General features: G+C 63.4%; 103 protein-coding genes, 1 tRNA gene and 1 pseudogene (1 of these 105 cut by a window edge). 55 read left to right on the forward strand and 50 right to left on the reverse strand.

Features of this window, described 5'->3' with window-relative positions:
• Positions 1–2: 2 nt before the first annotated feature.
• Positions 3–79: transfer RNA gene (locus tag IB277_RS17320), tRNA-Met, on the forward strand.
• A gap of 72 nt (positions 80–151) precedes the next feature.
• On the opposite strand, the pseudogene IB277_RS38080 reads toward IB277_RS17320, so the two are convergent.
• A pseudogene (locus IB277_RS38080) lies at positions 152–259 on the reverse strand (GNAT family N-acetyltransferase); the annotation flags it as partial.
• 279 nt (positions 260–538) lie between these two features.
• Between IB277_RS38080 and IB277_RS17325 the strand changes: the two are divergent.
• Positions 539–1,621, forward strand: a complete 1,083-nt coding sequence (locus IB277_RS17325) for a sensor histidine kinase (protein WP_110819337.1) — start codon at positions 539–541, stop codon at positions 1,619–1,621.
• Between the two features lie 97 nt (positions 1,622–1,718).
• Here IB277_RS17325 and IB277_RS17330 read toward each other — a convergent pair whose 3' ends face one another.
• Both IB277_RS17330 and IB277_RS17335 read right to left on the reverse strand, forming a co-directional pair.
• Complete coding sequence (locus IB277_RS17330) at positions 1,719–2,744, reverse strand: DUF2950 domain-containing protein (RefSeq protein WP_090298074.1); 1,026 nt, start codon at positions 2,742–2,744, stop codon at positions 1,719–1,721.
• 21 nt (positions 2,745–2,765) lie between these two features.
• Positions 2,766–4,145 (reverse strand): DUF3300 domain-containing protein, encoded by a 1,380-nt coding sequence (locus IB277_RS17335; protein WP_034787232.1) that lies wholly within the window; start codon positions 4,143–4,145, stop codon positions 2,766–2,768.
• A 314-nt stretch (positions 4,146–4,459) separates the two neighbouring features.
• On the opposite strand from IB277_RS17335, the gene IB277_RS17340 reads away from it, so the two are divergent.
• Entirely contained in the window at positions 4,460–5,608 is a 1,149-nt protein-coding gene (locus IB277_RS17340) for an AI-2E family transporter (protein ID WP_192371326.1), read from the forward strand.
• Here IB277_RS17340 and IB277_RS17345 read toward each other — a convergent pair whose 3' ends face one another.
• Complete coding sequence (locus IB277_RS17345; protein ID WP_090298071.1) at positions 5,609–7,375, reverse strand: hypothetical protein; 1,767 nt, start codon at positions 7,373–7,375, stop codon at positions 5,609–5,611. It lies immediately after the preceding gene.
• Positions 7,376–7,669: 294 nt separating this feature from the next.
• The gene (locus IB277_RS17350; protein ID WP_176960326.1) at positions 7,670–9,667 is read right to left on the reverse strand and encodes a bifunctional diguanylate cyclase/phosphodiesterase; all 1,998 of its coding nucleotides are present in this window, start codon (positions 9,665–9,667) and stop codon (positions 7,670–7,672) included.
• A 313-nt stretch (positions 9,668–9,980) separates the two neighbouring features.
• On the opposite strand from IB277_RS17350, the gene IB277_RS17355 reads away from it, so the two are divergent.
• On the forward strand, positions 9,981–11,024 hold the full coding sequence (locus tag IB277_RS17355) for a class I SAM-dependent methyltransferase (protein ID WP_089044899.1): 1,044 nt from the start codon (positions 9,981–9,983) through the stop codon (positions 11,022–11,024).
• 99 nt (positions 11,025–11,123) lie between these two features.
• Here IB277_RS17355 and IB277_RS17360 read toward each other — a convergent pair whose 3' ends face one another.
• A complete protein-coding gene (locus tag IB277_RS17360; protein WP_060581229.1) occupies positions 11,124–11,723 on the reverse strand; it encodes a TetR/AcrR family transcriptional regulator in 600 nt (199 codons plus the stop codon).
• A gap of 270 nt (positions 11,724–11,993) precedes the next feature.
• Between IB277_RS17360 and IB277_RS17365 the strand changes: the two genes are divergently transcribed.
• On the forward strand, positions 11,994–13,151 hold the full coding sequence (locus IB277_RS17365; protein ID WP_162728813.1) for an efflux RND transporter periplasmic adaptor subunit: 1,158 nt from the start codon (positions 11,994–11,996) through the stop codon (positions 13,149–13,151).
• A complete protein-coding gene (locus IB277_RS17370; protein ID WP_090298064.1) occupies positions 13,148–16,246 on the forward strand; it encodes an efflux RND transporter permease subunit in 3,099 nt (1,032 codons plus the stop codon). The genes IB277_RS17365 and IB277_RS17370 overlap by 4 nt, the downstream gene beginning before the upstream one ends.
• Positions 16,247–16,344: 98 nt before the next feature.
• Here the strand turns inward: IB277_RS17370 and IB277_RS17375 are convergent, their stop codons facing one another.
• Genes IB277_RS17375 through IB277_RS17385 form a run of 3 tightly spaced genes read right to left on the reverse strand, consistent with a single transcriptional unit; the run spans position 16,345 to position 19,002 of the window.
• Positions 16,345–17,103, reverse strand: a complete 759-nt coding sequence (locus IB277_RS17375) for an ABC transporter ATP-binding protein (RefSeq protein WP_060517449.1) — start codon at positions 17,101–17,103, stop codon at positions 16,345–16,347.
• Positions 17,100–18,068: an iron chelate uptake ABC transporter family permease subunit gene (locus tag IB277_RS17380; RefSeq protein ID WP_060517451.1), complete on the reverse strand. Its 969-nt coding sequence runs from the start codon at positions 18,066–18,068 to the stop codon at positions 17,100–17,102. The genes IB277_RS17375 and IB277_RS17380 overlap by 4 nt, the downstream gene beginning before the upstream one ends.
• The gene (locus IB277_RS17385; protein ID WP_060604779.1) at positions 18,058–19,002 is read right to left on the reverse strand and encodes an ABC transporter permease; all 945 of its coding nucleotides are present in this window, start codon (positions 19,000–19,002) and stop codon (positions 18,058–18,060) included. Before IB277_RS17385 ends, IB277_RS17380 begins: the two co-directional genes overlap by 11 nt.
• 252 nt (positions 19,003–19,254) lie before the next feature.
• On the opposite strand from IB277_RS17385, the gene IB277_RS17390 reads away from it, so the two are divergent.
• The 7 genes from IB277_RS17390 to IB277_RS17420 all read left to right on the forward strand — a co-directional run bounded on the left by IB277_RS17390 (position 19,255) and on the right by IB277_RS17420 (position 28,169).
• Entirely contained in the window at positions 19,255–20,184 is a 930-nt protein-coding gene (locus tag IB277_RS17390) for a siderophore ABC transporter substrate-binding protein (protein ID WP_090298061.1), read from the forward strand.
• A gap of 1,111 nt (positions 20,185–21,295) precedes the next feature.
• Positions 21,296–22,096 carry a response regulator transcription factor gene (locus IB277_RS17395; protein WP_060530574.1) on the forward strand — a complete coding sequence of 267 codons (801 nt, stop codon included), beginning with the start codon at positions 21,296–21,298 and terminating at the stop codon, positions 22,094–22,096.
• A gap of 540 nt (positions 22,097–22,636) precedes the next feature.
• Complete coding sequence (locus IB277_RS17400; protein WP_082566281.1) at positions 22,637–23,677, forward strand: UDP-glucuronic acid decarboxylase family protein; 1,041 nt, start codon at positions 22,637–22,639, stop codon at positions 23,675–23,677.
• A 1-nt stretch (position 23,678) separates the two neighbouring features.
• A complete protein-coding gene (gene galE, locus IB277_RS17405) occupies positions 23,679–24,662 on the forward strand; it encodes a UDP-glucose 4-epimerase GalE (RefSeq protein ID WP_090298058.1) in 984 nt (327 codons plus the stop codon).
• On the forward strand, positions 24,659–26,623 hold the full coding sequence (locus IB277_RS17410) for a glycosyltransferase family 2 protein (RefSeq protein ID WP_090298055.1): 1,965 nt from the start codon (positions 24,659–24,661) through the stop codon (positions 26,621–26,623). Before galE ends, IB277_RS17410 begins: the two co-directional genes overlap by 4 nt.
• Positions 26,624–26,673: 50 nt before the next feature.
• Entirely contained in the window at positions 26,674–27,189 is a 516-nt protein-coding gene (locus tag IB277_RS17415; RefSeq protein WP_034787207.1) for a DUF995 domain-containing protein, read from the forward strand.
• A gap of 23 nt (positions 27,190–27,212) precedes the next feature.
• Positions 27,213–28,169 carry a glycoside hydrolase family 26 protein gene (locus tag IB277_RS17420; RefSeq protein WP_060517455.1) on the forward strand — a complete coding sequence of 319 codons (957 nt, stop codon included), beginning with the start codon at positions 27,213–27,215 and terminating at the stop codon, positions 28,167–28,169.
• 158 nt (positions 28,170–28,327) lie between these two features.
• Here the strand turns inward: IB277_RS17420 and hppD are convergent, their stop codons facing one another.
• The gene (hppD, locus tag IB277_RS17425; protein ID WP_090298053.1) at positions 28,328–29,440 is read right to left on the reverse strand and encodes a 4-hydroxyphenylpyruvate dioxygenase; all 1,113 of its coding nucleotides are present in this window, start codon (positions 29,438–29,440) and stop codon (positions 28,328–28,330) included.
• 131 nt (positions 29,441–29,571) lie between these two features.
• Here hppD and IB277_RS17430 point away from each other — a divergent pair, with 131 nt between their 5' ends.
• Positions 29,572–30,051 (forward strand): Lrp/AsnC family transcriptional regulator, encoded by a 480-nt coding sequence (locus IB277_RS17430; protein WP_034787199.1) that lies wholly within the window; start codon positions 29,572–29,574, stop codon positions 30,049–30,051.
• Positions 30,052–30,055: 4 nt separating this feature from the next.
• Here the strand turns inward: IB277_RS17430 and IB277_RS17435 are convergent, their stop codons facing one another.
• Positions 30,056–30,520, reverse strand: coding sequence for a MarR family winged helix-turn-helix transcriptional regulator (locus IB277_RS17435; RefSeq protein ID WP_060604581.1), 465 nt, complete (start codon positions 30,518–30,520; stop codon positions 30,056–30,058).
• A 176-nt stretch (positions 30,521–30,696) separates the two neighbouring features.
• On the opposite strand from IB277_RS17435, the gene hmgA reads away from it, so the two are divergent.
• The 5 genes from hmgA (at position 30,697) to purU (ending at position 35,766) form a co-directional block, all read left to right on the forward strand.
• Entirely contained in the window at positions 30,697–32,064 is a 1,368-nt protein-coding gene (gene hmgA / locus IB277_RS17440; RefSeq protein WP_090298050.1) for a homogentisate 1,2-dioxygenase, read from the forward strand.
• Entirely contained in the window at positions 32,061–32,930 is an 870-nt protein-coding gene (locus tag IB277_RS17445) for an MBL fold metallo-hydrolase (protein ID WP_090298113.1), read from the forward strand. The genes hmgA and IB277_RS17445 overlap by 4 nt, the downstream gene beginning before the upstream one ends.
• Positions 32,931–32,999: 69 nt before the next feature.
• A complete protein-coding gene (locus IB277_RS17450; RefSeq protein ID WP_060581238.1) occupies positions 33,000–34,025 on the forward strand; it encodes a fumarylacetoacetate hydrolase family protein in 1,026 nt (341 codons plus the stop codon).
• Positions 34,026–34,045: 20 nt separating this feature from the next.
• A complete protein-coding gene (gene maiA, locus IB277_RS17455) occupies positions 34,046–34,684 on the forward strand; it encodes a maleylacetoacetate isomerase (RefSeq protein WP_090298046.1) in 639 nt (212 codons plus the stop codon).
• Positions 34,685–34,881: 197 nt separating this feature from the next.
• On the forward strand, positions 34,882–35,766 hold the full coding sequence (purU, locus tag IB277_RS17460; protein WP_034787183.1) for a formyltetrahydrofolate deformylase: 885 nt from the start codon (positions 34,882–34,884) through the stop codon (positions 35,764–35,766).
• A 99-nt stretch (positions 35,767–35,865) separates the two neighbouring features.
• On the opposite strand, the gene IB277_RS17465 is transcribed toward purU, so the two are convergent.
• The 6 genes from IB277_RS17465 to IB277_RS17490 form a co-directional block, all read right to left on the reverse strand.
• Positions 35,866–37,047: an acetyl-CoA C-acyltransferase gene (locus tag IB277_RS17465; protein WP_090298043.1), complete on the reverse strand. Its 1,182-nt coding sequence runs from the start codon at positions 37,045–37,047 to the stop codon at positions 35,866–35,868.
• A 135-nt stretch (positions 37,048–37,182) separates the two neighbouring features.
• A complete protein-coding gene (lpdA, locus tag IB277_RS17470) occupies positions 37,183–38,577 on the reverse strand; it encodes a dihydrolipoyl dehydrogenase (RefSeq protein WP_090298039.1) in 1,395 nt (464 codons plus the stop codon).
• Between the two features lie 7 nt (positions 38,578–38,584).
• Entirely contained in the window at positions 38,585–39,883 is a 1,299-nt protein-coding gene (locus IB277_RS17475; RefSeq protein ID WP_034787169.1) for a dihydrolipoamide acetyltransferase family protein, read from the reverse strand.
• A gap of 1 nt (position 39,884) precedes the next feature.
• Positions 39,885–40,898 (reverse strand): alpha-ketoacid dehydrogenase subunit beta, encoded by a 1,014-nt coding sequence (locus tag IB277_RS17480; RefSeq protein ID WP_034787163.1) that lies wholly within the window; start codon positions 40,896–40,898, stop codon positions 39,885–39,887.
• Position 40,899: 1 nt separating this feature from the next.
• A complete protein-coding gene (locus IB277_RS17485; protein WP_034787158.1) occupies positions 40,900–42,132 on the reverse strand; it encodes a 3-methyl-2-oxobutanoate dehydrogenase (2-methylpropanoyl-transferring) subunit alpha in 1,233 nt (410 codons plus the stop codon).
• Positions 42,133–42,552: 420 nt separating this feature from the next.
• Entirely contained in the window at positions 42,553–43,884 is a 1,332-nt protein-coding gene (locus IB277_RS17490) for an FAD-binding oxidoreductase (protein ID WP_090298036.1), read from the reverse strand.
• 185 nt (positions 43,885–44,069) lie between these two features.
• Between IB277_RS17490 and IB277_RS17495 the strand changes: the two genes are divergently transcribed.
• On the forward strand, positions 44,070–44,471 hold the full coding sequence (locus IB277_RS17495; protein WP_090298110.1) for a winged helix-turn-helix domain-containing protein: 402 nt from the start codon (positions 44,070–44,072) through the stop codon (positions 44,469–44,471).
• 100 nt (positions 44,472–44,571) lie between these two features.
• Here the strand turns inward: IB277_RS17495 and modC are convergent, their stop codons facing one another.
• The 3 genes from modC to modA all read right to left on the reverse strand — a co-directional run bounded on the left by modC (position 44,572) and on the right by modA (position 47,298).
• Complete coding sequence (gene modC, locus IB277_RS17500) at positions 44,572–45,645, reverse strand: molybdenum ABC transporter ATP-binding protein (protein WP_090298033.1); 1,074 nt, start codon at positions 45,643–45,645, stop codon at positions 44,572–44,574.
• Positions 45,642–46,343: a molybdate ABC transporter permease subunit gene (gene modB / locus IB277_RS17505; protein ID WP_090298031.1), complete on the reverse strand. Its 702-nt coding sequence runs from the start codon at positions 46,341–46,343 to the stop codon at positions 45,642–45,644. The genes modC and modB overlap by 4 nt, the downstream gene beginning before the upstream one ends.
• 163 nt (positions 46,344–46,506) lie before the next feature.
• The gene (modA, locus tag IB277_RS17510) at positions 46,507–47,298 is read right to left on the reverse strand and encodes a molybdate ABC transporter substrate-binding protein (RefSeq protein WP_090298028.1); all 792 of its coding nucleotides are present in this window, start codon (positions 47,296–47,298) and stop codon (positions 46,507–46,509) included.
• A 235-nt stretch (positions 47,299–47,533) separates the two neighbouring features.
• On the opposite strand from modA, the gene ung reads away from it, so the two are divergent.
• From ung to IB277_RS17540, 6 genes are all read left to right on the forward strand, one after another.
• Positions 47,534–48,238 (forward strand): uracil-DNA glycosylase, encoded by a 705-nt coding sequence (ung, locus tag IB277_RS17515; protein ID WP_090298025.1) that lies wholly within the window; start codon positions 47,534–47,536, stop codon positions 48,236–48,238.
• A gap of 97 nt (positions 48,239–48,335) precedes the next feature.
• The gene (gene cobF / locus IB277_RS17520) at positions 48,336–49,106 is read left to right on the forward strand and encodes a precorrin-6A synthase (deacetylating) (RefSeq protein WP_089044913.1); all 771 of its coding nucleotides are present in this window, start codon (positions 48,336–48,338) and stop codon (positions 49,104–49,106) included.
• A 110-nt stretch (positions 49,107–49,216) separates the two neighbouring features.
• A complete protein-coding gene (cobG, locus tag IB277_RS17525; protein ID WP_090298108.1) occupies positions 49,217–50,584 on the forward strand; it encodes a precorrin-3B synthase in 1,368 nt (455 codons plus the stop codon).
• Positions 50,585–50,586: 2 nt separating this feature from the next.
• The gene (locus IB277_RS17530; RefSeq protein ID WP_034787118.1) at positions 50,587–51,219 is read left to right on the forward strand and encodes a precorrin-8X methylmutase; all 633 of its coding nucleotides are present in this window, start codon (positions 50,587–50,589) and stop codon (positions 51,217–51,219) included.
• Positions 51,216–51,953 (forward strand): precorrin-2 C(20)-methyltransferase, encoded by a 738-nt coding sequence (locus IB277_RS17535; RefSeq protein WP_110819339.1) that lies wholly within the window; start codon positions 51,216–51,218, stop codon positions 51,951–51,953. The genes IB277_RS17530 and IB277_RS17535 overlap by 4 nt, the downstream gene beginning before the upstream one ends.
• Positions 51,950–52,714: a precorrin-3B C(17)-methyltransferase gene (locus tag IB277_RS17540; protein ID WP_060517485.1), complete on the forward strand. Its 765-nt coding sequence runs from the start codon at positions 51,950–51,952 to the stop codon at positions 52,712–52,714. The genes IB277_RS17535 and IB277_RS17540 overlap by 4 nt, the downstream gene beginning before the upstream one ends.
• Here IB277_RS17540 and IB277_RS17545 read toward each other — a convergent pair.
• Positions 52,693–53,478, reverse strand: a complete 786-nt coding sequence (locus IB277_RS17545; protein ID WP_090298105.1) for a cobalt-precorrin-6A reductase — start codon at positions 53,476–53,478, stop codon at positions 52,693–52,695. The genes IB277_RS17540 and IB277_RS17545 overlap by 22 nt on opposite strands.
• Between IB277_RS17545 and cbiE the strand changes: the two genes are divergently transcribed.
• Both cbiE and cobM read left to right on the forward strand, forming a co-directional pair.
• The gene (cbiE, locus tag IB277_RS17550; RefSeq protein WP_090298020.1) at positions 53,447–54,688 is read left to right on the forward strand and encodes a precorrin-6y C5,15-methyltransferase (decarboxylating) subunit CbiE; all 1,242 of its coding nucleotides are present in this window, start codon (positions 53,447–53,449) and stop codon (positions 54,686–54,688) included. The genes IB277_RS17545 and cbiE overlap by 32 nt on opposite strands.
• Positions 54,689–54,756: 68 nt before the next feature.
• Complete coding sequence (cobM, locus tag IB277_RS17555; protein WP_090298018.1) at positions 54,757–55,518, forward strand: precorrin-4 C(11)-methyltransferase; 762 nt, start codon at positions 54,757–54,759, stop codon at positions 55,516–55,518.
• Positions 55,519–55,571: 53 nt separating this feature from the next.
• Here cobM and mnhG read toward each other — a convergent pair whose 3' ends face one another.
• The 11 genes from mnhG to IB277_RS17610 form a co-directional block, all read right to left on the reverse strand.
• Complete coding sequence (gene mnhG, locus IB277_RS17560; protein WP_034787092.1) at positions 55,572–55,943, reverse strand: monovalent cation/H(+) antiporter subunit G; 372 nt, start codon at positions 55,941–55,943, stop codon at positions 55,572–55,574.
• Positions 55,940–56,221, reverse strand: a complete 282-nt coding sequence (locus IB277_RS17565; protein ID WP_034787089.1) for a K+/H+ antiporter subunit F — start codon at positions 56,219–56,221, stop codon at positions 55,940–55,942. The genes mnhG and IB277_RS17565 overlap by 4 nt, the downstream gene beginning before the upstream one ends.
• On the reverse strand, positions 56,218–56,703 hold the full coding sequence (locus IB277_RS17570; protein WP_034787086.1) for a Na+/H+ antiporter subunit E: 486 nt from the start codon (positions 56,701–56,703) through the stop codon (positions 56,218–56,220). Before IB277_RS17570 ends, IB277_RS17565 begins: the two co-directional genes overlap by 4 nt.
• A gap of 3 nt (positions 56,704–56,706) precedes the next feature.
• A complete protein-coding gene (locus IB277_RS17575; protein WP_090298015.1) occupies positions 56,707–58,323 on the reverse strand; it encodes a monovalent cation/H+ antiporter subunit D in 1,617 nt (538 codons plus the stop codon).
• Positions 58,316–58,663: a Na+/H+ antiporter subunit C gene (locus tag IB277_RS17580; RefSeq protein ID WP_034787081.1), complete on the reverse strand. Its 348-nt coding sequence runs from the start codon at positions 58,661–58,663 to the stop codon at positions 58,316–58,318. Before IB277_RS17580 ends, IB277_RS17575 begins: the two co-directional genes overlap by 8 nt.
• On the reverse strand, positions 58,663–61,608 hold the full coding sequence (locus IB277_RS17585) for a monovalent cation/H+ antiporter subunit A (RefSeq protein ID WP_090298012.1): 2,946 nt from the start codon (positions 61,606–61,608) through the stop codon (positions 58,663–58,665). Before IB277_RS17585 ends, IB277_RS17580 begins: the two co-directional genes overlap by 1 nt.
• 284 nt (positions 61,609–61,892) lie before the next feature.
• Positions 61,893–64,532 carry an EAL domain-containing protein gene (locus tag IB277_RS17590; RefSeq protein WP_090298010.1) on the reverse strand — a complete coding sequence of 880 codons (2,640 nt, stop codon included), beginning with the start codon at positions 64,530–64,532 and terminating at the stop codon, positions 61,893–61,895.
• A gap of 132 nt (positions 64,533–64,664) precedes the next feature.
• Positions 64,665–64,850, reverse strand: coding sequence for a DUF3008 family protein (locus IB277_RS17595; RefSeq protein ID WP_089044918.1), 186 nt, complete (start codon positions 64,848–64,850; stop codon positions 64,665–64,667).
• 63 nt (positions 64,851–64,913) lie between these two features.
• Positions 64,914–66,533, reverse strand: a complete 1,620-nt coding sequence (locus tag IB277_RS17600; RefSeq protein ID WP_090298007.1) for a cisplatin damage response ATP-dependent DNA ligase — start codon at positions 66,531–66,533, stop codon at positions 64,914–64,916.
• Between the two features lie 4 nt (positions 66,534–66,537).
• Positions 66,538–67,548, reverse strand: coding sequence for a ligase-associated DNA damage response exonuclease (locus tag IB277_RS17605; RefSeq protein WP_060517502.1), 1,011 nt, complete (start codon positions 67,546–67,548; stop codon positions 66,538–66,540).
• 88 nt (positions 67,549–67,636) lie between these two features.
• Positions 67,637–68,590 (reverse strand): nucleoside hydrolase, encoded by a 954-nt coding sequence (locus IB277_RS17610; RefSeq protein ID WP_089044921.1) that lies wholly within the window; start codon positions 68,588–68,590, stop codon positions 67,637–67,639.
• Between the two features lie 204 nt (positions 68,591–68,794).
• Between IB277_RS17610 and IB277_RS17615 the strand changes: the two genes are divergently transcribed.
• Both IB277_RS17615 and IB277_RS17620 read left to right on the forward strand, forming a co-directional pair.
• Positions 68,795–69,118 (forward strand): hypothetical protein, encoded by a 324-nt coding sequence (locus tag IB277_RS17615; protein ID WP_060581254.1) that lies wholly within the window; start codon positions 68,795–68,797, stop codon positions 69,116–69,118.
• 199 nt (positions 69,119–69,317) lie between these two features.
• Complete coding sequence (locus IB277_RS17620) at positions 69,318–69,977, forward strand: hypothetical protein (protein ID WP_090298101.1); 660 nt, start codon at positions 69,318–69,320, stop codon at positions 69,975–69,977.
• 98 nt (positions 69,978–70,075) lie between these two features.
• On the opposite strand, the gene lysS is transcribed toward IB277_RS17620, so the two are convergent.
• Positions 70,076–71,572, reverse strand: a complete 1,497-nt coding sequence (lysS, locus tag IB277_RS17625; protein WP_090298004.1) for a lysine--tRNA ligase — start codon at positions 71,570–71,572, stop codon at positions 70,076–70,078.
• 10 nt (positions 71,573–71,582) lie between these two features.
• Positions 71,583–73,040, reverse strand: a complete 1,458-nt coding sequence (gene gltX / locus IB277_RS17630) for a glutamate--tRNA ligase (RefSeq protein ID WP_090298001.1) — start codon at positions 73,038–73,040, stop codon at positions 71,583–71,585.
• 257 nt (positions 73,041–73,297) lie between these two features.
• On the opposite strand from gltX, the gene IB277_RS17635 reads away from it, so the two are divergent.
• Positions 73,298–73,645: a helix-turn-helix transcriptional regulator gene (locus tag IB277_RS17635; RefSeq protein ID WP_192371327.1), complete on the forward strand. Its 348-nt coding sequence runs from the start codon at positions 73,298–73,300 to the stop codon at positions 73,643–73,645.
• Between the two features lie 226 nt (positions 73,646–73,871).
• A complete protein-coding gene (locus tag IB277_RS17640) occupies positions 73,872–74,252 on the forward strand; it encodes a VOC family protein (RefSeq protein ID WP_060581256.1) in 381 nt (126 codons plus the stop codon).
• 239 nt (positions 74,253–74,491) lie between these two features.
• On the opposite strand, the gene IB277_RS17645 is transcribed toward IB277_RS17640, so the two are convergent.
• From IB277_RS17645 to IB277_RS17655, 3 genes are all read right to left on the reverse strand, one after another.
• Positions 74,492–75,241 carry a TerC family protein gene (locus IB277_RS17645; RefSeq protein WP_034787044.1) on the reverse strand — a complete coding sequence of 250 codons (750 nt, stop codon included), beginning with the start codon at positions 75,239–75,241 and terminating at the stop codon, positions 74,492–74,494.
• 169 nt (positions 75,242–75,410) lie between these two features.
• Positions 75,411–76,250, reverse strand: a complete 840-nt coding sequence (locus IB277_RS17650) for an AraC family transcriptional regulator (RefSeq protein ID WP_034787039.1) — start codon at positions 76,248–76,250, stop codon at positions 75,411–75,413.
• A gap of 111 nt (positions 76,251–76,361) precedes the next feature.
• Positions 76,362–77,033 (reverse strand): TetR/AcrR family transcriptional regulator, encoded by a 672-nt coding sequence (locus tag IB277_RS17655; RefSeq protein ID WP_226020723.1) that lies wholly within the window; start codon positions 77,031–77,033, stop codon positions 76,362–76,364.
• A 191-nt stretch (positions 77,034–77,224) separates the two neighbouring features.
• On the opposite strand from IB277_RS17655, the gene IB277_RS17660 reads away from it, so the two are divergent.
• From IB277_RS17660 to xylB, 5 genes are all read left to right on the forward strand, one after another.
• On the forward strand, positions 77,225–78,436 hold the full coding sequence (locus IB277_RS17660; RefSeq protein ID WP_034787034.1) for an HlyD family secretion protein: 1,212 nt from the start codon (positions 77,225–77,227) through the stop codon (positions 78,434–78,436).
• 148 nt (positions 78,437–78,584) lie between these two features.
• Positions 78,585–80,174 (forward strand): DHA2 family efflux MFS transporter permease subunit, encoded by a 1,590-nt coding sequence (locus IB277_RS17665; protein ID WP_089044924.1) that lies wholly within the window; start codon positions 78,585–78,587, stop codon positions 80,172–80,174.
• A gap of 89 nt (positions 80,175–80,263) precedes the next feature.
• A complete protein-coding gene (locus IB277_RS17670) occupies positions 80,264–81,379 on the forward strand; it encodes a metallophosphoesterase (RefSeq protein ID WP_060530583.1) in 1,116 nt (371 codons plus the stop codon).
• A gap of 145 nt (positions 81,380–81,524) precedes the next feature.
• Positions 81,525–82,562, forward strand: coding sequence for a LacI family DNA-binding transcriptional regulator (locus tag IB277_RS17675; protein WP_090297996.1), 1,038 nt, complete (start codon positions 81,525–81,527; stop codon positions 82,560–82,562).
• A gap of 50 nt (positions 82,563–82,612) precedes the next feature.
• Positions 82,613–84,067, forward strand: coding sequence for a xylulokinase (xylB, locus tag IB277_RS17680; RefSeq protein ID WP_192371328.1), 1,455 nt, complete (start codon positions 82,613–82,615; stop codon positions 84,065–84,067).
• 35 nt (positions 84,068–84,102) lie between these two features.
• Here xylB and IB277_RS17685 read toward each other — a convergent pair whose 3' ends face one another.
• The gene (locus IB277_RS17685) at positions 84,103–84,465 is read right to left on the reverse strand and encodes a nuclear transport factor 2 family protein (protein ID WP_090298098.1); all 363 of its coding nucleotides are present in this window, start codon (positions 84,463–84,465) and stop codon (positions 84,103–84,105) included.
• Positions 84,466–84,607: 142 nt separating this feature from the next.
• On the opposite strand from IB277_RS17685, the gene xylA reads away from it, so the two are divergent.
• The 4 genes from xylA (at position 84,608) to IB277_RS17705 (ending at position 90,253) form a co-directional block, all read left to right on the forward strand.
• The gene (gene xylA, locus IB277_RS17690; protein WP_110819341.1) at positions 84,608–85,918 is read left to right on the forward strand and encodes a xylose isomerase; all 1,311 of its coding nucleotides are present in this window, start codon (positions 84,608–84,610) and stop codon (positions 85,916–85,918) included.
• Positions 85,919–86,244: 326 nt separating this feature from the next.
• Positions 86,245–87,297, forward strand: coding sequence for a sugar phosphate isomerase/epimerase (locus IB277_RS17695; protein ID WP_034787015.1), 1,053 nt, complete (start codon positions 86,245–86,247; stop codon positions 87,295–87,297).
• A gap of 260 nt (positions 87,298–87,557) precedes the next feature.
• Entirely contained in the window at positions 87,558–88,739 is a 1,182-nt protein-coding gene (locus IB277_RS17700; protein WP_090297988.1) for a Gfo/Idh/MocA family protein, read from the forward strand.
• Positions 88,740–88,885: 146 nt separating this feature from the next.
• A complete protein-coding gene (locus IB277_RS17705; RefSeq protein WP_034787007.1) occupies positions 88,886–90,253 on the forward strand; it encodes a GH1 family beta-glucosidase in 1,368 nt (455 codons plus the stop codon).
• A gap of 54 nt (positions 90,254–90,307) precedes the next feature.
• Here IB277_RS17705 and IB277_RS17710 read toward each other — a convergent pair whose 3' ends face one another.
• Positions 90,308–91,180 carry an NAD(P)-dependent oxidoreductase gene (locus IB277_RS17710; protein ID WP_090297985.1) on the reverse strand — a complete coding sequence of 291 codons (873 nt, stop codon included), beginning with the start codon at positions 91,178–91,180 and terminating at the stop codon, positions 90,308–90,310.
• A 414-nt stretch (positions 91,181–91,594) separates the two neighbouring features.
• Between IB277_RS17710 and IB277_RS17715 the strand changes: the two genes are divergently transcribed.
• The 4 genes from IB277_RS17715 (at position 91,595) to IB277_RS17730 (ending at position 94,667) form a co-directional block, all read left to right on the forward strand.
• On the forward strand, positions 91,595–92,677 hold the full coding sequence (locus tag IB277_RS17715) for a methionine ABC transporter ATP-binding protein (protein WP_089044929.1): 1,083 nt from the start codon (positions 91,595–91,597) through the stop codon (positions 92,675–92,677).
• Entirely contained in the window at positions 92,667–93,332 is a 666-nt protein-coding gene (locus IB277_RS17720) for a methionine ABC transporter permease (protein ID WP_060604648.1), read from the forward strand. The genes IB277_RS17715 and IB277_RS17720 overlap by 11 nt, the downstream gene beginning before the upstream one ends.
• A gap of 37 nt (positions 93,333–93,369) precedes the next feature.
• On the forward strand, positions 93,370–94,146 hold the full coding sequence (locus IB277_RS17725; RefSeq protein WP_034786995.1) for a MetQ/NlpA family ABC transporter substrate-binding protein: 777 nt from the start codon (positions 93,370–93,372) through the stop codon (positions 94,144–94,146).
• A gap of 113 nt (positions 94,147–94,259) precedes the next feature.
• The gene (locus IB277_RS17730; protein ID WP_244546796.1) at positions 94,260–94,667 is read left to right on the forward strand and encodes a GFA family protein; all 408 of its coding nucleotides are present in this window, start codon (positions 94,260–94,262) and stop codon (positions 94,665–94,667) included.
• A gap of 263 nt (positions 94,668–94,930) precedes the next feature.
• Here the strand turns inward: IB277_RS17730 and IB277_RS17735 are convergent, their stop codons facing one another.
• From IB277_RS17735 to IB277_RS17745, 3 genes are all read right to left on the reverse strand, one after another.
• On the reverse strand, positions 94,931–95,887 hold the full coding sequence (locus IB277_RS17735; protein ID WP_110819343.1) for a rhodanese-related sulfurtransferase: 957 nt from the start codon (positions 95,885–95,887) through the stop codon (positions 94,931–94,933).
• A gap of 109 nt (positions 95,888–95,996) precedes the next feature.
• The gene (locus tag IB277_RS17740; RefSeq protein WP_034786985.1) at positions 95,997–96,905 is read right to left on the reverse strand and encodes a CHAD domain-containing protein; all 909 of its coding nucleotides are present in this window, start codon (positions 96,903–96,905) and stop codon (positions 95,997–95,999) included.
• Positions 96,902–97,375, reverse strand: coding sequence for a CYTH domain-containing protein (locus IB277_RS17745; RefSeq protein ID WP_034786982.1), 474 nt, complete (start codon positions 97,373–97,375; stop codon positions 96,902–96,904). The genes IB277_RS17740 and IB277_RS17745 overlap by 4 nt, the downstream gene beginning before the upstream one ends.
• Positions 97,376–97,576: 201 nt before the next feature.
• Between IB277_RS17745 and IB277_RS17750 the strand changes: the two genes are divergently transcribed.
• From IB277_RS17750 to IB277_RS17765, 4 genes are all read left to right on the forward strand, one after another.
• Positions 97,577–98,215: a 2-dehydro-3-deoxy-phosphogluconate aldolase gene (locus IB277_RS17750; RefSeq protein WP_034786978.1), complete on the forward strand. Its 639-nt coding sequence runs from the start codon at positions 97,577–97,579 to the stop codon at positions 98,213–98,215.
• Positions 98,216–98,421: 206 nt separating this feature from the next.
• On the forward strand, positions 98,422–99,135 hold the full coding sequence (locus tag IB277_RS17755) for a tellurite resistance TerB family protein (RefSeq protein ID WP_034786977.1): 714 nt from the start codon (positions 98,422–98,424) through the stop codon (positions 99,133–99,135).
• Positions 99,136–99,255: 120 nt separating this feature from the next.
• Entirely contained in the window at positions 99,256–99,951 is a 696-nt protein-coding gene (locus IB277_RS17760) for a GNAT family N-acetyltransferase (protein WP_060517647.1), read from the forward strand.
• A 42-nt stretch (positions 99,952–99,993) separates the two neighbouring features.
• Positions 99,994–100,200 carry a hypothetical protein gene (locus IB277_RS17765; RefSeq protein WP_034786975.1) on the forward strand — a complete coding sequence of 69 codons (207 nt, stop codon included), beginning with the start codon at positions 99,994–99,996 and terminating at the stop codon, positions 100,198–100,200.
• A 22-nt stretch (positions 100,201–100,222) separates the two neighbouring features.
• Here IB277_RS17765 and IB277_RS17770 read toward each other — a convergent pair whose 3' ends face one another.
• The 3 genes from IB277_RS17770 to IB277_RS17780 all read right to left on the reverse strand — a co-directional run bounded on the left by IB277_RS17770 (position 100,223) and on the right by IB277_RS17780 (position 102,908).
• Positions 100,223–101,275, reverse strand: coding sequence for a nickel/cobalt transporter (locus tag IB277_RS17770; protein ID WP_090297979.1), 1,053 nt, complete (start codon positions 101,273–101,275; stop codon positions 100,223–100,225).
• Positions 101,269–101,913: a DUF1007 family protein gene (locus IB277_RS17775; protein WP_034786971.1), complete on the reverse strand. Its 645-nt coding sequence runs from the start codon at positions 101,911–101,913 to the stop codon at positions 101,269–101,271. Before IB277_RS17775 ends, IB277_RS17770 begins: the two co-directional genes overlap by 7 nt.
• A 101-nt stretch (positions 101,914–102,014) precedes the next feature.
• On the reverse strand, positions 102,015–102,908 hold the full coding sequence (locus IB277_RS17780; RefSeq protein WP_060517532.1) for a LysR family transcriptional regulator: 894 nt from the start codon (positions 102,906–102,908) through the stop codon (positions 102,015–102,017).
• A gap of 695 nt (positions 102,909–103,603) precedes the next feature.
• On the opposite strand from IB277_RS17780, the gene odc2 reads away from it, so the two are divergent.
• The 3 genes from odc2 to IB277_RS17795 all read left to right on the forward strand — a co-directional run bounded on the left by odc2 (position 103,604) and on the right by IB277_RS17795 (position 106,246).
• Complete coding sequence (odc2, locus tag IB277_RS17785) at positions 103,604–104,743, forward strand: ornithine/lysine decarboxylase (RefSeq protein ID WP_218686560.1); 1,140 nt, start codon at positions 103,604–103,606, stop codon at positions 104,741–104,743.
• 88 nt (positions 104,744–104,831) lie between these two features.
• Positions 104,832–105,422: a GNAT family N-acetyltransferase gene (locus IB277_RS17790; protein WP_034786966.1), complete on the forward strand. Its 591-nt coding sequence runs from the start codon at positions 104,832–104,834 to the stop codon at positions 105,420–105,422.
• Between the two features lie 197 nt (positions 105,423–105,619).
• Complete coding sequence (locus IB277_RS17795) at positions 105,620–106,246, forward strand: LysE family translocator (protein ID WP_034786964.1); 627 nt, start codon at positions 105,620–105,622, stop codon at positions 106,244–106,246.
• A gap of 6 nt (positions 106,247–106,252) precedes the next feature.
• On the opposite strand, the gene IB277_RS17800 is transcribed toward IB277_RS17795, so the two are convergent.
• The 3 genes from IB277_RS17800 to IB277_RS17810 all read right to left on the reverse strand — a co-directional run bounded on the left by IB277_RS17800 (position 106,253) and on the right by IB277_RS17810 (position 108,011).
• Positions 106,253–106,660: a VOC family protein gene (locus IB277_RS17800; protein WP_110819344.1), complete on the reverse strand. Its 408-nt coding sequence runs from the start codon at positions 106,658–106,660 to the stop codon at positions 106,253–106,255.
• Between the two features lie 144 nt (positions 106,661–106,804).
• Positions 106,805–107,377 (reverse strand): hypothetical protein, encoded by a 573-nt coding sequence (locus IB277_RS17805; protein ID WP_090297973.1) that lies wholly within the window; start codon positions 107,375–107,377, stop codon positions 106,805–106,807.
• Position 107,378: 1 nt separating this feature from the next.
• Complete coding sequence (locus IB277_RS17810; RefSeq protein WP_090297970.1) at positions 107,379–108,011, reverse strand: LysE family translocator; 633 nt, start codon at positions 108,009–108,011, stop codon at positions 107,379–107,381.
• Positions 108,012–108,285: 274 nt separating this feature from the next.
• Between IB277_RS17810 and IB277_RS17815 the strand changes: the two genes are divergently transcribed.
• The 3 genes from IB277_RS17815 to IB277_RS17825 all read left to right on the forward strand — a co-directional run bounded on the left by IB277_RS17815 (position 108,286) and on the right by IB277_RS17825 (position 111,351).
• Positions 108,286–108,732, forward strand: a complete 447-nt coding sequence (locus IB277_RS17815) for a glyoxalase superfamily protein (protein WP_060517538.1) — start codon at positions 108,286–108,288, stop codon at positions 108,730–108,732.
• A gap of 310 nt (positions 108,733–109,042) precedes the next feature.
• The gene (locus IB277_RS17820) at positions 109,043–110,170 is read left to right on the forward strand and encodes a multicopper oxidase domain-containing protein (protein WP_090297968.1); all 1,128 of its coding nucleotides are present in this window, start codon (positions 109,043–109,045) and stop codon (positions 110,168–110,170) included.
• Positions 110,167–111,351 (forward strand): ZIP family metal transporter, encoded by a 1,185-nt coding sequence (locus tag IB277_RS17825; protein WP_110819345.1) that lies wholly within the window; start codon positions 110,167–110,169, stop codon positions 111,349–111,351. Before IB277_RS17820 ends, IB277_RS17825 begins: the two co-directional genes overlap by 4 nt.
• A gap of 17 nt (positions 111,352–111,368) precedes the next feature.
• Here IB277_RS17825 and cysE read toward each other — a convergent pair whose 3' ends face one another.
• Positions 111,369–112,196, reverse strand: a complete 828-nt coding sequence (gene cysE / locus IB277_RS17830; RefSeq protein WP_090297965.1) for a serine O-acetyltransferase — start codon at positions 112,194–112,196, stop codon at positions 111,369–111,371.
• Between the two features lie 10 nt (positions 112,197–112,206).
• Positions 112,207–113,056: the 3' portion of a WD40 repeat domain-containing protein gene (locus IB277_RS17835; protein WP_090297962.1), read on the reverse strand. It continues 140 nt past the right edge of the window; 850 of the gene's 990 nt are visible here — the last part of the coding sequence; its start codon lies off the right edge, out of view; it ends in the stop codon at positions 112,207–112,209.

Consider the following 113,056-nt stretch of genomic DNA (forward strand, 5'->3'; position numbering starts at 1 on the left):
GGCGCGGGGTGGAGCAGCCCGGTAGCTCGTCAGGCTCATAACCTGAAGGCCGCAGGTTCAAATCCTGCCCCCGCAACCAAATCAAAAAAAGCCCGCATGGAGAAATCCAGCGGGCTTTTTGACGTTTAAACGGCGCGCACAGGGGCGACCCTCATCGGGTGGAAAGGGGCGGCGGCGGTGGCGGCGTCGTCGAGCCCGTACCCAGAGAGCGCTGGACCATGACGCTATCGGCCCAGCGCCCGTAACGATAAGCGACACCCGCGACATGCCATCACAATCTCCATGATCGCAGCCACGCCTGTTTCGTGGTCAAGCCCGTCCCTCAACGCACTCTCGCCCGACGCCTGCCGTCGTCGGTCCACGTGGCCTTTCCACGGGATCGAGCCATCTCCTCGACTTCCGCCGCAATCTTCGCGCGGAAAGACGGAACCGAGTGATCCTTTTAGTTGCTAAATTTCTTTATTTGCTTTTTCAAATAGCCGCCCCTCGTCATGCTGGCGCCTGGGGCTTGAACCCGAATTCAGCGCGACAGAATTTGATGAAGCACATCACCATTCCCACCGACAGTTTCCTGGACGGCAACCGGTTTCGCGTCGTCACCCTGCGGCTGGCACTGATCTACGCGGCGGCCGAATTCCTGATCAGCAGTCCCATCTGGCTCACGATCGGGGACAATCCGCTGAAACCCCTTCTCGGCAAGCTGGCGCTCGAAGCGGTCTTTGTCCTCGTCGCCATCCTCCTGGCGCAGCTTCTCAGCCGGATGCGGCGGCAGAGCTATGGCCGACAAATCGCGGCATGTCTGTTGTTGTCGCTGGTCAGCTCGCTCGGCATGTCGCTGCTGGACGCCTATCTCTACAGCCTGATCATGTTGCCCGTGGTCGTGCCGTTCAACATCATGGATTACGCCTATGCGGTCTGCTATCGCATGTCGATCTTCTTCGGCTGGTCATTTCTCTTCGTCGCGTTGCTCAATCACATGGACGTGCGCGACCGCGACCTGAAGCTGATCGCCTCACGCGAAGAGGCGCTCGCGGCGCAAATGCGCGCCCTGCAGTACCAGATCAACCCGCATTTCCTTTTCAACACGCTTAATTCCATCACCGGGCTTGTCGAGGAGGGGGCCTCCGAGCGGGCTGAACGGATGATCATGTCGCTTTCGGGCTTCCTGCGCTCGACGCTGCAGCTCGACCCCATGCGTGAGCTCAGGCTTGCCGACGAGATGGCGCTGCAGAAGGAATATCTCGAGATCGAAAAGGAGCGGTTTTCGGACCGGATGAGCGTTCGGATCGACATTCCCGGCGAACTCGAGGATGCGAAAGTTCCAAGTCTCATCCTGCAGCCTTTGGTCGAGAACGCGGTCAAACACGGCGTCGGTCGTTCCAGCAGCACAGTCGAAATCCTGATCCGCGCGGCAAGGCGCGGGGACAGGCTCAATCTGATCGTCGAAAACGATGTTGCCGCAGCGACTGCGGCGGGGATGACGCACGGGCTCGGCATCGGCCTTGCCAATGTGGCCCACCGCGTCAGGACCCATTTCCCGGAGGGAGCTTCGCTGACAGCAGGCCCGATCGAGCCGCGCAAATTCCGAGCCTCGCTCGATATGCCCTTGATACTTGTTTGAGGCAAAGGAAGAGGCTGGCGGACGGGCCGGCGAGGTTATTGTCTGACGCCGCCCGACCGGGCGGCGTTATCGTTCATGCCGATGGTAGCAATCCCCGTCAATCGTCGACGACGGACCACTTGTCGTCCGGATCGAAGCGGTCGATGAAGGGTACGATTGCTTCCGTGCTCGGCCCGAGGTCGCGCTCGTAGACGATGCCCTGCTGGTTGACGACGAAGGTCTTCACGCCCGTCTCCGCATAGGTGACCGGCCAGGCGATCAGCGCAAAGCCGCCGATCATGTTGCCGTTGATCACATAGTCGTAGCGACCGCCGGCAATGTTGTCGCCCTGCGAGGTCAGGATGCGGAAGCGGTAGCCGAAGTATCCTTCGCCAGCTTTTGCCTTTTCCAGGGCCGCTTCGCTGATCGAGTCTCCGACGGGGCTTTCGCCATCCCCCTGGTCGGCCGGCCAATAGAGACCGTCGGTCTGGCCGGGCGTGCTGATCAGCTTCTGGGCATATTCGAGCACGCCGTCGGAGTCGCGATCCTCAGAGGCGTATTCCTTCTGGGCATCGACATAGGCTTCGACCGTGTCGATCGCCTGCAACTCGTTCTCGCCGACGCGACGATTGACGATCTCTTCGAGTCCGACATAGGTATCGAAGGCCCATTTGCCGTCATCGCCCTTGGTGAGCGGGAAGGGCAAGGGCCAGAGCCGGTCGCCGATCTGAAGGATCTTGCGGCCCTCCAGATCGCGAACGACGACATTGCGGGCTGCCCCTTCGCGGATAAGAGCGAACGTATCCTTCACCCCTTCGCTGTCTTTCAGCTTCTCCGCATTCAGCCCCAAAAGTTTTGCGAGGCCGTCGAAATCATCCGCGGCCAGCCTGGCCTTGAATTCGCCGATGGCTTTGTCCGGATCGTCGAAGACCGGCGGGTCTTCTGCGGCGGCATAGGCATCCAGCCCACCCACCATCTGGTCCGCCGGCGGCTGATCGGCCGACGGTTGGTCTCCCGCAGGCTGATCGCCGGCAGCTTGATCGGCAGGCGGTTTGTCCTGCGAATAGGCGGAGCCGATCGGCGTCGCTACCAGAACCAGCGCCATCGCTGATCCCAGGAGAAGGGAATTGAAGAGCTTTGTCATGGTCGTTCTCCTGTGATCCGATCAACGTCTGCGGCCGCCGCCGCCGCGTCCGCCACCGCCACGGTGCATCGGCGGCCGGCCGCCACCACGGCTCATCTGTGGCCGCCCACCGCCGCGATGACCACCGCCAAGGCTTTGCCCGCCGCGGCGTGACGAAGCGACCTCACGCCGTCCGGAATTGACATTGCCAAGGCCCGATGGCTTCTTCGGCCGGTTCTGCGCCTTTGCCGCCATCTTCTTCTTGCCACCGCTGCGGTTGACCTGTGACGGCTTGTTGCCCGGGCGATTGATGCTCGGCTTTCCGTCCCCAGCGCGGGCCTTGGCGATCGCCTGACCGCCACCGCCGCCGCCGGGCCGAGCTGCCGGTCTCTGCTGCGCTTTCAGCCCGTCGAGCGTGCTCTTGCGCACATCCCTGATCTGGCCGCCGCCACCTCCGCCGGGCCGTGCGTTCGGCCGGTCGCGATTGATCTCGGCGGCGCGGTTGCGCAGGTTGTTGTTGCCGTTCGCCTTGATGTTGTTCTTGATGCTGTTTCGGTCGAAATGCTGAAGCTGGTCACGATTGAAGTTGATCTTGCTGCGATCGACATTCTTCCAGTCGACGTCGTTCCACTTCACCTTGCCGTTGATGTTGTTGAAGCAGTTGTTGCAGTCGATGTCCATGTCGCCGCCGTTCCAGCGGCCACCCCAGACACCCCAATCGTCCCAGTCGACGATCGCGGCGAAGGCCGCACCCGTGACCGCACCGGCGAAGAAGGCCGCACCCGGATACCAGTAGGCGGGATAGGGCTCGTCATAGTAGCCGATCGGCGCCGGTGCATAGTTCGGCTCGTAGAGCATCTCCGGCGGATACTGCGGCACATAGATGGTTTCCGGATTGGCCGCCTGGATGACGACGTTGTCGCCTTCCTGGACCACCTTTACCTTGTCGTCGGTCTTGATGATGTTCTTGGCGACCGCCTCGTCACGCAGTTGCTGGATGGCCATCAGCACGTCTTTCTGCTGATTGGCGATCGCATCGCCGAAAGACTGCGTCCACTCGAGATCCTCGCTCATCATCTTGACGATCTGGGGGTAGTTCAGCAGCGATATGATGCTGCCGTCCCAGTCGTCTTTCGGCTTCATGTCGGGTTTCTTCTCGCGAGCCTCAAGAAACCGTTCTGCCTCGACGATCTGCAAAGGATAGAGTGCGGCGGCGGAAATGAGCGCCACCAACTCGTCCGGGTAAAGCGCGATGCGCGCCACCAGCACCTCGAGCTCATCGTCGCTGAGCGGCTCGGGTGCTGTCTGTTGTTCCTGAGCAGCCGGTGCGGCTGCCGTCTGCTGTGCAAGAACCGCCGTGACGGGTGTTGTTATCAAAACCGCGATTGCGCTGCCGAGCGCGATGATCGTCTTTTTGATCATCTATCCAGCCTCCCTCGTGTATTGGGCAATGGCACGGGCGCTTGGACTGGCGCGCGGGACAGCCCCCTGTCGACGCTTCTTGTTCTGCAATTTCAAGCTGATCGCGCAGCAGTCTCTGACCACAGCCGTCATCAGTCAATGGAATCTCTAGAGGAGGCCGGCGGATCGGGAAGCCCGGCAGGCGTATTCTACTGTATGTTACTGCCCCACGGTTGCCGTGGGCGTGCCATCCACGTGACGGTAGAGCTTGCAAGGTGCCGGCGAGCATAGAGCTGCGGGTGTCGGCTGTTTCGCGTCAGGGGGAAGGGGCTAGCATGGACGAGGATCCTTCCCGATCGAATGTGGTCCGCAACGGAACGAACGGGTCGCCTTCCATCGAGGCGAAGATCACGGATATCGCCCGGATCGGCATCGTCGGGCTTCTGGCCTACTGGTCTCTGACGCTGATCGCACCCTTCGCGATCATTCTGATATGGGCGGCAATCCTCGCGGTGGCGCTCTTTCCAGCCTATGCCCGGCTGGGACGCCTGCTCGGCTCGCGGCGCCTTGCCTCATTCCTGATCACGCTGATATGCCTCGCCGTCATCGTCGCCCCACTGACTGCGATCGCGGTCAGCTTTGCCGAAGGGTTGCAGGCGCTGCTTGCCAGGCTTGCCGACGGTTCGCTGAGCGTACCGGTCCCGCCGGAATATATCCGCACGTGGCCTGTCGTCGGCGAGCGCATACATGCGGTCTGGAGCATGGCGTCGGGCAATATCGAAGCACTGCTGAGCAAGATCGAACCGGCGCTGATGCAAGCCGGCACCAAGGTTCTCGGCAAGGTCGCGAGCGTCGGCGCCGAGGTCCTAAGTTTCGTGGTCTCGGTGTTGATCGCAGGTTTTCTCTTCGGTTCGGCGGAGCGGCTGGCGGAAATGGCACAGCGCTTTGCCGGCAGGATCGGCGGCCAGCGGGGCATCGGTTTCCTCAAACTGGCGACGGCGACGATCCGCAACGTGGCGCGCGGCGTCATCGGCGTGGCGCTGCTACAGGCATTTCTGTGCGGACTGGTGCTCAGCCTGTTCGATGTTCCGGCGCCTGGCGCGATTGCCTTCGTCGTGCTGATCCTCTGCATCATCCAGATCGGCCCCGCGCTGGTATTGCTGCCCGTCATGATCTGGGCCTGGTTCACCATGGATTTCGGTCCGGCGCTGTTGCTGACGATTCTGTTGATCCCGCTGTTCGTCATCGACAATGTGATGAAGCCGATCCTGGTGGCACGCGGGCTGTCGACGCCGACGCTGGTGATCCTGCTCGGGGTGCTTGGCGGCACGCTGTCCTATGGCCTGATCGGTCTTTTTCTCGGGCCGATCGTGCTGAGTGTCGCGCATGATCTGCTGATGGTCTGGGCGCGCTCTGATGCGGCGCCAGAGAAGGCGGCTGCACCCGCCGTCGGTGACGGCGAGCTTGAACCCGGCAATATCTGATCAGCGTATCGCGCTGGTGGTACCTGCCTGCTGATACTCCGCTTCGGGCACAGCAACGCCGGCGGCGCGCAGGCCGTCGAACAGTCGGTGCTGATCCTCGGGACGGTGAAACTGAAGGGCAATCGCTTGTCCGAGGTCACCGAGGAATGCCGGCGCGTTGGTCTCGAACCACTTTCGCTCCTCACGCGCCTGGTCCGTCTTGCCGAGCTTTCCGAGAATCGCAAGCAGCAGGACCCGGTCGGCCGGGTTGGCGCCCGGATTGGCGAGGCGCGCCCACCGTTCGGCGGCGACATAGTCGCCGGCGAAATAGGCGCAGCTTGCCAACCCCCTTTCGAAAACGCCAGTCTGGCCGAGGTTGCGTTCGGTGGCGTCCGACAGGAGCTTGCAGCCCGCATCCCATTGGCCCGACTGCGCGAGCCGGAGGCCGTATGCGCCGGCAAGTTCGGTGTCGTTGGGATTGATGGCAAGCGCGCGGGCGCCGACGGCGAGGGCAGCATCGACTTCGCCGCGAGCGAAGAGGACGAGCATCTGTGCTTCGAGGGCGCGAACGTCGAAGGGGGCAAGATCGACGGCGTGCGCCGCCGCTTCGCCAGCCTGTTCCAGCAGCCCTGCTGAGGCCGAGGGATCGAGGCCATTGCTCAGCGCATCTATATAGCTCATCGACAGAAGCGCCCAGGCGGTGGTGTAGGTCGGGAATTGCCGGGTCGCGCGCTGCAGGCACTCCTCGGCGGAGCGACGGGATTGCGGATCGATGTCGCCGCGATGGTCGTAGTAGGTGAGGGAGCAGGCATAGGCCTGCCAGCCCTCGGGAACCGAACGCCTGAGTTCGGCTGCGCTTGCCTGGAAGATGGCGCCATAGGGCTCTGCCACCGCGCTCGAGACCGCGGCCGCCGTCCTTGCCTGCTGATCGATGACGTCGCCGGACTGCAGTCGTTCGTCGTAGGTGTTCGCCCAGACGACCGCCCCGTCGGATCGCTGGATGAGCCTCACGACCAGCCGCAGCCGCTCTGCCTCGAGCCTTACCCGTCCTTCAAGCGCATAGGTTTGATCGGCCGATGTCCGTAATGGATCGCTGACCATGACCGGTACGATCTCCTTGAATTTGGCGAGGTTGCTTACGACTTCGTCCGTCAGCCCCTGCGCCATCATCGCCGATTGCCGCGTCCCCGAGATGTCCTCGAAAGGCGTGACGATCACCTTCGGAATATTTGGCCGACTGGCCGCCGTACTGTTGTCACCGGAAAGAAGCAGCAAGCCGGCCGACAGACCGGCGAGGCCACAGACAAGCGCCGCAGCGCCAAGCAGGATGCGGCGGCGATGACGCCAGCCGACCGGCGCGGCTTCGGACGGTGGCATTCCGCTTTCTCTAACGGCTGCTGGCTGCTTTTCGGCTCGTCTTTCGAAGGTCGGCACATAGGCGCCCTTCGGCATCCGGATCACGATCGGGTCGCTGCGTCCGGCGACGAGGTAATAGCGTTCGAGTGCCCGACGAATGCGGCCCGCCTCGATCCGAACGGCGGGATCCGTTTGCGGGTCGAAGGAGGAATCCCGGCCGAAAACCTCGGTGGCAATGGAATAGGCCTTGATGCGGTCGCCGCGCCCGGCCAGTGTTTCCTCGATGACATAGGCCAGGAATTTACGGTCGCGGTCTGGAGCATCGAATTCGGCGCTCAGGCGAATGCGCTCAAGCTGTGCCAGAACCTCCACGCTGCTGGGCGGAGATATGGTCGGTTCGACGCCGACGTCCTGCTGGTCCCCGATGGCCATCACGCGCCTCCATGGGCACAATGTGAGATTGTATCCGGCGGCAGTGTAGTCTCCCGTATCCTACGCACCGGTTCGGTCGGAGCGCAACATTTATTCGCGTCGGGCCTCACGTTCCCTGCCGAGGTTGCGCCGGCGGGCGCTGACGATGCCGAGGACGCGGGGCGCGGCCGGGCGTTTCGCTCGCCGATGTCATTGATCAGCGCCGAACGGGAAGCGGCAGCGGCATTCCCGTTCGCCGATACCGGTTTGCCTTCTGTCGACCGCAAATCGTGGCAAATGAAGTCGACAAGGCTTCTAGTTACGGACGCCGTTTCGAAGCGGGAGGCGTGGCTTGTCGGTGGGCGTGCGGAACATGTCCGCTGGCGCCGGGCGTCCGACGTGGAAACCCTGGACGTGATCGATCCGAAAGCGCCGCATCAGGGCCAGTTGCTCGTCGGTCTCCACGCCCTCGATCAGGATCTTGTGGCCGCGGTTGCGCACGAGCCCGATGATGTCCTGCAGCATCGCGCGGCCCTTCGGCGTGGCGCAATCGTGCAGGAACGACCGGTCGATCTTCACCGTGTCGAAATCGATCAGGCGCAGCCAGGAGAGGCCGGCGAAGCCGGTTCCAAAATCGTCCAGCCAGATGCGGATGCCAAGGGTCTCCAGGTCGCTGATGCAGCGCAGGATGCCCGAGTGCATCTCCATCTCCAGCCCTTCGGTGATCTCGAAGGCGAGCCGGCTTCCGGCAACCCCGGTTTCTCCCAGGATCGCCGCGACCGAGGTCGCAAAGCCCGGCGTCTTCAGCTGGATCGGCGAGACATTGACGCTGACCAAGGGAACGTGATTGTCGACAAGCAGTTCGCGGCACACGGTCTTTATCGCCCAGCGGCCGAGATCGAGAATGGCGCCGGTCCGCTCGGCGACCGGAATGAACAGGCTTGGCGGAACCGAGGTGCCATCCAGCATCGTCAGGCGCATCAGCGCCTCGACGGCATCGACCTCGCCGGTCGTCACGCTCGTGATCGGCTGGTAGACGAGGGATACCAGGTTCTGGTCGACGGCGATCTTCAGGAGGGCTGCGATGTTCTCGCTCTCGTCGCTGCTCTGCGGATCGTTCGGATCGAACAGCTTCGAGCAGTTTCGCCCGCTCGCCTTGGCGGCGTAAAGCGCGCGGTCGGCCTCGTGGATGATTTTCTCGAGCTTGGCGCCGGTGTGATTGCGGGTGAAGGCGGCGCCGACGCTGACGGTGACGATGGACACGCCGTCGCGTCGCTGCTCGTGGATCAGCCCCATGCTTTCAACCGTGCGGCAGATGACCTCCGCAAGCTCGGCCGCCTGCTCGCGCGTATCCAGGCGAGCAAGGACGATGAACTCCTCGCCGCCGTAGCGGCCGATCGAGCCGTGATAGTTCCTGATCGCTTCGCCGAGCGCATTGGCCACGAGAATGAGGCAGCGGTCGCCCTCCTGGTGGCCGTAGCAGTCGTTGTATTTCTTGAAGAAATCGACATCGATCAGCATGGCGGTGAAGTTCTTGCCGAGCTTCTGCCAATCGTTCCAGTAGTCGCGCAGCTGCTGATCGATGGCGCGGCGGTTGTCGAGACCGGTCAGCGGATCGGTGTTGGACAGCCGCAGAAGCGCCATTCCCCGCTCGGAAGCTTCGTTCTGCTGGATCTTCGCCTCGAAGGCGTTGAGGAAAACCTTGTAGCGCTCGCGGTTGAGCTTCCAGTTCACATAGGAGGTGAAGACGAAGCAGGAGACGTAGAACGTTCCGAAGGCGATCAGGTAGGCCGGATCGTGTTCGGAGAAGAACGACAGCGCGATGAAAAACGTCACCAGCACGATGCTGGAGGCGACCACCGAGAGGCGGAACCGTAAGCTGAAGAAGAGATTGGCGCCCATCATGAAGATGGCGCCGAAGATCATGTAGTAGGACATGCTGCTCGTATCGGCCGTCATCATCGCCGGAACAAGCCAGCCTATGTAGCCGAAGACGAGGGCTGCGGCGCAGGTGCCGTCGAGCCATTTGGTCTGGGCCTTCAGCCGAAACAGGATCTCGAAGGTCAGAAGCGAGCCGATGCCGACAAAGAGGCGCGAGACGATCGTGTAGAAGGCGACGTCGGGGACGAGCAGGATGTCCGGGATGAAGAAGAGCAGGTAGACGACGACGGCAACCCACAGCCCCTGCCGGGTCGAGGCGCGCCGGCCAGCCTCGCCCTCCATGCGATAGAGGGTCTGAAGCTCAGCCAGGTGCGGCCTGTGCGGCTGCTTGTGTAGGTCGATGTCAACTACGTCGGCCAACGTGTGCTTCATGCACTGATCCATCGCGCTGCGTCACGGTCAACGGAAATCTGTCGTCGCTTTTCCATCAATGGACGTTGTTTCGGACACTCCTTGCGTGTTCGCCGCGGCCCATCTGCAACAAGGGCGGGAAACGCTGCGAGGCATGATAGGAGGTGTCCATTAAGTTTTGTTAAATTAATGGGTCAGGGCATCTGCGAATCGGTATCACCCAAAGGGGTGAGCTCCGAGTATTTACCTTATTATATACAAAAACTTGCATTCCGAGCCGTAATGCGCGCATCTTCGCGACTATTGTTAACAAAGCTTTAACGGATGGTCTCGCGTGCGCCAATTTCAGACTGTTTTCGACGGTCAGAGCCTCATTACTCCCAAGGCAATGGCTGATGAGTTCGTTTCGCCCCGCGGCGAACGACATGACGAACAGCTCTCGACCGCCAAGGCCGAGCTCGCATTGATTCTCAGGGTCGCTCAGGAACAATTCATTCAAGGAACAGATGCGTCGAAAATTATCGACCGGCTCGCGGCCTCCCTCCACCAGACCCGTGCCAAATACCACCCGAGCGTGTGGCAGGAGCTAATCCCGATTGCCCAGGATCACCCGGTTTCGGAGTACTTCCTGCAGGATCCGTTCACCCGGTGGTCGTTCGACAAGCCCAGGGGATATTCGGGTGACGCGCAGTTGCTCGACTTCATCTACGGCCATGCGAGCGTTGCCGGCGAAATCGAGCAGGCGTCCCCGGTCGGGCGCGCCCTTTACGACTACACGAAGGACGCTTCGTCCTCGGTGGCGGTGCGCGAGCGCCGCGATATCCTCACGCGCCACGTCGACGAGATCGCGGCGAGCCGGGGTTCCGAGGCGGAGATCCTGACGATTGCCGCGGGTCATCTGCGGGAAGCCAACCGCTCCAAAGCGCTCGAGGAACGCCGCATCAAGCGTTGGGTGGCGCTCGATCAGGATCCTCTCAGTGTCGGATCGATCAGCCGCGATTTCTCCGGCACGGCGATCGAAGCGGTCGACGGTTCCGTTCGCAGCCTGCTCGGCCGCGACCAGAAGCTCGGCACGTTCGACTTCATCTATGCGGCTGGTCTCTACGACTATCTCGCCGACAAGGTGGCCATCAAGCTGACGCATCGCTGCCTGCAGATGCTGAAGCCGAACGGCGTCTTCCTTTTTGCCAACTTCGCCCAGGACATCGGTGTCGACGGTTACATGGAGACCTTCATGAACTGGGCCTTGCTGCTGCGTTCCGAAGTGGACATGTGGAACATCATCCACAAGAGTGCCGGGAAGTCTGCGATCGACGCGCGCGTCTTCTTCGGTGCCAACCGCAACATCGTCTACGGCGTCATCCAGAAGCATTCCTGAGATTGCTTCGACGAACTGCCTCGGCTTCAAGCCGAGGCGGGCCGGCAACCGGAGACCGCAGGGTGCCGAAGGGCCGCTGCGGTTTCGTATTTCTCACGCTCAGTCTTGCGTGCGCAGAAAGCGGCTCAACAGGCGGTGTAGCAGCACGCCTTCCTCCTTCGGCTTGAAGCCGGGATCGACCGCGACCCTGCTGAAGATGCCGTCGATGATCGCGGCGATCCAGCGGGCAGCACCTTGCGCGTCGAGGGTCCTGTCGATCTGGTTTCGGCTGGCGGCGTTGCGCAGGAGTGCCACGAGCGCCGACTGGAGTTCCGCGTCGTTCGTCGCCGCGAGCGTCCCGATGCGCTCGTCACGCATCGCTTCGGCGGCGATTTCGAGCGCGAGGCTCGAATAGGCAGGATCGCCCGCGAGTTCGAGAACGCTATCCATAAAGCCCAGCAAGGCGGCGAACAGATCCTCCTCTTCGCCCAGCTTTCGGAAAATCTCCGCCGTTTCTTGACGTTCCTCTTCCACGATCGCCGCGATGATGGTGTGCTTGGTCGGAAAATAATGGAAAAGATTTCCCGGGCTCATGCCTGCCTCGGCGCAGATCTCGGCCGTCGACGTGCCGTGAAAACCCTTGCGCGAAAAGCAGGCGATTGCCGCATCGAGAATCAGCCGACGCCTGGCCGCATGTTTTTCGGGGTCGATCTTGCGCATCGCCGGTTCTCCTTGCATGCCGTTCAATTATTAGATCAATCACTCTGATTTCGGTGGACAGACGATCGGTGTCAAGGCCGCCGGCCGTTTGCACGATCTCCGCCATCTTCCCGCAATGCTCGTGTGTGATCTGCCTTACAATTGTCGCGTTTGATGAATTCTATTGTTAGATTGAATGATCTAATAAATTATCGACGCCCTTTGCCCGACCCGGGATCCGGTATCGCAGGCGCATCACGCCGCCGGCCCCGCCAATGGAAAGCCAATGAAATGAGACGTACAGTTGAGTTGAACGTCGCTCTCGCAGCGTTGCTTGTGATTGCTGCGGCTGCTGGTCCGGCGCGCGCCTCGGGGGAGGCCGCCGCCTCCGTTCCCGCCCCGTCTGCCACCCGCACGGTAACGACGCTCGTTGCCGACAGCCGCCCACAGCAATGGACACGCTCCTTTGCCGGCATCTTCGTTGCCCGCGAGGAGATTGCCGTCGGCACAACCTTGACTGACCAGCGTATCGCCAGTGTCGAGGTCGAGATCGGCGATCGGGTAGCCGCGGGGCAGGTGCTCGCCCGGCTGGAAACCGACATGCTGGAGAACCTGCTGCGCGAGGCCAAGGGCCGCGTCGCGCGCGCCAGTGCAGCGATGGCGCGGGAGGAAGAGACGGTCACGCAGGAACAGCGAAAACTCGCGCGCGCCCGCCAGTTGAGCCACCTTCAGGCCGCGACCATTCTCGAGGAACGCGTCTCCGCGCTCGCCCTTGCCGAACAGGCTGTCGAGGTCGCGCGGGCCGATTACGACCAGGCGGAAGCGCTTGAGGCCGAGGCGCGCCGTAGGCTCGATCGTGCCGTGATCGTGGCACCTGCCGACGGGATCGTTTCGGAACGGCTGGCGCGCGCCGGTGCGCTTGCGGGCTCAGACCCGCTGCTCAAGCTCATTCGCGGTGGCGAAATCGAGTTTGCGGCCGAGGTGCCGGAAACCGAACTGCCGTTGCTCGCGGTCGGCCAGACCGTGAAGGTCAAGCTTTCGGGCCGAGCCGACTGGCTCCAGGGGCATGTGCGGGTAATCAACCCGAAGATCGACCGCGAGACCCGCCTCGGCACCGCGCAAGTCACGCTGTCCACCGAGCGCCCGCCTTTCGCGGGAACGTTCGGCCGGGCGGAGATCGTGGTGGGCGAACGCAAGGCGATCATGGTCGACGATTCCGCCCTGCTTTTCGGTGCGCCGGATGGCGCCGTCTCGGTCTTCGTCGTCGATGGGGGCCAGGTCGTGCGCAAGTCGGTCAAGCCGGGCATGCGCCAGGGCGGCAAGGTGGAGATTACCTCGGGCCTTTCGACCGGCGAACGGGTCGTCCTTAAATCCGGGGCGTCGCTGCGCGAAGGCGAAGCGGTCGCAACGAAAGACGTCCAGCCGACGCAGACGGGCGACCAGCAATGACGAGCAACATTTCCGCCTGGGCGATCCGCAAGCCGGTTCCGACGATCGTTCTCTTCGTCGTGCTGACGCTGATGGGGATCGCCTCGTTTCTGAGGCTGCCGGTCAACGCCAATCCGAGCGTATCCTTCCCGATCGTGACGGTGACGATCACGCAACCGAGCGCACAGCCGGGCGAAATGGAAACGCAGGTGACGCGCCGCGTCGAAGGGGTCGCCTCCGGCCTTGTCGGGGTCAGTCACATCCGCTCGACCATTACCGACGGCGTCTCCACGACCACGGTCGAATTCAAGATCGGCACGGATCCGGACCGGGCGGCAAACGACGTGCGCGAGGCCGTGGCGCAGATCCGCGCCGACCTGCCGCAATCCATTCAGGAGCCGATCGTCTCGCGCCTCGACGTCGACGGTAGCGCCATCGTCTACTACGCCGTGCGGGCGCCCCACATGTCGGAAGTGGAGCTGTCCTGGTTCGTCGATGACACGATCACCAGCGAACTGCTGACACTGCCCGGCGTGCAGAAGGTGCAACGCCTCGGCGGAGTCAGCCGCGAAGTGCGCGTTTCGCTCGATCCCGAACGGCTGCTGGCGCTTGGCGTAACGGCCGACCAGGTGAACACGGCGCTCAGGGAAATCAACATCAACATCCCGAGCGGTCGCGGCGAAATCGGCGGGCGCGAGCAGTCGATCCGCACCGTCGGCAGTGCCGGCTCGGTGGACGAGCTCCGGCAGCTTTCGATCCCGCTTGCAGGCGGCCGCTGGCTGCAGCTCTCCGACATCGCGACGATCGAGGACACTTCGTCCGAGCCGCGCAGCTTTGCCCATTTCGATGGCGAACCGATCGTGAGCTTCTCGGTTTCGCGCAGCAAGGGAGCGAGCGACACGGTCGTTGCCGAGCGCGTCATCGAGCGGCTGAAGGAAATCCAGGCGCGCACCCCCGGCGTCGAGATGACCGAGCTGATCTCTCTCGTCGAGTATACGCAGGAGAGCTACGATGCGGCCGTCACGGCTTTGATCGAAGGCGCACTTTTGACCATCGTCGTCGTCTTCGCCTTCCTGCGAAACTGGCGGGCGACGCTGATCTCGGCGCTTGCCATGCCGCTTTCCATCCTGCCGACCTTCGCGGTGATGGACCTGCTCGGCTTCACGCTCAACGGCATCAGCCTTCTGGCCCTGACGCTGGTCATCGGCATTCTCGTCGACGATGCGATCGTCGAAATCGAGAATATCGAGCGGCATGTCGACATGGGCAAGCGGCCGTTCATCGCGGCTATCGATGCGGCCGATGCGATCGGCCTTGCGATCGTCGCAACGACGCTGACGATCGTCGCCGTCTTTGCGCCGGTGAGCTTCATCGGTGGTGCGGTCGGGCAATATTTCAAGCAGTTCGGCCTGACCGTCGCGATCGCCGTTCTGTTCTCGTTGCTGGTGGCACGCCTGCTGACGCCGCTGATGGCGGCCTATCTGTTGCGGCCGAAACCTGGTCACGGCCATGCCGTCAAGCCGTCGCGCATCAGCGATGCCTATCGCAGCATGCTCGGCTGGACCCTCGATCACCGCAAGACCGCGCTTTCGATGGTCGCGCTGATCTTCGTCGGCTCGATCGCGCTTTTGAGCATGCTGCCGACGGGTTTCATGCCGACGAGCGACAGCAACGTCTCGCAGCTCAAGATCACGCTGCCGCCCGGCACGAGGCTCCAGGAAACCGCGCGCATTTCCGACGATCTGGTGGCCAAGCTCAAGGAACGCAAGGAAGTCGAGAACGTTCTGGCGACGACCGACAGTCTCAACGAGGTATCGCTGCGCATCAAGCTCAAGCCGCGCAAGGAGCGTGAACTCGACCGCAAGTCCTTCGAACTGTCGTTGCGGCCCCTGCTGGCGGAGACCCCCGACATCCAGGCAACCTTCTCCTCGACCGAAGGCGCGAAGGACCTCTCCATCTACCTGACGGGCGATGACCCGGAAACGTTGATGGCTTCGGTGCGGCGTCTGGAAAACGAGATGCGTGCACTCCCCGGGCTGATCAGCGTTCGGTCGACCGAGCCGCTGCTTTCGCCCGAGCTTCTGGTCAAGCCGCGCTTCGACGAGGCGGCAAGGCTCGGCGTGTCGGTGACCTCGATCGGCACCGTCGCCCGTATCGCGACGATGGGCGACAGCGAGAGCAACTCCGCGCGGTTCAACCTCGGTAACCGCCAGGTGCCGATCCGGGTGATGCTCGACCGGTCGGCCCGCGGCGATTTCGACACCTTGCGCAATCTGCGGGTGGGCACGAATGCGGGTGCCCTGGTGCCGTTGACGTCCGTCGCCAACGTCTCCTTCGGTGCCGAGGAAAGCAGCGTCGAGCGTCTCGATCGCAAGCGTCTGATCGCCGTCGAGGCAAACCTCAACGGCATGACACTCGGCACGGCCTTCGAGGCGATTTCGGCATTGCCGGCCATGAAGGAACTGCCCGCGGGCGTGACGCAGGCCAACTATGGCGACGCGGAATACATGTCGGAGATGTTCCGCAACTTCGCCCTGGCGCTGCTTGCCGGCATCCTGATGGTCGTGGCGGTTCTGATCCTGCTGTTCAAGGATTTCCTGCAGCCGGTGACCATCCTCGTTGCCCTGCCGTTGTCGATCGGCGGCGCGGCGCTGGCTTTGATCCTGTTCGGTGCGGCACTCGACCTTTCGTCGATGATCGGGATCCTGATGCTGATGGGGATCGTCTGCAAGAACTCGATCCTGCTGGTCGACTATGCGATCGAGTGCCGCAACGACGGTGCCGACCGGCGCACGGCGCTGCTGACGGCGGGCGTCACCCGCGCGCGGCCGATCATCATGACGACGATCGCCATGGTGGCGGGCATGGTCCCGGCAGTCATCGGCGTCGGCGCCGGTGCCGCCTTCCGCGCGCCGATGGCGGTTGCGGTGATCGGCGGCCTGATCACCTCGACGATGCTGAGCCTTGTCTTCGTGCCGGTGATGTTCACCGTGATGGACGACATCAACACGAAGATGGGCCGCTGGCTGAAGCGCTTCTCCTCCGTGACGGACGAGGACCACGCGGCGGATGCGGCCCGGATCGGCAAGGAGGGCGCACCCGGCGCGGCCGGATAGCGTCCGCCCTGTTCCCGGCATGATCATTGTCGAAGCGCGCTGCATGGGTGTCCGTGCAGCGCGCTTCGCGCATTCGGGCCAAGGCGTATGTCTGCGTTCTAGTCGAAATAGTTGACGAGGCGCGTGTCGCCGACGGCATGGACGCGGCAGTCGACATCGAAGATCGCCTGCAACCGCGACGGCACGATCATGTCTTGCGGCGGTCCCTCGAAGGCGAGGCGGCCGCCCTGCATGGCGACGATGCGGTCGGAATAGGCGGAGGCGAAGTTGATGTCGTGCAGCACGACGACCACCGTCTTGGCGAAATCGTCGGCCAGCCGGCGCAGGAGCTTCATCGTCTCGACCGCATGCTTGATGTCGAGATTGTTGAGCGGCTCGTCGAACAGCATGTAGTCGGTGTCCTGGCACAGCACCATGGCGATGAAGGCGCGCTGGCGCTGGCCGCCGGAGAGTTCGTCGAGAAAGCGGTTCTGGTAGGGTTCGAGCCCGAGATAGGCGATCGATCGGTCGATATGCTCCGCATCGGCCGCGGTCACCCGTCCCTTGGAATAGGGATAGCGGCCGAAGGCGACGAGGTCGCGCACGCTCAGGCGCGCGCTGATGTGGTTGTCCTGGCGCATGATCGACAGCCGCCGGGCAAGCACGTCGCCGGCGGCGCGGCTGACGTCGAGGCCGTCGACCAGCACCTTGCCCGTATCCATCGGCATCAGCCGGCTGACGATCGACAAAAGCGTCGACTTGCCGGCGCCATTTGGGCCGATGATCGAAGTCAGGCCGCCTGCGGGTAGCGTCAGCGACACCCGGTCGACGACCGCGGTGCCGCCATAGGATTTCGTTACCTCTTGGATCTCGATCATCGCGCGGAGCCTCGGACGAGCAGGAAGATGAAGACTAGGCCACCGAAGAATTCGATGACGATGCTGAGCGCCGTGTTGAAGGAAAACAGCCGCTCGAGGATGACCTGGCCGCCGACGAGCGTCGCGACCGCGATAAAGACTGCGACCGGCAGGACGAAGCGGTGGCTGGCGGTGGGTGACAGCTGCCAGGCGAGACTTGCAACGAGCAGACCGAAGAAGGTGACCGGCCCGACGAGCGCGGTGGAGACCGAGACCAGCACGGCGATCAGCACCAGGAGAAGCGTCACCACGCGCTGATGGTCGACGCCAAGCCCGATCGCCGCCTCGCGCCCGAGCGAGAGCACGTCGAAGGTGGGCGACAACCGCCACAGGACGAAGGTCACGGCGAGGGTGGCTGCGGCGGCAATACCGAGCAGGTTGGCATCGATACTGTTGAAGCTCGCAAACAACCTGTCCTGCAGGACGATGAAGTCGTTGGGGTCGAGAATGCGCTGCAGGAACGAGGAGAGGCTGCGGAACAGGCCCCCGAGAATGACGCCGACCAGCATCAGGAGATGCAGGCTACGGCTGCCGCCGGAAAAGAGGGCGCGGAACAGGAGCAGCGACAGGCCGACCATCACGGTCGTTTCGAGCGTGAACTGCATCTGCGGGTTCATGCTTGCCGCGCCGGCGGCGCCGAGGAAGAACACCATGACCGTCTGCAGCAGCGTGTACATGGCGTCGAAACCGATGATCGACGGCGTCAGAACGCGGTTACCGGAAATTGTCTGGAACAGCACCGTCGAGACGGCGATCGCGTAGGCGACCAGCACCATGCCGAGAAGCTTTGTGCCGCGGAAAGAGAGGATGAAGCTCCAGCTTCCCTTCGCGCCGATGGTCATGAAGGCGATCATCGACAGCAGCGCCAGCGCAGCGGACGCAAGAAGGACGGTCGACGGAGAGATCCGCTTGGCATCAGCCTGCATGGGACCGCCTCGAAAGCAGGAGATAAAGGAAGACGAGGCTGCCGATCACGCCCATGACCGTGCCCACCGGCACCTCGTAGGGCGCAATCACCATTCGCCCGACGATGTCGCAGGCGAGAACAAGCCCAGCGCCGGAGATGGCGACCACCGGCAATGTGCGCCTGAGATTGTCGCCAAGGGTCAGGCTGACGATATTGGGAACGACGAGGCCGAGGAACGGGATCATACCGACGGTCGCAACCACCGTCGCCGTGACCATGGAGACGATGGCAAGTCCGAGGGTGACCACCTTGTCGTAGTCGAGCCCGACATTGCGGGCGATCGCCTCGCCCATGCCAATGACGGTGAAGCGCGCGGCGGTCGCGTAGGCGACCAGCGTCAGCGCGAAACCGATCCACAGCAGCTCGTAGCGTCCGCGAAGGACGACCGAGAAATCGCCGGACATCCAGGCGCCCATCGACTGCATCAGGTCGTAGCGATAGGCGATGAAGGTGGTAACGGCGTTGACCACGCCGCCGAGCATGAGGCCGATCAGCGGCACCATCAGCGCCGAGCGCAGCGGAACGCGGCGCAGGATCTGCAGGAACAGGGCGGTTCCGGCAAGCGCGGTCAGGGTGGCGAAGGCCATCTTGCCTGCCACCGGCAGGCCCGGCGCGATCAGCATGGCCAGAAGCATTCCGAGGGCGGCGGATTCGGCGGTGCCGGCGGTCGACGGCTCGACGAAGCGGTTGCGCGCCAGCATCTGCATGATCGTGCCGGACACTGCGAGGCCGGCGCCTGCGAGCATCAGCGCCAGTGTGCGTGGCAGGCGGCTTTCGACGACCAGAAGCCAGCCGCGGCCGTCGTCGCTGGCCGCAAGACTGCCGACACCGGTAAAGACGCTGACGGCGGCAAGCAACAGGACGACCGGGATAGCGAACAGGACCGGCCTCATGGTTGCGTCACGCTCCAGCTGCTTTTCGTTCTGATCACCGCTCTCGTATCCGTGGCTGCATTTTTCCATCGACCGCCGCAACGAACCCCTGAGGCTTGCGGCCGTGAGGAGGTGCTCGATCGAAGGCTCGCCTTAGTCATATATATGATCGGCTTCGTCAAGTTTTGTGAGGCGGGAATGACGCGGAATGCGCGCATTGCCCTCCTGGCAAAATCGCGCTAGGGAGGAGGAGAAAACATGAGGTAAATAGTCATGAATATATCTCCCTTCTCTAATGGTTTGCGCGGACTGCTCGTCGCGGCCATGATGACGGTTGGCGGCGCATCGGTGGCGACGGCCGAAACCCTGAAGATCGAACACAGCAGCGGCGTCACCGAGGTGGAGAAAAACCCGAAGACCGTGCTGGTCTATGATTTCGGTATGTTGGAAACGCTGGATATGCTCGGCGTCCCCGTCGCCGGCGTCCCCGGATCGGCCGTCCCGCCGTCGCTCGAAAAGTACAAGGCCGACACCTATGCGAAGATCGGCACGCTGTTTGAACCCGACTTCGAGGCGATCAATGCGGCGGAGCCCAACCTCGTCATCGTCGGCGGGCGGTCGCAGGCGAAATATGCTGAAGTCGCCAAACTGGCACCGACGATCGACCTGACCTCGGACGACAAGGATCTGATCGGCAGCGTCAAGAAGAATGCAGAGATCCTCGGCGAGATTTTCGGCAAAGAAGCCGAGATCAAGGCAAGCATCGCCAAGCTCGATTCCTCGATCGAGGCGCTGCGTGGCCTTGCTGCGGAACGTGGAACGGGTCTCATCCTGCTGACGACCGGCGGAAAGATCAGCGCCTATGGCAAGGGATCGCGCTTCGGCGCGTTGCATGACGTCTTCGGGATCAAGCCGGCCGATCCCGAGCTGCAGGTCGCGACCCACGGCCAGGCGGTTTCCTACGAGTACATTCTCGAAACCAACCCCGACTGGATCTTCGTCGTCGATCGCGATGCAGCCATCGGCCAGCAGGCACAGCCGGCGGCCGCCCTGCTCGACAACGAACTCGTGCGGCAGACCAAGGCCTGGAAGGACGGACACGTCGTTTATCTCGACTCCGCCAAGCTTTACCTCACGGCATCGGGCCTGAAGTCGCAACAGGACATTGTCGATCAGCTGGCGCAGGCGCTGAGCAAGAAGTGATCGCAGCGGCGAGCCGCCTTGCGGTGTCGCCGCGTGGTGCCCGATTGCATCATTGGGTGACAGGCAGCGCGCCGCTTTCCAGGCGCGCTGGTCATGGCTGCCTCTTTCGGCGTTGCCTGACGTCGCCGGGCGCGGTTTTCGTTGCTGGAGCGGATTTCGGAAAAAGGGGAGGCCAACACCAAATACCCTTAACTCTTACGGTATTTTTCCGGTGTTGGCTCCGTTTGGAAGAACGATAATATCTTGATTTAGAGATTTTCGCTTTTTTGCTAAATTTATTTTAGTTTTTACTTTTTTATATAATTTATGCCCGGATTTAGGTCCGGTTTGTATGTTGACTTGCTTTACGCTTACTCGGTGGAACGCTGACGCTACTCTCCGGAGGTCGAGGCTTCTCACGGCTGGAAGCGCTTGGTGGCGCTCAGCCGGTCCCTTTTGATCTTCCGGAACGAACGCTTAATTTGACACCAAATCGCGTGGCGCGGAAGATACCAATTCTAGTTAGTGGTTTGTAATTACTGACACTTTCTCGCCTAGCCATCGACCGCAAGCCATTGGCGCAGCGAGGAAATCCCCTGCTTTTTCAGGGGCATCTGCCGACCGGTGCCTCCGCGCTTTCCACGCTTTGCGCTTGGCTTCGGGCTATCGTCGACAGCAGCGGACGGGCCTCCTAGTACCAACTAAGTATTCCTGCGTATATCGGAGCGGAAGAGGGGGGTTAAGCGCGGCTGCACGAGGCCGCTTAACTAATCCATTTATCGCGCGCCGTCGGGTCCGTCTTGGCAGAAATGCATAGGACGCTCGCTCTGCTGGGGGTATCCTAGAGGCTTGTTTTTGAGAGCGTTCCGCGTCTTGGTAAACAGAACGTTAGCAATATAACCCAAAGATGGTTCGATTTATAACGATTTAAGTGCCCTTCCGGCGCTTCTCTAATCCTTTTGGGCTGTTTCGTTGCGGAGATCTTTACGTTACATTAGCTATCGCGAATTTTATCGCGCAGGAATAATCGTGACGCATAAGTGGTTCCGAATAAATTTTTTGAAAGTGGGGCGTGCCCACGGCCAGACCGGGGCACCCATAAAAATAAATGGAAAAATCCTAGGAGGGCGTAATGTATCCTGGAAGCTCCAACGTGGGTGATTTTGAAGATAACAACAAGGCTTTGTCACAAAAGAAAAAAATCGTAATGCTCGCCAAGATCGACCTGTTCGCCGAATGCCTGATGCAGGCCGTCGGGTCCAGGTTTCAAGGGCACGATATCGTCAGCTTCTCCGATCCCGACAATCTGCTTGACGGTAGTCTCGTCGATGTCACGCTGATCATGCTGTACCGGATGCCTCCCAAGTCCTTTCCGGCTATCTTGCGGACCATTCACGAGTTCCACCCGCGGGCATCGATTGGCCTGGTGGTGGAGAATGCCGAGGAACTCGATCCGTCGATTGCCGGCTTCGTCGAAGAGCGCCTCATCCATGGCGTCCTGCCGTTGAACCTCAATCTGGATGTCTGCCTTGCGGCCATCGACTTACTGATGAAGGGCGGCGAACATTTCCCGGCGGCTCTGCTGCGGCGGCTTTCTCCCGAGCCTTTCGCGGCGAACAGCCTTTATGGCCGGCGCGGGGAGGCCCCGGGCCAGACGACCGTTTCGGGAACAGGACGGCGCAAGCGCGATGCTGGCCCCGATGGCCTGACGACACGCGAGGTCCAGATCCTCGATCTGATCTGCAAGGGCACGCAGAACAAGATCATCGCGGACCGGCTCGGGCTGTCGGAAAATACCGTCAAGGTTCACGTCCGCAACATCTATAAGAAGATGAACGTTCGCAACCGTACGGAAGCGGCGTCTCGATACTTCACCAACGATGCGGCGACGGAGCGCAACGGCGACGTCCTCCTGTCGCGTTGGAAGAACTAGGCGCGACGTAAGGCAGACATTTATCTGCTTGAGGGCTTGGCCGTCGTCGAAGGCGTGCCAAGTTCTATTCGGCCCCAGGTGCGTTCTCCTGGGGCTGATTCCCGAAATCAAATGCTACTTTGAGCCTGCCCCGGCGATTGGCCGGGCGGTCCCGCTGTGGCATGTCTCCTCGACAGGTGCGTGAAAGCTCGAAAGATCACACCGAAATTTACCCTAGAATATACTGGTAAATATTTCGTTACTTTTGGCCTGGATTGGCTGAAATGTAATCACATATGATTATGTCAATAGTAATTTGTTGTAATTTTGGATTATTTACTGGAAATAAATTCCATACATATTGACTGGACGGTTCGTATTTGATAATTAGCTAATATTGAAATTGAGAATCTAAAAAATATTGATTGAAATTGAATAGTTTATTTTTTGTCGGGTTGTGCGTGTCGTTGTAATAAAGAGAATATTTTTATTATCTATTGCGCTCGCATCCCGTCTCCAAATCACCAACGAAAATGGTGAGTTTAATAATTGGAGGTGCGCATGCGAAAGGTCGTCACGGGACCGCTGTCCGTGGTTGGACAGCGGGAGTTTCTTAAGAAGATCGCAGGAATACCGAAGAGAATACTAGTAACGGGTGGAAGTGGTTTTCTCGGATCTCATATTTGCGAAAGACTTATTTCCCTGGGTCATACGGTCATCTGTCTTGACAACTTTTCGACCGGCCGGCGCGAAAATCTCTCTCATCTGGCGCAGGACCCCCATCTCCACATCATCGATCACGACGTTCGAAAGCCCTACCTGATCGATGCCGATGTCATCTTCAACTTTGCCTCCCCCGCGTCACCACCGGACTATCAGGCGGACCCGGTCGGGACATTGATGACGAACGTTCTCGGCGCGCTGCATGCGCTCGAAAACGCCAAGGCCACTGGCGCCACCGTCATCCAGTCCTCGACTTCGGAAGTCTATGGCGATCCGCTGACCAGTCCGCAGCGGGAAACCTATTTCGGCAACGTCAACACGATCGGGCCGCGAGCCTGCTATGACGAAGGCAAACGGTCGGCCGAGACGCTGTTCTTCGACTACCACCGGACCTACGGCGTGAAGATCAAGGTCGCGCGTATCTTCAACACCTACGGTCCGCGCATGCGGCCCGACGACGGGCGGGTGATATCGAACTTCGTCGTCCAAGCCCTGCAGGGCAAGGACCTGACGATCTATGGTGACGGGCACCAGACCCGGTCCTTCTGCTATGTCGACGACCTGATCGACGGTTTCCTCCGTCTTTCGGTCTCGGCCGACCCGTGCACCGGTCCGATCAATCTCGGCAATCCCGGAGAGTTCACGGTTCTCGAGCTCGCGCGAATGGTGCTTTCGATGACGGGCTCGCGTTCGCGCATCGTGCATCTGGCGGCGGCCACCGACGATCCTCGCCAGCGGCGACCCGATATCACCCAGGCGCGTGGTGAACTCGCATGGGAGCCGAAGGTGATGCTGCGCGAAGGCCTTGAGCGCACGATCGCCCATTTCGACGAGCGCCTCAGTGCGGCCGGTCGCGCAGTGGCCGGAGAGGCGGTATGACATGTCTCGCGTCGCACTGGTCACCGGCGGAGCCGGCTTCATAGGCAGCCACACCTGCAAGCGTCTGGCTGAGCAGGGCATCGTTCCCGTCGTCTACGACAATCTCTCGACGGGGCATCGATCCAACGTGAAATGGGGCCCCCTCGTGGAGGGGGCGATCGAGGACAAGGAACGGTTGGCGGCGGCAATCCGGACCCATTCGCCCGAATGCCTCATCCACTTTGCCGCATCCGCCTATGTCGGGGAATCGGTCGAGGATCCGGGAAAATACTACACCAACAATGTTGCCGGCAGCATCGCGCTTCTGGAAGCCTGCCGGGCGACCGGACTTGGACGCATCGTCTTTTCCAGCTCGTGCGCCACCTACGGCATCCCGCCGCAGCTGCCGATTACCGAGGACATGGTTCAGCTGCCGATCAATCCCTATGGCCGCACCAAGCTGATGATCGAACTGATGCTTGGCGACTATGCCCGTGCCTACGGCATCCGCTCGGTGGCGCTGCGCTACTTCAATGCGGCCGGCGCCGATCCGGAAGGGCAGCTGACCGAAAAACACGATCCGGAAACGCATCTCATTCCCCGTGCGCTGATGGCGGCGGCCGGGCGGATCGACAGGCTCGATGTCTTCGGCGACGACTATGCGACACCGGATGGCACCTGCATCCGCGACTACATCCACGTGACCGATCTTGCCGACGCGCATGTGGCGGCGGTGAACTATCTGCGCGACGGCGGCGAGGTGTTGCACGCCAATCTCGGTTCTGGCCATGGGACGTCGGTCCGGCAGGTGCTGTCGGCCATCGACCGGGTCACCGGTCGGCCGGTCCCGGTGCAGATGCTGCCGCGCCGGCCCGGCGACCCGCCGGTTCTCTATGCCGACACGAACTGGGCGCGCCAGAGGCTGGGTTTCCGTCCGCAGCTTTCGGACATCGACACGATCATCGCGACGGCCGCGCCGAGCTTCGGCCTGGAGGTGCGCTCATGAACTGGTCGCTGGAAACCGCGAAACCGGATGAGACGATCGCCTTCGGGCAGAGCCGGAAGGCCGCTTCGGCGCCCGCCGCCCTGTTTTCGGGCCGGCTGCGACTGCTCCATGTCCTCGGCATTGCCGCATGGTTTGGCGCCCTCCTGTATTTCTGGCAGTGGTGGCTTGATCCCGCCCACGTCGTCGACTGGCCGTCCTATGTGCTGATCACGGTGGTCGTCGGATGGATCACGCTGCTGCCGGTCTATTTCATCGTGATCTTTTCCGGCGCGAAGGTTATGGCGGCAAGCGCCGTCCGGGTGCCGCAGGGGCGGGTCGCGATGGTGGTGACCAAGGCGCCTTCGGAACCCTTTTCGGTGGTGCGCAAGACGCTGCTCGCCATGCTCGACCAGACCGGCTGCGAATTCGACGTGTGGCTCGCAGACGAAGATCCGTCACCGGACACGATTGCCTGGTGCGCGGCGCGCGGGGTGATGATCTCCACGCGAAAGGGCGTCGCAGACTACCATCGCTCTTCCTGGCCGCGCCGGACCCGGTGCAAGGAGGGAAACCTCGCCTATTTCTACGATCACTATGGCTACGAGCGCTACGATTTCGTCGCCCAGTTCGATGCCGATCATGTGCCGGAAACCACCTATCTCGTCGAGGTGCTGCGCCCGTTCAACGACCCGTCGGTCGGTTATGTCTCGGCGCCGAGCATCTGCGATGCCAACGCCGCCACCAGCTGGGCAGCGCGCGGGAGGCTCCACGCGGAGGCCAGCATGCACGGCTCGCTGCAGGCCGGCTACAACAACGGCTGGGCGCCGCTGTGCATCGGTTCGCACTATGCCGTTCGGACCAAGGCCCTGAAGCAGATCGGTGGGCTTGGGCCCGAACTTGCCGAAGACCATTCGACAACGCTGATCATGAATGCCCATGGCTGGCGCGGCGTGCATGCGCTGAACGCGATCGCCCATGGCGACGGACCGGCCAATTTCGCCGATCTCGTGGTTCAGGAGTTCCAATGGTCGCGAAGCCTCGTCACGATCCTGTTGAAATACTCGCCGGTCTACGTGCCGAAGCTGTCGCCGCGGCTGAAGTTCCAGTTCCTGTTCTCGCAGCTCTGGTATCCGCTGTTTTCGTCGTTCATGGCGCTGATGTTCCTGATGCCGATCGTGGCGCTCGTCTCCGGTCGGACCTTCGTCGCCGTCACCTATCCGGAATTTCTGCTGCATTTCGCGCCGCTCTCGTTGGTGCTGATCGCGCTTGCCTATTTCTGGCGCTCGACGGGCACGTTCCGGCCCTATGACGCACGCGTCCTGAGCTGGGAAGGCACGCTGTTCCTGTTTGCACGCTGGCCCTGGTCGCTGCTCGGTTGCCTTGCGGCGGTGCGCGATCATCTGACGGGCTCCTTCGTCGACTTCCGCATCACGCCGAAGGGTGGCGGTGCCGCCGCGCCTTTGCCGCTGCGGGTGCTGATGCCCTATCTGGTGCTCGCCTTGGCATCGGCTCTGGTCGCCAGGGGTATCTCCGATGCCGGCACGGCGCGCGGGTTTTATGTCTTCGCCGGCATCAACGCGCTCATCTATGCGGGGTTGGTGGCGGTGATCCTCATTTGCCACGCACGCGAAAACCGGTTGGCCCTGATCCCGCGGTCGACGATGACGGCGGCGACGGCCGGGTGCCTGGTGCTGGTCTCGGTGCTCTCGGCTCAATCGGCCGTGCGCCATGGGGCCGAGGCAACCCAGGCGCTGTCGCACGGCCTGCAGTTCGTGAGCTTCACCGAAACGAGATACACGGTCGCCGGTGCCGGCAGCGGCACCAATCTCAAAACCGTTCGCTTCCGCCTGAAATGGAGAGGGTTTTCACAGCCATCCGACGGGCAGGCGCGCGGCGAAATCAGTGCATCGAATATCAGCCAACAAAGTAACAGGGAAACGATAACGACCAGGAAGGTCGGTCGGTTTCATGTGCCGTCATGACGACGGCAAGCAGTCGAGTGTGTGTGGTCTCCAATGCGAGGAGAAATGCAATGAAAGGGTCGTTGAAAGTCATAGCTCTCCCGCTGCTGGTGCCTTTGGCAGCGGCCGCGGTCTATTTCGGCGCCGAGCCGGTCAAGGCGAAGATGGAAGTCAAGCCAAAGCCGCTCAGCGCCTATGAGGTCTACTCGCTCTACCGCAACAAGACCTGGGAGTGGTCGACAGGCGGTGCCCGGTTCGAAGCCCACGGGCGCAAGCTCGTGGCGTTCGTCGACAAGGGCAAGGGCGATCGTTCCTTTGCCGAAGGCAACTGGTACGTCAGCGACCTCGGCATGATGTGCATGCAGGCCACCTGGACGACCTCGGCCAATGCCGGCAATGCCCGGAGCTGCTTCGGTCACGCCCGGATCGGCGACACGGTCTATCAACGCAAGGTGCCCAACGGGAAGTGGTACGTCTTCAGCCATGCCAAGCCCCGCGCCGGTGACGAGTACAAACGTTTTGTTGCCCACGACAACATCACGGCCAAGGCACTCCGGCTGAAGGAACAGTTCCTGGCCAAGAAATAGACGTTCTGCTGCAGGAGGATGAAATGAAACGCAAATTGGCATTCGCGCTATGCACGGCTCTGGCTCTCCAGCTGGATCTCAGTGCAAGCTTGGTATCCGCGTTGGCGCAGGAGAAAGCCAATCCTGCGACCAGTGCAGAACAGACGATGAGCGATAAACGTCCGGTCATTCACCCGGGCGGAACAAAGTTCGGTGCCTATGATCCGCATGGCGATTTCGGCGCCCAGAGCGATGTCTCGACCGAGGCCCTGTTCCTGCCTTGGGAAGACGTGGACCTCGCTTCCTTGCAGGTCGCCGACGAGTACGCGCTCCAGCGCAATCGCAACCTGCTGATCACCATCGAGCCCTGGTCCTGGTCGCTGGACTGGAAACTGACGCCGACGCAGCTTCGCGACCGCATGCTCAGAGGTGAGTATGACGCCAACATGGAAGCAATCGCCAACACGATTGCCGGGCTGAAGAGCCCAGTCATCGTGCGCTGGGGCCAGGAAATGGAAGATACGTCCGGGCGTTTCTCCTGGGCCGGCTGGGAGCCCCAGGACTGGATCAAGGCCTACCGGCACGCGATGGACATCGTGCGGGCGAAAGCGCCAAAAGCGCAGATCATGTGGTCGCCCAAGGGGCTGCCGAACCTGGTCGATTACTATCCGGGCGATGACTACGTCGATCTCGTCGGCCTCTCGGTCTTCGGGCTCGAACCGTTTGACAAGATCGAATACGGCGCGCCGAAGACCTTCACCGAGGCACTGAAACCCGGCTACGACCTGGTCGCCAAATACAACAAGCCGATCTGGGTGGCCGAGCTCGGATGGGAAGGCAGCCAGGCCTATATGCAGCCCTGGATGAACGCCGCGACGCAAGCGGATTCGCAGTTCCCCAATCTCGCCGAGGTCGTCTACTTCAACGACCGCGACGTCATCGATTGGCCGCACGACCTTGGTCGGCCAAACTGGCGGGTGGTCAACGACGCCACGAACTGAGGCTCTCGCCGATGCGTGCCCCTCTTGGGGCACGTTGGGGTGTACACTGGGCGCGGCTGGCTCGCAGGCGCCTCAGGTCTCCAAAGTAAAAAGCCCCTCGCTTGAGGCGAGAGGCTGATTTGATTGGGCGGTGCCGTCCGGCCGATGCCGGACCTGACTTACTCGGCCGCCTGCGGACCCAGTTCGCCGCGACGGATCTGGTCGGCTTCGATCGACTCGAACAGAGCGCGGAAGTTGCCCTCGCCGAAACCCTCGTCGCCCTTGCGCTGGATGAATTCGAAGAAGATCGGGCCGATTACGGTTTTCGAGAAGATCTGCAAGAGGATCTTTGTCATGCCACCGTTCACGACACCTTCGCCGTCGATGAGGATGCCGTGCTTCTTCATCCGCTCGATCGGCTCATCATGGCCGTGCACACGGTCGTGAGACATGTCGTAGTAGGTCTCCGGCGGGCCCGGCATGAACTTCAGGCCATTGTCCGACAGCTTGTCGGTGGCATCGTAGATGCCTTCGGTGCCGACGGCGATGTGCTGGATGCCTTCGCCCTTGTACTTGCGCAGATATTCCTCGATCTGGCTCGTATCGTCCTTGGACTCGTTCAAGGGGATACGGATCTTGCCGCAGGGCGAGGTGATCGCGCGACTGACGAGGCCGGTGATGCGGCCGTCGATGTCGAAGAAGTGGATCTGCGTGAAGTTGAACAGTTCGCGGTAGAAGGCCCACCACTTGTCCATATTGCCGCGATAGACGTTGTGGGTCAGGTGGTCGAGATAATAGAAGCCGACGCCCTCGGGCTTCGGATTGCGCTCCCCGGTCCACTCGAATTCGGCCTCGTAGGCCGAGCCCTTGGCACCGTAAGTCTCGACGAAATAGAGCAGCGAACCGCCGATGCCGACGATCGCCGGGACATCGAGACACTTGTCCTTGCCTTCGTAAGGGATGGCGCCCTTCGAGACTGCATGCTCGAAGGCGTGCTTGGCATCGACGACGCGCCAGGCCATCGACGGGGCGCAGGGGCCGTGTTCGTCGACGAAGCGCATGGCGTGCGAGCCACGCTCGGCGTTCAGGATGTAATTGATGTCGCCCTGGCGCCAGACGGTGATGTTCTTGCTTCTGTGTTTGGCGACCGGGCTGTAGCCCATGCGAGTAAAGAGCTCGGCCAGCTTTTCCGGTTCCGGATGGGCGAATTCGACGAACTCGAAGCCGTCGGTGCCGGCGGGATTGTCAGCGGTAATCGTTGCCGGCGGGGCGTCATGCGGGAAGGGGCCCATCGGAAGTCTCCTCTTATTCTTCCAAACTTTGCTGGAGTATGACGCAATTCCCATGCATGATGCTTGTATTCTTGCGCGGTTTAGACAGAATGGCGCACGAAACATGCAAAATTGCGTATTAGGATGCACGAATGGAGCAGCTTGACGGGTTCGATCTCAAGATCCTCAGCGAATTGCAGCGTGACGGGCATCTGACCAACAACGAACTGTCGGAACGCATCGCGCTTTCGCCGTCGCAATGTTCGCGCCGGCGCACCCGGCTTGAAGCGGAAGGCTACATCACCGGCTACCAGGCACAGATCGACCGGCAGAAGCTCGGCCTCGATCTGATGGTGGTGATCTCGGTCACGCTCGCTACCCACAATCGCGACAATGCCAAGCGCTTCGGCAAGCTCATTTCCGGCCTGCCGGAGGTGCTGGAGGCCTATGCGCTCACCGGCGAGATGGACTACCACATGCGGGTGGTGACGCCAGATCTTGCGGGGCTGTCGCGCTTCGTCAACGACGTGCTTCTGCCGCACGACAGCGTGCAGCATGTGAAGACGTCGATCGTGCTTGAAACCTTGAAGAGCTTCGAGGGCGTGCCGATCCCCGAGCGGATGAAGGGCTGAAGCCTCAGGCAGAGGGCGGAGGGTCGAACCTGCCGATAGCGCGTTCCACTGCTTCCAGCCCGACGGCGAGCGCCTGTATCCCGGCCGGCCCGATCAGCGTGTCGAGTTCCGCCTGATAGCGGACGGCAAGCTCCGTCAATTCGCCATAGGCCCGGATGCCGGTCTTCGTCAGTTCCAGATGTTCGATGCGGCGGTCGTTTTCGTCTTCGCGCCGCGTCAGCCAGCGGCGTTTTTCGAGCAAGGCGACGGCGCGGCTGACCTTGGTCTTGTGCATGGCCGAGTGCGCGCCGACTTCGGTGGCCGTCATCGGGCGGCTTGTGCTGCCGAGGGCGGCCAGAGTGCGCCATTCCGGGCGCGTGAGCTGGTAGCGCGCCTTGTACTGGGCGGCAAAGCGCAGCGCGACGAATTCCGCGGCGCGGTTCAGCCGATAGGGCAGGAAGGCATTGAGTTCGAAGCCATCGGCGGCCATCGGGCATCCTTGATAGTTACAAAATCGATAGTTACGATTGCAACTAATATGCCGAAGGCGACGCCTGCGTCCACCCTGGGAAAAGGCCGTCGCCGCGGTATTTGGAATTGCGCCGGACCTGTGAACAGGTCGGTTCGCGAAGCCGAAGCAGGGTGCCATGAGGAGGAGGATCGACGATGCTGGACAAGGCAGGAAAACAGGCCGGGACACTGGCTAAGGCCAACGAAGCGCTTGGCTACATGCCCGGCTTCGGCAATGATTTCGAGACTGAGAGCCTGCCGGGCGCCCTGCCGCAAGGGCAGAACAGCCCGCAGAAATGTGCCTATGGCCTCTATGCCGAGCAGCTTTCGGGCTCCCCCTTTACCGCGCCGCGCGGCACCAACGAGCGGTCCTGGCTTTATCGCATCCGCCCGAGCGTTCGCCACACCGGACGTTTCAACAAAATCGACTATCCGCACTGGAAGACGGCGCCGCATGTCGCCGAGCATTCTTTGGCGCTTGGCCAGTTGCGCTGGAATCCACTGCCGGAGCCGACGGAAAAGCTGAACTTCCTGCAGGGCATCCGCACGATTACGACGGCGGGCGATGCGCCGACGCATTCGGGCATGGCAGCGCATGCCTATGCCTTCAACGCCGACATGGTGGACGACTATTTCTTCAATGCCGACGGCGAGCTGCTGATCGTTCCGGAAATGGGCGCGATCCAGGTGTTCACCGAGCTCGGCAAGATGGACGTCGAACCCTCCGAGATCTGCATCGTGCCACGCGGCACCATGTTCAAGGTGACGCGACTTGGCGACGAGAAGGTTTGGCGCGGCTATGTCTGCGAAAACTACGGCGCCAAGTTCACGCTGCCGGATCGCGGTCCGATCGGCGCAAACTGCCTGGCTAATCCGCGCGATTTCAAGACGCCGGTCGCCGCCTTCGAGGAGAAGGAGACGCCCTGCCGCGTGCATGTGAAGTGGTGCGGCGGTTTCCACGTAACCGAGATCGGCCATTCGCCGCTCGACGTCATCGCCTGGCATGGCAACTACGCGCCCTACAAATACGACCTCAAGACCTATTCGCCCGTCGGCGCGATCCTCTTTGACCATCCGGATCCGTCGATCTTCACGGTGCTGACGGCGCCCTCGGGCGAAGAGGGCACGGCGAATATCGATTTCGTTATCTTCCCGCCGCGCTGGTTGGTGGCTGAACACACTTTCCGTCCGCCCTGGTACCACCGCAACATCATGAGCGAATTCATGGGGCTGATCTACGGTCGCTACGACGCAAAGGAAGAGGGCTTCGTGCCTGGCGGCATGAGCCTGCACAACATGATGCTGGCGCATGGGCCCGATGCGTCGGGCTACGACAAAGCGACGAATAGCGAGTTGAAACCGGTGAAGCTCGACCATACGATGGCCTTCATGTTCGAGACCCGCTTCCCGCAGCAACTGACCCGCTACGCCGCCGAACTGGAGACGTTGCAGGACAACTACATCGACTGCTGGACGGATCTCAAGAAGCGGTTCAACGGGACGCCGGAAGGCGATTGGTCTTGAGTTCACGCCTGGTTTTGCTCGGCAGCAAGGGCGGTCCGGCGATCCGGCCGGGCGGCCCGTGGCCGACGTCGTCTCTGCTTCAAATCGGCGGCCGGACGGTTGTCGTCGATTGCGGCCTTGGCGTCACGCGCGGACTGACCGATGCCGGTGTGGCGCTGAAGACGCTGGACCTGATCGTCATTACCCATCTGCATTCGGATCATGTGCTGGAACTCGGGCCGCTCATTCACACGGCCTGGACCGCGGGGTTGTCGCAGCCGGTAGGCGTCTACGGGCCCACAGGCACTCGCGCCTATTGGCAGGGCTTCCTGCAATCGATGGCCTTCGATATCGAGATTCGTATCGTCGATGAGGGCCGGCCCGACCTGCGGATGCTGGTCGAGGTCATCGAGTTTTCGGAAGGCGAGATCTTCTCCGAGAACGGCCTGACGCTCTCGGCGCTGCGCGTCGACCATCCGCCGGTGACCGATTGCTTTGCGCTTCGGTTCGACGATGCGGAAGGCTCGGTCGTGTTCTCGTCCGATACAGCCTATTTCCCGCTGCTTGCTGATTTCGCCAAAGGAGCTGACATCCTCGTGCATGAGGCGATGCTCGCCGAAGGCGTCGACCGGCTGGTGGCGCGCACCGGCAATGGCGCGCGGCTGAAGGAGCATCTGCTGGCGAGCCACAGTTTCGCCGAACAGGCGGCGGCGATCGCGGCGGCCGCCGGCGTCGGACGGCTGGTGCTGCATCACCTCATCCCCGCCGACGACCCCGAGATATCTGAGGCCCACTGGATTGCGGCGGCTCGCAAAAACTGGGCGGGCGCCTTGACGATCGCCACCGACGGCCTTGTTGTGAAGATTGCGGACGATTCGTCCGCGTAAAGAAATTCCGCGACGGCCGCGAAGCGGTCTTCGGTCTGGAACAATGAGAAGTTTGAGAGGGAGGACTGCATGAAACTGGCGACACTCAAGGACAGTACGCGCGACGGAAAGCTCGTGGTCGTCTCCCGCGATCTTACCCGCTGCTCGGAGGTCGGGCACATCGCCCGCACGCTGCAGGCAGCGCTCGACGACTGGGCGCATGCGGGCCCTCGGCTTGCGCGCGTCGCCGAAGGGATCGAGACCGGTTCGCAGCCGACGATCCGCTTCCATGAACATGATGCGCTGTCGCCGTTGCCGCGCGCTTACCAATGGGCCGACGGCTCGGCCTACGTCAATCACGTCGAGCTGGTGCGCAAGGCCCGCAATGCCGAGATGCCTTCAAGCTTCTGGACCGATCCCTTGATGTACCAGGGCGGCTCCGACAGCTTCATCGCGCCGCGCGATCCGATCCCGCTTGCCGACGAGACCTTTGGCGTCGACATGGAGGGCGAGGTCGCCGTCATCGTCGACGACGTGCCGATGGGTGCGACCATCGACGAGGCACGGGCGGCGATCCAGCTCGTCATGCTCGTCAACGACGTGTCGCTGCGCGGGTTGATCCCGGCCGAGCTTGCCAAGGGTTTTGGTTTCTTCCAGTCAAAGCCGTCGTCGGCCTTTTCGCCGGTTGCCGTTTCGCCGGATGAACTGGGCGACGCCTGGGACGGCGGCAAGCTGCACCTGCCGCTCCAAGTCGACCTCAACGGCAAACCCTTCGGCCGCGCCAATGCCGGCATCGACATGACCTTCGATTTTGCGCAGCTGGTCGCGCATGCGGCCAAGACCCGGCCGCTTTCCGCCGGCACGATCATCGGTTCGGGCACCGTTTCCAACAAGCTCGACGGCGGACCGGGCAAGCCTGTTGCGGAAGGCGGTGCCGGCTATTCCTGCATCGCTGAACTCCGGATGATCGAGACGATCGCCGGCGGTGCGCCGAAAACCCAGTTCCTGAGGGTCGGCGACGTCGTGCGCATCGAGATGAAGGACAAAACCGGTCATTCCATCTTCGGAGCTATCGAACAGACCGTCGAAGCTTACAACACAGTCGGAAACGGCTGACTGACACGAACGGGCAAGGCATGAGCGAGACCGTCCTTTACGACTACTGGCGTTCGTCGGCGAGCTATCGGGTGCGCATCGCGCTCAACAGCCTCGGTGAACGCTATCGTTCTGTGCCGGTCGACCTGCTTGCCAAGGCACACAAGGCGCCGGACCATCTGGTCCGCAACCCGCAAGGGCTCGTGCCTGTCCTTGAGATCGATGGCGAGCGCTTCACGCAATCGCTCGCCATCATCGAGTACCTCGCCGAGACCCGGGCAACCTCCGGCTTCCTGCCGGATGACGCCATCGGTCGTCAGCGGGTGCGCAGCCTGTCCTATGCGATCGCCATGGACATCCACCCCGTCTGCAATCTCAGCGTCGTGTCCCACGTCATGGCCAATGCCGAGGACAGCGAGGCGGCGCGGCGCAACTGGATGCGCAAATTCATCGGCGAGGGGCTTGCCGCCTTCGAACGGTTGCTCGACCATTCCGCGACCGGGCGCTTCTGCCATGGCGACATGCCGACCATGGCGGATTTCTGCCTTGTGCCGCAGGTCTACAATGCCCGCCGATGGGACGTCGATCTTTCGGCCTGTCCGCGGCTGGTCGCGATCGACCAGAACTGCGCGGAGATCGAGGCTTTCGCCCGCGCGCACCCGGACCGCACGCCGCGCTGAGGGGCCACGCGGCTTCTCGCTTGATCCCTTCTCCTAGCACCTTCGGGCGCGCCCGCATCCTGCGGGCCGCCTTCTCTGGCCGGTTCCGTCAAGCGAATGTCGCGAATGGATCGACGGCGGCGAAAAGGCCGCGCTAGTTTTTGTATGACTGGCCTATAAGGGGGGCCGGAAAAACCTCTGGAGCGAGAGACATACCGATGAAAAGCTATGTGCTGAACGTCAGCTGCAAGACCACCCGTGGCATCGTCGCCGCGATCACCGGCTATCTCGCCGAAAAGGGCTGTTATATCTCCGACAGTTCGCAGTTCGACGACCTCGAAACCGGCCTGTTCTTCATGCGTCTCAGCTTTATCAGCCAGGAAGGCGCAAAACTCGACGAGTTGAAGGCAGGTTTCGAAGCGGTGGTGAAGCGCTTCGACATGAACGCCGAGATCCGCGACAGCGAGGAGCGCATGAAGGTGCTGCTCATGGTGTCGCGTTTCGGCCATTGCCTCAACGACCTGCTCTATCGCTGGAAGATCGGCGCACTGCCGATCGACATCGTCGGTGTCGTCTCCAACCACTTCGACTACCAGAAGGTGGTGGTCAACCACGATATCCCGTTCCACTGCATCAAGGTGACGAAGGAGAACAAGCCGAAGGCGGAAGCCCAGCTGCTGGAACTGGTCGACCAGACCGGCGCCGAACTGATCGTGCTTGCCCGCTACATGCAGGTCCTGTCCGACGCGCTCTGCAAGAAGATGTCGGGCCGCATCATCAACATCCATCACTCCTTCCTGCCGTCGTTCAAGGGCGCCAACCCCTACAAGCAGGCCTATGAGCGCGGCGTGAAGCTGATCGGCGCGACGGCGCATTACGTCACCGCCGACCTCGACGAAGGTCCGATCATCGAGCAGGACATCGCCCGTATCACTCATGCCCAGAGTGCCGAAGACTATGTCTCGATCGGCCGTGACGTGGAAAGCCAGGTGCTGGCGCGCGCCGTGCACGCTCATATCCACAACCGTTGCTTCATCAACGGCAACCGTGTCGTCGTCTTCCCGCCGAGCCCGGGCTCCTATGCTTCCGAGCGTATGGGGTGAGGCGTCAGGCAAATCGCATGCTGAAAACGAGAAACGCCGCCGGTTCGACCGGCGGCGTTTCTCGTAGGTTGGAGCGCGAGGCGACCGGAACGCGCTACGCTATTGCAACAGCTCTAGCCCGACCGCCGTCGCCTCGCCGCCGCCGATGCAGAGCGAGGCGATGCCGCGCTTGACGCCGTTGGCGCGCATGGCGTGAAGCAATGTCACGATGATGCGGGCGCCGGATGCGCCGATCGGATGGCCGAGTGCGCAGGCGCCGCCGTTGATGTTGACGATCTCGTCCGACAGGCCGAGGTCGCGGATCGCCGCCATCGCCACCACGGCGAAGGCCTCGTTGATTTCGTAGAGGCCGACGCTGCCCTTCTCCCAGGCGAGCTTTGCCAGCAGCTTGTCGATTGCGCCAATCGGGGCGGTCGTGAACCAGGCCGGCTCCTGGGCGTGGCCCGCATGGCCCGCGACGATAGCAAGCGGGGTCAGCCCCCGCTTTTCCGCTTCGCTGGCGCGCATCAGGATCAGCGCCGCTGCCCCGTCTGATATCGACGACGAATTGGCGGCCGTCACGCTGCCGCCGTCGCGGAAGGCGGGTTTCAGCTTCGGGATCTTTGACGGATCCGATTTGGTCGGCTGTTCGTCGCGGTCGAGATTGGCGGTCTGGCGCTTGCCGGCGCCAGCGACTGACACGACTTCCTCGGCAAAGGAACCATCCTCAGCTGCGCGGGTTGCGCGCTCCAGAGATCGCAGCGCAAAGCCGTCCTGATCGGCGCGCGAGAACTGATAGTGCTCGGCCGTGTCCTCGGCATAGGTGCCCATCAGCCGGCCGGAATAGGCGTCTTCGAGGCCGTCGAGGAACATGTGGTCCTTGACTTCGCCATGACCCAGGCGGAAGCCGCCGCGCGCTTTCGGCAGCAGATAGGGCGCGTTGGTCATCGACTCCATGCCGCCGACCGCAAGCACCGACGCGCTACCGGACAGCAGAGCATCGTGGCCAAGCATCAACGCCTTCATGCCGGAGCCGCAGACCTTGGAGATGGTCGTCGACGGCGTTTCCTTGCCGAGGCCGGCGCCAAGGGCTGCCTGGCGCGCCGGGTTCTGGCCAATGCCGGCCGGCAGCACATTGCCCATCAACACCTCGTCGACAGCATCAAGGCCGGCACGATCGAGTGCGGCTTTGAGCGCTATGGCGCCGATTTCCGGCGCGGTCAAATCCTTGAGGCTGCCCTGAAAGGCGCCCATTGGTGTGCGGGCCGCCGAAACGATGACGATCGGGTCAGTTCTGCTCATGTCTTTCTCCCATACGGCAAAAGGCAATGGTTGGCGCGAGTGCGTGCCCCGCGTGTGTCCTTCTCCCCGCGTGGCGGGGAGAAGGTGGCCGGCAGGCCGGATGAGGGGCACTTTTGCCCCAACCGCCCCTCGACGTCAGATATGCAGCGCGTGCCCGAGCGCCTTCAACGCGGACTCCTGGAAAGCTTCCGATTGCGTCGGATGCGCATGGATCGTGCCGGCGATGTCTTCGAGGCGCGCGCCCATTTCGATCGCCAGGCTGAAGCTTGCCGAGAGTTCCGAGACGCCGTGGCCGACGGCCTGGATGCCGAGCACCAGGTGGTTGTCGGCGCGAGCGACGATGCGAACGAAACCGTCTTCGGCAAGCGTCGTCATGGCGCGGCCATTCGCCTGGAAGGGGAACTGGCCGATCTTGATCTCGATGCCGCTCGCACGCGCCTCGTCGGGCGACAGCCCTGCGGTGACGATCTCCGGATCGGTGAAGCAGACGGCCGGGATGCAGCGCTTGTCCCAGCTGCGCTTGTGACCGGCGACGATCTCCGCCACCATTTCCCCCTGCGCCATGGCGCGGTGCGCCAGCATCGGCTCGCCGGTGACGTCGCCGATCGCATAGATGCCGCGCATGGACGTCCGGCACTGGTCGTCGATGCGGATGAAGCGGCCAGTGCGGTCGAGGTCGATTTCCTCAAGGCCGACGCCCTCGGTCACGGGTTTGCGGCCGACGGTGACCAGCACCTTTTCGGCGGCGACATCGATTGCGCGACCGTTGTGTTCGGCTTGCAGGCTGCCGGTTTCGGCGGAGTAGCTCTTGGCGACCGTCTGGGTGAAGACCTCGATGCCGAGTTCGCCGAGACGCTTGGCGATCGGTTTCGTCAGATCGGCGTCATAGAGCGGCAGAATGCGCGGCTGCGCTTCGAGTACGGTCACGTGGCTGCCGAGCTTGGCGAAAGCGGTGCCAAGTTCGAGACCGATGTAACCGCCGCCGATGACGGCGATGCTCTTCGGCACGCTTTTCAGCGACAGGGCCTCGGTCGAGGAAATGATCGACCCGCCGAAAGGCAGGTCGGGCAGCTCGACCGGCGCCGAGCCGGTGGCAATGACGATCGTCTCGGCGCGGATGCGCTGCAGTCCGATCTCGGTCTCGACATCGACGGTCTTGCCGTCGACGAAACGGGCGGTGCCGATCACCGCCTTGACACCCGCCTTCTTCAGAAGGCCGATGACGCCGCCGTTCAGCCGTCCGACGATGCCGTCTTTCCAGGCGATGGTGCGGGCAAGGTCGATTGTCGGGTTGGCGAGCGACAGACCGAGCGGGCTGCGGCCGGAAGCGGCCGAGCGCAGCTTATGAAACTCTTCCGCCGCGTGGATGAGGGCCTTGGAGGGAATACAGCCGACATTGAGGCAGGTGCCGCCGGCTTTCGCCTTTTCGACGATGACCGTGTCGATGCCGAGCTGGCCGGCGCGGATTGCGCAGATGTAGCCGCCGGGGCCGGCGCCGATGACGAGCAGCTTGCAGGAAATTTCCTTCATGATCGCCTCAGGCCTCCACGAAAATAAGCGCCGGCGTTTCGAGCAGGGTCTTCAGCCGCTGCACGAAGACGGCCGCATCCCAGCCGTCGATGACGCGGTGATCGAAGCTCGAGGACAGGTTCATGATCTTGCGCGGCACGAACTGCGTGCCATCCCAGACCGGGCGGACGGCGAGCTTGTTGACGCCGATGATCGCGACTTCCGGATGGTTGATGACCGGCGTGGAGACGATGCCGCCGAGCGCGCCGAGCGAAGAGATGGTGATGGTCGATCCGGTGAGCTCGTCGCGGGTGGCCGTGCCGGTGCGGGCAGCGTCCGCCAGGCGATTGAGCTCGTTGGCACAATCCCAGATGCCGCGGGCTTCGGCATGGCGCACGACCGGAACGGTGAGGCCGGCCGGGGTCTGCGTCGCGATGCCGATATGCACGCCGTGATGGCGGCTGATGATGCCGGCGCCGTCGTCGAAAGTGGCATTGACGGCGGGTTGATCGGCAATGGTGCGCACGAGCGCGCGCATCAGATAGGGCAGGATGGTCAGCTTCGGCTGGTCGGGTTTGCGGTCGCGGTTCATCGTCGTCCGCAGGTCCTCGAGCGCCGTCATGTCGACCTCTTCCACATAGGTGATGTGGGGAATGCGCGAGGTCGAAAGCGACATCTTCTCGGCGATGCGACGGCGAAGGCCGGTTACCTTGATCTCGTCGACGGCGGTCTTGCGCTGCAGGCCGGCCGGCGCAAGCGCCGGCTGGGCGCCGCGGGCGATGAACTGGTCGAGGTCATCATGGGTGATGCGGCCAGCCGGACCGGTGCCGGTCACCTGGCGCAGATCGACGCCGCTTTCCTTGGCGCGCAGGCGCACCGCCGGCGAGGCAAGGGCCTTCTCCAATCGTTCGCCAGCGGCATGTGCGCCGTTGGCGTGGACACCGTTCGTGGTCGGCGCCTTGACCTCGACCTTGGCGGGCTGGGCCGGCTTGGAGACCGGCGCGGGCGCCTCAGTCTTCACTGCGGGTTTTTCTTCCACCTTCGCGACAGGCTTCTCTTCCACGGGAGCAGCCGTTTCGCCTTCGCCTGATATTTCGATGCGCACGAGCGGCGCCTTCACCGCAACGGTGTCGCCTACCTCGGCGCCGAGCCAGAGCACGGTGCCGGTGACGGGCGAGGGGATTTCGACGGTCGCCTTGTCGGTCATCACGGCGGCGAGCACCATGTCCTCGCGCACGGGGTCACCGGGCTTCACATGCCATTCGACGAGTTCAGCCTCGGCCACGCCTTCGCCGACATCGGGCATCTTGATTACGAATTCGCCCATGTCAGGCCTCCATCACTTCGACGAGCGCGCGTCCGACGCGCGCGGGGCCGGGGAAATAGTCCCATTCCTGCGCGTGCGGGTAGGGCGTGTCCCAGCCGGCGACGCGCACGACGGGCGCTTCGAGATGGTAGAAGCAGTGCTCCTGCACGAGGGCGGCCACTTCGCCGCCGAAGCCCGACGTCAGCGTCGCTTCGTGCACGACGACGCAGCGCCCGGTCTTTTCCACCGACTTGACGATCGTATCGAGGTCGAGCGGCAGCAGACTGCGCAGGTCGATCACCTCGGCGTCGATGCCGGTTTCCTCGGCAGCCGCGAGCGCCACGTGCACCATGGTGCCATAGGCGACGACGGTGACGGCGGAGCCCTCTCGGCGGACTTCCGCCTTGCCGATCGGAACGGTGTAGTGGCCTTCCGGCACCTCGCCGAGATCGTGTTTCGACCAGGGAATGACTGGCCGGTCATGATGGCCGTCGAAGGGGCCGTTGTAGAGCCGCTTCGGTTCCAGGAACATCACCGGATCCGGATCCTCGATCGAGGCGATCAGCAGGCCCTTGGCGTCGTAGGGATTGGAGGGCACGACGACTTTCAGGCCGCAGACATGGGTGAAAAGCGCTTCGGGGCTCTGACTATGCGTCTGGCCACCGAAGATGCCGCCGCCGGTCGGCATGCGCAGGACGATCGGGCAGGTGAAATCACCGTTGGAGCGGTAACGAATACGGGCCGCTTCCTGGGTGATCTGGTCGTAGGCCGGATACATATAGTCGGCGAACTGGATCTCGACGCAGGGCTTCAGCCCGTAGGCGGCCATGCCGATCGCCGTGCCGACGATGCCGCTTTCGCTGATCGGCGCGTCGAAACAGCGGGTCTTGCCGTATTTCGCCTGGAGGCCTTGCGTGCAACGGAAGACGCCACCGAAATAGCCGACGTCCTCGCCGAAGACGACGACATTGTCGTCGCGCTCCATGGAGACATCCATGGCGCTGCGCACGGCTTCGATCATTGTCATTCTGGCCATATCAGTATCCTGCCTTCTGCCGCTGGCGGCGAATGTGCGGCGGCATCTCGGCATAGACGCCCTCGAAGATATCGCGCACCGACGGCTTGCCGCCGGCATGCAGCGTGCCGTGGCCCTCGGCCTGTTTCTGGGCCTGGATCACTTCGTCGGTGATCTCGGCTTCCGCCTGCGCATGACGCTCTTCCGACCAGGCGCCGCGAAGGATGAGGTGCTTCTTCAATCTCAGGACCGGGTCGCCGAGCGGCCAGGCCTCGGATTCCGTCTTCGGGCGATAGGCGCTCGGATCGTCGGAGGTCGAATGGGCGCCGACGCGGTAGGTGACGTATTCGATCAGGGTCGGGCCGAGATTGCGCCTTGCACGCTCGGCCGCCCATTTGGCGACGGCGTAGACGGCGAGATAGTCGTTGCCGTCGACGCGCAGGGCCGGAATGCCGAAGCCGAGGCCGCGGGCGGCAAAGGTGCCGGAGCCGCCACGGGCAATGCCCTGGAAGGTCGAGATCGCCCACTGATTGTTGACGATGTTGAGGATAACCGGTGCCTTGTAGGTGGAGGCAAAGACGAGCGCCGAGTGGAAGTCCGATTCCGCCGTCGAGCCGTCGCCGATCCAGGCGGCTGCGATCTTGGTGTCGCGCTTGATGGCCGACGCCATCGCCCAGCCGACCGCCTGTACATATTGGGTGGCGAGGTTGCCGGAGATGGTGAAGAAGCCATGCTCCTTGGAGGAATACATGATCGGCAGCTGCCGGCCGCGCAGAGGGTCGCTCTCGTTCGAGAAGATCTGGTTCATCATCTCGACCATGGGATAGCCGTCGGCGATCAGAAGACCGGCCTGTCGATAGGTCGGGAAGTTCATGTCGCCCTTCACCAACGCCTTGCGGAAGGCGCAACTGACGGCCTCTTCGCCCAGATGCTGCATGTAGAAGGAGGTCTTGCCCTGGCGCTGCGCCATGACCATGCGCGCATCGAAGGCGCGCAGCAGCATCATGTGCCTGAGGCCGGAGAGCAACTCGTCATCCGAAAGCAGCCCGGCCCAGGGACCAACCGCTTCGCCGTCGCGGTTCAAGACGCGGATGATCGAATAGGCGAGGTCGCGCATCTCTTCCGGCGCGACGTCCACCTCCGGGCGCGGCACGGAGCCGGCCTTCGGGATCTTGACGTTGGAGAAATCCGGCTGGCCGCCGGGCCGAACGGCGGGTTCGGGGACATGCAGGCTAAGTCGATCGAGATCGCTCATGCGGTTTCCGGCCTCCTCCGGAGTGCGCAGTGCACCAAATCAAGATCGGTTCCAGTCGAACCGCTCTTCATTTCTGTTCTCACGCATTTCCGGACGCAAAGGCGCTAGCACCCTCGCTGGAAATGCTCTGGGACGGGATAACGATGGGCCTGAGGTGTACGAGGACGTGCAATGTGACCGGCAAGGCTCCTCCGCCCAAGGTCTGCACAGACTCCTCCTAAAAGCCCCCGCTCTCCCGACGGGAATGCTCACAGACTGCCACGAGTTCCGGGGCTTATGAAGGTCTTTCCGTGTTGCGGGGCAGGGGCAGGCGAAGAAAGATAGAATCCTGCCGGGAGTGCGCCCACGCGTTGTGTCGTTCACCTTCTTGCCGGTCGTTGCCGGTAATTTTCTTTCGCGGCGATCCGTCGGCGGTAGCGCTCAGACCGGCGGGGCGATGGTGATCGGCGTTCCATCGAGGAAGCGCGAGAGCCGGAATGGCGTCGGATCGACGATCGGTTTCTCGCCGGTTACGAGGTCGGCGACGAGGTGTCCGGCGCCAGGCCCGATGCCAAAACCGTGGCCGGAAAAACCCGTCGCGACAATGAGGCCCGGAACGGTTTCGGCGGGTGAGATGACGGGGACGGCATCGGGCATCACATCGATCAGTCCTCCCCATATCTGTTGCACCTTGGTTTTGCGCAGGAATGGCAAGGCCCTGCCGGCGGCGTCGAGGGCCCGGAGGGCGCGCCGCGAATCCGGATTGGGATCGAGCACGCGGTGGCGCTCGAAGGCGCCGGGCCGGTCGAGCGGGACGGTGCCGATCTCGAACAATTCGTTCCAGCTCTGGGCGTTGATGCCCACCTGCACGGCATCGCCCTCCGCCTTTCGCGCCGGCTGGAAATCCCGGAAGAATGCGAAGCTGTCGGGCACGACCGCGTGCAGGTTGGCGGCACCGTCGGCAATCGTGTAACCGCCATCGAGGCGCTTGCGATAGGCATAGGTCGCGGTTGCGCCGGCCCCTTCCGGACCGCCGGAGACCGGCCCGGTTCTCAACACCGTATTCCGCACCTTTAGCTGCGGCAGCCGGATGCCGAGGCTTTTGAGAAAGAGCCTGGACCAGGCGCCGCCGGCGACGATGACGGTCGACGTCTCGATGCGGCCTCTCTCGGTGACGACGGCGGAGATCCGGCCCGCTGCCTTTTCGACCCCGCGCACGGCGCAGCCCGTCAGGATACGGGCACCGGCGCGGCGTGCACCGGCGACAATCGCGGGCACCGCCTTCTGCGGTTCTGCCCGGCCGTCGCTCGGCGTGAAGAGCCCGCCTTGGTAGCGGATGGCGGCGCCCGGCATCATCGCCTCTGTCGTGTCGGAGCTGAGTTGCACGCTGTCGACGCCGTAGGGTCGGGCCATGGCGAGCCATGCGTCGCGATTGGCGATGTCGCGCTCATTCTCGGAGACATAGAGAATGCCGCTGCGGCGAAAGCCGGTCTCGCCACTGATGCGCGCGTCGAGCGTGTCCCAGATCTTCAGCGCCTCGATCGCCAGCGGGATTTCGCGCTCGTCACGGCCCATCACCCGAACCCAGCCCCAGTTGCGGCTCGATTGCTCGGCGCCGGGCGTGCCCTTCTCGCAGAGCACGACGTCGATACCGCGTTCGGCAAGGAAGAGGGCGGTGCTGACGCCGATGATGCCGCCGCCGACGATGACGACGTCGGCCCTGGCGGGCAGGGTGGTGTCTGTGGCGATCGGATCGAGCGTGGGACCGGGCATGGGGAGGGCACTTTCGGGCAGGAGGTGTCGCGGCCATCGGTGCATGCCGCCGCCGCGAGATCAAGACCTGCAATCTGGCCGTCGTCGGCCGGCGCTCGGTTGCTGGCAATCTTTTATCGCCAACCCGTCCGGTTCGCCGCGAGACGGTCTTTCGGAATTTTGCGCGTGCTTCTATGCTCGCGCGCATGAGTGAGAGCCGCCCCGATCTTCGCCCCGTCCTGCGCATCGATTTTCCGCCCGCCGACCGGCTCGGCCGCGGCAAGATCCTCTTGCTCGAACTGATCCGCGAGACCGGCTCCATCTCCGCCGCCGGCCGGGCGATGGACATGTCGTACCGCCGCGCCTGGCTGCTGGTCGATGCCCTGAACCGGATGTTCAGCGAGCCTTCGGTAGAATCGCAGCGCGGCGGCAAGCAGGGTGGCGGAGCCCTGGTGACGCCGTTCGGCGAAGAGCTTATCCGGCGCTACCGCGAGATGGAGGAGAAGGCGCGCCTTGCGATCGGCGAGGATCTGGCCTGGCTCGAATCCGTTCGGAGCAGCGATACACGAGCGTCCGATACGGCCGAGGCTGTTTCCCAAAAGGCCTAATGCATGTCGCGCAAAAGCGTGCAGCGGTATTGCGGCAACGACATGCATAAAAACAAGAGCTTAAAGCCTGGCGCGTGAATGCGTTTTCATGCGACAGGCTTTAGTGATCGATCGCGACCGACTTGATGACGGCATAGATGGTTCTGCCGGGAACAAGCTGCAGCGCGTCGCGGGAAAAGCGGGTAATGCGGGCGGCAATCGTCGCCTCGCCGCAGGTCACCCGGACATCGACGCTGCCATCCTCCTCCGATGTCAGCGTCAGAATGCGCCCTTCGAGTACGTTGAGCGCACTGATTTCCACTGGCCTTGAGGTCGCCAGCATGACGTCGCGGGCGGCGATGTGCAGGCGAAGCCTGACGCCGGCCGTCGCGCTGACACCAGCGATGCGCAGCCGTTCCCGCCCGACCCGGACGGTCGTCAGTTCGTGCACCGGATCGGTTCCCTCGACTTCGCCCTCCAGCAGGACACCGGCCTCGCGCCTGCCGGTGGCAAGCGTTGCGGCGGGCGCGCTCAACACCTCGGCGGCCGCGCCCGATGCGGTGACCCGACCGCTTTCGAGCACGACCACGCGCCGGGCCAACCGGGCGACTTCGCTGACGGAATGGCTGACATAGACGATCGGGATGCGCGCATCGTCGCGCAGCCGTTCGAGATAGGGCAGGATTTCGGCCTTGCGCGCCTCGTCGAGCGCGGCCAGCGGCTCATCCATCAAAAGCAGGCGCGGTGCCGCGAGCAAGGCGCGGCCGATGGCGACGCGCTGCTTTTCGCCGCCGGAAAGGGCCGAAGGGTTGCGTTCGAGCAGATGGCCGATGCCGAGCAGGTCGACGATGCGGGTAAACTCATTGCCGGTGCCGCTCTTGCCGGCGAACCAGCGGCCATAGGCGAGGTTGCGGCGTACACTCAAATGCGGAAACAGCCGCGCCTCCTGGAAGACATAGCCGAAGCGCCGGCGGTGCACCGGCGTGAAGATCCTGTTCTCGCTGTCGGCGATGACGTCGCCATCGAGCAGGACACGGCCGCTTTCGGGCTTCAGAAGCCCGGCGATGATGTTGATGAGCGAGGTCTTGCCTGAGCCGGAGCGGCCGAACAGCGCCGTCACGCCGCCATCGGAACTAAAGGCGGCGTCGAGCGAGAAATTGCCGAGCTGGTGGCGGGCTTCAACGATGAGGCTCATTGGGCGGCCACCCGGCGTGCGGCGAAGGTCGCCAGCAGTTCGGAGAAGATGAGCGCGGCCATGGAAATGATGACGGAAATGATTGTCAGCCGCATGGCGCCGGCGTCGCCGCCCGGCACCTGGGTGAAGGTGTAGATGGCGGCCGAAAGCGTCTGCGTTTCGCCGGGAATGTTGGAGACGAAGGTGATCGTGGCGCCGAACTCGCCCATCGCCTTGGCAAAGGCGATGATCATGCCGGCGATGATGCCGGGAATGATCAGCGGCAGCGTGACGGTGGCAAAGACCCAGAGGGGGCTCGCGCCGAGCGTGGTCGCCGCGTCCTCGAGCTTGCGGTCAACCGCCTCGATCGACAGGCGGATGCTGCGCACCATCAACGGGAAGGCCATGACGGCGCAGGCAAGGGCAGCGCCGGTCCAGCGGAAGGAAAAGACGAGGCCAAAATAATCGGCGAAGAAGGCGCCGAGCGGGCCGCGGCGGCCGAAAAGCAGGAGCAGCAGGAAGCCGGTGACGACAGGCGGCAGGATCAGCGGCAGATGAACGAGGCCGTTCAGCAGTGTCTTGCCCCAGAAGCGCCCGCGGGCAAGCAGCATGGCGACGACGAGTGCGAAGGGCAGGCTGCAGATCATTGCGACGGTTGCGATACGCAGGCTCAACAGGATCGCCGTCCATTCCGCATCGCTCACTGCAAGCCAGTCCAATGGATATCGCTCCCCAATACGAGGCTTGTGGGACGCGGCTGTCTGCCCCCTATGCCTCTGACAAATGTTCGCGTCGCCCGCGTTTGGGCGCGGGCGTCGCGAACATGACGTTAGATGCTTCGCCTGCCTCTGGACAGACGGCACTAGCGCCTATTTCAGCCGGCTACTTCAGGACTGTGAAGCCCTGCTTTTCAAAGAGTTCGGCAGCCTTTGCCGACTTGACGAAGTCGATGTAGGCGGCCGCATCAGGGCTCTTGCTCTCGGCCGTGATCGCGATCGGGTAGATGATCGGCGGATGGCTGTCTTCCGGGAAGGTGCCGACGACCTTGACGCCCGGGTCTGCCGCGGCATCGGTCTGGTAGACGATGCCGTACGGCGCTTCGCCGCGCGAAACGAGCAGGAGGGCGGCACGCACGCTTTCAGCGCCGGCGACCTTGGCCTCCACGGCCTTCCAGGCGTCGAGCTTTTCGAGCGCAGCCTTGCCGTACTTGCCGGCCGGAACGGAATCGACGGCACCCATGGCAAGGCGACCGTCACCGAGAATGCCAGCGAGATCGAAGCCCTGCTTGATTTCGACCGGGGCAGCGTCCTGCTTGCCGGAGACGAGCACGATGCGGTTGCCGAGCAGGTTTGCGCGGGTGTCGTCCTTGATCAGCTTCTTTTCGGCGAGGTAGTCCATCCAGGCGAGGTCGGCAGAGATGAAGACGTCGGCGGGCGCGCCCTGTTCCACCTGCTTGGCCAGTGCCGAGCTGGCCGCGTAGGAAACGGTCGTTTCCTTGCCACTTTCCTTCTGCCACTCGGCATTGATCGCATCGAGCGCGTTCTTCAGGCTCGCAGCCGCAAAGACCGTCACCTTTTCTTCCGCCTGTGCGGACGCCGGCAGAACACTTGCGCCGGCCCAGGCGAGGCCGAGCGCCAGCACCAGTCCCTTCAGCCAGTCTCTTCTCTTGATCATCGATTTCCCTCCAACGATGCGTGATATCTCTTAGGATACAACGATATCGCCTCCTGATTACCGTTGTATCTGTTGAAATACAATGCTCCTCAAAAGGGCTAGCGTAATACCCGTGTGGTTGTGGCCGCCCGGCAAAACCGGTGCAGCATTCCCGCGGCGGGCGCGATTGGGCTTGCGATGATGTCCGGGCGGCCTAAATTGCGGCCTCGATCCCCTGACATGGAGCGGACGTGCAATGGAAACGGCAGTGAAGCTTGAAGAAAGCTGGAAGGAAGCGTTGGCACCGGAATTCGCCAGCGCCTACATGGCTGACCTCAAGCAGTTCCTCGTGGCCCAGAAGAACGAGGGCCGGCAGATTTTCCCTCGCGGGCCGGAGTATTTTCGCGCGCTCGACCTGACGCCGCTCGACAAGGTGCGCGTGGTCATTCTCGGCCAAGATCCCTATCACGGTGACGGCCAGGCGCATGGGCTCTGCTTCAGCGTTCGCCCCGGTGTCCGGACGCCGCCGTCGCTGGTCAACATCTACAAGGAACTGAATACCGATCTCGGTATTCCGCCGGCGCGTCACGGTTTTCTCGAAAGCTGGGCAAGGCAGGGCGTGCTGCTTTTGAACAGCGTGCTGACGGTAGAGCGCGGGAACGCTGCGTCACACCAGGGTCACGGTTGGGAAAAGTTCACGGATGCGATCATCCGTGCGGTCAACGAGGCCGAGCATCCCGTCGTCTTCATGCTTTGGGGCTCCTATGCGCAGAAGAAGGCGGCCTTCGTCGACCGCTCGCGCCATCTTGTCCTGAGGGCACCACATCCGTCGCCGCTCTCAGCCCATTCCGGCTTTCTCGGCTGCCGGCATTTTTCCCAGGCCAATGCCTTCCTTGAAGGCAAAGGCTTCGATCCGATCGACTGGCGGTTGCCGGAAAATCCGGCTGCGGACATCAACTGAAGGCTTGGCGCGAATGACGGCTTTGTCGTCGCCCCGAGGCCTTGCCTTGGCGGCGGCGATCCGCCTAAGACGCCCGAACGAAATGGCGGAGGCGGGCATGCGCAAAATTCTGATCATCGGCATCGGTTCGGGCAATCCCGAACACATGACCGTGCAGGCGATCAACGCGCTGAACCGCGCCGACGTGCTCTTTATCCCGACCAAGGGAGCGAAGAAGACCGAGCTTGCCGAAGTGCGCCGCGACATCTGCGCCCGCTACGTCACGCGCAAGGACAGTCGCACCGTCGAGTTCGCGGTGCCCGTGCGGCGCACCGAAGGCGTCAGCTATGACGGCAGCGTCGATGACTGGCACGCCCAGATCGCTGGGATTTACGAAGCGCTTCTGTCGAAGGAGTTGGGCGAAGAGGGAACTGGCGCGTTTCTCGTCTGGGGCGACCCGATGCTCTATGACAGCACCATTCGCATCGTCGAGCGGGTCAGGGCACGCGGTGAGGTCGCCTTCGCCTACGACGTCATTCCCGGGATCACCAGTCTGCAGGCGCTTTGCGCCAGCCACCGCATTCCGCTGAACCTCGTCGGCAAGCCGGTGGAGATCACCACGGGGCGTCGGCTGCACGAAAGCTTTCCCGAGAAGAGCCAGACCTCGGTCGTCATGCTCGATGGCGAACAGGCGTTTCAGCGGGTCGAGGACCCGGAGGCGGAGATCTATTGGGGCGCCTATCTCGGCACGCCGGATGAGATCGTCATTTCCGGCCGCGTGGCTGAGGTGAAGGACCGGATCCTTGAAACGCGGGCGGCGGCGCGCGCGAAGATGGGATGGATCATGGACATCTATCTCCTGCGCAAGGGCGCCGACTTCGACGAGTGACGGGGAGGGCCGATCTGCGTCGTGTTTGATCTCACTCAAGGTTTGCGGCTGTGTTATAGCGTCTTAAGAGGCTTCTTCAGGGAGGAGAGCCTCAAGTGATGACGGATTTGATGACCAGCTGCGCCCTTCCATTGACCGGAGAAACCGGCACCGTCGCTTCGATGCGCCGCGGCGCCTGCCCGTCCTTGGCAGAGCCGATGCAGACCGGCGACGGCCTGCTCGTCAGGGTGAGGCCAACGGATGACAGTCTGACGCTGCCGAAGGTCATTGCCCTTGCCACGGCTGCCGAGCGCTTCGGCAATGGCATCATCGAGATTACCGCGCGCGGAAACCTGCAGCTTCGCGGCCTGAGTGCAGCTTCGGTGCCGATGCTGGCGCAGGCGATCGGCGATGCGGAGATCGCCATTGCCAAGGGGCTCGCGATAGAGGTGCCGCCTCTCGCCGGCATCGACCCGGACGAGATCGCCGATCCGCGGCCGATTGCCACCGAGCTTCGTGAAGCGTTGGGTGCGCGCCAGGTGCCGTTGAAGCTTGCACCCAAATTATCCGTCGTCATCGATAGCGGTGGCCGGTTTGGTCTCGGCGCTGTCGTCGCCGACATTCGCCTTCAGGCGGTTTCGACTGTCGCGGGGGTCGCCTGGGTGCTGTCGCTTGGCGGCACGGCAACGAAGGCATCGATCGTCGGGACGTTGGCCGGCAACGCGGTCGTGCCGGCCCTGATCACCATTCTCGAGAAACTGGCGAGCCTAGGCACGACGGTGCGCGGGCGCGATCTGGACCCGTCGGAAATCCGCGCGCTCTGTCGCTGTGAGACATCGTCCGAACGCCCGGCCGCTCCGCGTTCGGCCGCAATACCCGGCATTCATGCGCTGGGTAACGCCGACACCGTTCTCGGCCTCGGTCTGGCCTTTGCTCAGGTGGAGGCCGCCGCGCTGGCATCCTACCTGCATCAGGTCCAGGCGCTTGGCGCCAATGCGATCCGGCTTGCGCCCGGGCACGCCTTCTTCGTCCTCGGCCTTTGCCCCGAGACCGCGGCTGTGGCGCAGAGCCTGGCAGCGTCACACGGTTTTCGCATTGCCGAGCAGGATCCGCGCAACGCGATCGCCACCTGCGCCGGCAGCAAGGGTTGCGCCTCGGCGTGGATGGAAACCAATGGCATGGCCGAGCGCCTCGTCGAGACGGCGCCGGAATTGCTGGACGGGTCGCTCACCGTGCATCTCTCCGGCTGCGCCAAGGGCTGCGCCCGGCCGAAGCCGTCCGAACTGACGCTTGTCGGTGCGCCATCAGGATACGGGCTTGTCGTAAATGGGGCTGCCAATGGCTTGCCAAGCGCCTACACCGATGAGAATGGAATGGGATCCGCCCTTGCCCGGCTCGGCCGGCTGGTGCGGCAAAACAAAGACGCTGGCGAATCGGCGCAGTCCTGTCTTACACGGCTCGGAGCTGCGCGCGTCTCGGCAGCGTTCGAACAGGGATAGACATGCCTGAGTATGATTACATTCGCGATGGCAACGCCATCTACGAGCGTTCCTTCGCCATCATCCGCGCCGAGGCCGATCTGTCGCGCTTCTCCGAAGAGGAAGCGGATCTGGCGGTGCGCATGGTGCACGCCTGCGGTTCCGTCGAGGCGACCAGGCAGTTCGTGTTTTCTCCCGATTTCGTAAGCTCGGCCCGTGCGGCGCTGAAAGCCGGTGCGCCGATCCTCTGCGATGCCGAGATGGTTGCGCACGGTGTCACCCGCGCCCGTCTGCCGGCCGGCAACGAGGTGATCTGCACGCTGCGCGATCCTCGCACGCCCGGCCTTGCGGCCGAGATCGGCAACACCCGCTCCGCCGCAGCCCTAAAGCTCTGGAGCGAGCGGCTGGCCGGTTCGGTGGTCGCGATCGGCAACGCACCGACGGCGCTGTTCTTCCTCTTGGAAATGCTGCGCGACGGCGCGCCGAAGCCGGCGGCAATCCTCGGCATGCCCGTCGGTTTCGTCGGCGCGGCGGAATCGAAGGATGCGTTGGCCGAGAATTCCTATGGCGTTCCCTTCGCCATCGTGCGCGGCCGGCTCGGCGGCAGCGCCATGACGGCGGCAGCGCTCAACTCGCTCGCGAGGCCGGGCCTGTGAGCGGCGTCGGCGTGGGGCGCCTGATCGGTGTTGGGACCGGCCCCGGTGATCCGGAACTTTTGACGGTCAAGGCGGTGAAGGCGCTCGGGCAAGCCGATGTGCTTGCCTATTTCGCCAAGGCCGGGCGAAGCGGTAACGGCCGCGCGGTGGTCGAGGGTCTGCTGAAGCCCGATCTTGTCGAGCTGCCGCTATACTATCCGGTGACGACCGAAATCGACAAGGACGATGGCGCCTACAAGACCCAGATCACCGACTTCTACAATGCGTCGGCCGAAGCGGTAGCGGCGCATCTTGCCGCCGGGCGCACGGTCGCCGTGCTCAGTGAAGGCGACCCGCTGTTCTATGGTTCCTACATGCATCTGCATGTGCGGCTCGCCAATCGTTTCCCGGTCGAGGTGATCCCCGGCATTACCGCCATGTCCGGCTGTTGGTCGCTTGCCGGCCTGCCGCTGGTGCAGGGCGACGACGTGCTCTCGGTGCTTCCGGGCACCATGGCCGAGGCCGAGCTCGGCCGCAGGCTTGCGGATACCCAAGCCGCCGTGATCATGAAGGTCGGGCGCAATTTGCCGAAGATCCGTCGGGCGCTCGCTGCCTCCGGCCGTCTCGACCAGGCCGTCTATGTCGAACGCGGCACGATGAAGAACGCGGCGATGACGGCTCTTGCGGAAAAGGCCGACGACGAGGCGCCCTATTTCTCGCTGGTGCTCGTTCCCGGCTGGAAGGACCGACCATGACCGGTACGCTCTATGTCGTCGGTACCGGACCGGGCAGCGCCAAGCAGATGACGCCGGAAACGGCGGAAGCCGTTGCGGCCGCTCAGGAGTTTTACGGCTACTTTCCCTATCTCGACCGGCTGAACCTCAGACCGGATCAGATCCGTGTCGCCTCGGACAACCGCGAGGAGCTCGATCGGGCACAGGTCGCGCTGACGCGGGCTGCGGCAGGCGTGAAGGTCTGCATGGTCTCCGGTGGCGATCCCGGTGTCTTTGCCATGGCGGCCGCCGTCTGCGAGGCGATCGACAAGGGACCGGCGGAATGGAAGTCGGTTGAACTGGTGATCACGCCCGGCGTGACCGCGATGCTCGCCGTTGCCGCCCGCATCGGCGCGCCGCTCGGTCATGATTTCTGTGCGATCTCGCTTTCCGACAATCTGAAGCCCTGGGAAGTCATCACCCGGCGCCTCAGGCTGGCGGCGGAAGCGGGCTTCGTCATTGCGCTCTACAATCCGATCAGCAAGGCGCGGCCCTGGCAGCTCGGTGAGGCCTTCGAGCTTCTGCGCAGCGTTCTGCCGGCAACGGTTCCGGTCATCTTCGGCCGTGCGGCCGGGCGGCCGGACGAACGGATCGCGGTGATGCCGCTCGGCGAGGCCGATGCCAACCGCGCCGACATGGCGACCTGCGTCATCATCGGCTCGCCGGAGACGCGCATCGTCGAGCGCGACGGCCAACCCGATCTCGTCTACACGCCGCGCTTCTATGCAGGGGCGAGCCAGTGAGCGATGCGGTTGAGTGCCTCGTCGCAACTGCCGACCGTCGGCACGTCCGCGGGCTTGCGCCGCTCGACCATGATCACCTCGATGCCGAGCCGGCGCGCTGCGGCAATCTTGCCGTAGGTGGCGCTGCCGCCGCTGTTCTTGGCGACGATCACATCGATCTGCCGGCTCCTGAGCAACGCGGCTTCATCGGCTTCCGCAAAGGGACCGGTCGCCAGGATCGCCTCCTGGTCGGGCAGATTAAGCGGCGGCGTCACCGGATCGACGCTGCGGATGACGTAGCTGTGCTGCGGCGCGACCTCGAAGTGGAAAGCTTCCTGTCGACCTATCGCCAGGAAGACGCGGCGTCGCCGATCACCGAGCGCGCTGACGGCCTCGACAACGCTATCGACAGCAGTCCAGCGGTCGCCAGGCAGGAGCACCCATTCCGGTCGGCGGAGGGCGATAAGCGCAACGCCGGTTCTTTGCGCTGCGTCCGCGGCGTTGTGCGAAATGCGTGCGGCAAAGGGGTGCGTCGCATCGACCAGCAGCGCGATGTTTTCGTCATGCAGGAAATGCGCCAGCCCATCGGCGCCGCCAAAGCCGCCGATGCGCGTCTTGACCGGCTGCGGCCGCGGGTCCGCGGTGCGGCCGGCCAGCGAGATGGCGGTGTCGTAGCGGACATCTTCGGCCAAGCGGCGCGCGAGTTCGCGTGCCTCGGTGGTGCCACCCAGAATCAGAATACGAGGTTTTTCCATGGCTGACGTGTCGAACAGCGAACCCGCCATCGTCTCCCCCTGGCTGACCGTCATCGGTATCGGTGAGGATGGTGTAGCGGGTCTCGGCGACGAGGCCAAGCGGCTGATCGCCGAAGCGCCGGTCGTCTACGGCGGCCATCGTCATCTGGAGCTCGCCGCCTCCCTCATCACCGGCGAAGCGCACAATTGGCTAAGCCCCCTCGAACGCTCGGTCGTCGAGATCGTCGCGCGTCGCGGCAGCCCGGTGGTGGTGCTTGCCTCGGGCGACCCATTCTTCTTCGGCGTCGGCGTGACGCTGGCGCGCCGCATCGCCTCGGCCGAAATACGCACGCTTCCGGCGCCGTCGTCGATCAGTCTTGCCGCCTCGCGCCTCGGCTGGGCGCTGCAGGATGCGACGCTCGTCTCCGTACATGGGCGGCCGCTGGATCTGGTGCGACCGCATTTGCATCCGGGGGCGCGTGTGCTTACGCTCACGTCGGACGGCGCGGGTCCGCGAGACCTTGCCGAGCTTCTGGTTTCAAGCGGCTTCGGTCAGTCGCGACTGACCGTGCTCGAAGCGCTGGGCGGCGCCGGCGAACGGGTGACGACGCAGATCGCCGCGCGCTTCATGCTCGGCCTCGTGCATCCTTTGAACGTCTGCGCCATTGAGGTGGCGGCCGACGAGGGCGCGCGCATCCTGCCGCTTGCCGCCGGCCGCGACGATGCGCTGTTCGAACATGACGGGCAGATCACCAAGCGCGAGGTCCGGGCGCTGACGCTGTCGGCACTCGCACCGCGCAAGGGCGAACTGCTATGGGACATCGGCGGCGGCTCTGGCTCGATCGGCATCGAATGGATGCTCGCCGATCCGACCATGCAGGCGATCACCATTGAGGTGGAGCCGGAGCGGGCAGCGCGCATCGGCCGCAACGCGACGATGTTCGGCGTGCCCGGGCTGACGGTTGTCGAAGGCGAGGCGCCGGCGGCGCTTGCCGGCCTGCCACAACCGGACGCGATCTTCATCGGCGGCGGCGGCAGCGAAGACGGCGTCATGGAAGCAGCGATCGAGGCGCTCAAGTTAGGCGGACGGCTGGTTGCCAACGCGGTGACGACGGACATGGAAGCGGTGCTGCTCGATCATCACGCGCGGCTCGGCGGTTCGCTGATCCGCATCGATATCGCGCGTGCAGGACCCATCGGTGGCATGACCGGCTGGAAGCCGGCCATGCCGGTCACCCAATGGTCGTGGACGAAGGGCTAAAGCAGTTCCAGCGAAAGTGTGACGCGGTTTTGCGTCCGGAACTGCGCAAGAAAAAGAAAGAGTAACCTATGACGGTACATTTCATCGGCGCCGGCCCGGGAGCCGCAGACCTGATCACGGTGCGTGGTCGCGACCTGATCGGGCGCTGCCCGGTCTGCCTTTACGCCGGCTCGATCGTCTCGCTGGAGCTGCTGCAATATTGCCCGCCGGGCGCCCGCATTGTCGATACGGCGCCGATGTCGCTCGACGAGATCGAGGCGGAGTATGTGAAGGCCGAAGCCGAAGGGCTCGACGTGGCGCGGCTTCATTCGGGCGACCTCTCGGTCTGGAGTGCTGTGGCCGAACAGATCCGCCGGCTCGAGAAGCATGGCATTGCCTATACGATGACGCCGGGCGTTCCTTCCTTTGCGGCGGCGGCTTCAGCGCTCGGTCGCGAACTGACCATTCCGGCCGTGGCCCAGAGCCTGGTGCTGACCCGCGTTTCGGGCCGCGCCTCGCCGATGCCGAACTCAGAAACGCTTTCCGCTTTCGGCGCTACTGGATCGACGCTGGCAATCCACCTTGCGATCCATGCGCTTCAGCAGGTGGTCGAGGAACTGACGCCGGTCTACGGTGCCGACTGCCCGGTCGCCATCGTCGTCAAGGCCTCCTGGCCGGACGAACGCGTGGTGCGCGGCACGCTCGGTGACATCGCCGCCAAGGTGGCGGAAGAGCCGATCGAGCGCACGGCGCTGATCTTCGTCGGTCCGGGGCTCGAAGCCTCTGATTTCCGTGAAAGCTCGCTCTACGATCCCGCCTATCAGCGGCGCTTCAGAGGGCGCGGCGAATAGGCCGCACTCCCTCGGGGGTCGGCCTAGGTTTCCCGCTGAGAGGGTTTTGAAACCTATTCTGCCGGTTCTTCGCGCGGCGGCCGCTGCTTGAGCGGGACGCCGCGCTTTTCCTCGACGCGGTCGCGGTAGAGCGCTGCCTGTCCAAGCAGCATCAGCGTCACCGGCGTGGTGGCGACGACGAAGACGATGATCAGGATTTCGTGGAATACCCAGCGGCTCTGCAGCACGGCAAAGCAGATGATAGAGGCGGTGCAGATCATCAGTACGCCGCCGCTGGTCGCCAGCGTCGGTGCGTGCAGGCGCTCGTAGAAGCTGGTGAACCGGAGCAAGCCGACGGAGCCGATCAGCGCCACTGCGGCGCCGAGGACGGTGAGCCCGCAGACGAGAACGGCTGCCCAGACGGGAAGGTCGGTGAGGTGGCTCATTCGATGATCTCCCCGCGCATCAGGAACTTGCCGAAGGCGATCGACGAGACGAAGCCGATCAAAGCCACGATCAAGGCGGACTCGAAATAGAGCGAGTTGGCCGTGCGGATGCCGAAGGTCAAGAGCATCAGCATGGCGTTGATATAGAGCGTGTCGAGGCCGAGGATGCGGTCCTGGGCGCGCGGCCCCCTCACCATGCGATAGAAGGCAAAAGCCATCGCCAGGCCGAGCATGATCTGGGCAATCAGGATCGACCAGATGATTGAAAGTTCCATCATCCGAATATCTCCTTCAGGGCGGTCTCATAGCGCTTGACCGTATCGAGCCAGATGTCCTCGTTCTCCATGTCGAGCACGTGGAAGAGCAGGGACTTGCGGCCGCGATCGTATTCGAGCCAGGCCGTTCCCGGCGTCGCTGTCATGACACAGGCAAGCAGCGCCAGGGCGTTTTCGTCTTCCAGATCGAGATCGATGGTCAGGAAGCCCGAGTTCGGCGGTCGGCGCTGGCCACGCAGGATGACGGCGATGACGGCGATGTTCGAGCGGATCACGTCGACGGCGACGGCAAAGCCGAAGCGCACGATCAACAGAACCCGGCGCGGGTGCGAGCGCACGAGGCCAAGCTTCAGCGTCACCCAGCCAAGACCGGTTGCCAGTACCGTCCCCATCAGGAAGGTGCCGGGCGCAACCGACTGATTGAGCAGGAGCCAGATGATGAGCAGCCCGACGGAGAGCAGGGGATAGGGGAGCCAGGTGCGCATCGCCTATTGCCCTCCCGCCCGCGGCGCTGAGAGCACCCGTTCCGTATAACCCGCAGGATCGAACAGCGAATCCGCTGTTGCCTGCATGTAGCGCATCGCCGGCCCGGCCTGCACGCTTAAGAAGATGCAGGCAGCGAGCAACACGACGACGGGGGTGATCTCGATGACTACGACGCGCGGCACGGTGTTTTCGATCGACGCCCAGAAGGTGCGGATGCCGACGCGGTTCATTGCGATCATCGCGGCGAGACCGGAAACGATCAGCAGCGTGACATAGGTCCAGTCGGCGGCGGAGACCGCCGGGGCGGCTTCCGCTCCCGACAGGCCGAAGAGACCGCCGAGGATCGCGAACTTGGCGACGAAGCCGGAGAGCGGTGGCAGGCCGGCCAGCAAGAGGGCGCAAAGGCAGAAGCACAGGCCGAGGATCGCCATCGTGCCGGGGATCGCCGAGCCGACTTCTTCTTCCTCCTCGTCCTCGTCGGCGTCGCCGTAGGCTTCCATCGTCACCGCAAGAACGTCGGCGCCGGCGTCACGTCCGCGCTCGACCAGTTCGATCAGCAGGAAGAAGGCGGCGATCGTCAGTGTCGAGCTGACGAGGTAAAAGAGCGCACCGGCGATCATGCTTGGGTGGCCGAGGCCGATGGCGGCGAGCAGGGTGCCGGAGGAGACCAGCACCGAATAGGCGGCGAGGCGGCCCATGGCCTGCGATGCGAGCACGCCGATGGCGCCGAAGGCGATCGTCAGCAGGCCGCCGGCAAGCAGGATCGGCTGGCCGAAACCGGCAGACGCGCCGGCACTCGCGCCGAAGACCAGCAGCGACAGCCTGAGGATGACATAGATGCCGACCTTGGTGAGGATCGCAAAGACGGCGGCGACCGGCGGCGTCGCGGCTGCATAGGCCGTCGGCAGCCAGAAGCTCAAGGGCCACATGCCGGCCTTCACCAGGAAGGCCACGCCGAGCACGCCGGCACCGACCTCGACCATCTGGCGATCCTCCGGCGAGAGCGTCGCCAGCTTCATGGAGAGATCGGCCATGTTGAGCGTGCCAGTCGCGCCATAGATCAGGCTGACGCCGATCAGGAAGAGCGAGGAGGCGGCGAGGTTGATCGCGACATAGTGCAGACCGGCCTTGACGCGCAGCGGCCCGGAGCCGTGCAGCAGCAGCCCGTAGGACGCCGCCAGCATGATCTCGAAGAAGACGAAGAGGTTGAAAAGGTCACCGGTCAGGAACGAGCCGTTGAGGCCGGCGATCAAGAGCTGGAACAGCGAATGGAAATGATGGCCCGCGGTGTGCCAGCGCGCGATCGAATAGGCCTGGGCGGCAAGCGCCAGTCCGCTCGTCAGGCACAGCATCAGTGCCGAAAGGCGGTCGAGCACCAGCACGATGCCGAAAGGGGCGGGCCAGTTGCCGAGCTGATAGACGCCGTTGCCTGCGGGCGCCCCATCCATCGAGGCGATCCGCATCAGCACGATCGAGAGGATGAAGAGCGCGAGCGTCGAGACGAAGCTCAGCACACCCTTGAGCGAGCGGTTGCGCTCGTCGATCGGGATCATCGCGGCGCCGACCATCAGCGGCAGCAGGATCGGCAGGATCAGCAGGTGGTGCATCCAGTTAGTCATGGCGCTGCTCCCTGCCGTCGACGTGGTCGGTGCCGGTGAAGCCGCGCGAGGCGAGCAGCACGACGAGGAAGAGCGCGGTCATGGCAAAGCCGATGACGATCGCTGTCAGCACCAGGGCCTGCGGCACCGGATCGGTGAAGCGGCTGAGATCGCCGACACCACCTGGCTCCAGCACCGGCGGCGCGTTCACGCGAAGGCGCCCCATGCCGAAGATGAAGAGATTGACCGCATAGGAGAGCAGCGAGAGGCCGATGATCACCTGGTAGGTGCGCGGGCGCAAAAGCAGGTAGACGCCGGATGCCGTAAGCACGCCGATTGCGGCAGAGAGAATGATCTCCATCAGCGTGCCTCCTTTCGCATGGCGCGTGCATGGGCTCGCGGCGCGCGGATCGACTGGTGGGCGAGCGCGATGAGGATCAGCACGGTTGCGCCGAGCACCAGCGAGAAGACGCCGAGATCGAAGAACAGGGCGCTCGCCAGAGGAAACTTGCCGATGATCGGCAGCGTCACGTATTGCGAATGCGATGTCAGGAACGGATAGCCGAAGAACCAGGAGCCGATGCCGGTCGCAGCGGCCACCAGAAGCCCGATGCTCATCCAGCGCAGCGGATGGATGCGCAGGCGCTCCTCGACCCAGCGGGTTCCGCCGGACATGTATTGCAGGATGAAGCCGATCGACATGGCGATGCCGGCAGCAAAGCCTCCGCCCGGCAGGTCATGGCCGCGCAGGAAGAGGTAGGCTGCGAGCATGCCGATGACCGGGAACATCCAACGCATGATCACCGATGGCACGAACAGGTATTCAGCCACGCTGTCACCCTTGTTGCGATCCGGGTGATCGTCGTCGAAGGCGTTCTGGACGCGCTGCTGTTCCGGAGCCTCCAGGCTGTCGGCCTGCGGGCGGAAGCGCAGCAGCAGGGCGAAGACGGTAAGCGCGACGATCGCCAGCACCGCGATCTCGCCGAGCGTGTCGAAGCCGCGGAAGTCGACGAGGATGACGTTGACGACATTGGTGCCGCCGCCCTCCTTGTAGGCGCGCTCGAGGAAGTAGCTCGCGATCGTGTCAGGCATGGGCCGGGTCATGATCGTATAGGCGATCAGCGCCACGCCGCCGCCGGCGACGACCGCCAGCAGGAAGTCACGCAGGCGCCGGAAGCGGACCTTCAGCGACAAGAGCTCGGTTTCCTCGGTGTCCTCGATGCGCTTCGGCAGCCATCGCAGGCCGAGCAGGATCAGCACCGTCGTGACGATCTCGACGAGGAGCTGTGTAACCGCCAGATCCGGCGCCGAAAGCCAGACGAAGGTGAGGCAGGTGGTGAGCCCGGCGCCGCCGAGCAGCACGAGTGCCGCCAGCCGGTGGAACTTCGCCAGGATCGCAGCACCGATGGCACAGGCGATGCCGACCGCCCAGAGGAGGGCAAAGGCCGGATCGATGCTGCGCACGAGAAGCGGCGGCAGCTCGAAATGATTGAGAAGCAGCGGCAGCGCGCCGGCGGCGATCGCGATGAAGACGAGGAAGCGCATCTGCGGCTGCAGCCGCCGCGTGCCGAGGCGCTGCTCCAGCGAACGCGCCCATTTCCAGGAGAGCGTTACCAGCACGCGCTCGAAGATGCGCTGGCCGTGCAGCAGGCGGAAGATCGGTGGCCCCTCGACGCTGGTGGCGAGGTAGTTGCGCATCAGGAAGTAGAGACCGATGCCGCCGGCAAGAGCGACGAAGCTCATGATCAGCGGCAGGTTCCAGCCGTGCCAGACGGAAAGGCTGTAATAGGGCGTGTTGGCGCCGAGAATGGAGACGACAGCCGTGTGCAGGAACGGGCCGATGGTGATCGCCGGAATGATGCCGACGACGAGGCAGGCGAGCACCAGGAACTCGATCGGCACACGCATCCAGCGCGGCGGCTCGTGCGGCACCTTGGGCAGGTCCTCCGGCGTCTTGCCGAAGAAGACGCTGTGGATGAAGCGCAGCGAATAGGTAACGGCAAACATGCCGGCGAGCGTCGCGACATAGGGCGTCATCGTATCGAGAATGTTGGCCTGGTGCGTTTCGATCGCTTCGGCGAAGAACATTTCCTTCGAGATGAAGCCGTTCAAGAGTGGTACGCCAGCCATGGCCGCGCTCGCGACCATGGCGAGTACCGCCGTTCCAGGCATGTACCTGATCAGCCCTCCGAGCTTGCGCATGTCGCGCGTTCCGGTCTCGTGGTCGATGATGCCGGCCGCCATGAACAGCGACGCCTTGAAGGTCGCGTGGTTGACGATGTGGAAGACCGCGGCGACCGCGGCCAGCGGGCTGCCGAGGCTCAGGAGCACGGTGATCAGGCCGAGATGGCTGATAGTGGAATAGGCGAGCAGGCCCTTGAGGTCCTGCTGGAAGATGGCGAAATAGGCGCCGAGCAGCAGCGTCGAAAGACCGGCAAGGCCAACGATCCAGAACCAGGCCTCGGTGCCGGCCATGACCGGCCAGAGGCGCGCCAAGAGGAAGACGCCTGCCTTCACCATGGTTGCCGAATGCAGATAGGCCGAAACCGGCGTCGGCGCCGACATCGCGTGCGGCAGCCAGAAATGGAACGGGAACTGCGCGCTCTTCGTCAGCGCCCCGAGCAGCACCAGAATCAGTACCGGCATGTAGAGCGGCGAGTTGCGGATGAGGTCGCCGGAGGCGAGCACCACGTCGAGATCGTAGCTGCCGACGATGCGACCCATCAGCAGAAGGCCGACGAGCATGCAGAGGCCGCCTGTGCCGGTTACGGTCAGCGCCATGCGGGCGCCGTCACGGGCGTGGGCATTGTGGTGCCAGTAGCCGATCAAAAGGAAGGAGACGATGCTCGTCAGTTCCCAGAAAACGGCGAGCAGGATGAGATTGCCTGAAAGCACGACGCCGAGCATCGAGCCCATGAAGGCGAGGAAAAGCGACAGGAAGCGCGGCACCGGGTCTTCCGCGGCCATATAGTAGCGGGCGTAAAGCACCACGAGCACGCCGATCGCGGTTACCAGAACCGTGAAGAGCCAGGCGAAGCCGTCCATCCGGAGCGTGAAGTTGAGGCCGAGTTCCGGCAGCCAGGCGATGTCATAGCGCAGGACGCCGCCCGAGGTGACGAAGGGATAGAGGCCGGCGGCGACGAGGAAACAAAGGAGCGCGATCGCTCCTGCAAACCAGGCTGTCGCACCGCGCTGATCGGGCGGAAAGAAGATTGCAAGGAGGCTTCCCACAAATGGGGCGAGAATGAAGACAGAAAGCAATTTTCCCGCGTATTCGATCGTACCGTTCCCTTCGTTCGGGTTCATGGAGAGCGGGCACCCGAGCGCCGTGCTTTCCAAAAGAATGCACAAGGGACGCACCAGGATTTTGATTCTAGAGCATCTTTTCCGCTTTCAGTGGTTCCACTTGAAGCGGGACACTCTAGAGGCCCGAAAGGGCGGTCGCATCAGCGACTGCCGCAGGTGATGCCGCCATTCCCAAGAATGTGGAGGCAGGCAATTGTTTTTATGGCGATTCGCGGCAGGGCTGCCAAGCCTCAAGCCTGCGAAAAATGCACGCACCTGCGCTTTTTAGCTGTGGCCGAAGCCTCTCAGGCTGCCAGCCACCGACGCTCGAAGGCGAAGGTCGCAAGGTCGTTGGCGCTCATGGGCCGCGCGAAAGCATAACCTTGCAGCCCATGGCAGCCGAGTTCCTTCAGGATGGCCGCGTGTTCGAGGGTCTCGACGCCTTCGGCGATCACTTCGATGCCGAGCGACGTGCCGATGTCGATGATGGACTCGACCAGACGCTTTTCGGCTGGGGATTTGAGGATCGGCAGGACGAGCTGGCGGTCGATCTTCAAGCGCCGCGGCGTCAGCTTCAGCAGGCTGACGATGGATGCATAGCCGGTGCCGAAATCGTCGATCTCGATGGCGATGCCGAGTTCCTTGATCCGGCGGATGTTCGACAGGACCGTCATGTCGCTTTCGTCGAAGGAGATCGATTCCAACAGTTCAAACGACAGGCGGCCGGCCGGGATCTGCAACTGTTCCAGGCGCTCGATCAGATTTTCGTCGTGAAGCCGGGCATAGGAGAGATTGACAGAGACTTTGGGGATACGAATGCCGCTTGCTTCCCAGCGATAGATCTGGAACAGCGCCTGCTCCAGGATCGCCTGGTCGATCGCGGCCACAACATTGATGTCTTCGGCCGTCTTCAGGAACGTGTGTGGGCCGAGCAGGCCCTTGGTCGGATGGTCCCAGCGCGCCAGCGCCTCGACACCGATGATGTCGAGCGAGCGCGGGCAGAACTGCGGCTGGAAATACGCGATGAATTCGTTGTGTTCGAGCCCGCGCAGGATCTCGTCGGCCGTCTGCTTGGTCTTGAAGACGGCCGTCTTCAGTTCGCCGGTAAAGATCTCGTGGCGGTTGCGGCCGCGGCGCTTGGCTTCATAGAGCGCGATGTCGGCGTTGACGAGCACGTGCGACAGCTCTTCGCTCGTCTGGCTTTGGGCGGCGATGCCGATGCTGACGCCGATGCGGCACTCCTGGTCCTTGTAGCGGACGGGCACGCTCATCGCCTCGATGATGCGTGACGCCAGCCGGGCATCCGGCTCGATGCCTCCATCCTGGCGGACGAGCACGAATTCGTCGCCGCCGATGCGGGCGACGAAGTCCTTTTCGTCGGCATTGCCGCGCAGAAGCTCGGCGGCATGCCGCAGGATCTCGTCACCCGCCGCGTGGCCGAGCGTATCGTTGATCTGCTTGAAGCGGTCGAGGTCCATGTGGAAGATGCTGAGTTTCGCCTCCCGCGCGAAATGCCGGTCGCGATCGGCCAGGACCTGGTCGAGGAAACGCCGGTTTGGCAGGCCGGTCAGCGGATCGTGCAGCGCGTTGAACTCCATGCGATGGCGCGCCGCTTCGAGTTCGACGCTGTGCGCCTCGGCCGTGCGCTTGGCTTCGAAAAGCGTTTCGCGGGTTTCGAAGTCGGCGGTCACGTCCCAGTTGACCCCGACGATCTTCCTGTGCCCGTCGGCGCCGATATAGAAGGAGCCGTTGGCCCGGATGTGGCGCGTGCTGCCGTCGGGCAGGCGAACGCGGAAGTCGGAATTGTAGGCGAGCCCGGATTCCAGCGCCTCGGCAAATTCCCGCTCGGCGCGGTCGAGGTCGTCCGGGTGCAGCGCGTCCTTCCAGTCGTCATAGGCCTGACGCAACGACGTCTTTTGCCCATAGAGTTCCTTGGTCCGCTCGTCCCAGAGCAGCTTCTTGCTGGCGATGTCGAGTTCCCAGATGCCGATCTGGGAGGAGTCGAGCGCGATCTTCAGCCGATGGGACAGTTCCTGGAGCTGCGCCTTGCTGTATCTGAGCGCACGAATGTTGCCTTGCCGCTCGCTCAAGAGGCGCCCGGTCAACACCATCGGCAGGATGATCATCAGTCCGCCGATGACGATGAGGCCGCGGATGAGCCAGGCGTTGCCCGCCGTCGTCGGCCAACCGCCCTTCGGAACGGCTGCGATATGCCAGGAACCGCCGGGTAGGAGCACGGTCATTTCGACCGGCGAGCCACGGAAAATATTGGCGTCGCCGTAAAAGACCGGACCTTGCGCGCCTGTGCCGTCCTGACCGGCAATGGCGACGTCTATGCCGAGTTCATCGGAAGAAAGGCCGCTGTCGCGATAGAGCCGGTCCACGTCGATGATGGCCGAGACGATGCCCCAGAAGCGGTTGCTGCCGCCGCCGGCGTCGATCGATACGGGGAAGCGGCCGATCAGCCCTTTGCCGCCCTGGACGAGATCGACAGGCCCGGCAAGCACCATTTGGCCGGTGTCCTTTACGCGCATGACGGCGGCGCGCTGCGCTTCGTTCCGGCGGTAGTCGAGGCCGAGTGCGCGGCGATTTTGTTCGAGCGGGTAGACGAGCGAGACGATCAGATTGGGCGCAGCCGCGATGCTGCGCAATTGCGAGCGCTCGGTGAAGACGCTGCGCGACAGCGCGGCGAAGCGCTGCTGATCCATTGCCGGCTCGGTGACCAGCGTGCCGATCAGCCCGCGCACGAGCTGGATGTTGCCGTTGACGTTGGCCTCGAGCTTGGAGCGGATGGGATTGAGTTCCTCGGCGACGCGCGCGCGCTGGCGCGCCTCGTCGACCACCTGGTTCTGGTTGTCCGCAAGGATGCCAGCGACCAGAACCACGAAGGCGGCAATGATCGCCGGAAGATAGCTCGGCGTCAAAACCCTGGCGAGCCTCTTCATCCCGAGGTTGAAAGCATGTCTGGCAGGCACGAAACACCCCGGCGGCACGCGAATGGCTATGTCTTGAGCCGGATAATCCCAAAAGGGTCTTAATAAACCTTGTTTTAGGTTCCGCTTTTATTCCTTCGCGTCTCAGTCACCTTTGTGCTCGGGCAGCTTCTTGTGCTTGGTTTCTGCAAGGTCTTCGAGTTCACCTTCGCTCATGGATTTTTCCATTTCGCGCGAGGCGCCCTTGAGGCTGGATTTCTTGACGTCGCCGCGCTTGGCGGCAAGGGCAGCGCCGGCTGCACGCTGTTGGGCTTTCGACTGGGCTGGCATGGCACATCGCCTTTCGGTTGGTTGCCCTGGCCAACGCGAGGCAGCGCCGGATGTTCCGCGAAGCTAGGTATTCTCCCGCGCCTCGATCATCGCCTGCAGCGTCTCCAGCCGGTCGGCGTCACGCGGCAGCTTGTCCTGTCTCAGGCGCGCGATGCGCGGGAAGCGCATGGCGACGCCCGACTTGTGGCGGCTCGAGCGGTTGATACCCTCGAAGGCGACCTCGACAACGAAACCGAACTCGGGCTCGGCCCTGACGGCGCGCACCGGCCCGAAGCGCTCGGTCGTATTGTCCCGGACGAAACGGTCGAGAATTTCCAGTTCGGCGTCGGTGAAGCCGAAATAGGCCTTGCCGACCGGTACCAGCGTTTCCTTTCCGTCGATGTCGGTCCAGACGCCGAAGGTGTAATCGGAGTAGTAGCTCGAGCGCTTGCCGTGGCCGCGCTGGGCATACATCAGCACCGCGTCGATGTTGAAGGGCGCGCGCTTCCACTTGAACCACGGGCCTTTGGCGCGGCCCGGCGTATAGGGCGAATCCAGCCGTTTCAGCATGATGCCCTCGATCACCGGATCGGGCGGGTCGGCGCGCAGGCTGTCGAGTTCTTGCCAGGACGCGAAGGGCACCAGCGGCGACAGGTCGAAATGCTGCGGCGAGGCGCGCTCGACGAGGTCGGCGAGCCGCGCGCGTCGTTCGACGAAACCCAGTGGGCGAACGTCCTCTTCGCCTGAGAAGAGAATGTCATAGGCGCGGACGAAGGCCGGATAGGTCTCGATGAGCTTAGGGCTGACCGTCTTGCGGTTCAGCCGTTGCTGCAGGTCGGCGAAAGTTCGGGTTGCGCGGTTGGTGCGCGCGGTGCCGCCGACGAGCAGTTCGCCATCGATCACCCCGGTGAAGTCGGCGGCCTCCAGGACGTCGGGAAAGGCGCCGGAAATCTCGTCGCCACTGCGGGAATAGAGCCGGCGCACGCCGCCGATATTGGCAAGCTGCACGCGGATCCCGTCCCACTTCCATTCGGCAGCGAAGTCCTTGGGGTCGAGCCCGTCGAGATCGCCGTCGCCGACAGGATTGGCGAGCATGACCGAATGAAAGACGGCCGGCGTCGAAAGCTCGGGCTTTTCCGCCTCGCCCGAAAGCCAGCGGAAGAGCGGCAGATAGGGCGGCGACAGGCCGTGCCAGAGGGTCTCGATCTCGGCGACGTCCTTGCCGCCCATGTCGGCGAGCGCCTGCTTGGCGAGCTTCGCCGATACCCCGATGCGAAGGCCGCCCGTCACAAGTTTGAGGAAGGCGAAGCGCGCCGACGTATCCAATCGGTCGAGCATGTCGCGAACGACGCCGCGCACATCGGCCCGTCCGGTCCTTTGCAGACGCTCGATGGCCTCGCCAAGCGGAATGTCCGCCTCTACGGTGCCGGTAGGCGGCTCCCAGACGAGCGACACCGTTTCGGCGAGGTCACCGACATAGTCGTAGGAATACTGGAAAAGCACCGCGTCCATGCGTTCGAGCAAGAGGTCGCGGATCATCGCCGGCTTGACGGTGTTGAGCGACAGCGTGCCGGCGATCGCCGCGAGCGCATAGCCGCGATCCGGATCCGGCGCGGTCCGGAAGTAATCGACAAGCAGGCGGATCTTGGCATTGCGCTGCGGGCTGAGGACGAGGCGGTCGAGCAGTTCGGCGAAGGCGCGCATCTCGTCACTCTCCCTCGTCGTCGTAGCCGACGAGGTGAAGCGGGCGGGCGGCGATGCCCTTGAGCTCGCACCAGCGCACCAGCGCTTCCTCGCGTCCGTGCGTGACCCAGACCTCGGCCGGCGCGATCTCGGTGATCGTTGCCGTCAGTTCGGCCCAGTCACAATGGTCGGAGATGATCAATGGCAGCTCGACGCCCCGCTGTTTCGCTCGTTGCCGGATCAACATCCAGCCGGAAGCGAAACTGGCAATCGGGTCGGAGAAGCGCCGCGACCAGCGATCGGCGAAGGCGGCGGGCGGGCCGATCACGATCGTGCCCCTGAAATCCTGCTTTTCGTCGGCGGCAAGCGTTGCCGGGCGCAGGTCGCCGAGGTCGATGCCCTGGCTCTGATAGTAGTCGCACAGCCGTTGCAGGGCGCCATGGATGAAGATCGGCTGGTGATACCCCTCTTCGCGCAGGAGTGCGATCACCCGCTGCGCCTTGCCGAGCGCATAGGCACCGACCACGTGCGTGCGCTCGGGAAACTGGGCGAGCGACGTCAGCAATTTGCGGGTTTCCGCGCGATCGTCCGGGTGGTGGAAGACCGGCAGGCCGAAGGTCGCTTCGGTGATGAAGACATCGCAGGCGACCGGCTCGAAGCCGGCGCAGGTCGGATCCCGTCGTCGCTTGTAGTCGCCAGACGCGACGATGCGCACGCCGTTTGCACGAACGGAGATCTGCGCCGAGCCGAGTACATGACCGGCCGGATGGAAGCCCACGTCGACGCCATTGACGACAAGGGGTTCACCGAGGCTGATCGCCTGGCTCGTGCCGCAGAAGTCGTCGCCGTAGCGGATGCGCATGATGTCGAGGGTCTCGCGGGTGGCGAGCACGTGGCCGTGCCCCGCGCGGGCATGGTCGGAATGGCCGTGTGTGATCAGCGCCCTTTCGACCGGTTGAACCGGGTCGATGTAGAAGTCACCGATCGGGCAATAGAGGCCTTTGGGGGCGGGGTAGAGCAGGGCGTCCGGTTTCATGGACTGAAAGATAGCCGGCGAATGCGCATTCGCCAGCCGTCTTGTTCAAGTTTTTCAAGGCGCAACATTTGCTGCGCCTCGATCAGGTTCAGCCGGGCAGAACCAGCGTGTCGATAATGAGCTTCAGCGTGCGGGCGGCATCGATGTCGATGCAGGCCTTCTGGCTCGGAAGATCGTCCCAGGGGCTTGGCGGGAACAAACGGTTGTCGGGGCTCTGGATCGTCTGGCCGTCGGCAATGCCGCCGCAGACGACACGGATCGATCCGCTCCTGACGGTGAAGAGGTCGGGCGCCACGACATAGGCGCAGGCGCAGCTGTCATGCACGACCATGCCGTCGGGCACGTGCTGCTCGTAGAAGGTGACGTAGAATTTTGAGATATCGGCAAGCAGCTTGCCGGCGTCGCCGCCGCGTTCGGCGATATCGGCGATCATCGCCTTGGTCATCACGGTCTGGGTGGTGACGTCGAGGCCAACGACGGTGACCGGCCAGGGGGCCGTCATGACGACGTCGGCGGCTTCCGGGTCGCCGTGGATGTTGGCCTCGGCAGCCGGCGTGATGTTGCCGTTGACGTCGAAGGCGCCACCCATGATGACGACTTCGCGCACGAGCGCTGCGAAATCGGGATCCTCGCGCAGCGCCAGCGCCAGGTTGGTCATGCGGCCAACGGCGATCAGCGTCACTTCGCCGGGATGGGCGCGAACGGTGTCGATGATGAAGCGGTGCGCCGGGCGCGGATCGACCGGCAGGTCGACCGTCTCGGGCACGTCGATGTTGCCGAGGCCATCGTCACCGTGGATGAAGGTCGGCCAGCCGACATGCGGGCGGTCGGGATTGAAAGTCTTGTCGAGACCCTTGGCGACGGGCGCACCGATGCCCCAACGCTGCTTCAGGAACAGCGCGTTGCGGGTAGTGGTTTCGACCGAGGCGTTGCCGAATACGGTGGTGATGCCGATCAGGTCGATGGCCGGGTGACGGTGCAGGAAAAGCAGCGCCATTGCATCGTCGATGCCCGGATCCGTATCAAAGATGACTTTATGCATTCTCGTTCTTCTTTTCTTGTTCTTGTGTTTGACGGCTCGCAATGGAGGCAAGATGGCCGCGAATGTCAATCGCCATCCGGGTTGACGCGAGGAGCGGCCGTGCCTCTGGCCATGGTTTCCATGGGAACATGACCAACCGGGCGAGCATGGCAAGCTTTGCGTGTGGATGGGAACGGCTCATCCAGTCAATCGGGAGGTAATGTCATGCATCGGCTGGTCCTTGTTTCCATGATCGTCGTCACCGCGGCAACGTCGTTTGCCGCTCCCTCCTTTGCCCAAAGTGCCGGTGGCAAGGGCCGCGGTGGCGGTGGTGGCGGACACGGTTCTTCCAACAGCAGCGACTGGTATGCCGGCATCGGTTCCTTCACCCATGCCAACGACAGCTACAACCGGCGGCGCCCCAAGGTCATCCTGACGAAGTCGGGCGCCAATTGCGTCGAAAACCGCCGGTGGATCGATGCCTCGGGCAAGGTGCATCTTTCGCCTTATCGCGAGTGCCGCGACCGGATCGATATCGCCGTCGACTGATCGGCGTGCATGCTTCAGGCAGGAGGCCGGCGCACAATCACCGGCCTCCTGTCTGTTGATCTGCCACCCGCCGGTGTCTTGCGGGTTGCCGGCAGATCGCTACCGCAATTTAAACTTTCCGAAAGGTCGCGCGCCTAATGTTGTGCTGCCCGTTCCGGGCTTTCTGCAATTTCTGGATATGATGGCGGAGTCCACGCTCGTGAAGGCTATCCTCGGCAAGATCAGGCCATCAAAGAGACTGCTCGTCATTCTCACGGCGGCTTTCGGTGTTTCCGCCGCTTCGGGCGGTGCTGCCGTCTATGTCAGCCGCGATGCGCTCATGGCGGAACTTTCCAAGCCGAAGGTTTCGGGCCTCGAGTGTACGACCATTCGCACGTTGAAGCTCGGCCACAACGGCCAGCGCTGGATCCGCATGCACGTCAAGACCGACCGCGCCGACGGCCAGGCGCGCATGCGCACGGCGTTGCGCGTCGTGGGCGCCCTGGCGAAGGCCGAGCGGGCAGATCTCTATCAGGTCGTCGTGCTCGATTCCGCAGGTCCCGAAAACCGGGCTGACGTGCGCGGTGCGGCGATCGGTGCGGAGGTGCTCTTCGCCCCCGGTCCGCGGAGCGTTCCGGGCATGAGCGAGACGTTTCGGGCGTTCTACAATGACGGCACGGCAAATTCTGTCGGCGTCTTCCATGGCAAGACCGTCGACCTTTCGATGGACGACATCCGCGCGATGATGGCGGCCATGGACGACCATTCGCCATGCATCGACCCGTCGGCCGCACCGGCCGATGGCGTGAGCGCCGAGGGCGGCGCCGGTGAGCAGGAGGCCAAGCCGGCCGAGACCGCCGAGGCGCCTGCGGGCCACTAGGCCCGGGTTACGTTCGGTAATCCGTTCTTTCTGAGAATTGAAAAAAGGCCCGGCGCGTGAGCGGCGGGCCTTCGTGTTCGTGGGTTTTGCGACCTTGATCAGTCAGCCTTCTGCCGGCGGGCCGGGAAGAGGATGACGTCGCGGATCGACGGTGCGTTGGTGAGCAGCATGATCAGGCGGTCGACGCCGATGCCGAGGCCACCGGCCGGCGGCATGCCCTGGTCGATCGCGTCAAGGAACTCGTCGTCGAGCTGCTTGGCCTTTTCGCCGCGGGCGTGCGCCTGTTCCAGCTGCTCGACCATCCGGGCGCGCTGCTCTTCCGGATCGTTGAGTTCGGAGAAGGCGTTGCCCAGTTCCCAGGCGTTGCAATAGGTCTCGAAACGCTCGACGAGGCGCGGTTCGCCCGGCACTTCCTTGGCAAAGGGCGAGATGTCCTTCGGGAAATGCGTGACGTGGGCCGGCTGGATCAGCGTGCCTTCGACCCTCTCTTCGAAGATGAAGGCGAGGCACTCGCCCCAGGTCCAGTCCTTCTCGACCTCGAAGCCGGCAGCCTTGGCGGCAGCGCGGGCTTCTTCGTCGGTCTTCATCGCCAGGAAGTCGATGCCGGTCGCTTCCTTGACAGCGTCGGGCATCGGCACGCGGCGGAACGGACCCTTGAAGGAGATTTCCTTGTCGCCATAGGCAAACTCGGTCGAGCCGTGGATCGCCATGGCAAGCTCACCGAACAGCCGCTCGACGAGGTCCATGATGTCCTCGTAGTCGGCATAGGCCCAGTAGCACTCCATCATGGTGAATTCCGGATTGTGCCGGGTGGAGACGCCTTCGTTACGGAAGTTGCGGTTGATCTCGAAGACCTTGTCGGTGAGGCCCGAAACCAGCGTGCGCTTCAAGTACAGTTCCGGCGCGATGCGCAGGAACATGTCGAGCTTCAGCGTGTTGTGATGCGTCTTGAACGGCTCGGCGGTGGCGCCGCCGTAGACCGAGTGCAGCATCGGCGTTTCGACTTCCATGAAGCCGTCGTTTTCCATGAAGCGGCGGATGCCCGAGACGATCTTGCTGCGCTGCTGGAAGCGCAGCTTCGATTCCTCGTTGGTCATGATGTCGAGGTGGCGCTTGCGGTAGCGGATCTCGATGTCGGAGAGGCCGTGCCACTTTTCGGGCATCGGCAGCAGCGACTTCGTCAGCATGGTGATTGCCTGGGCGTTGATCGTCAGCTCACCACGCTTGGTGCGGCGAACGACGCCGGTCACGCCGATGATATCGCCGATGTCGATCATCGGCAGCAGCGCGCGGGCGTCTTCCGGCGTGGTGTCCTTGTGGCTGAAGATCTGGATCTTGCCGGAGGCGTCATGGATGTCCATGAACATGCCGGAGTTGCGCGAGGAATAGACGCGGCCGGCAACGGTCACGACATCCTGGGTCTCGGTGTCCGGCTCCAGGCTCTCGTACTTTGCGGTCAGCTCGGCATTGCTCATCGTCCGGTGGAAATGCGCCGGATAGACGTCGCCGATCTGCTCGCGCAAAAGCTTCAGCTTCTGTGCGCGCACTTCCGTGGCGTCGGAGGAGAGGCCAGTGGTCTCGGTCTTGTCGTTCATCGTGCTCTCCTTACTTTCCGCTACCGGCCATGGAGGCGACCACCTGGGACGCGACCTTGAGGCGCTGGCGGACCACGGCGCGGCCGAGGATTTCCATGCTGTCGAACAGCGGCAGCGAGCGCTGCGAGCCGGACACAGACACGAAGAGCGGCGCCAGGATCACCTTCAGCTTCTTGCCCATGCGCTCGGCGACCGCGCGCAGTTCGGCTTCGATCGATTCCTTGTTCCATTCGAGGATCTTTTCAAGGTCCGGCTGAACGGTGTTGAGGATCTCGAGCAGTTCTTCGGGCGTCGACTTGACGCCGGCGAAGGCTTCGGGCTTGAGGCCGAGGTCGGACTTCAAGAGGAAGCTTGCGAGATCAGGCAGTTCGCCGAGCTTCGAAATGCGCGACTGGCTGAGCTTCAGGCCCTGTTTCAGGCGGTCGTTTTCCATGGCCCAGGCAAGGACGCGGGCGGCGAATTCTTCTTCCGAAAGCTTCTCGCGGATCCAGCGGGCGTTCAGCCAGTCGAGCTTCTGGATGTCGAAGATCGCGCCGGCCTTGGAGAGGTTCTCCGAGTCGAACTTTGCAGCCAGTTCCTCGATCGTCAGCAACTCCTCGCCTTCGGCGATCTGGATGAAGAACAGGCCGAGGAAGTTCATCAGCGCTTCCGGCAGATAGCCAAGCGCCGTGTAGTACGAGATCGACGTCGGGTTCTTGCGCTTCGACAGCTTCGACTTGTCGGCATTGCGCATCAGCGACAGGTGCATGAAGACCGGCGGCTCGAGGCCGAGATAGCGGTAGATCAGGATGTGCTTCGGCACGGAGGCCAGCCACTCCTCGCCGCGGGCGACGTGGGTGATCTTCATCAGGTGGTCGTCGACGACGTTGGCCATGTGGTAGGTCGGCATGCCGTCGGCCTTCAAGAGGACCTGCATGTCGACGGCATCCCACGGAATTTCCACGTCGCCATAGACGCCGTCGGTAAACTTGCACGAGCCCTCGGTCGGGATCTTCATGCGCACGACATGCGGCTCGCCGGCGGCAACGCGCGAGGTCACTTCTTCGGCGGACAGGTGGAGACACAGGCCGTCATACTTCGACGGCTTGCCGGCGGCGCGCTGGCTCTCGCGCATCTGCTCGAGCCGCTCGGGCGTGCAGAAGCAGCGGAAGCCGTGACCATTCTCGACGATCTTCTCGACGTAGGGGCGGTACATGTCCTTGCGGTCGCTCTGGCGGTAGGGACCATAGGGACCACCGACATCAGGACCTTCCGACCATTCGAGCCCGCACCATTTCAGCGCGTCCAGCACCTTCTGTTCGAACTCGGGCGTCGAGCGGGTGGCATCGGTGTCTTCGATGCGCAGGATGAACTCGCCACCGTGCTTCTTTGCGAAGAGGTAGTTGAACAGAGCGATGTAGGCGGTGCCGACATGCGGCTCGCCGGTGGGGGAGGGTGCGATGCGTACCCGGACTGCTGAATTTGCCATGGTCTTTGCCCGTCTGACGTGCTTTTCGCCCCTTGCCGGAGAAGAAACCGGCCGCCGGGGGCGCGCATTTTATGGGAAGGAAAGGCCCGCAAGGGTGCCGCAACAACGGTATCGGCAGGCTATTCCAATAGGCTCGCGTGAGACCATAGAACGCCGATCATGTCAACGGAAACCCGATCACGCCGGTTTTTGTTGACACTGCCGCCAGCGGGCGTTAATGAACCAAAAGGTTATTTAACTGAAAGGTTTTTTAGAAAATGCCGGAAGATCGCTTGTCGACGACGCTCTCAGCCCTGGCCGATCCAACGCGAAGGGCCATTCTCGCCCGCCTCGCACTTGGAGAGGCCTCGGTCGGCGAGCTGGCGGAGCCCTTCGAAATGAGCCTGCCGGCAGTCTCCAAGCATCTCAAGGTTCTCGAGCGCGCCGGGCTGATCAGCCGTGGCCGCGAAGCGCAGTGGCGACCATGCAAGCTCGAAGCCGCTCCGCTGAAGGACGTCAACAGCTGGCTCGACGGCTATCGTCGCTTCTGGGAGCTGAAGTTCGACCGTCTCGACGCCTATCTGCAGGAACTCCAGCATATCGACCCCGGTGCCGGCAAGAACTGATCGCCGCCCCGTCTTCCGTCCTTGGCCGTTCTGCGCTAAGCAGGGGACGTCGAAAAAGGCAGGACCGGATATGGTAAGCCCGGTCCCTTCGGTTTTCTAAACGAAGCTCTGCTCGAACGTCTCGTTCGAACCCGCGACGTGGTTCCGATGCAATCGCATCGGTCCGCGGCGGGGTGTATGCAATCGACGCAGTCCGCCGCGTTTCTCGAACACGGAGACTGTAAACATGCGACTGAACCATATCGACCTCTATAGCCCTGTCGTTGCCGAAACGGCGTCCTTCCTCATCGATCATTTCGGCCTGACGCTGGTCGAAAAGCGCGGCAACGATGCCTTTTTCCGCCTGACGGACGGTTCCGGCCTGGTGCTCGTCGTCAGCCCGCCGATCACTGCGCTCGGCGGCGGCGACCAGGTCAGCCTCGGGACCCAGACCTACCACATAGGCTTTTTGCTGCCGGTGCGGGCCGACGTCGACGATGCCTATCAGCGGGTGCTTGGATCCGGCGCCCAGGTGATCCCGCCTGCCGATCGGCACGGCGCCTATGTTTTCTACGTAGTGATACCCGGCAACATTCTGGTCGAGGTCGGCCATCGCCCGGATGTTTGAGCGGCTGAAACCGGATCGGAACGTTTCCTGAGGAGATGCGTTGTCCAACCAGAAGGCGTGGGGACTGGCCCCGGCAAGCTTGGCGGAAAGAGGAAACGACCCCGTTTGTCTTGCCGCTGATGGCTCGCGGTTGACGGCCGGTCAGCCGGGCTCCGCGTCTTCCAGAACTCCCGCAAGCAGAAGGCCCGCATCTTGGATGCGGGCCTTTCTCATGACGGGATTGTTTTCGGCCCGGCGCGTCAGTCGAGCTTTCCGGCCTTCCTCAGGCGCGCATTGCGCGCGACCATGTTGAGGATTTCGACGAGCGCCGAGAAGGCCATGGCGGCGTAGATGTAACCCTTCGGCACATGCAGGCCCATGCCTTCGGCGATCAGTGTCGTGCCGATCATCAGCAGGAAGGCGAGCGCCAGCATGACGATCGTCGGGTTCTTCTCGATGAAGTTGGCGAGCGGGTTGGCGGCAACGAGCATGACCGTGACGGCGGCGATGACGGCGATGACCATGATCGGCAGGTGCGGTGTCATGCCGACGGCGGTGATGATGCTGTCGACGGAGAAGACGAGGTCGAGCAAAAGGATCTGGGCGATCGCGGCGCCGAAGCTGTTGATCGCCGAGGAGGCGATAAAGTCCTCGCCGTGATCGGCCGGATCGACATTGTGGTGGATTTCCTTGGTCGCCTTCCAGACAAGGAACAGGCCGCCGGCGATCAGGATCATGTCCTTCCAGGAGAAGCCGTGGCCGAAGGCCTCGAACACCGGCGTCGTCAGCTTGACGATCCAGGCAACCGTGCCGAGCAGCGCAAGGCGCATGACGAGGGCAAGGGCGATACCGATGCGCCGGGCCTTTTCGCGATGCTCGACAGGCAGCTTGTTGGTGAGGATCGAGATGAAGATCAGGTTGTCGATGCCGAGAACCACCTCCATGACGACCAGGGTGACGAGGGCGACCCAGGCGGCGGGGTCTTGAGCAAGCAACAGGATATCCTGCATCGGCGATCTTTCTCTTTCAGCACTTCAAAAGTTCCACAGCGCCGCGCGTCCGATGGACGCGCGGCGCTGTGGGGGATGGCGCGTCGACGCGCAAGAATCGCCGAAAGTATTTAAGAAACATTGCGGAAGAGACAAGCGCCGCTGCCCGATTGCAGCGGCGCTTTACCGTTTACGATTTGACAGGAATCCACATTTCGACCACGCCCATGCCCGAATGCGGGTCAAAGCGCGCATCATAGCGTTCGATGAGGTCGGGCGTTTCTCCATGCTGCAGTCCGGATTCGGGCAGCCATGTGCCGAAGACGTAGTCGGCGGTTTTGGCGATCGCGGAGATGTGCCCGCGATGCAGAAAGACGGCGTAGCGCTGCTTCGGCAGCCGTAGCGTCGAAAAGCCTTCCGCCAGGTCGTCGGCGTCGCTGATTTCGGCCGCCGCCATGTAGCGGAAGGTGCCAGCCTCGCCGTTGCTGTCGGTGCACACACCGTAGGCGATGTCGCCTCTCTGTCCGGGTATCGCGCCGAAATGGCGATTGAACCGTTGCCAGAGCGACGGGATGCCTTCGGTGCGGCCGTAGGTGTAGGTTTCCGAAAGGCCCGCCAGAAGCAATGGCGGGCTGTCTTCGAAGCGGGGCGGGTCGATCTTGAGAAGGCGGGTATCGTCCATTCTTAAAGGCTCCATCAGCTCGATGTTTCGAATGTGCCTTTGCTTGCGAACCGTTTCGGGTGTCACGCCGAACTGGTCGCGAAAGGCACGGGTGAAAGCCTCGTGCGAGCTGTAGCCCGCATCGAGTGCCACCGAGAGGATGCTGATGGAGCCATCGGCAAGCGCGCTGGCGGCATCGCTGAGACGCCGTCCGCGGATATAAGCGGTGATCGAGCGGCCGGTGACCAGCCCGAAAACGCGCGAAAGATGGAAGCGCGAAAGGCCCGCGGCCCCGGCGATTTCATCCAGCGATATCTCTTTTGCGAAATGGCTCTCGATGAACCAGACCGCCCGTCCGATGGCACTCATCTTCACTCCCCTGGCAACGCCCTTTTGATAGGGGCTCGGCTGAAGGCGCGCTTGATCGAAATTGCTCGATTGAAACGCAGGAGGGCTGAAGGAGGTTCGGCGTCAGTCCGCCTATTTCTTCTTCTTCGGACCGTAGGCGGACATGAAGACGCGGACGGCGGCGGTCACCGTCGCCTCGATCTGTTCTTTCGGCGGTGCCGAACACATGCCGCCGAAAAGCCGGTGCTTGAAGAGGCCGGCTTGGGCCATCTCGATAAACTGGCGGGCGGCCATTTCTGTGTTGTCGATGTCGAGCACGCCGGTCGGGACCTGGCGGTCGAGATAGGCCTTGAGCACAGTGTAGCCGTTCTCCGGTGCTTCGCTGAAGAAGCGCTCGGCCAGATGCGGCATGCGGTCGATCACCCCGATCACCATGCGCATGGAGCGGATCGTCTCTTCCGCCGTCATGCTCGTCGTCAGCGTCACGCCGAAATCGTAGAGTGATTCTTCGACGTCGTCGTGATCGTTGAGCGCGTGCTTGGCGGTCTGGACCACCCGGGTCTTGCCCTTTATGATCAGTGCCTTGAACAAGTCTTCCTTGTTCTCGAAATAGACGTAGAGCGTGCCCTTGGAGACGCCCGCCTCGCGCGTGATGTCGTTCATGCTGGCGGCATCGAAACCCTGGCTCAGGAACGCGCGTCGCGCGCCTTCGAGGATCTGTTCACGCTTGGCTGGATCCTCGCCGGCGGCGTGACGGCCGCCACCCGAACAGAGATCCTCATCCATGCCGGCTGCCGGCTGCATGACGTCCTGGGTTCCGTTCTTTGCCTCGCTCATGATGGTCGCTTGTTTCCGCCCTGCTCATATTAAATTTAAGTCATCGAACCACGCGGTTCGATTTCCTCTTGATATGCGACCAGAAAGGGCCTATGTCAAGTTCCAATCGAACCGAACGGTTCAGTTCGTTCAGCAATCCTTAACCAGGCCGGTGCCCAATGTCCGCATCCAACACGTCCAGCGCTGCCCGCGTCCGTCCCGTCGACGAGACTTTCGAAGTGCAGCAGGAAACCGCGCTTGAGGCGAAGGCGCCCGCTGCGGAGCAGGCGGTCGCGCCGGCTCCGGCAAAGGAAGCCGCCGCGCCGCAGAAGAAGGCGCGCAAGCCCATCCTTCCCGTACTCGGCCTGGCGCTTCTGGCTGCTGGTGCCTGGTATGGCTACGACTGGTGGACCAATGGCCGCTTCATGATCTCGACCGATGACGCCTATATCGAAGGCGACATCGCGACGATTTCGCCGAAGGTTTCCGGTTATGTCGCCAAGGTCGACGCCGTCGCCAACCAGAAGGTGAAGGCCGGCGACCCGCTGGTCACGCTCGATGACGGCGACTACCGCATCGCCGCCGAGCAGGCCGAGGCGAAGATTGCCACCCAGAAGCTTGCGCTCAGCCGCTTCGATGCGCAGATCGCCGGCGCCAAGGCGAGCCTTGCCCAGACCGAAGCGCAGAAGAAGGCTCTCGAAGCGACGGTGCGCGGCGCCGAGCTCGCGCAGAAGCGCGCGAGCGACCTCCAGTCCAAGGCCGTTGGCACCGTCGCTTCGCTCGATAACGCCGATGTGGCGCTCGACCAGGCACGGGCAAATCTTGCCGGGGCAGACGCCAACATCGCCGCTGCCAACGCCAGCATCACCGTTCTCGAAGCGCAGCGCACGGAAGCCGAAAGCGAGATCCGTTCGCTGGAGCTTGCGCGCGACAAGGCCAACCGCGACCTCGGCTTCACCGTGCTGAAGGCGCCCTATGACGGCATCGTCGGCAACGTCGCGGTGCAGGTCGGCGACCTCGTGTCGGCCGGCCAGCGGCTTGCCGCCCTGGTTCCGGTCGACCAGCTCTATATCGACGCCAACTTTAAGGAGACCCAGATCGCCCATCTGGTGCCGGGCTCCAAGGTGAAGGTGCATGTCGACGCCTATGAGGATCATGCGATCGAAGGCACGGTCGCCTCGATCTCGCCGGCCTCCGGTTCGGTCTTCTCGCTGCTGCCGGCGGAAAACGCCACCGGCAACTTCACCAAGGTGATCCAGCGCGTGCCGGTGCGCATCACCCTGCCGGCCGACGTGCTGGCTGAAGGTCACCTGCGCGCGGGCTTGAGCGTTGTCGTCGACGTCGACACGCGCACAGCGCCGGATCAGACCAAGGTTGCCGCGACCAAGTAAGCGGACGAAATGCCGGCGCGCCCTTGGGCGCGCCTTTTGTCGAGACCCCGGCGCTACGGAGCGCGGTGAAGTCCGGAACGCCGGCGCGGCGAAACGCGCATGTCCAGAACGCTGGCGCCCAAGCGCGCCCATGCAAGGAGTGGCTGAGATGGCCGCAACGGCAACAGCAGGCTCGGTGGCGGCCGCCGCACCGAAGGTCGAGGAACATATGGACCCGAAGAGGCTGATCGCCTTCTTCGCCATGGTCGTCGGCATGTTCATGGCCATCCTCGACATCCAGATCGTCTCGGCCTCGCTTGCCGAAATCCAGGCCGGCCTTTCGGCCGGTTCCGACGAGATCGGCTGGGTGCAGACCTCCTATCTCATTGCCGAAGTCATCATGATCCCGCTCTCGGGCACGCTGGCGCGCATCGTCTCGACGCGTGTGCTGTTCTCGGTTTCGGCGGCGGGCTTCACCGCGGCAAGCGCGCTTGCGGCGACCGCGACGAACATCGACCAGATGATCGTCTATCGCGCGATCCAGGGCTTCATCGGCGGCGGCATGATCCCGTCGGTCTTTGCGGCCGCCTTCACCATCTTCCCGCCGTCGAAGCGCAACATCGTCTCGCCGATCATCGGCCTGATCGCCACGCTTGCCCCGACCATCGGTCCGACGGTCGGCGGCTATCTCAGCCACGCCTTCTCCTGGCACTGGCTGTTCCTCGTCAACGTCATTCCCGGCATCATCGTTGCGACGCTCACCTGGACCTTCATCGACTTCGACAAGCCGGAGCTTGGCCTGTTCAAGAAGTTCGACTGGTGGGGTCTCGCCTCGATGGCGATCTTCCTCGGCGCGCTCGAATACGTGCTGGAAGAGGGTAACACCAACGACTGGTTCAACGACGAGCACATTGTCATCGGTGCCGTCGCTTCGGCGATTGCCGCCATCGTGTTCTTCTACCGCGCCTTCAAGGTGGAGTTCCCGGTCGTCGACCTCAGGGCCTTTGCCAACCGAAACTTCGCCTTCGGCTCGATGTTCTCCTTCGTCATGGGCATCGGCCTTTATGGTCTCACCTATCTCTATCCGCTCTATCTCGGCCGTATCCGCGGCTACGATTCGCTGATGATCGGCGAGACCATGTTCGTCTCGGGCCTTGCCATGTTCTTCACGGCGCCGGTCGCGGGTATTCTCTCGGGCAAGCTCGATCCGCGCGTGCTGATGACGATCGGCTTCACCAGCTTTGCCAGCGGCACCTGGATCATGGGGCACCTGACGGCCGACTGGGACTTCTACGAGCTGTTCATCCCGCAGATCCTGCGCGGCGTCGGGCTGATGCTGTGCATGGTGCCGATCAACAACATCGCGCTCGGCACCATGCCGCCGGCGCGCATGCGCGGCGCCTCGGGCCTGTTCAACCTGACCCGTAACCTCGGCGGCGCGGTGGGGCTTGCGGTTATCAACACGATCCTGACCCAGCGCCAGGACTTCCACTATGCCCGCCTTGCCGAGCATATCCAGTGGGGTAACCCCGAAGCCATGGAACGCTTCAACAACATGGCCGCCAACTTCAACGCCCATGGTCTCGACGGCACGACGATCGCGATCAAGCAGCTTGCGGGCATGGCGCAGAAGCAGGCGATCATCCTGTCCTTCGGCGACATTTTCATGCTGCTGACGGTGCTGTTCCTGTCGCTGATCCTTGGCGTCATGATGATCAAGAAGCCCGAGGGCGTCGGCCCTAGCGGCGGCGGTCACTAGCTCCCCCTCTTAAGCAGGACGCGACTCTCGATTTACGCGAGCCGCGCCTTGCGGCACACTTCTGTCCCAAGTGTGAGAGGGGGAGCGGCATGCGGCGATCGGGTTCTGACGGCATATCCAGGCGATCATTCGTTGCGGGCCTTGCCGGTCTCGGGGCAGCGCTTGCTGCCTCCCGAAGCCGCGCCGCAGTCCCGGCCATCGACGCGACATTCCTGTTTTCCAACGATATCCATGCCTGCCTCGTTTCAATCGAAGGGCTTGCTCCCAACTGCGCGGCCGAAGGCAAGACGGACGCAAATCTGCTGCGCCACGTCGCGGCGCTGAATGCCGTGCACGCCATGCGCTGGCCGGAGACGGTTGCCGGCAAGCCGAGCGGGCTTGCAAGCGCCGGGCGAGAGATCGGCAAGCCGCTCGGCCTGGTGCTCGGCGGCGATCTCACCGATGACGGCGGCGGCCAGGTGCGCCAGCCGCGCGAGGGGCGGCAGTTGCAGCAATTCTCAAGTCGCTACCAGGAAGGGGCGGGACCCGACCACGTCCACATGCCCGTCTATGTCGGCCTCGGCAACCACGACCTCGACCAGGATGGGCCCCCGCCGCATGTCGACTGGTATCGCCGCGAACTGCGCGACTATGTCGAGCTCAACCACCGCCAGTCGGTGTTCTACAAGCCTCCGGTGCCGGTCACCAACTACGATCCGCTGTCGGATTGCTACTCCTGGGACTGGGGCGGGCTGCATCTGGTGCAGTTGCAGCGCTTCGGCGGCGACGAGACCAAGGGTGCGGTCAATGCGCTGCCCTGGCTGAAACAGGATCTGGCGTCCTATGCCGCCGACGGCCGGCCGGTGATCCTCTTCCAGCACTATGGCTGGGACGCCTTTTCGACGGAGGTCTGGGATGCGAAGGCCAGGACTTTCGACGACGAAGGCGACGGCGCTCCGCATTGGTGGAGCATCCCTCAGCGCCAGGCGCTGCTCGACACCGTCAAAGGCAGCAACGTCATAGGCCTGTTCCACGGGCATCAGCACGAAACCGCAATGATCTACCGCCAGGGCGGGCTCGATCTCATCAAGCCGAAGGCCGCTTACATGGGCGGCTTTGGCGTCGTGCGCGTTACCGATGGCTTCATGGACGTGGCGCTGGCGGAGGCTGGACAGAGCCATGGCGAGGTTGTCTTTACCGATACCTTCAGCAAGCGCCTTTCCTAGGTCGAAAACTCTATCTGAATCAAATATTTAAGGTGTCTAATCCCCTGTCTCCGGACAGCCGCGCGGCGCTCCGTTTTCCACGTCTTGCGGATTTTTGATTTACGTACATCAGAAATTCCTCTAAAGGCAGAACCCGGAGGAAAACATGCGCCCGACAGTTCACGATATCGCTGCTAGAGCCGGGGTCAGCCTCGCGACCGTCGACCGGGTTCTGAACAACCGGCCGGGCGTGCGTGGTGTCACCCGCGACAAGGTCGAGCGCGCCATCGAAGCGCTCGGCTATGTGCGCGACGTCGCCGCCGCCAACCTCGCCAAGAGCCGGATCTACCCGCTGGTCTTCATCCTGCCGGAGGGCGACAACACCTTCATGCGCGGTCTTGCGGCCGAGGTGGAGGCGGCGAAGGCGCGCTCGGCAGTCGAGCGCACGGCGATCACGGTCTTGTCCGTGCCGGCCTTCGACCCGGAAGCGTTAGCTGCAGCGCTTCATAAAGCGCGGGCGCTTGACCCGGCCGGCGTCGCGGTCGTTGCGATCGATGCGCCCGAGGTCGTCAGTGCGGTAGATGCGCTGCGTGAAGACGGCGTCGCCGTCGTGACGTTGGTTTCCGACCTGCCGGGGTCGTCGCGCGATCATTTCGCCGGTGTCGACAACGTTGCCGCCGGCCGGACCGCCGGCACCCTGATGGGGCGTTTCCTCGGTGGCCGAAACGGCCCGGTGGCGATCGTAGCCGGCTCGATGCTGGTGCGCGACCATCGCGACCGTCTCGAAGGTTTTGGCGCGGCCATGGCAGAAAGTGCGCCTGGCCGCCGGCTGCTGCCCGTCGTCGAAGGCCATGACGATCCGGCCGAGGTCGATCGCCTCGTCTCCAACCTTCTCGCCGATCAACCGGAGCTTGCCGGCATCTACAGTCTCGGCGCCGGCAATCGCGGCCTGATCGCGGCACTGGAAAAGGCAGGTCGCGAAAAGGCTGTCTGCGCCATCGCCCATGAACTGACGCCGCACAGCCGCGCGGCACTTCTTTCCGGCACGCTCGACGCTCTCCTCAATCAGGACGGCGGCCATGAGGTGCGCAGCGCCATCCGGGTGCTGAAGGCCCGCGCCGACGGCCTTTCGGTGATCGGGGCGCAGGAGCGCATCCGCATCGAAATTTTCCTGAAGGACAACCTGCCGGTCGATCCGGCGTAGCGCTTTGAATTTACGCAGTTCTTTCGAAGGATTGCTCAATGGAGGCAAGCATGTATCTCGGACTGGATCTCGGGACTTCGGGCGTCAAGGCAATGTTGATCGATGGCGGCCAGCGCATCGTCGGTTCCGCCTCCGGCGCGCTCGACGTCTCGCGGCCGCATCCCGGCTGGTCGGAACAGGACCCGGCCGATTGGGTGCGCGCCACCGAAGAGGCAATTGCCGGGCTGAAGGCGGCACACCCGGCGGAGCTTTCGGCGGTGCGCGGTATCGGCCTTTCCGGCCAGATGCACGGTGCGACGCTGCTTGATGCCGACGACCGGGTGCTTCGGCCCTGCATCCTCTGGAACGACACCCGCAGCTTCCGAGAGGCGGCAGCGCTCGATGCGGACCCGCAGTTCCGCGCCATCACCGGCAACATCGTCTTCCCCGGCTTCACCGCACCGAAGCTTGCCTGGGTGCGGGCCAACGAGCCCGACATCTTCGCCAAGGTGCGCTGGGTGCTGCTGCCGAAGGATTATCTGCGCCTGTGGCTGACCGGCGAGCACATGTCGGAAATGTCCGACAGCGCCGGCACTGCCTGGCTCGATACCGGCAAGCGGCAGTGGTCGGAAAGCCTGCTTGCCGCCACCGACATGGACGAAAAGCAGATGCCGAGCCTGGTCGAGGGAACCGATGCGGCCGGGAAGCTGCGTTCGGAACTGGCCGCGCGCTGGGGCATTTCCGGTGACGTCGTGGTTGCCGGCGGTGCAGGCGACAATGCGGCTTCTGCCTGTGGCATGGGCACGGTCGGCGAGGGCAATGCCTTCGTCTCGCTCGGTACCTCGGGTGTTCTCTTCGCGGCGAATGCAAGCTACTTACCCAACCCGGAAAGCGCCGTGCATGCCTTCTGCCACGCGCTGCCGAATACCTGGCACCAGATGGGCGTGATCCTGTCTGCGACCGATGCGTTGAACTGGTACTCCGGCATCGCCGGCCGCAGTGCTGCCGACCTGAGCGCCGAACTCGGCGATCATCTGAAGGCGCCTTCGGGCGTCACGTTCCTTCCCTATCTGTCGGGCGAGCGCACGCCGCACAATGACGCGGCGATCCGTGGCGCCTTTGTCGGGCTTGGCCATGCGAGCGGCCGGGTGGTGCTGACCCAGGCGGTGATGGAGGGCGTGTCCTTCGCCATTCGCGACAGCCTGGAAGCCTTGCGCGCCGCCGGCACGACGCTTTCTCGGGTGACGGCGATCGGTGGTGGTTCGCGCTCGCGCTACTGGCTCAAATCGATCGCCACGGCGCTCAACCTGCCGGTCGACCTGCCCGCCGACGGCGATTTCGGCGCTGCCTTCGGGGCGGCCCGCCTCGGCCTCATCGCCGCGACCGGTGCCGATCCCGTTGTCAGCTGCTACGCCCCACAGACGGCCGAGAACATTGCGCCGGAGGCGTCGCTGGTTTCGGCCTATGAGGCGAGCTACCAGCGCTACCGTCGGCTCTATCCGGCGATCAAGGGCGCCGTGTCGTGATACGGCGCCCCCTGTCTCGATCCGCCGCCGCGTGCTCAGCGGGCCGGAACCTTGTCGAGGAAACCGGTGACCGTCTTCAGGCGACCATCTTCGATCTGGCAGACATCGGTGCCTTCGATGACAGAGGGAACGCCGTCCGGACCGAGTGCCCAGGAAAAGCGGATCGTGTCGGCGTAACCGTCGGCGGCACCCTTCAGCGTGAAGCGGAAGCCGGGAAACTGTCCGTGCACGCCGGCAATGAGCGCATCCACGCCGGCATGGCCGTCGCCCTGCATGATCGGGTCGCGATAGGCGACGTCGGCGGTGAAGGCCTTCTCGATCTGGCCGGCGCGGCTTGCGGCGTCGGTCGTGTTCCAGGCGGCGATGTAGGCTCTGGCGATGGCGTTGAAGTCGTGCATCGAAGTGTTCCTTTCGTTTGGCGTTTCGATGCTTCCGGTATCGCCGGACGAGGGAATGAAACCAATTACCTTCCACGTAATGGCCGCGCCTATCGCATGCGCGACGCCGGCCGACACCACTCTTGAAAGAGGAGCAAGACCCGTGAGCACTGGCTTTTTCGGCGATATCGCCAAGATAAAATATGAAGGACCGGATAGCGCCAACCCGCTCGCCTTCCGCCATTACAACAAGGACGAGGTCGTGCTCGGCAAGCGCATGGAAGATCACCTGCGCTTCGCGGTTGCCTACTGGCACACCTTCGTCTGGCCGGGCGGCGACCCCTTCGGCGGACAGACCTTCGAACGTCCCTGGTTCAAGGATGACATGGCTGCGGCCAAGCTGAAGGCCGACGTCGCCTTCGAATTCTTCGACCTGCTCGGCGTCCCGTTCTATTGCTTCCACGATGCCGACGTGCGCCCGGAAGGCAAAAGCTTCGTCGAGAACACGAAGAACCTCAACGAGATTGTCGACTACTTCGAAAAGAAGCAGGCCGAGACCGGCGTCAACCTGCTCTGGGGCACGGCGAACCTCTTCTCCAACCGGCGCTACATGTCGGGTGCGGCGACCAATCCGGATCCGGATGTCTTCGCGTTCGCAGCCGCGACGGTGAAAACCTGCCTTGACGCCACCAAGCGCCTCGGTGGCCAGAACTACGTGCTCTGGGGCGGTCGTGAAGGCTACGAGACGCTGCTCAACACCGACATGAAGCGCGAGCTCGACCAGCTCGGCCGTTTCGTCAACCTCGTCGTCGAATACAAGCACAAGATCGGCTTCAAGGGCGCGATCCTGATCGAGCCGAAGCCACAGGAACCGACCAAGCACCAGTACGACTACGACGTCGCGACGGTCTACGGCTTCCTGAAGAACTACGGCCTGGAAAACGAGGTGAAGGTCAATATCGAGCAGGGCCATGCGATCCTCGCCGGCCACTCCTTCGAGCACGAGCTGGCGCTTGCCAACGCGCTCGGCATCTTCGGCTCGATCGACATGAACCGCAACGACTACCAGTCCGGCTGGGATACCGACCAGTTCCCGAACAACGTGCCGGAAATGGCGCTCGCCTATTACCAGGTTCTTTCAGGTGGCGGCTTTGCGACCGGCGGCACGAACTTCGACGCCAAGCTGCGTCGCCAGTCGATCGATCCGGAGGACCTGCTGATCGGCCATATCGGCGGCATGGATTGTTGCGCGCGTGGCCTGAAGGCAGCGGCAAAAATGATCGAGGACAAGGCGCTCTCCGCACCGCTCGAAGGCCGCTATGCCGGCTGGCAGGTGCCGGAAGCCAAGAAGATGCTCGACGGCGGCTTCGCGCTGGAAGAGATCGAGGCCTGGGTGCTGAAGTCGGACCTCAACCCGCAGCCGAAGTCCGGCAAGCAGGAGCTGCTCGAAAACGTCGTCAACCGCTACGTCTGAGCGGAGATGGATATCGAAAGGGCGCCTCGAAAGCGCCCTTTCTCTTCGTCGACGCGCACGGGAGGCGATCGTTGATGTCGCGGATTTCTGCAGCGAGGGCGTGCCGTGGCTGGTCTAATGCCGTGTGCAATGAAATCGATTACAAAACTTTTCGGAATCCGGTCGTGCGCTGTTGCCCCTCGCTGAAAATCTGCTAGCTTCGGCGCCTGCAACGTTTCAGATCCGGCAGTTCTGGGAGAAAACAAAGGCGTGCAATCGCCTTTCATGCCGGCTGTCAGGACAAGGCCAACACCAATTTCGGCCGTTCCATCGGGAGGAAAATCAGCATGAAGACCATCAAGGGGCCAGGGCTCTTTCTTGCGCAATTCGCCGGCGATGCCGCGCCGTTCAATTCCTGGGATGCGATCACCAAATGGGCGGCCGATTGCGGCTACAAGGGCGTGCAGGTGCCGAGCTGGGACGCGCGGCTGATCGATCTGAAAAAGGCGGCGACCTCGAAAGCCTATTGCGACGAGTTCGCCGGCACGGCGCGCGACAATGGCGTCGAGGTAACCGAGCTTTCGACCCATCTGCAGGGTCAGCTCGTCGCCGTGCATCCGGCCTATGATGAAGCCTTCGAGGGGTTTGCAGCACCCGAGGTGCGCGGCAATCCCAAAGCACGCCAGGCCTGGGCGGTGGAACAGGTGAAGCTGGCGCTGACGGCCTCGAAGAACCTCGGCCTCAACGCCATGGCAAGCTTCTCCGGCGCGCTCGCCTGGCCTTTCGTCTATCCCTGGCCGCAGCGGCCGGCCGGTCTCGTCGAGACCGCCTTCGATGAACTGGCGAAGCGCTGGAAGCCGATCCTCGACCATGCCGAGGATTGTGGCGTCGACGTCTGCTACGAGATCCATCCGGGCGAGGATCTGCACGACGGCATCACCTACGAGATGTTCCTGGAGCGCACCGGCAACCATGCCCGCGCCTGCATGCTCTACGACCCTTCGCACTACGTGCTGCAGTGCCTCGACTATCTCGACAATATCGACATCTACAAGGACCGCATCCGCATGTTCCACGTCAAGGACGCGGAGTTCAACCCGACCGGGCGCCAGGGCGTCTACGGCGGCTACCAGGGTTGGGTCAACCGCGCCGGCCGCTTCCGCTCGCCCGGCGACGGCCAGGTGGATTTCGGTGCGGTGTTCTCGAAGATGGCCGCCAACGATTTCGCCGGCTGGGCGGTGGTCGAGTGGGAATGCGCGCTGAAACATCCGGAGGATGGGGCACGCGAGGGTGCCGATTTCGTCAAGCATCACATCATCCGCGTGACCGAGAAGGCGTTCGACGACTTTGCCGGGGCTGGCACGGACGAGGCGGCCAACCGGCGCATGCTCGGTATCTGAGGCAGGTAGGACCTGAGGGTGCGACTGCCCGCTCTCCTCGGGTTAACCCGAGGATTAGCCCTCTTCCCGCAGGCGGGGAGAGGGGACGTGGATTGCCGCTGACCACGGGCTATCGTGGCTGCTGTTGCTGCGGTTTCGCAAGCGGGTGCGGCATGAGCCCTTCTCCCCGCGTGCGGGGAGAAGGCGCCGGCGGGCGGATGAGGGGCATCCGTTGCGCCAGGAAACGAGCAAACAACACGGAACGAACAGGGGAGAAGATCATGGCAATCGAAGGAACGAGCGAGAAGCGCGAGCGTCGCATCCGGCTCGGCATGGTGGGCGGCGGCTCCGGCGCATTCATCGGCGCGGTGCATCGCATCGCAGCCCGTCTCGACGATCACTATGAGCTGGTGGCCGGCGCGCTGTCGTCGACGCCGGAAAAGGCGGAAAGCTCAGGCCGAGAGCTCGGGCTCGATCCGTCGCGGGTCTATTCCGACTTCAAGCAGATGGCGATCCGCGAGGCGAAGCTGAAGGATGGCATCGAGGCGGTGGCGATCGTCACGCCAAACCATGTGCACTACGCTGCGGCCAAGGAATTCCTGAAGCGCGGCATCCACGTGATCTGCGACAAGCCGCTGACTTCGACGCTTGGCGACGCGAAGAAGCTGAAGAAAGCGGCGGACGAGAGCGATGCGCTGTTCGTGCTGACGCACAATTACACCGGCTATCCGATGGTACGGCAGGCGCGCGAGATGGTCGCCAATGGCGAGATCGGTGCGGTGCGGCTGGTGCAGATGGAGTACCCGCAGGACTGGCTCACCGAAAACATCGAGCAGTCGGGCCAGAAGCAGGCGGCCTGGCGCACCGATCCGGCGCGCTCGGGTGCCGGCGGCTCGACGGGTGATATCGGCACGCACGCCTATAATCTCGGCGCCTTCGTCTCCGGCCTCGAACTCGAAGAACTCGCTGCCGATCTCGACAGCTTCGTTGGCGGCCGCCAGCTCGACGACAATGCCCATGTGATGATGCGCTTCAAGGCGAAGGACGGCGAGCGCGCCAAGGGGCTGCTCTGGTGCAGCCAGGTGGCGCCCGGCCACGAGAACGGCCTGATGGTGCGCGTCTACGGCACCAAGGGCGGGCTTGAATGGACGCAGAAGGACCCGAACTATCTCTGGTACACGCCGTTCGGTGAGCCGAAGCGCCTGCTCACTCGCGCCGGCGCCGGGGCGGGTGCGGCCGCAAACCGCGTCAGCCGTATTCCGTCGGGCCATCCGGAAGGTTACCTGGAAGGCTTCGCCAACATCTACGCGGAGGCGGCGCGCGCCATCTTTGCCAAGCGCAAGGGCGAGAAGATCGATCCGGCCGTCACTTACCCGACCATCGACGATGGCATGAAGGGCATGGTCTTCGTCGACGCCTGCGTACAGTCATCCAAACGAAATGGGGCGTGGGTAAAGGTATAGCCGCAGGCCAATACCGGCGGAAGGGCGGGGCTTTCCCGCCCTTTTTCGCGAGTTGACATTTGCCGGCATGGATTTAGGTCGGCCCGCTACAAACCGAAAACCAAGGTCCCGCTGGCAGCGGGGCCGGAACGAGACGAGACAAAGAGATGACCGATCCCAAGATCCTGGCAGAGCGCTTCCCGGGCGATTTCGTATTCGGGGTGGCGACCGCCTCCTTCCAGATCGAAGGCGCGACCAAAGCTGACGGGCGCAAGCCGTCGATCTGGGATGCCTTTTCGAACATGCCGGGCCGTGTCTTCGGGCGTCACAACGGCGATGTCGCCTGCGATCACTACAATAGGCTCGACGAGGATCTGGACCTGATCAAAAGCCTCGGCGTCGATGCCTATCGGTTTTCCGTTGCCTGGCCGCGGATCATTCCTGAAGGCACCGGCCCGATCAACGAAAAAGGTCTCGATTTCTACGACCGCCTCGTCGACGGCCTGAAGGCGCGTAACATCAAGGCCTTCGCCACGCTTTACCATTGGGACCTGCCGCTGGCGCTGATGGGCGATGGCGGCTGGACGGCCCGCACGACGGCCTATGCCTTCCAGCGCTACGCCAAGACCGTGATCGCCCGCCTCGGCGACCGGCTCGACGCGGTCGCGACCTTCAACGAGCCCTGGTGCTCGGTGTGGCTTAGCCACCTCTATGGCATCCATGCGCCGGGCGAGCGCAACATGGACGCAGCCCTGCATGCGCTGCACTTTACCAATCTGGCGCACGGGCTCGGCGTCGACGCCATCCGCTCCGAGCGGCCGAACTTGCCTACGGGCATCGTCATCAATGCGCATTCGGTCTACCCGGGCAGCGACAGCGCGGCCGACAGGAAAGCCGCCGATCGCGCCTTCGACTTCCACAATGGCGTCTTCTTCGGCCCGATCTTCAAGGGGGAGTACCCCGAAAGCTTCATGAGTGCGCTCGGCCATCGCATGCCCGCGATCGAAGACGGCGACATGGAGACGATCTCCCGGCCGCTCGACTGGTGGGGGCTCAACTACTACACGCCGATGCGGGTCAGTGCCGATCCGGCCAAGGGCGCAGAATATCCGGCAACCATCAATGCCAAGCCGGTGAGCCAGACAAAGACGGATATCGGTTGGGAGGTTTACGCTCCGGCGCTCGGCAGCCTGGTCAAGACGCTGAACGCGACCTACCAGCTGCCCGACTGCTACATCACCGAGAACGGCGCCTGCTACAACATGGGTGTCGAGAACGGCATTGTCGACGACCAGCCGCGGCTCGACTATATCGCCGACCACTTGTCGGTGACGGCGGATCTAATCGCCGAGGGTTATCCGATGCGCGGCTATTTCGCCTGGAGCCTGATGGACAATTTCGAATGGGCCGAAGGTTACAAGATGCGTTTCGGCATCGTCCATGTCGACTACGACACCCAGGTCCGCACCATCAAGAAGAGCGGTGAGTGGTACCAGGCTCTGGCCGAACAGTTCCCGAAGGGCAACCACATCTGACGCTCAAGCGGGCGGGCTCACCCGCCCGCAACGCTTCCGTGCGGCTCGGTCAATTCACCGCCGGACCGGCAGGACTTCCAGGCTCTGCCGGTCGAGCTGGGCCAGCACTTCCTTGAAACCGTAGCGCGGCTTCCAGTCGAGCTTTTCGATCGCAGCACTCGGGTCATACACCCGGTCGATGGTCGCGGGCAGCGGCCAGTCGCGATCGGCAAAGGCCTGCGACAGTTTTGGCGCACGCTCACGCAGGAGCCCTGCGGCATCCTCCGCCAGCCGGCGGCAATCCGTTGGAAGGAACGGCGTTTCGCCCGAGATGATGTAGCGCTGAAAAGCCGGGCCGCCATTGTCGAGTGCTGCCACATGCGCGGCAGCCACGTCGCGCGCATCGATGCCGCGGTGCAGGCGGTAGCTTGCGATACGATCGGCGACCTCCGGGAAACAGCGCGACATGCGCAGCACCCGCACATGCAAAGCACGATCCGCCGCGTTTTCGAGCAGAGCTTCGGCCGCAAGCTTGGTGTGGTGGTAGATGGTGTGCGGCTTCGGCGGCGTCTCCTCGGTGATCCAGGCGCAGCCGCCTTCCGTGACCGCATGACCATAAAGTGCCGTCGTGCTGGTAAAGACGATGCGGCCGACGCCGGCGGCCTGGGCTGCGGCAATCACCAGATGGGTGCCCATCACATTGACGCGCTCGAACTCCTGGTCGGCGACGGCGTCTACATGTGGCGCGTGCAGGGCCGCCGTATGGATGACGGCGTCCGCCCCTTCCATCGCGCGCTCCAGCAGTTCGCCATCGACGAGATCGCCGACGATGGCCGTCGTGCCGAAGGGCGCGCGATCGATGCCGATGACGTCATGGTCGGCGGCGGCGAGCGCGTTGTAGATCGCTCTGCCGATGCGGCCGGAACTTCCGGTCAAGACGATGCGCATTTCTCACCTCATATTCCTGTTCCTGCCCGTTAGCATGAAATGCGGTCGGACACAGTCCGCCCGAACAAGGATTTCCAAGATGGCGATTTGCGGGATGACGGCGCGTTGCGAAGCAAAAGAGCATGGTTTTGCCGTTGCTTGGCAAATTCGGAAAAATCATGCCTGTGAAAGGGCATGGCAATTCTCCATAAGAGCCGTAGATTATGTCGCATGCGGGCCATGCGGCAGCAAAGTTGAACTGACTGGTTGCTTGATGTTAGAGAAGTGCTCCCTGTTCCGAATGCGTTGTCGAATGTCGGCCTGACCAGACGCGCGTTCCATCCCGGCCAGGCCCGGGATCATGAGTTTTGAACATCCGAGAGCACTTATGTACCCGCACATTCCGACTGCGCCTCATTCGGGGAATTCCGAACGATGAGCGTTTCCGCCCAAAACGCCGCGCCATCGGCTGACGCGGCCGTCGTCTTCGACGGCGTTTCCAAGCATTTCCCCGCGTCCGGCACCAGCGGCGCCTTCACTGCGCTCGACAAGGTCTCGCTGACCGTCGACCGTGGTTCGATCACCGGCATCATCGGCCGCTCCGGCGCTGGCAAGTCGACGCTGATCCGACTGGTCAACGGGCTCGAAAAGCCGACGGGCGGCAAGGTGCTGGTTGACGGCGTCGATGTCGGCGGGCTCGACGAGGCGGCGCTGCGCAGCCTTCGCCGCTCCGTCGGCATGATCTTCCAGCACTTCAACCTGCTGTCCTCGCGCACTGTGTTCGGAAACGTCGCGCTGCCGCTCGAAATATCCGGCATGGACAAGCGCGCGATCGAACAGCGCGTTCGACCGCTGCTCGATCTCGTCGGTCTCGCCGACAAGCACGGGCGCTATCCGGCCGAACTTTCGGGCGGCCAGAAGCAGCGCATCGGCATCGCCCGCGCGCTTGCGACCGAGCCGAAGCTCCTTCTCTCCGACGAGGCGACCTCGGCGCTCGATCCGGAAACGACCCAGTCGATCCTGGAGCTTTTGAAGCGCATCAATGCCGATCTCGGCCTGACGGTGCTGCTCATCACCCACGAGATGGAAGTGGTGAAGGCGGTGACCTCAGACGTCGCCGTCATCGATCATGGCCGCATCGTCGAGCGTGGCCACACCTTCGACGTCTTCACCCATCCGAAGCACGAGACGACGCGGGCGCTGCTCTCGGGGCTGCCGGGGTCGAAGCTTCCAGACGCGGTCGCCCGCGCCCTGAAGTCTGCACCCGCGGCCGGCGATCGCGCCGTCGTGCGGCTCACCTTCTTCGGGGCTGCGGCCGAGAAGCCGCTGATCTCGCAGCTGATCAAGTCTGTCGGCGCCGAGGTCAACATCATCGCCGGCACGATCGACGAGATCGGCGGCGCGCCCTATGGCTCGCTGGTCGTCGCCTATGGCGCGGATGCCGAGACGTCCGGCCGCGCCGAACGCTTCTTTGTCGAAAACGGTCTGGTCACGGAGGTGCTCGGTTATGTCGCCTGATATTCTCCTGCGCATCGGCGGGGCCACCGTCGACACGATCTATATGGTCGCCATCGCCGGCCTGATCGGCTCGCTGATCGGCGGGCCAATCGGCATCTTCCTCGCCACCAGCGGCAAGGGTGAACTCTTCCCGGCGCCGACGCTCAACCGCTTCATCGGGCTGATCGTGAACGCCACGCGCTCGACGCCGTTCATCATCCTCGTCGTCGCCATCATTCCGTTTACCCGACTGCTCACCGGCACCTCCATCGGTACGAAGGCTGCGATTGTGCCCTTGACGATTGCCACCATTCCCTTTGTCGCACGGCTGGTGGAAGCGGCGATCCGCGAAATCGACAAGGGGCTGATCGAGGCGGCGCGCGCCATGGGCGCGACCCCGATGCAGATCGTCTTCAAGGTGCTGCTCGCCGAAGCGCGGCCCGCGCTGACCCTGGCGCTCACCATGACCGCCGTCAGCCTCATCGGCTATTCGGCGATGGTCGGTGCCGTCGGCGGCGGCGGGCTCGGCGACCTTGGCATCCGCTACGGCTACCAGCGCTTCATGCCCGACGTGATGCTCGTCGTCGTCATCGTGCTGATCGTGCTGGTGCAGCTCGTCCAGAGCGCCGGCGACGGGCTGGCGCGGCGTTTCGACAAGAAAAACCGCAAGACCTGATTTCCTCCCAAGACTGAACGTGAACAAGGAGACGACCATGAAGAAGCTTATCATCGCGGCAGCGATTGCCGCTCTTTCCGCCGGCACGGCACTCGCCGAAACCATCAAGGTCGGCGTCACGCCGGGCGAACACGCCCAGATCATGGAGAAGGTGAAGGAAATCGCAGCTCCCAAGGGCCTCGATATCGAGATCCTCGAATTCTCCGACTATGTCGTCCCGAACCAGGCTCTGGCTGACGGCGACCTCAACGCCAACTCGTTCCAACACCAGCCCTATCTCGACAACCAGATCGCCGATCGTGGTTTCGACATCGTCAGCGTCGGCACCACCATCACCACCCCGATGGGCGTCTATTCGCAGAAGGTGAAGAGCCTCGACGAGCTCAAGGACGGCGCCACGATCGCCATCCCGAACGACCCGACCAATGGCGGCCGCGCGCTGCTGGTTCTGGCGTCGAAGGGCCTGATCAAGGTCAAGGAAGAAGTGGGCCTCAAGGTCACGCCGGCCGACATCACCGAGAACCCGAAGAACATCACGTTTGCCGAGCTTGACGCTGCCCAGTTGCCGCGCTCGCTGCAGGACGTCGATGCCGCCGTCATCAACACCAACTACGCGATGGAAGCCGGCCTGCACCCGAAAAAGGACGCGATCGCGATCGAAGGCGAGAAGTCGCCCTACGCCAACGTGATTGCCGTGCGCAAGGCCGACAAGGATGCTCCGTGGGTGAAGACCCTGGTCGAATCCTACCACGACGAAAAGGTGAAGGCCTTCATCAACGACACCTTCAAAGGCGCGCTGATCCCGAGCTGGTAAGCGTCTCTGGTAAAGAGAAACATGGACCGCGCGCTGCAACTTGCGGCGCGCGGTTTTTCTTCGACCGCATGGCTTGCTTGGCTATCCTCCTGGCACTTCGAGGAGGACGAACCATGAGCGTCTTGAAAGGCGGATGTCTCTGCGGTGCAATCCGGTATGAGCTGAACCGTGAGCCGCTTTTTTCCGGTTTCTGCCATTGCCGCGATTGCCAGCGCACGACAGGCACCGGTCATTGCTGTTACATGATCTTCGAGCGGGCCGATGTGACGATGTCGGGAACCGGCCGCGGTTACGAGACGCGCGCTGAAAACGGCAATCCTTCGATCCGCTATTTTTGCGAAACCTGCGGCAGCCAGGTTTATGGCTCCGGCCCGCCGGACGATCCGCGTGTGTCGATCTATGCCGGCACGCTCGACGACCCGTCGGTATTTCGACCGACAAACGCCATTTTCACCCGCAGCCGCCATGAATGGGACCGCAGTGCATTGGCACTTGAGGAATGCGAGGCGTTGCCGGGCTGACTGCGTTCGCGAGTGAAACCGCCGCTCACCCCAACCCTCTCCCCGCAAGCGGGGCGAGGGGACGTGCCACGCTGGGGCGCCGCGGAACGCAGCTCTCGGTACCCGGGGAACTGCGTGCAAGTCGCAGCCGCAAGCTGGAGTTAGCGATGTCGGCTGGGGCGGTGCCACAAGTCCCTTCGCCCCGCTGCGGGGAGAAGGTGCCGGCAGGCGGATGAGGGGTGCTTCCCGCTCGCACGAGCGACGGGCGGATGCCCAAGCGTATGTCAGCTACCGAGGTGGCGCTCGCCGCGCTTCTTGGCAAGTTCGATCTGCCGCTGGCGCTGGCGGTAGCGTTCGCGGTCCTCGTCGGTGCGGACCTCGTGGCAATGGATGCAGGAGACGCCGTCCTCGTGGTGCGGTGAAGCCAAGTCCGCCTTGGTCAGCGGCTGGCGGCAGGCGTGGCAGAGCGTGTGCTCGCCTTCCTCGAGGCCATGGGTGACGGAGACGCGATCGTCGAAGACGAAGCAGGCGCCTTCCCAGAGGCTTTCTTCCTGGGGCACTTCCTCGAGATATTTCAGGATGCCGCCCTTGAGGTGGTACACCTCATCAAAGCCCTGCTCTTTCATGAAGGCGGTCGCCTTCTCGCAACGGATGCCGCCGGTGCAGTACATGGCGATCTTCGGCTTGTTGTGCAGGCCGGTGTTGTTGCGCACCCAATCGGGAAATTCGCGGAAAGTTTTGGTGTTCGGATCGACCGCGCCCTTGAAGATGCCGATTGCGGTTTCGTAGTCGTTGCGCGTATCGATGACGATCGTCTCGGGATCGGAGATCAGTGCATTCCAATCCTTCGGATCGACATAGGTGCCGACGATCTTGTTGGGGTCGATATCCTCGACGCCCATGGTGACGATTTCCTTCTTCAACCGCACCTTCATGCGCAGGAACGGCATGGACGATGCACGGCTTTCCTTGTGCTCCAGTGCGCCGAATTCGGGCTGCGCGCGCAGGAACGAGAGCACCGCGGCGATGCCGGCATCCGTGCCGGCGATCGTGCCGTTGATGCCTTCATGCGCCAGAAGCAGCGTTCCCTTGACGCCGTTTTCGTCGCAGACGGCCTGCAGCGGTTCGCGAAAATCGGCGAAACGCGGGAAGCGTGCGAAATGATAGAGCGCGGCCACCAGAAACTGGCCATGCGTCTCACCATGGGGCTCAGGGCGCGGGATCGTGAAAATGTCGGTCATGGCCCGTGCAAATACAGCTTTCGCGCCGCAAGCGCAATCGCGGCGGGGCCCAGGGGCACTCTGTCGCGGCGCGGACAGTCGGTCCGCCCGCCGAAATTTCGCCGAAACATCAGCGCGCGGCGTCGAGCCAGAGCAACCGGATCGTTCGGCTTTCGTCGTCCGGTTCCTCCTGGAAGACCTCGGCGGCGAGATCAAGAGCGTGCTTGCGCAAGCTTCCCTGTCGGTCGATGACGGCCGCGATGAGGTGGGCCTGATCCTGACTGTTACCGGCAAGCCCCGGATCCTCGTTGATCAACTGGGTCATGACCGCGAGATCGTTGAGGTGCCCGAGCGTGTCGACCAGCGCTTTAGCCTCGGCGCGCTTGGCCTGCAGGGCGGAAGGCCAGACCGCGTGCATCAGGCCGAGATGCATGCGGTAGTCCTGCGCCCGCTTTCGCAGCTCGTGGAACGCCGGGGCTTCCGAAGTCTCGCTGCATGCCTGCCGGGCGCGCTTGGCCCGCCTCAGAGTGCGCCGCCATCCCTTCGTCAGCCGGTCTGCGGTCTTGCGGCGTCGATCGTCGAATGTCACTTGGCTGAGGGCCTGCAGTGCCTGCTCGCAGCGCACGATGGTGGCTGCCACGCGGTCCTCGATATCGGTCGCGCTTGCCGTGATGCGGTCCCGGCGTGTCGTCAGCCGCTCGCAGACATGGGCGAGCGCCCGTTCTTCCTCCTCGTTGCAAGCGGCTGCCTTGAGGTAATGGGCGTTCTCGACCAGTGCGGCCGCGTCCCGAACGGTTGAGAGGTTGCGGGCCATGTCGCGGATGCGCGCATTTTCGTGCTTCTGAAAAAGCGGCACGTCCGCTGCGACGAGACGGTACAGCGAGCGCAGGCGCTTGAAGTTCTTGCGGGCGTCGTGGATCGCCTCGTGCACCCCGTCAGGCCGATCCTCGAGCTTCATCACCGCCTGTGTGAGCTGTTCGGCGGCGATCGTGCGGAAGTCTTCGGAAAAAGGCCGTCCAGGTTCGAAGGCGTAAGTCATGGTTGCGGTTCCGTCAGTCCTTCCGTGGCGAGGGACTGGTTGGAGTAGCGGCGATCGCCCGTGATTTCCTGCCCGACCCAATCGGGCAGCGCCGGCATGTCGGTCTCGCGCTTCATCTCGACTTCCGCAACGACGAGGCCTTTGAGCGCGCCTCCATAGACGTCGACTTCCCAGGTGAACCCCTTGTGCGGCACCCGGTAGCGCCTCTTCTCGATGACGATCCCGACCGCCTGGGTCAGCATCTCGCGGGCATCGTCCATCGGCAGGTCGTACTCGTATTCGTTTCTGACCAGTGCCGACTTGCCGATCTTGATGGTCAGCCGCGCCCATTTGTCGCCGTGGATGCGCACGCGCAGCGAGCGGTCGTCCATGGTCACGACATAGGCCTGCCTGAGGTCAATGCCCTTGTCCGCACGCTCTCGCCACCCATCGGAAGCGACGAGAAACTTGCGCTCTATTTCCTTCGCCATGGAAAATCCGCCATTTCGAGGGCCCGCGGCCTTCAACCTATCGCTTTCACGCAAAGGCTCAAGTCATCTCTTTGTCGCAAGTTGCATATTACCGTTGCCTTACATGCGAAAGCCGCGCTCCCGCCGCCTTGGGTCTCGACAACCGGTGGCAGGGGGAGTATGCGGAGGGCATATTCAATCGTTTTAAAAAGGACGATCGGCATGAGCGCGAAATCCGACAGGCTTCTTTCAACCCTCAAACTGGCGCCGGTTGTTCCGGTGCTGGTGATCGACGACGTGGCGACCGCCGTTCCCCTGGCGCGCGCGCTCGTTGCCGGCGGGTTGAAGGCGATCGAGATCACGTTGCGCACGCCGGCCGCACTCGAAGCGATCCGCGCCGTTGCCAACGAAGTCGAAGGCGCTGTTGCTGGCGCCGGTACGATCCTCAACGCCGCCCAGTTCGAAGCCGCGGTCGAAGCCGGCTCGAAGTTCATCGTCAGCCCCGGCACGACGCAGGAACTGATCGATGTGGCCAACGACCACGAGGTGCCGCTGCTGCCAGGTGCGGCGACGGCGAGCGAAGTCATGGGTCTGCGTGAAGAAGGCTACGACGTCATGAAGTTCTTCCCGGCCGAGCAGGCCGGCGGCGCCGCCTACCTCAAGTCGCTGTCCTCGCCGCTTGCCGGCACGCTCTTCTGCCCGACGGGCGGCATTTCCCTTGCCAATGCGCGCGACTATCTGACGCTGCCCAACGTCGTTTGTGTCGGCGGCTCCTGGGTTGCGCCGAAGGAACTGGTTGCCAAGGGCGACTGGGCCGGCATCACCAAGCTTGCGGCAGAAGCCTTCGTGCTCAAGGGCTGAGCGGCAAGCAACGCCTTCCGTTTTTTGAAAGGCCGGGTGGAGAGCCCGGCCTTTTTCTTTGGCTGTACGGCGTCGCTCGCCTCTGGCGCGAATTTGTATTTTCCCTGCAACGTTCCTATGTCTCAATCCATTCAGCGACGGGCGCGCGGGCGGCGCACCCTTGAGCTCGCCTTCAACCGCCCGGAACCGACAAGGAGCGAAACCCGATGTTCGACGCGAAGAAATTGCTGGATCAGTTTCTGGGATCGCAGGTGCCCGGTGCCGGCGGCACGGTGCGCGATCGCGCGACCCAGGCGACGCAGCTTGCCAAGGACAATCCACTGGCGAGCGGCGCCATTGCCGCTGTTCTGCTCGGCACCAAGTCGGGTCGCCAGCTGGCCGGCAACGCCGCCGTGCTTGGCGGTCTCGCGGCGATCGCCGGTCTCGGCTACCAAGCCTACAAGAATTATCAGGCCGGCAATACGCCGGGCGGTGCAACGGTTGCCAAGGGCGAGCCGGAACTTCTGCCGCCGCCGGCCGATTCCGGCTTCGCCTCTGCTCCCGAAGCCGTCAGCCATGATTTTGCGCTGACCCTCGTGCGCGCAATGATCGCCGCTTCGCGTGCCGACGGCCATATCGACGAGGCCGAGCGCCAGCACATCATGGACAAGCTGTCGGTCTCGGGCCTTTCGGCCGATGCCGCGGCCTTCCTCGAAGGCGAGCTTGCCAACCCGGTCGATATCGACGCGATCGTCGGCGCGGCAAAGACCGAAGAGGAGCGCGTGGAGATCTACACCGCGTCGCGCCTGACGATCGAGCCGGAAACCCGTGCGGAGCGCGGCTATCTCGACCTGCTCGCCGGACGCCTCGGACTTCCCGACGCGCTGGTCGATCACATCGAGGCGACGGTCTCGGCCGCCAAGGTGCCGGCCACCGCGTAGGATACCGTTCGGGGGGCATGGTTTCATCACCGGTTCGAACAGGGTTCATCACCAGTTTGAATTTGTGTCGGCCGCCACTCTGGCCTATGCCGAAGGGCAGGGATGAAGGAGGAGCGGCCGATGCAGGATCTGAAGAACTGGAAAGGGTGCCCGGCGCCGAAGGGCGTCGCGCTCGAAGGGCGTTTCGTCAAGCTCGAGGCCTATGAGCGCGACCGGCATCTGCAGGACCTCTGGGACGGCCTCGGCGGTATGGCGATCAACCCGCTGCTCAAATACTTCACGCAGCCGGATTTTAGGGATATCGACGCTTTCGATGCCTGGCTGACGGCGGCGCAGGAGAAATCCGGCTGGGTTACAGAGGTCTTCCGCGACAAGGCGACCGGCATTGTCGTCGGCATGGCCAATTACATGCGTGCCGATCCCGCCAACGGCGTCGTCGAAGTCGGCTCCGTGGCACACGGCGCCGCCATGGCCCGCTCGCCGCTCTCGACCGAAGTGCATTACCTGATGGCGAAGCACGCCTTCGAGGATCTCGGCTATCGCCGCTACGAGTGGAAATGCCATAGCGAGAACATGGCGAGCCGCAAGACCGCCGCCCGGCTCGGTTTTACCTTCGAGGGCATCTTCCGCCAGCACATGATATCCAAGGGCGGCAACCGTGATACGGCCTGGTTTTCGATGATCGACAGCGAATGGCCGCTGCTCAATGCCGCATTCGAAACCTGGCTTGCAGCTGATAATTTCGATGAAGACGGTCGCCAGAAGCGGCGGCTTGAAGATATACGTTCGGATCTGGAGCGGCAGGCGTCGAAATAGGCGCAGGCTGCTTAAGCCGCAGCAGACAACAACAGGGAAGTCATGCAGAACAAGGAAAAGTCACCGGCGATCGCCGCTGCGATCATTCTCGTCGTCGCCGGTCTCGGCTTCTTCGTTCTGCCGTCGATCATGCTCAAGCTCGGCGATATCTCGCCCTGGCTTGCTGCCGCCTTCGGCGTGATCTTCGTGCTCGGCTTCTTCCTGCTCTTCTGGCTGCGAGCCCGCTACCAGCGCAAGCGCGGGCTCTGACGGCCCGATCAGGCCGCGTGCGTCAGCTCTGCAAAGCCGCGCCGAGCAGCGCCAATCCCAGCAACAGAACCAGGGCAGCGCCGGCGATCTCGATGCCGTTCGAGATCCGGGCAGCCGCCGCGCCGTTTGCCGCATAGCGCAGCGCAACGCCCTTTGCGGTGACGGCCATGGTCGCAAGGATTGAGACGGTGATCGCCGTACCGATCGACATGGCGAAGACCGAAAGCACGCCGCCGAGGTAAAGCCCGTTCAGGAGTGCGAAGGACAGCACGATGAGTGCGCCGGAGCACGGGCGCAGGCCGACGGCGATGACTGCCGACCAAGCTTCGCGGAGCGCAAAACGATCCCCTTTCAGCATCGACGGGTCGGGCGCATGCGCATGGCCACAGCTCGAGCAGACCTCGCCCGGGCCATGGCTGTGCCCGTGGTGATCATGATGGTGGCTATGATGATGATCGTGATGATCATGATGGTGATCGTCCGCGAGCTGGACGTGCCCGCCGCCGGCAACGGAAGCCAAGGCAACCGGACGCAGCATCGACCGTAGCTTGCGCAGGAGAAGCCAGCCGCCGAAGGCGGCGATCAGCGCGTAACTTGCGATCTCCAGCCAGCGCGTGGCGCTGGTCATGCTGATCGAGGTACCGCGCAGGATGAGGTAAACGGCGCCGATCAGGAGGATCGCGACCACGCCCTGCAGCAGCGAGGACAGGAAGGAGAGCAGCACGCCGCGCTTCAGTTCCGTCTCGTTGGCGATCATGTAGGACGAGATCACCGCCTTGCCGTGACCGGGGCCGGCGGCATGCAACACGCCATAGGTGAAGGACAGGCCGACCAGCGACCAGAGCTGCCAGGGGTTCTCACGCATCCCCTTCAGCGCATTGGTCATCAGCCGGTAGAAGCCCTGCTGCTCCATGTTGATCCAGGCGAAGAAGCCGCCGAGAAAACCGGTCGTCTTGAACGCGGGCTCGGCCGTGCCGATGCCGAGGGGCGACTGCGCCGCGGCGATTGTTGCAGAAAGCGCCGTGACGACGAGCGCGGCCGTGACCAGACGTGCGATCCCGCGGGTGTTCAGCATGTGATCTCGATCCTGGTTGCAAACAGCTTCGACATGTCGGTGCCCGTCGGGTCGCTCCAGAAGGCGTCGGTCAAGGTGTCCTTGTTCTCGGCGAGAACTTCGTCGGGATCAGGGCGGACGACCTTGTGCTCACAGGCATTGATCTTGTCGCCGACGACGGTCAGGTCATCGTCGGTGGCGAAGTCCATGGCCGTATACATCGTTGGATCGTAGACGCCGAAGGAGAGCTTGCCCTTGAGCGGCATCGGCTCGGCCGGCTTGACCGCGAACATCATCAGCAATTGCCCGTCCTTGTAGTCGACGGTGATGTGATCCGGCTTGTTGACCTTGATGGTTTTGCCGTTGTCGAGGATCGTCGTGTAATAATTGTACTCGGACAGGGACTCCATCACCGTCTGCCCGACTTCGGCCAATTCATCCGGATCGAGCGTCGCGTTCGAGTTCTTGTCGAAATCGAGCACCACGCTGGAGGAGAACAGTTCGTCGAAGCGCCAGACGTTCCTGAGTTCGCTGATCTCGTCCTTGTCGTCGGAGACGACCTCGAGGCGCGCTTCCGCAAAGATGTGCGGGTGGGCAAAGGCCAGCGACGGGGCAGCCAGGGTGGCAAGGCCGGCCATGACGAGGCGTTTGGTTCTCATGTGGCGGCAATCCTTTCGGCTGGAGCGATCGCTCCGCGATTCGTTTCCGGGAATGTACCGGAAATGGGACGGAATTGGGACTTTGAGGTGCCGGCGCCCGATCACCGTGGCTTGCGAAACCAGGCGTGCAGGAAGTCGACGAGGGTTCTGACCTTGGCCGGGAGGTAGCGGCGATGCGGATAGATCGCATAGATGCCGCGGTCGCGGGGGAGGAAATCGTCGAACAGCGTCACGAGTTCGCCGGTAGCGATTTTCGGGCGGGCGATGAAGTCCGGGATGATCGATACGCCGAGGCCGGAGACGGTGGCTCTGAGGGCTGCAAGCGGGCTGTTGACCTCGATCGGGCCGCTGACGGGCACGGTGAAGGCCGAACCATCGGGCTCGACGAAGCGCCAGTTGGAATAGGAGCGGCCATTGGTATCGAGAATGCAGGGCAGCTTGGAAAGGTCCGTCGGGTGAGCGATGGGGCCAGATTTTTCCAGGAATTCCGGGGCAGCGCAGATCAGCACCTGGAAATCGTCGAGCTTGCGGGCGATCAGCGTCGAATCTTCGAGCCGGGTGATGCGGATGGCGACGTCGAAGCCTTCCTCGACCAGATCGACGAAACGGTCGTCGGAGATAATTTCGAGCGAGAGTTCGGGATGCTGCTTGCCGAAATCGACCAGCGACTGGCCGATGTCGGCATCGACGAAGGTGCGCGGCGCGGTGATGCGCAGCCGTCCCTTCAGGTCGGAGTTGTTGGCGCGCACGAGATCGGCGAGATTGTCGATCTCCTTCAGGATTTCCGACGCGGTGCGATAGTAGGTGTGGCCAGCCTCGGTCAGCGAGAACTGCCGTGTCGTGCGGTTGAGGAGCAGCGCACCGAGTTCATCCTCGAGCTCGCGCACATATTTCGAAAGCAGCGCCTTCGACTTGCCGACACGCCTTGCGGCGGCCGAGAACCCCTCGGCGTCCACGACATCGATAAAGGCGCGGATGCGGGTGAGTGTGTCCATGACGATCTTTCTTTCGTGCTCTCAATCGTGCTTCGCCGATTCGCCGGCGAAGGCCTCTTTCCGCGTCGATAATGCAGACGGCAGATTGTCCGTCGCTTGCGTCATTGCGCCGGGTTCTGCCTTCAGTGCCTGTTCTTATAAATAACAGTCTTCTTTCAATGCTTTAGCGTTGTGGACGATCTGGCGCCAAGCGTTCAAAATTTGTGAACATCGACAGTTTTGCCCGGCTGGAAAAAAATTCAACCGCGGTTGTGAAAAAACTCTTGATTACGACGGGCTTTTTTCTTACCTACGCCCTTGCCCAAAGTCGCACGTGCCTGTGGGTGTCCGCCGACCCTCGATTAGGTGAGGGTATCGGTAAGGTACCTGGAACTAACCCCTCCAGTCGCTATTCCGGCCAACCGGGAAATGCGAGGACATCTTGAAGCAACGACGGTGCGGGCCTTTCTGGTGTCTGCCGGCTTTCCAACAGCCGGGGTTACTGAAGAGGCACACCTTCATTGCCGGAAGTGCGGTTGGGTTATTCCCTCCAATCCATGGCAGACAAAGCCGAATTGAAGCCTAGGCGGGCTTTGATTCACCGTTCGCGCATCGAGCGCATGCATGGTTCCGGGGTCTCCACCGGCTGGTTCCAGAGCATGTGCGCGTATGCCCTTTGTCCTCCGCGAAAGCGGGGCATCTTGGATCAGGGGAATATGGCCATGACCACGGCTCGCATCATCGACTTCATCAACACCCGACGACCGGAAGGCCCGTGCCTTGTTGTCGACCTCGACGTCGTGCGCAACAATTTCAAGGCTTTCCGCCATGCAATGCCGGACAGCTCGATCTATTATGCGGTCAAGGCAAACCCGGCGCCGGAAATCCTGCGCCTGCTCGCCGGTATGGGCTCCTCCTTCGATTGCGCGTCCGTCGCCGAAATCGAAATGGCGCTCGACGCCGGTGCGACCGCGAGCCGCGTCTCCTATGGCAACACCATCAAGAAGGAGCGCGACATTGCCCGCGCCCACGCGCTTGGGGTCAACCTGTTCGCGGTCGACAGCCACGAAGAAGTGGAGAAGGTTGCCCGCGCAGCCCCCGGCGCCCGCGTGTTCTGCCGCGTCCTGACTGATGGTGAAGGCGCCGAATGGCCGCTGTCGCGCAAGTTCGGCTGCGTCCCGCAGATGGCCGTCGACGTGCTCGTCTACGCCCACCAGCATGGCCTCGTTTCCTACGGCGTCTCGTTCCATGTCGGTTCGCAGATGACGAAGCTGGATGCCTGGGATCAGGCCCTTGCCGATGCCAAGCGCGTCTTCGTGCAACTGGCCAAGCAGGGCATCGAGCTCAAGATGGTCAATATGGGCGGTGGCTTCCCGACGAAGTACCTGAAGGACGTGCCGACGGCGGAAGCCTACGGCCAGGCGATCTTCGGCGCGCTGAAGAAGCACTTCGGCAACCACATCCCGGAAACGATCATCGAGCCCGGTCGCGGCATGGTCGGCAACGCCGGCGTGATCAAGGCGGAAGTCGTTCTCGTCTCGAAGAAGTCGGACAACGACGCCCATCGCTGGGTGTTCCTCGACATCGGCAAGTTCGGCGGACTCGCCGAAACCATGGACGAAGCGATCCGCTACCCGATCCGTACGGCGCGCGATGGCGACGAAATGGAGCCTTGCGTGCTCGCCGGCCCGACCTGCGATTCGGCCGACGTGCTCTATGAGAAGAACATGTATCCGCTGCCGATCACCCTTTCGATCGGCGACGAGGTTCTGATCGAAGGTACCGGCGCCTATACGACGACCTACTCGGCCGTCGCCTTCAACGGCTTCGAGCCGCTGAAGGCCTATGTGATCTGATCCGGCCTGCTCCCGTCCTCGGGCGGGAGCGCCACTTCACAATTTTCGTTCGGTCCGCCTGAAGCGGTTTTGATGACGGGAGGCCCCGATGGCCGCTGTTGTTGACGCCCTGCGCGCGTTTTTCGCGCCCACTACATTTGTAATCGATGCGGAGAATCCGGGCGACGTCGTCGCGCGCGAGAACCTGCTCGACCGTGCCATGGGGCCGGAGCGCCGCCGCAAGTCGTCGGAGAAGCTGCGCAGCGGCCGGCTGCCAGCCGAAGGCCTTGCCTTCGTCGCCCGCGATGTCGATGGTCACGTGATCGGCACGGTCCGGCTCTGGAACGTCGAGGCCGGCGTCAGCCGTGAGGGCCATGCCGTGCCGGCGCTGCTGCTCGGTCCGCTCGCAGTCGACCCCGCCCATGAGGGCAAGGGCATCGGCGGCATGCTGATGCGGGCCGCGATCGAAGAGGCCAAGAACCGCGGCCATGGCGCGATCCTGCTCGTCGGTGATGCTGCCTATTACGAGCGCTTCGGCTTCTTTGCCAGCCGCACCCAGCATCTGGTGATGCCAGGGCCGTTCGAACGCGACCGGTTCCTGGCGCTCGAGCTTCGGGACAACTGGCTCGAGGGCACCGCCGGCCTGATCGTCGCCAGCGGCCGCAAGCTCGCCATGCCGCCGGTTCGCCGCGCCGCCTGAGATCTCTTTCCGCCGCCAACCCTGCGGTGGCGGATTTTTCGCTGCTCCCTCGCTGGTCCGATGTGATCGGCGAGGGGGCAGACGCATGACATGCCGGGCGCTCCCTGCTGATGGGTTCGTGATCTTCCTTGACAATGCGGCACCGCTGACCTGTCCTTGCGGCAAGGCCTCGTTGCAGGCGGATGGAAGTCTCGCGCATGGATCCGTTCATTTTCGGGGCAGCGACCCTGCTGCCCTTTCTACTGACATCCTTCATCATCGAACTGACGCCGGGACCGAACATGGCCTACCTCGCCATGGTCGCGGCCTCGGAGGGGCGCAGGCCCGGCATGGCGACCGTCGCCGGCGTGGCGCTCGGCCTGGCCATCGTCGGCCTTGCCGCATCCTTCGGGGTCGCCGAGTTCGTCGGCCAGTCGGACATGCTCTATGGGGCGCTTCGCTGGGCAGGCGTCGGCTTCCTGCTCTATCTCGCCTTCGAGGCCTGGAACGGTGACGGTGAGGAGGCGGGGCCGAGCGGCAAGCCCGCATCCTTCTATTTCCGGCGCGGCCTGATCACAAATCTGCTCAATCCGAAGGCGGCGCTGTTCTTCGTCACCGTGCTTCCGACCTTCGTCGACGATACACGCCCGCTCTTGCCCCAGAACCTGACGCTTGCCGCGCTCTATGTGGGGGTCGCGACCGCGGTTCATGCCGCGATCGTGCTTCTGGCCGGGGCGTTGGAACCGGTCCTCAACTCGCCGGCACGCGAACGGTTGGTGCGGCGTGTGCTCGCGCTGATGCTTGCGGCCGTGGCGATCTGGTTCGGCTGGTCGACGCGCCGTTAAGGCGGGTCAGGACGAGCTCTCGACCTCGCGGGCGTCGTAGCAGACGAAGGCCAGCTTGTTGCCGTCGGGATCACGCACATAGGCAGCGTAGAAGCCATCGCCATATTGCGGACGGAAGCCTGGTTTTCCCTCTTCGCTGCCGCCGCGCGCCATGGCGGTCTCGAACAGCCGGTCGATGACCTCCGCGCTTTCCACCAGGAAGGCGGTCATCGCACCGTTGCCGATCGAGGCGGCTTTCCCGTCGAAGGGGTGGCAGGCAAAGAAACGCGGCGCCTTGTCATCATCCTTTCGACCCCAGGAGGAAACCTGCTCGTCGCAGTAGCAGCGCTCCTGGCCGATCAGCGCCATCACCGGATCGTAGAAGCGCTCTGCGCGCCTCAGGTCCGCCGTTCCGACCATGGTGTAGCCGATCATGCCTGTCTCCTCGCCTTGCCTGATGGGGGTGGTCCGTTTCGGTGGCAAGTCGTCTCACACCTGCTTTAGGCACGCAACAGCGGCGATCGGGATTGGAAGGAATGACCGATCGTGTCCGCGTCACCGCCCGCTTTTTCACGCGGGCTATTCGCCGTCGAGATAGGCGCGCCCGCGGCCGGACAGGCGATAGCCGACATCGAGGCTTTCGGTGAGGCCGAGCTCCTTCAATTTGCGGATGCGCGCCTTGAGCTTCAGTTTCTCCATGCCGATGGCGGCGCTCAGCTCCGCCGCGGTCGTCCCGTCACGGACGGCGATCAGCTGCAGTACCGGACGCGTCCAGCCCATGCCGGCGCTGTCGTCGAAGCGCGCGAGCTTGCGGTCGATTTCTGCCCGTCCTTCACCGTCGAGGTCAGCCGCTTCCCGCAGGGCGATGCGTGGATCGTCGCCGGCACGGTGGAAGGCGATGCGATAGCAGCGCCCTTCCGGGCGAGCGGCCAGCTCCTTCAAGAGAGCGCCGAGATCGACAAAGCCAGCTTTGCGGGCATCGCTGTCGGTAATCGCGCCTTCGTCGATCTCGTCGACGGCATCGATGGCGAGAACACCGACTGAGGTGCGCAAACTACCGCCGGCCTTGACCGTCGGCTTGGTCCAACGCCGGAAGGCCAAGGTCACGTCGCGGCTGGCGATGCCAGCGAGCACGTTTTGGCGAAACAGCATTTCAGGCGGTGGCGCGGCGATAGAGGGCGAGCGAGCCGGCGAGCGCCAGCAAGGCGCCGCCGCAGAGGCGGTCGAGCCAGACGGCGCCGGAACGCTTGAGGAAAGCTGCAGCCTTCGCGCCGAGCAGCGCATAGCCGAACATCACGGTGAAATCGACGGCTGCGAAGACGAGCGCAAGCATGGCGTATTGCGACGCCTGTGGTGCCGCCGGATCGATGAACTGCGGCAAGAAGGCGGTGAAGAACAGATAACCCTTGGGATTGGTGACAGCGACCAGGAAGCTTTTGAGGAAAATCGCGGCAGAGGAAACGGGAGCCGCGCCGCCGGCTTCGTTTGCCACCTGGATCGTCCCTTTCGACCGCAGCAGCATGATGCCGAGAAAGGCCAGATAGCCCGCGCCCAGCCATTTGACGACGGTAAACCAGAATTCGGAGGCCGCCAGCAGCGCGCCGAGGCCAAGCGCGACCGCGCCGATCAGCACGAAATCGGAGAGGACGGCGCCGACCATGCCGGCGATTGCGCGCCGCACCCCGTAGCGCGATCCGTTGGTGAGTGCGAGGAGGACCGTCGGGCCCGGTGTCGCGATGCCGATGAAGGCAACCAGCGCGAATGCGAGTATCGTCATTTCGGTCATGAGTTCCTCCCTCGTCGTCTCCTTCAGTCGTCCCACAGCTTTTGCGCGTGCGCAATCGTCTTTCGCGGGGTCGCAGCCGCATTTCCGGGCCTGGTTTGACAGTCGAGGCGGCATCCCCTATGGAAGCGGCAGGGTGAAGGTCCCTGCCGTCCGCGAGCGTCATGCTTTGGTGAAGTCCTTCTTTTGAGACACGGTCAGCCGAAACGGCATGCGAACCGGTGGCAATGCGGGCTCCCATCTTCAAGGAATGCATGCCGCTGCAGGAGACCTTCTCATGACGCGCGGATCAATCCCGCTTCCCTCGCTCGACGCCCTGAAAGACCAGGCCAAGCGTCTGCGCATCCGCCTCGCATCCGAAGGCGAAACCATCGGCCATTCCCGCTCGCTCGAACTGATCGCCGCCCAGTACGGCTATCGCGACTGGAACACGCTGCATGCCGCCGCCGGCAACCGGCCGCCCTTCAATCCCTGGATGCTCGGGTCCCGCGTGAAGGGGCGCTATCTCGGCCAGGCCTTCGAAGGCGAGATCCTGGGCGTCCAGGCGATCGCGGCGCAGCCGGGACGCTATCGTCTGACGATGAAATTCGACCAGCCGGTCGACGTCGTCACCTTCGAGAGCTTCTCGGCCTTGCGCCAGCGGGTTACCGCGACGGTGGACGAGAGCGGCCGCACGATCGAAAAAACCTCCAACGGGATCCCGCAACTCGAACTTGAATGGTGAGGCGCGAGCACCGCCTGCCGAGGCCCTGCGGACATGTTCGTTTCCGGTCCGGCGCCGAAGTTCAACCCAACGTCCCCGAGGCCGGCGCCTTCCGGGGACGTTTTGGTTTCCGGGATGATGACGGGCGCGCCGTGCTGAGCGCGCGGTCCTGCCGGCCCCTTCGGACATCACGCTTCCCAAGTCAGTTGCGAATGGGATGCATTTGCACTATTGATGTTGTTGCAAATGATTTGCAGAAGCAGGTGGATCGTTGCTGGCCCCAGTCAGGCGCGGTGCGGTGCGTGTTACCCAATGAGGGAGAGGGGCGAATATGGACAAGCCGACAAGACCGGACCTGCTGCGAAGGCGCAGTCTGCTGATGGGCGGGCTGGCGGCAGCGGGCGGAACGGCGATCTGCACCAGCGCCGCCTTGGGTCAACAACAGGCGAGCCATGTCGGTCATGCCGCGCCATCGGGAGCGGCGGGACAGGAGCCGATGCCCGCCATGGGGCATGGCGCGATGATGACGGTCGGCGAGGTCGATAGCGCCGTCAACGGCTTCGACCCGACGGAGATGCTCACAGATTGGGACACGGGTACGGTTTCGACGCTGCCGGACGGACGGACGCTGCGCACCTTCGAGATGACGGCGGAGGACCGCGAGATCGAAATCGCACCCGGCATCAAATTTCCCGCCTGGACCTATAACGGCCGCGTGCCGGGGCCGGCGCTGCGGGCCAAAGAAGGCGAGCGGCTGCGGATCGTCTTTCGCAACTATGCTTCGCATCCGCACTCGATCCATTTCCACGGTATTCACGCGGCGCGCATGGACGGCGTTCCTGGGGCCGGCATGGTCGATCCGGGTGACGAATTTATCTATGAGTTCGATGCCAAGCCCTTCGGCTGCCATCTCTACCACTGCCATGCGATGCCGTTGCGCCGGCACATCCACAAGGGCATGTACGGCGCCTTCGTGATCGATCCCGACCCGGAGCGCCGGCCGGAGCATGTGGAGGTCGCCCGCTCCCGGCTGCTCGGCACACCAGAGAACGCCGGCTGGCAGGAACTGGTGATGGTGATGAACGCCTTCGACACCAACTTCGATGCCGAGAATGAATTCTATGCGGTCAACACCGTCGCGCACGCCTTCATGAAACGGCCGATCCGGATCGTGAAGGGCAAGCCGGTGCGCATCTATCTCATCAACGTCATCGAGTTCGACCCGATCAACTCCTTCCACCTGCACGCCAATTTCTTCGACTATTACGACCAGGGCACGACGTTGACGCCGACCTTGAAAACCGTCGATCTCATTACCCAGTGCCAGGCGCAGCGCGGCATCCTCGAATTCACCTTCGCTGAGCACGAACCCGGCCTCTACATGTTCCACCCGCACCAGACCGAGTTCACTGAGCTCGGTTGGGTCGGCATGTTCGACGTGGTGGAGGCGCTCGCATGAACGAGATGCCAAGAGCTGCCATTCGCGCGGCAAAGACCAACCTGGTGTGGCTGGCGTTGCCTCTTATCGTCTTTGGCATCTCCGTTGCCTGGCTCGTATCAACCGATCCGTTGTCGGGCTTTCGCAACGGTGCGCCGCCGGTCGAAAACCTCACCTTCGAAAGAACCGTTCTCGACGATAGTGGTCTCAGTCTGCTTGTTCGCGCCGGCGGATCGGAACCGATGACGGTGGCGCAGGTCCAGGTGGACGACGCCTATTGGCAATTCGCCCAGGACCCGCCGGGGCCGATCGCACGCGGTGGGGCCGCATGGCTGAAACTGCCATTTCCCTGGATGCTCGGTGAGGCGCATGCAGTGAAGGTGGTGACCAACACCGGCGCCACCTTTGCGCATGACATTGCGGTTGCCGTGCCGACGCCCCAGGCGACGACGGGCCAATTGCGGCTGCAAGCCCTGGTCGGCATCATCGTCGGCATCGTGCCCGTGGCCGTCGGGCTGATGTTCTATCCGGTGCTGCGTGGTGTTGGGCGCGAGGGCATGGCCTTTCTGCTGTCGCTGACGATCGGCCTGCTCGGCTTCCTGCTGGTCGATGCGAGTGGCGAGGCGCTCGAGCTTGCCGGCGAAGCCGCGGCGATCTTCCAGGGGCCAGTCATGGTGGTGCTGGCGGCTTTAAGCAGCTTCCTTCTGCTGATGGCAATCGGCCGGCGAAGTGGTGCGCCGACCGGGCTGGCGCTCTCCACCTACATCGCGCTCGGCATCGGCCTGCACAATCTTGGCGAGGGGCTGGCGATCGGGGCCGCCTTTGCGGCCGGCTCGGCCGGGCTCGGCACCTTCCTCGTGCTCGGCTTTGCGCTCCACAATGTCACAGAAGGCATTGGCATCGCCGCGCCGATCCTGAAGAAGAGGCCGCCGTTCTCGGTCTTCGTCAGTTTGACGCTGCTGGCGGGCAGCCCGGCCGTCATCGGCATGTGGCTCGGGAGCCTTGCCGCCTCGGCGCAATGGTCCGCCTTGGCGCTGGCGATCGGGGCGGGCGCGATCCTGCAGGTGATCGTCGAAGTGGGCGCCTATCTGATGCGCCAGAGCGAGCGCCGGAGCGACGTGTTCCTGACGCCGCCGGTTTTGGCCGGCCTCGCAGCCGGTGCGGCATTCATGTATGCCACCGCGGCGCTGGTGAAGATCTGACAGGCAACAGGATGGGATCAGACGATCGTCTGGTCCATCTCCGCTGCCGGAATTTCATCGACGCGATGGATGCGCACGACGGTTGCCGGCACGCCCGCGACGGTGGTGCGCGGCGGAACGGTCTTGAGGACGACACTGCCGGCGGCGACCTTGCTATAGGCGCCGACCTCGATATTGCCGAGGATCTTGGCGCCGGCGCCGAGCATCACGCCGCGGCCGATCTTCGGGTGGCGGTCTCCGGTCTCCTTGCCGGTACCGCCGAGCGTGACGTTCTGGAGGATCGAGACCTGATCTTCGATGACCGAGGTTTCTCCGATGACGATGCCGGAGCCATGGTCGAGCATGACAGCCTTGCCGATGCAGGCGGCCGGATGAATGTCAGGTCCGAAGACGAGCGAGGCGAGGTTCGAAAGCCAGCTCGCGACTTCACGTCGGCCATCGACCCAGAGCTGGTGAGCAGCGCGGTAGGTCTGCAGTGCCTGAAAGCCCTTGAGGTTCACCAGCACATGCTTGAGGCCCGGGCAGGCCGGGTCACGCTCTTTCACCGCCTGAAGATCGGCTTCGGTCGCCAGCAGGATCTGAGGGTTTGCCTTGAAGACGTCGGTGAGCAGCTGCGCAAGCGAGCGTTCGTCGACGCGCGCGACGGCCAAGCCGGCTGCGAGCACGCCGGCCAGCAATTCGGCATCCGATCCGGCATCGATGATCGGCATCAGGGTGGGCGCCATGACCGGTTCACGTGCGGCAAGCGCGCGCGCTTCCGCCCGGATCAGGCTCCAGACCGCGCCATCAGCGAGCGGTGCCGCAAGCGAGCCTTCGTACCGTAGCGTCTCAATCAATGCGGTCATGCGCCACCGTTTATCCCGCGATATCGACGACGCCGCAGTCGCCCTCGGCCGAGCCGAAGGCCAGCTGCCGGCCATCCTTGTTCCACGCCATGGCGGTGATTGCGCCCTTGCCGGGACGGCGCAGCAGCACTTCCTTGCTGTCGGCAAAGCGTGCGCCGAGGATCATGCCGTCCTGATAGCCGATGGCGACGATATCTTCGGCCGGATGGCAGCAGACGGAGGTCACCATGATGTCGGCGCGGGTGCCGAGTTCGAGCGGCGCCTTGCCCATCGGGCCGTCCTTGCCCTGGAAGGGCCATACGATGGCAGCCGGCGCGCCCGAGGATGCGAGCCACTTGCCCTTGGCCGACCAGGAAAAGGACTTCACCTTGGCCGGATAGCCGGTCATGCGCATGTGGCGCGCTTCGGCGCCGGGCTTGGCGTCGAGCTTCCAGCCGTGCAGCGCGTTTTCCTGCATCGTGGTGACGAGGAAGCGGCCGTCGGGCGAGAAGGTGACGCCGGTGTGGGCGCCCTTCCATTCGAGGTCGATCGGCTGGCCCGATGTGCCGACCCAATGCAACGACACGCCGTTGTAGCGCGCTGCGGCGACGCGAAGGCCTTTCGGCGCGAAGGCGAGGCCTTCGACGGTGCGTTGCTCGGCGAATTCCTTCGTCGTGCCGTCGGCAAGCTTCACGTGCGTGGTCTTGCCATAGGCATAGCCAACGGCACCTTGCGGGCCGGCGGCAACCTGGGCGATCCACTTGCGCGGCGCTTCGGCGACCAGCGCCGTGGTACCGTCGGCGGCCGTGCGCATGACCTTGCCATCTTCGCCGCCGGTCAGCAGCGTATCGTTGGCTTCGTCGACCACGAGCGATAGCAGG

It is taken from the genome of Ensifer sp. ENS07 (assembly GCF_014852185.1).
In the GTDB taxonomy this organism is placed as follows: Bacteria; Pseudomonadota; Alphaproteobacteria; order Rhizobiales; family Rhizobiaceae; genus Ensifer; species Ensifer adhaerens.

Excerpts from the sequence above, each read along its gene's own strand:
- IB277_RS17325 (WP_110819337.1), top strand. The coding sequence starts at position 539 with ATGAAGCACATCACCATTCCCACCGACAGTTTCCTGGACGGCAACCGG.
- IB277_RS17330 (WP_090298074.1), bottom strand. The coding sequence starts at position 2,744 with ATGACAAAGCTCTTCAATTCCCTTCTCCTGGGATCAGCGATGGCGCTG.
- IB277_RS17335 (WP_034787232.1), bottom strand. The coding sequence starts at position 4,145 with ATGATCAAAAAGACGATCATCGCGCTCGGCAGCGCAATCGCGGTTTTG.
- IB277_RS17340 (WP_192371326.1), top strand. The coding sequence starts at position 4,460 with ATGGACGAGGATCCTTCCCGATCGAATGTGGTCCGCAACGGAACGAAC.
- IB277_RS17345 (WP_090298071.1), bottom strand. The coding sequence starts at position 7,375 with ATGGCCATCGGGGACCAGCAGGACGTCGGCGTCGAACCGACCATATCT.
- IB277_RS17350 (WP_176960326.1), bottom strand. The coding sequence starts at position 9,667 with ATGAAGCACACGTTGGCCGACGTAGTTGACATCGACCTACACAAGCAG.
- IB277_RS17360 (WP_060581229.1), bottom strand. The coding sequence starts at position 11,723 with ATGCGCAAGATCGACCCCGAAAAACATGCGGCCAGGCGTCGGCTGATT.
- IB277_RS17365 (WP_162728813.1), top strand. The coding sequence starts at position 11,994 with ATGAGACGTACAGTTGAGTTGAACGTCGCTCTCGCAGCGTTGCTTGTG.
- IB277_RS17370 (WP_090298064.1), top strand. The coding sequence starts at position 13,148 with ATGACGAGCAACATTTCCGCCTGGGCGATCCGCAAGCCGGTTCCGACG.
- IB277_RS17375 (WP_060517449.1), bottom strand. The coding sequence starts at position 17,103 with ATGATCGAGATCCAAGAGGTAACGAAATCCTATGGCGGCACCGCGGTC.
- IB277_RS17380 (WP_060517451.1), bottom strand. The coding sequence starts at position 18,068 with ATGCAGGCTGATGCCAAGCGGATCTCTCCGTCGACCGTCCTTCTTGCG.
- IB277_RS17385 (WP_060604779.1), bottom strand. The coding sequence starts at position 19,002 with ATGAGGCCGGTCCTGTTCGCTATCCCGGTCGTCCTGTTGCTTGCCGCC.
- IB277_RS17390 (WP_090298061.1), top strand. The coding sequence starts at position 19,255 with ATGAATATATCTCCCTTCTCTAATGGTTTGCGCGGACTGCTCGTCGCG.
- IB277_RS17395 (WP_060530574.1), top strand. The coding sequence starts at position 21,296 with ATGTATCCTGGAAGCTCCAACGTGGGTGATTTTGAAGATAACAACAAG.
- IB277_RS17400 (WP_082566281.1), top strand. The coding sequence starts at position 22,637 with ATGCGAAAGGTCGTCACGGGACCGCTGTCCGTGGTTGGACAGCGGGAG.
- galE (WP_090298058.1), top strand. The coding sequence starts at position 23,679 with ATGTCTCGCGTCGCACTGGTCACCGGCGGAGCCGGCTTCATAGGCAGC.
- IB277_RS17410 (WP_090298055.1), top strand. The coding sequence starts at position 24,659 with ATGAACTGGTCGCTGGAAACCGCGAAACCGGATGAGACGATCGCCTTC.
- IB277_RS17415 (WP_034787207.1), top strand. The coding sequence starts at position 26,674 with ATGAAAGGGTCGTTGAAAGTCATAGCTCTCCCGCTGCTGGTGCCTTTG.
- IB277_RS17420 (WP_060517455.1), top strand. The coding sequence starts at position 27,213 with ATGAAACGCAAATTGGCATTCGCGCTATGCACGGCTCTGGCTCTCCAG.
- hppD (WP_090298053.1), bottom strand. The coding sequence starts at position 29,440 with ATGGGCCCCTTCCCGCATGACGCCCCGCCGGCAACGATTACCGCTGAC.
- IB277_RS17430 (WP_034787199.1), top strand. The coding sequence starts at position 29,572 with ATGGAGCAGCTTGACGGGTTCGATCTCAAGATCCTCAGCGAATTGCAG.
- IB277_RS17435 (WP_060604581.1), bottom strand. The coding sequence starts at position 30,520 with ATGGCCGCCGATGGCTTCGAACTCAATGCCTTCCTGCCCTATCGGCTG.
- hmgA (WP_090298050.1), top strand. The coding sequence starts at position 30,697 with ATGCTGGACAAGGCAGGAAAACAGGCCGGGACACTGGCTAAGGCCAAC.
- IB277_RS17450 (WP_060581238.1), top strand. The coding sequence starts at position 33,000 with ATGAAACTGGCGACACTCAAGGACAGTACGCGCGACGGAAAGCTCGTG.
- maiA (WP_090298046.1), top strand. The coding sequence starts at position 34,046 with ATGAGCGAGACCGTCCTTTACGACTACTGGCGTTCGTCGGCGAGCTAT.
- purU (WP_034787183.1), top strand. The coding sequence starts at position 34,882 with ATGAAAAGCTATGTGCTGAACGTCAGCTGCAAGACCACCCGTGGCATC.
- IB277_RS17465 (WP_090298043.1), bottom strand. The coding sequence starts at position 37,047 with ATGAGCAGAACTGACCCGATCGTCATCGTTTCGGCGGCCCGCACACCA.
- lpdA (WP_090298039.1), bottom strand. The coding sequence starts at position 38,577 with ATGAAGGAAATTTCCTGCAAGCTGCTCGTCATCGGCGCCGGCCCCGGC.
- IB277_RS17475 (WP_034787169.1), bottom strand. The coding sequence starts at position 39,883 with ATGGGCGAATTCGTAATCAAGATGCCCGATGTCGGCGAAGGCGTGGCC.
- IB277_RS17480 (WP_034787163.1), bottom strand. The coding sequence starts at position 40,898 with ATGGCCAGAATGACAATGATCGAAGCCGTGCGCAGCGCCATGGATGTC.
- IB277_RS17485 (WP_034787158.1), bottom strand. The coding sequence starts at position 42,132 with ATGAGCGATCTCGATCGACTTAGCCTGCATGTCCCCGAACCCGCCGTT.
- IB277_RS17490 (WP_090298036.1), bottom strand. The coding sequence starts at position 43,884 with ATGCCCGGTCCCACGCTCGATCCGATCGCCACAGACACCACCCTGCCC.
- IB277_RS17495 (WP_090298110.1), top strand. The coding sequence starts at position 44,070 with ATGAGTGAGAGCCGCCCCGATCTTCGCCCCGTCCTGCGCATCGATTTT.
- modC (WP_090298033.1), bottom strand. The coding sequence starts at position 45,645 with ATGAGCCTCATCGTTGAAGCCCGCCACCAGCTCGGCAATTTCTCGCTC.
- modA (WP_090298028.1), bottom strand. The coding sequence starts at position 47,298 with ATGATCAAGAGAAGAGACTGGCTGAAGGGACTGGTGCTGGCGCTCGGC.
- ung (WP_090298025.1), top strand. The coding sequence starts at position 47,534 with ATGGAAACGGCAGTGAAGCTTGAAGAAAGCTGGAAGGAAGCGTTGGCA.
- cobF (WP_089044913.1), top strand. The coding sequence starts at position 48,336 with ATGCGCAAAATTCTGATCATCGGCATCGGTTCGGGCAATCCCGAACAC.
- cobG (WP_090298108.1), top strand. The coding sequence starts at position 49,217 with ATGACCAGCTGCGCCCTTCCATTGACCGGAGAAACCGGCACCGTCGCT.
- IB277_RS17530 (WP_034787118.1), top strand. The coding sequence starts at position 50,587 with ATGCCTGAGTATGATTACATTCGCGATGGCAACGCCATCTACGAGCGT.
- IB277_RS17540 (WP_060517485.1), top strand. The coding sequence starts at position 51,950 with ATGACCGGTACGCTCTATGTCGTCGGTACCGGACCGGGCAGCGCCAAG.
- cbiE (WP_090298020.1), top strand. The coding sequence starts at position 53,447 with ATGGCTGACGTGTCGAACAGCGAACCCGCCATCGTCTCCCCCTGGCTG.
- IB277_RS17545 (WP_090298105.1), bottom strand. The coding sequence starts at position 53,478 with ATGGCGGGTTCGCTGTTCGACACGTCAGCCATGGAAAAACCTCGTATT.
- cobM (WP_090298018.1), top strand. The coding sequence starts at position 54,757 with ATGACGGTACATTTCATCGGCGCCGGCCCGGGAGCCGCAGACCTGATC.
- mnhG (WP_034787092.1), bottom strand. The coding sequence starts at position 55,943 with ATGAGCCACCTCACCGACCTTCCCGTCTGGGCAGCCGTTCTCGTCTGC.
- IB277_RS17565 (WP_034787089.1), bottom strand. The coding sequence starts at position 56,221 with ATGATGGAACTTTCAATCATCTGGTCGATCCTGATTGCCCAGATCATG.
- IB277_RS17570 (WP_034787086.1), bottom strand. The coding sequence starts at position 56,703 with ATGCGCACCTGGCTCCCCTATCCCCTGCTCTCCGTCGGGCTGCTCATC.
- IB277_RS17575 (WP_090298015.1), bottom strand. The coding sequence starts at position 58,323 with ATGACTAACTGGATGCACCACCTGCTGATCCTGCCGATCCTGCTGCCG.
- IB277_RS17580 (WP_034787081.1), bottom strand. The coding sequence starts at position 58,663 with ATGGAGATCATTCTCTCTGCCGCAATCGGCGTGCTTACGGCATCCGGC.
- IB277_RS17585 (WP_090298012.1), bottom strand. The coding sequence starts at position 61,608 with ATGAACCCGAACGAAGGGAACGGTACGATCGAATACGCGGGAAAATTG.
- IB277_RS17590 (WP_090298010.1), bottom strand. The coding sequence starts at position 64,532 with ATGAAGAGGCTCGCCAGGGTTTTGACGCCGAGCTATCTTCCGGCGATC.
- IB277_RS17595 (WP_089044918.1), bottom strand. The coding sequence starts at position 64,850 with ATGCCAGCCCAGTCGAAAGCCCAACAGCGTGCAGCCGGCGCTGCCCTT.
- IB277_RS17600 (WP_090298007.1), bottom strand. The coding sequence starts at position 66,533 with ATGCGCGCCTTCGCCGAACTGCTCGACCGCCTCGTCCTCAGCCCGCAG.
- IB277_RS17605 (WP_060517502.1), bottom strand. The coding sequence starts at position 67,548 with ATGAAACCGGACGCCCTGCTCTACCCCGCCCCCAAAGGCCTCTATTGC.
- IB277_RS17610 (WP_089044921.1), bottom strand. The coding sequence starts at position 68,590 with ATGCATAAAGTCATCTTTGATACGGATCCGGGCATCGACGATGCAATG.
- IB277_RS17615 (WP_060581254.1), top strand. The coding sequence starts at position 68,795 with ATGCATCGGCTGGTCCTTGTTTCCATGATCGTCGTCACCGCGGCAACG.
- lysS (WP_090298004.1), bottom strand. The coding sequence starts at position 71,572 with ATGAACGACAAGACCGAGACCACTGGCCTCTCCTCCGACGCCACGGAA.
- gltX (WP_090298001.1), bottom strand. The coding sequence starts at position 73,040 with ATGGCAAATTCAGCAGTCCGGGTACGCATCGCACCCTCCCCCACCGGC.
- IB277_RS17635 (WP_192371327.1), top strand. The coding sequence starts at position 73,298 with ATGCCGGAAGATCGCTTGTCGACGACGCTCTCAGCCCTGGCCGATCCA.
- IB277_RS17640 (WP_060581256.1), top strand. The coding sequence starts at position 73,872 with ATGCGACTGAACCATATCGACCTCTATAGCCCTGTCGTTGCCGAAACG.
- IB277_RS17645 (WP_034787044.1), bottom strand. The coding sequence starts at position 75,241 with ATGCAGGATATCCTGTTGCTTGCTCAAGACCCCGCCGCCTGGGTCGCC.
- IB277_RS17650 (WP_034787039.1), bottom strand. The coding sequence starts at position 76,250 with ATGAGTGCCATCGGACGGGCGGTCTGGTTCATCGAGAGCCATTTCGCA.
- IB277_RS17655 (WP_226020723.1), bottom strand. The coding sequence starts at position 77,033 with ATGCAGCCGGCAGCCGGCATGGATGAGGATCTCTGTTCGGGTGGCGGC.
- IB277_RS17660 (WP_034787034.1), top strand. The coding sequence starts at position 77,225 with ATGTCCGCATCCAACACGTCCAGCGCTGCCCGCGTCCGTCCCGTCGAC.
- IB277_RS17665 (WP_089044924.1), top strand. The coding sequence starts at position 78,585 with ATGGCCGCAACGGCAACAGCAGGCTCGGTGGCGGCCGCCGCACCGAAG.
- IB277_RS17670 (WP_060530583.1), top strand. The coding sequence starts at position 80,264 with ATGCGGCGATCGGGTTCTGACGGCATATCCAGGCGATCATTCGTTGCG.
- IB277_RS17675 (WP_090297996.1), top strand. The coding sequence starts at position 81,525 with ATGCGCCCGACAGTTCACGATATCGCTGCTAGAGCCGGGGTCAGCCTC.
- xylB (WP_192371328.1), top strand. The coding sequence starts at position 82,613 with ATGTATCTCGGACTGGATCTCGGGACTTCGGGCGTCAAGGCAATGTTG.
- IB277_RS17685 (WP_090298098.1), bottom strand. The coding sequence starts at position 84,465 with ATGCACGACTTCAACGCCATCGCCAGAGCCTACATCGCCGCCTGGAAC.
- IB277_RS17695 (WP_034787015.1), top strand. The coding sequence starts at position 86,245 with ATGAAGACCATCAAGGGGCCAGGGCTCTTTCTTGCGCAATTCGCCGGC.
- IB277_RS17700 (WP_090297988.1), top strand. The coding sequence starts at position 87,558 with ATGGCAATCGAAGGAACGAGCGAGAAGCGCGAGCGTCGCATCCGGCTC.
- IB277_RS17705 (WP_034787007.1), top strand. The coding sequence starts at position 88,886 with ATGACCGATCCCAAGATCCTGGCAGAGCGCTTCCCGGGCGATTTCGTA.
- IB277_RS17710 (WP_090297985.1), bottom strand. The coding sequence starts at position 91,180 with ATGCGCATCGTCTTGACCGGAAGTTCCGGCCGCATCGGCAGAGCGATC.
- IB277_RS17715 (WP_089044929.1), top strand. The coding sequence starts at position 91,595 with ATGAGCGTTTCCGCCCAAAACGCCGCGCCATCGGCTGACGCGGCCGTC.
- IB277_RS17720 (WP_060604648.1), top strand. The coding sequence starts at position 92,667 with ATGTCGCCTGATATTCTCCTGCGCATCGGCGGGGCCACCGTCGACACG.
- IB277_RS17725 (WP_034786995.1), top strand. The coding sequence starts at position 93,370 with ATGAAGAAGCTTATCATCGCGGCAGCGATTGCCGCTCTTTCCGCCGGC.
- IB277_RS17730 (WP_244546796.1), top strand. The coding sequence starts at position 94,260 with ATGAGCGTCTTGAAAGGCGGATGTCTCTGCGGTGCAATCCGGTATGAG.
- IB277_RS17735 (WP_110819343.1), bottom strand. The coding sequence starts at position 95,887 with ATGACCGACATTTTCACGATCCCGCGCCCTGAGCCCCATGGTGAGACG.
- IB277_RS17740 (WP_034786985.1), bottom strand. The coding sequence starts at position 96,905 with ATGACTTACGCCTTCGAACCTGGACGGCCTTTTTCCGAAGACTTCCGC.
- IB277_RS17745 (WP_034786982.1), bottom strand. The coding sequence starts at position 97,375 with ATGGCGAAGGAAATAGAGCGCAAGTTTCTCGTCGCTTCCGATGGGTGG.
- IB277_RS17750 (WP_034786978.1), top strand. The coding sequence starts at position 97,577 with ATGAGCGCGAAATCCGACAGGCTTCTTTCAACCCTCAAACTGGCGCCG.
- IB277_RS17755 (WP_034786977.1), top strand. The coding sequence starts at position 98,422 with ATGTTCGACGCGAAGAAATTGCTGGATCAGTTTCTGGGATCGCAGGTG.
- IB277_RS17760 (WP_060517647.1), top strand. The coding sequence starts at position 99,256 with ATGCAGGATCTGAAGAACTGGAAAGGGTGCCCGGCGCCGAAGGGCGTC.
- IB277_RS17765 (WP_034786975.1), top strand. The coding sequence starts at position 99,994 with ATGCAGAACAAGGAAAAGTCACCGGCGATCGCCGCTGCGATCATTCTC.
- IB277_RS17770 (WP_090297979.1), bottom strand. The coding sequence starts at position 101,275 with ATGCTGAACACCCGCGGGATCGCACGTCTGGTCACGGCCGCGCTCGTC.
- IB277_RS17775 (WP_034786971.1), bottom strand. The coding sequence starts at position 101,913 with ATGAGAACCAAACGCCTCGTCATGGCCGGCCTTGCCACCCTGGCTGCC.
- IB277_RS17780 (WP_060517532.1), bottom strand. The coding sequence starts at position 102,908 with ATGGACACACTCACCCGCATCCGCGCCTTTATCGATGTCGTGGACGCC.
- odc2 (WP_218686560.1), top strand. The coding sequence starts at position 103,604 with ATGGCCATGACCACGGCTCGCATCATCGACTTCATCAACACCCGACGA.
- IB277_RS17790 (WP_034786966.1), top strand. The coding sequence starts at position 104,832 with ATGGCCGCTGTTGTTGACGCCCTGCGCGCGTTTTTCGCGCCCACTACA.
- IB277_RS17795 (WP_034786964.1), top strand. The coding sequence starts at position 105,620 with ATGGATCCGTTCATTTTCGGGGCAGCGACCCTGCTGCCCTTTCTACTG.
- IB277_RS17800 (WP_110819344.1), bottom strand. The coding sequence starts at position 106,660 with ATGATCGGCTACACCATGGTCGGAACGGCGGACCTGAGGCGCGCAGAG.
- IB277_RS17805 (WP_090297973.1), bottom strand. The coding sequence starts at position 107,377 with ATGCTGTTTCGCCAAAACGTGCTCGCTGGCATCGCCAGCCGCGACGTG.
- IB277_RS17810 (WP_090297970.1), bottom strand. The coding sequence starts at position 108,011 with ATGACCGAAATGACGATACTCGCATTCGCGCTGGTTGCCTTCATCGGC.
- IB277_RS17815 (WP_060517538.1), top strand. The coding sequence starts at position 108,286 with ATGACGCGCGGATCAATCCCGCTTCCCTCGCTCGACGCCCTGAAAGAC.
- IB277_RS17820 (WP_090297968.1), top strand. The coding sequence starts at position 109,043 with ATGGACAAGCCGACAAGACCGGACCTGCTGCGAAGGCGCAGTCTGCTG.
- IB277_RS17825 (WP_110819345.1), top strand. The coding sequence starts at position 110,167 with ATGAACGAGATGCCAAGAGCTGCCATTCGCGCGGCAAAGACCAACCTG.
- cysE (WP_090297965.1), bottom strand. The coding sequence starts at position 112,196 with ATGACCGCATTGATTGAGACGCTACGGTACGAAGGCTCGCTTGCGGCA.